Here is a 114,151-nt window from a genome sequence, read left to right on the forward strand (position 1 = left end):
TCGAGTGGAGGCGCATTTTACCGTTTCCGGCTGTTTTGTCAATGCTGATCGATTCAAGCGATTCGAAAAACCTTAACGAAAACAAGTGCTTCCAACACTCTACACCGCTTCCGACGTTTGCTCGTCGGCGGCAGCGGATGCGTACTTTACGGACTATCGCGGAGGTACGCAAGGGACTTCCGCCCTCTTTTTCATCAAAGGGTCACCTGAACATGCATCACCCTCCAATGAAGCCCCGGCAGCCCCTTGGATTACCGGGCAAAGACGCCTCTATAAGGCGTCGCCCTCATGAAGAAAAGAGGGGTCAGGACACAGGCCGGGTGGCCCGGTCCAGCAACGAAAGGATCGACCGATAGGGAATGCCGCCATGCTGACTCAAGCCGATCTCGCAGGTCCGTGAGTTGGAATAACCAACCCGGCAGCCGGCGACCTGCTCGGCCAGGCCGTCGAGGGCCGAGGCGTTGAGCTCAGGTGTGGTGAAACCTTTATCGCCAGCAAAACCGCAACAGGTGATCTCGGCGGGCACCACCACTTCACGAGCACAGGCCTTGGCCAGCGCCACAAACTTATCGGCAAGACCCATGCGAGTGCTTGAGCAGGTCACATGAACCGCCACCGACTCGTCGACCGGTGTCAGCGCAAGACGAGGCAGCAAATGGTCATGGGCAAAAGCCACCGGCTCCTGAAGCGTAAGGCGCTCATCCAGCGTCTCCTGCATGCGCAAGGTACAGGGACTGGTATCACAGAGCACCGGATAGCGCCCGTTCTGACTCGCCGCCAGCAGCTCACGATTAAGCTCCCGCGCCTTGTGCTCGGCCTCGGCGTATTGCCCCTTGGACTGGAAGGCCATCCCGCAACACAGGTGGCCTGAAATGGCCGGAATGATCACCTCGAGTCCGGCCTTGTCCAGCAGCGCCAGAGTCAACTCCATGTCCGAGCGCGACTCGGGATCATGATGACCGGCGCCAAATACCCGGGTTGCACAAGAAGGCAGGTAGACTATCTTGTCGCGCCCTTCCTTACGCTGGCCGCCATCCTTGCTGCCCCCAACACGATTGCCAGCCGAAGAAAACGCCTTCAGCACTTTCACCGGCGCCGCCTTGGGGGTGGTCGGCGACCACTGTGGAAGCCTGCCGCCGCTCCCCTGATGAAGTGCACGCCCGACCTTTTCGGCACCGCGATCGCCGAGAACCGCATGACCAAGGCTTGCCAGATTGAGGGCACCACGGGCCAGCCGAGTGGTGCCTGAAAAATGCCGCCCTAGCCGGCGCGCCGTGGCCGCCTGCCCGGTGCTCTGCTCATGGCGCAGATCGCGCACCAGGTCACCGGTATTGATCCCCACCGGGCACTGAGTTGCGCAGAGACCGTCTGCGGCACAGGTCTCGATACCCTGGTAGGCATAGTCCTGCCAGAGCCGCTTGAGCCGCTCACTCTCTTCCGCACTTGCCCCCCCAGACTGGCCATCCTTAAGGGCTTCGAGGCGCGCGATCTCGCGACGCACCACGATGCGCTGACGAGGCGTCAGGGTCAGGTTCTTCGACGGGCAGACCGACTCACAGAAGCCGCATTCGATGCACTTGTCGACCACCGGGTCGGCGGCGGGCAGCGGTTTCAGGTTCTCAAGGTGCAGCGTCTTGTTACGACTGAGGATGACCTCAGGATTGAGCAGGTTATCGGGATCAAAAAGCGCCTTGATTTGCCACATCAGCGCATAGGCGTCGGCACCCCACTCAAGCTCGACATAAGGCGCCATGTTACGCCCGGTACCGTGCTCGGCCTTCAACGACCCGCCATACTCGACGCCGACCAGCTGGGCCACCTCGTCCATGAGCGCTTGGTAGCGCTCGACCTCGCCGTCGCGCTCGAAGCCCTGCGGGAAGACGAAGTGCAGATTGCCCTCCAGCGCATGCCCGAAGAGGATAACGTCCTGATAGCCATGGCGATGAAAGGTCTCGGTGAGCGCCAGCACCCCCTCGTCGAGGCGCTCGATGGGAAAGGCCACGTCCTCGATGACCACGGTCGTGCCGGTTTCGCGCACCGCACCCACCGCCGGGAACAGCCCCTTGCGAATCTTCCAATAGAGGGCGTACTGACTGGCATCGCGCGTAAAAGACAGCGGCTCCAGGCAGCGAATCCCCTCCAGGGCTTCGTGCACGCGCGCCTCCCGGGCCTCGAGCATGGCGGCATCGTCGCCGCGCACGTCGATCAAAAGCGCCGCCGCGCCTTCGGGCAAGGATCTCAGCACCTCAGGCATACCCGGCTGATCCTGCACCGAACGCAGCGCGGCCCTGTCCATCAGCTCCACGGCCGAGACCGGCGCCTGCTTGAGGGCAATAGTCGCCCGGCAGGTCGTCGCCATGTCGGGAAAGAAGGCCAGCGCCGCGGCCTTGACCGGCTCATCGGGCACGGTCTCGTAGGTAATGCTGCTGATGAACCCCAGCGTCCCCTCGGAGCCAATCATCAGGTGGGTAAGGATGTCGAGGCCATCGCGAAAGTCGACCAGGCTGTTCAAGGCATAGCCGGTGGTGTTCTTGAGCCGATATTTGTGGCGAATGCGTTTGGCCAATTCCACATCGGTGCGAGTGTTGACGGAAAGCCGCTCCAGACCGTCGATCAAAGACGCATGACTCCGGCGAAACGCCGCCACGCTGCCGGGGTCGGCGGTATCAAGTACCGCGCCGTCAGCCAGCACTAGGCGCATGTCGCGCAGGGTGCGGTAGCTGTTCTGGGCAGTGCCGCAACACATTCCCGAGGCGTTATTAGCCGCGATGCCGCCAATCATGCAGCTATTGATAGAGGCCGGATCTGGACCGATCTTGCGGCCATAGGGCGCCAGCAACTGATTGGCTCGAGCGCCGATCACCCCGGGCTGCAGGCGAATCGCCCGCCCCTCGTCGAGAACCTGATAGTCACGCCAGCCCTGGTTGAGCTGAATCAGCACCGAATCGGTCAACGCCTGACCGGAAAGCGAGGTACCCGCCGCGCGAAAGGTCACCGGCAGCCGCCGCGCATGACATTCGCGCAACACCTCGACCAACTCCCGCTCATCACGTGGGCGCACCACCAGTTGCGGTATCAGCCGATAGAAGCTGGCATCGCTGCCGTAGGCGAGAAGGCGCAAGGGGTCGTGGATCAAGCGCTCGGCTGGCACTACATCGCGCAGCGCCTCACGCAATTCTCGATAGGGTGCTTTCATTTACTTAGCTCCGTGGCCAAGACCCGACACCAGCGAATCCGCGCCAAGATCGGCGATGCTATGTGCGCCGGTAAGTGTCATCGCGACCCGCATCTCCTTTTCGAACAACTCGAGCAGATGGGCCACACCCGCCTCACCGGCCGTGGCCAGGGCATAGATGAAGGCACGCCCCAACAGCACGGTATCGGCACCCGAGGCGATCATGCGCACGACATCGAGACCATTACGCACACCCGAATCCGCCAAAATGGCAATATCGCCTTTCACCGCATCGGCAATCGCTGGCAAGGCACGTGCCGTGGAAGGGACACCATCCAGCTGACGACCACCATGGTTGGATACCACAATACCATCGGCACCGAAGCGCACCGCTTCACGGGCATCCTCGGCGTCGAGAATACCCTTGATGATCATCGGGCCATCCCAGAACTCGCGGATCCACTCCAGGTCCTTCCAGGAGATGGAAGGGTCGAAATTATCGCCAAGCCAGGCGATGTAATCCTCAAGCTCCGTTGGCTGCCCGCGGTAATCCGATACGTTGCCCAAGTCATGAGGACGACCATGGAGGCCTACATCCCATGCCCAGCGCGGATGTGTCACCGCCTGTGCCATTCGCCGGATCCCGCCATGTTTGCCACTCATACCGGAGTGCGCATCACGATAGCGGGCGCCCGGCACCGGCATATCGACGGTAAAGACCAGTGTCTTGACGCCGGCAGCCTTGGCACGCTCCAGGACATGCTTCATGAAACCCCGGTCCTTCAGCACATAGAGCTGGAACCAGATAGGCCGATCGATGGCCGAGGCCACCTCGTCGATGGGGCATACCGATACCGTCGACAGCGTGAAGGGAATGCCCTTGCTGGCAGCAGCCCGCGCCGCCTGGACCTCGCCACGCCGCGCATACATGCCGGTCAACCCCACGGGAGCCAGGGCGATCGGCATGGACATGGGTTCGCCAAAGAGCTCGGTTTCCAGCGACAGGCTGGACATATCCTTGAGCACACGCTGACGCAGCCCGATATCAGCAAGGTCGTCGACATTATGTCGCAGCGTGTGCTCGGAATAGGAGCCACCATCCGCGTAATGGAACAAAAAAGGCGGAAGGCGGCGCTTGGCAGCTTGGCGATAGTCAGTGGAAGCGGAAATGATCATGGCGAGCCCTGTACAATGGAGGCGCTATCTATCGACATGGATAGCATTTGGCCTGGAGACGTCAGGCGTAAGGATGCCTGCCTGGCGGAGCACGCCATCCGCACCCGGTTATGCTAGCCGCCGACCAAGGCAGGCGTGACCGGACAGCGCTTGCGCAATATCAGGGCTTATCTTTGGCAAGCCCCGGCTCAGCAGCTCTATCACTAGCATCGGTCATATGGATAATTGGTAAAACCAATTTACAGATAGCGTGAGGCGAACTCTAGAAGCGCCTAGCTAGCGGTGTCAAACCTAAGCCTCGCCCTGCCGCTTATACTTTGGTATTGGCCGTCAAAAGCGGAATATAAGTTATTGAAAACCCAAGACTCCCGGGCAGCGACTCGACTTGTCAGGAAAGGGGGTCTTGACCTATTATTGGTCTTACCAATTTAACTTACTTTTAATGATGGTGTGCCCATGGCCTATCAGACCGTCCGCCAACCGCGCATCGCCGATGTGATCACCGAGCGCCTCGAGGCCATGATCATAGAAGGCAGCCTCAATCCCGGCCAGCGGCTGCCACCCGAACGCGAACTCGCCGAGCGTTTCGGCGTCTCGCGCCCTTCGCTGCGCGAGGCGATTCAGAAGCTCGCCGCCCGCGGCTTGCTGAATAGTCGCCAGGGGGGCGGCACTTTCGTTACCGAGGAGCTCAACAACCGCTACAAGGATCCACTCCTCGAGATGCTATCGCGCCACGACGAGTTCCACCTCGATTTGCTGGAGTTCCGCGATGCCATGGAAGGCCTCTCGGCCTATTATGCCGCGCTACGCTCGACCCCAGCCGACAAGGAGCTGCTATTGCGCCGCTTCGAGGAGCTCAAGACAAGCTTCGAGGGCCGTGACCCTGAGCGTGAGGCCAAGGCCGATGCCGCCTTCCATCTGGCGATTGCCGAATCAGCCCATAATGTCCTGATCCTGCACACCATCCGCGGCGTCTTCGACATGCTGGAGCAGAGCATCGTCAAAAATCTCGCGCACCTGTTCGAGAAACCGGACTCGCGTCCGCTATTGATGGAGCAGCACCGTGCACTGCTTGATGCCATCCTCGAGGGTCGTGCCGAAGACGCAAGGCTCAGGGCGCATGAACACCTGGTATTCGTCGAGGAGGGACTGCTCGAGGTCGAGCGTGCCGAAACGCGTGCTCAGCGCGCCCTGCGCCGGGCGCAGGCCATTCCCGAGCGCGCCCCATGAGCCAGCGACCAGCCGCCTGCGCCACCTCGAGCGTCGCCCACTCGACTCGCTTATCGCGACCCTGGCGCCTGACGCTGCTGTTGCTGATTGTCGCCGGCCTGGTGCTTGTCACCTGGCAGGCAGCGAGCCTTGCCCGGGAACAGGCACTTTCCAATCTCACTGACGAGGCGCATAACGAGCTGCGTCTCTCGGCAGAAGGCCTGAACGGTCATCTATCCCGCCACGACTACCTGGCCGAGATGCTCGCCTCCCGGGAGGTAGTGCAGCGTTTCCTGGCCACCCCCGACCAACAGGAGGCGATGCCGGTCAATCGGCTGCTGGACAAGATGCGTGAGACCGCCGATGTCTCGGACATTTACCTGCTCGACCGACAGGGCAACACGCTGGCCGCCAGCAACTGGCGGCGAGACGATACCTTCATCGGCCAGAACTACGCCTTTCGTGACTACTACAAGGATGCCGTCGCCGGACGCCTAGGGCGCTTCCATGGCCTTGGCACCAGTTCGCGCGCCCGCGGCTATTACTTCTCAGCGCCGATCTGGCTTGCCAATCACGAGGCACAGACAGCGGATGGCGTAATGGTCGTCAAACTGCTGCTCGACGAAGTGGAGGCCGCCTGGGCATCGCAAAGCGCGGAGCTAATGGTCACCGACAGGGACGGCATCATCTTCATGGCAAGCCGGGACGAGCTGCGCCTGCATGCCCTGCACCCTCTCTCCCAGGAAAAACGCCAGGCACTGCGTGATTCGAGGCGCTACGCCGAGGCACCGCTCGCCCCGGCGAGCCTCGATATTCTCGAGCGTCGGCCACAAGGCGGCCAGGTCGTGAGCTTCAAGGAAGGAGCACTTGCCGGCACGCCCTACCTGCGGCTGCGCCGCGAAATGCCCGAATTCAACTGGCAGATGCATATCCTGAAACCGCTGACACCGGTTCTGACAGCCCAATGGCAAGCCGCCCTGCTGGCCGGCGGTCTCTACGGCATGGTCGCCATGGCCGGTGGTTACGGCTGGCAGCGCCGCCGGCTGCGTCGTGAGCGCGAGCAGTTCGCCGACCGCGAGCGACGCACGCTTGCCAGAGCCCGTGACGAGCTGGAGCGCAACGTCGAGCACCGTACCCGCGACCTGGTCGACACCAACCGTCGGCTTTCCGATGAAATCGAGGAGCGCCGCCGTGCCGAGCAGAGCCTGCGCCAAACCCGCGATGAGCTGATACAGGCCGCCAAGCTTGCGGTCCTTGGCCAGCTGGCCGCCGGCATCAATCACGAACTCAATCAGCCTCTGGCAGCCGTGCGGGCCTATGCCGAAAACGCCCGCCGCTTTCTCGAGCAGGGCCGCACCGAGACGACCGACGCCAATCTGGCCCAGATCGTCGAGCTGACCGAGCGAATGGCCGAGATCAGCGCTCAGCTCAAGGAGTTCTCGCGTCCCAGCGGCGACACCCTGACCGCCGTCTCGGTACCGGCCTGCTTCGGCTATGCACTGCGTCTCTATCAGGCCCGCCTCAAAGAGGCCGGCGTCGAGGTGATCTACGACTGGCCCGAGGCAGAGACCTGGGTGCGTGCCGACCTGGTGCGTCTCGAGCAGGTGCTGGTCAACCTGATCGGCAATGCCCTGCAGGCCATGAGCGAGACCCCGTCGCAGCAACTGAGGCTTATTATCGAGCCGCTCGACACTACGGTGCGCCTGAGCGTCGCCGACAACGGCCCGGGCATTAAGGAAGCGCTTCTTAGCCGGGTCTTCGAGCCCTTCTTTACCACCAAGTCACCGGGCAGCGGCCTGGGCCTGGGCCTATCGATTTCCTCGCGTATCATAGACGATCTGGGTGGACATCTGACGGCCGGCAATCAGCCACAGGGCGGCGCCATCTTCACCGTGACCCTGCCCGCCGATACTACACCACGACGTGATACCTCCCCTCTTCAGGAGCCTTCATCCCATGCCTGATACGGCGACCCCGGTGCTGATCATCGACGACGAAGCGCACCTGCGCATCACCGCCGGCCAGACCCTCGATCTCGCCGGCTATACGCCAGAAGCCTTCGACAGCGCAGAAGCGGCCCTCGCCACCCTGGCGCCGGACTTCCCCGGCGTCATCGTCAGCGATATCCGCATGCCCGGCATGGATGGCATGACACTGCTGCGCGAGGTGCGAAGCCGTGACCCTGACCTGCCGGTGATCCTGGTCACCGGTCACGGCGATATCTCAACCGCCGTGGAAGCCATGCGCGAAGGTGCCTGGGATTTTCTCGAGAAGCCCTTCGCCGGTGACCGGCTGGTGGAAATGGTACGGCGCGGAATAGAAAAGCGCCGGCTGAGCCTCGAGAACCGGCGCCTCAAGGCCGAGCTGGATGCCCAGCAATCGGCCCCCGGGCCGCGCCTGGTGGGGCGCACCCAGGCCATGCAGCACCTGGCCTCGATGATCCAGCGTATCAGCCAGGTCGAGACAGATGTACTGCTTTACGGCGAGACCGGCGTCGGCAAAGACCTGGTGGCTCGCTCACTACACGAGCGCAGCAGCCGCGGCGGTCAGCCCTTCGTTGCCATCAACTGCGGCGCGATTCCCGAGAGCATCATCGAATCTGAGTTGTTCGGCCACGAAAAGGGCGCCTTTACCGGTGCCATGGAACGCCGTATCGGCAAGTTCGAGCACGCCAACGACGGCACGGTATTCCTCGACGAGATCGAATCGATGCCCCTGGCGCTGCAGGTCAAGCTGCTGAGAGTGCTGCAGGAGCGGTTCGTCGAGCGCCTGGGGGCCAACGAACCAATACCGCTCAACATCCGCGTGATCGCCGCCACCAAGGCCGACCTCAAGGCCGCCGCCGAGGACGGCCGCTTCCGCGAGGATCTCTACTACCGACTCAACGTGGTCACTCTGCCCATACCGTCGTTACGCGAGCGCCGCGAGGACATCCCACTATTGTTCCAGCACTTTGCGGTGGTCGCCGCCAACCGCAGCGGGCTCGAGGCCCCACCGCTCACTGCCACCGATATCTCGGTGCTGCTGGCTCACGACTGGCCAGGCAACGTGCGGGAACTCAGGAACCTGGCCGAGCGCTTCGTATTGCTCGGTGCTGCCTACGACTACCGGCTGGATGCGCTACTCGAAGGCGCTGATGTAGGCGCCAGCGAACTGGCCCTGCCCCAACAGGTGGAGTTATTCGAGAAGAGCCTGATCAGTCAGTCACTGGCGAGCCACCGCGGACGCATTCATGATATCTGCGTGCATCTGGGCCTGCCCCGCAAGACCCTTTACGACAAGCTCAAGAAATACGCCCTGAAACCCGAGGACTATCGCCAGGCCGCTCACGATTAGCCCAACCGCCCGCTCGGGCTGATCGCGCCTGAGTGTGGCAGCGCAGAGCAGCATTGCGTATCGCCCGTTTGGCTTTCTGCTATCAGCGTAAAAACCAGGTGCCATGATGAAGGATGCCCATCAGCACCGGCCAGGGAGGCAACCAGGGCGAGAGCCCCGCGGCCAACAGCAGCATCAGCACCGAGTTGCCGGGCTCGCGCAGGTCGCAGAGCTTGAGTGCTGTGCCAAAGGAGCGCTTGAGCCGCCCGCCCATCAGATCGACGCTGTATAACTCGTCGAGCAGCAGGTGGATCACGCTACCCAGCCACAGCGCCAGCCCCTGCAGCCAGGCGATCTCGGCATCCTGAGCAAACAGCCGGTAGCTCAGCGCCGTGGTGATCAGCGCGCATAGGCCACTGGCCAGTAGCGAATGCCAGATCCCCCGGTGCACGGTGAAGCGTTTGAAGACCGCTCCCGCCAAATAGCGCACGCCCAGATAGAGCCCGCCGCACGCCACCACCAGCTGCCCCGGGGAAAGGCGGGCCTGCAGCATCAGGACACCGACGATTACCGCAAATACCGCGAAGAGGTTGAAGATCAGGCGGATCGCCTTGGAATGATCGGAGTCGATATCCGGCAGGATGCCGCCAAAGGTCACCAGGGCGGCCAGCGGTGCGGCATCGGCCATGCTCCACCAGCCGGCCTGCCAGCCACTGATGGCCGCCAGAGCGCCGCCGGCGGCGGCCACGCTGATGTGAGTTGAAAAATTGGCCATGCCCGGGACTCAACCACTGGATAGAAAACCAGATTATCGCCCGCCTTGGCATGAAAAAACAACGACTTGGCTTTACCCGATGTCCAGAAAGCGTGCTTATCCCAGCGCTTCGCTCAAATAGTCGTCCTTCAGCTTGACGTAATTGCCCGCGGTATAGCGAAAGAAGGCATGCTCGCTATCCTTGAGCGGGCGCAGCGCCTTGGCCGGGCTGCCGCCATAGACGAAGCCGCTCTCCAGGCGCTTGCCCGGCGTGACCAGAGCACCGGCGGCGATGATCACTTCATCCTCGACCACGGCGCCATCCATGACGGTCGCGCCCATGCCCACCAGAATCCGGTTGCCGAGTGTGCAACCGTGCAGGATCGCCTTGTGGCCGATGGTCACGTCCTCGCCGATGGTCAGCGGGTGACCGCCAGGATTGAAGTCGCTGGCGTGGGTGATATGCAGCACGCTGCCATCCTGAACGCTGGTGCGCGCACCGATACGGATGCGGTGCATGTCACCGCGCACCACCGCCATCGGCCAGACCGAGCAATCATCCCCCAGCTCAACGTCACCCAACACCACACAGGCCGGGTCGATATAAACCCGCTCGCCAAGATGCGGGGTATGGCCCTTATGCGTTCTCAGACCGTCTTGCATGTACCTATCCTCCGTTATCTCTGGCTCGAGCGGCGGGCCACACCCGCCACCGACGTCACCTTCACCGTTCAATGTTCCCATCCTAGCGGGGCTTGCCGCCTCGCCGCTATCAGCGCCCATGGCACGCTACATAAAGCGCACCCAAGGCTGATGCACGAGGCGGGCAACGGGCTAGATGAACTAGATCAACCCTGACGCCAGCACCACCACCACCAGCGGGATCGACACATAGCGCACCAGTGCCTGCCACAGACGAAAGCCATTGGGCCCGGCATCCAGCGCTCGCAGGGCGGTGTCGCGAGGCATCACCCAGGCGGCGAAGATGGCGATCAAGAGACCGCCCACCGGCAGGAAGAGATCGGTGGGCACGGTGGTGACCAGATCGAAGAAGTTCATGTCACCGATCCAGTCGACATCGGCCATGGTCGAGAAGGACAGCACCGACAGCAGACCCACGACCCATACCGCCACGCCAATGATCGCCGCGGCCTGGCCGCGCTTCAGCCCCAATCCCTGCAGACCCGCCACCATCGGCTCGGCGAGGTTGATCGAGGACGTCCAGGTGGCCAGCAGCAACAGCAGGAAGAAGATCGAGAGCCAGATCGAGCCACCAGGCAGCTCGGCGAAGGCGATCGGCAGCGTCACGAACATGAGCCCCGGGCCCTCGCCCGGGTCCATGCCCTGAGAGAACACCACCGAGAAGATGGCGATACCGGCAAGCAATGCCACCAGCACATCGAGCACCGCCACCGCGGCGGCGGCCCTCGGTAGGCTCTGGTGATCGGGCATGTAGGCGCCATAGGCCATCAACGCACAGGCACCTACCGCCAGGGTAAAGAAGGCGTGGCCCATGGCGTTGAGCACTACCTCAATGGTGATGGCGGCAGGGTTGGGCGTGAACAGCCAGGCAAGCGCTGGGCCGAAACCATCGGTGGTCGCCGCATAGCCCGCCAGCACGATCAACAGCAGATAAAGCATCGGCATCAGCAGGTTATTGAGCTTCTCCAGGCCATCGGAGACACCGCCGGCCACCACCGTCATGGTCAGCAGCATGAACAGGGTGTGGTTGAAGGTCATGCGCAGCGGATCGGCGAGGAAGGCATCGAACATGCCGCCGACCTCGGGTGGCGTCATGCCGGCAAAGTTACCGCTGAGCGATTCGACCAGATACTCGATCGACCAACCCGAGACCACCGAGTAGAAGGACAGGATCAAGAACACCGTCAGTGCGCCGAACAGCCCAAGCCAACGCCAATGCGGCGAGCGGCCGGCAGACATCGCCAGATGCGCCAGCGACTGAGAAGGACTGCGCCGTCCGGCGCGACCGACCAGGATCTCGGCCATCATCACCGGCAGCCCCAACAGCAGCACGAAGGCCACGTAGAGCAGCAGGAAGGCGGAGCCGCCGTTCTCGCCGGTCATATAAGGGAATCGCCAGATATTACCCAGGCCCACCGCCGCACCTGTCACGGCGAGGATGAAGGCGCGCCGAGTCGTCCAGCGTTCCAGTGTCTCGTTCATCGAATCAATTCCTTAAGCTGCGCACATCGCAAGGGACCAAGAAGCCGCAAGCCTAGCAGGCCCGCCACGGTGGGCCAATCGAGCCCGCCAACGCCGCGGCCGCCATGACGCCTTGCTGTCGCATTGAAACCGCTGGCGGTCGCCTCCATCTAAGGCAACAATCACGTCAGATTGACGCCAAGGCGTCACCCGGACTTCACCCGGGCGTTCGCGACCGCGACGCCCCTTTCCACGAGGCTGACCATGTCCCGCCACCCGCAGGCCCACAATCCGCTGCTCGAGACACATACCCTGCCGCCCTTCGACGCGATCGAGCCCGAACACGTGGTGCCGGCCATCGAGACATTGCTTGCCGACAACCGTGTTGCCATCGAGGAGCTGGTCGCTCACGCCGAGCACCAGACGCCGACCTGGGAGAGCCTTGCTGCACCGCTGGAGGCCCTCAATGACCGCCTGTCGCAGGCCTGGTCGCCGGTCTCGCACCTGAATGGCACCATGAATTCCCCGGCCCTGCGCGAGGCCTATCAAGCCTGTATTGGCAAGTTGTCCGAGTACAGCACCTGGCTTGGCCAGCACGCGGGCCTGTTCCGCGCCTTCCAGGCACTCCGGCAGTCACCGGCCTTCGGCGATCTCAGCGAGGCCCAGCAGCGCAGCATCGACAACACCCTGCGCGACTTCCGCCTGGCCGGGGTCGACCTGCCCGAGGCCCAGAAGCGCCGCTATGGCGAGATCCAGGCGCGACTCTCCGAGCTTGCCAACACCTATTCCAACCAGCTGCTGGATGCCACCCAGGCCTGGCACAAGGACATCGTCGACGAAGACGCCCTGGCCGGCCTGCCGCAAAGCGCGCGGGAGACCCTCAAGGCCAACGCCGAGGCCAAGGGCATCGAGGGCTATCGCATCACCCTGGACTTTCCGAGCTTCTTCCCGGTGATGACCCATGCCCAAGATCGCAGCCTACGCGAAGAGGTCTACACCGCCTTCGTCACCCGCGCCTCCGATGTGGGGCCCAATGCCTCCGAGTTCGACAACGCCCCGGTGATGGAAGAGACCCTGGCGCTGCGCCATGAGCTTGCCGAGCTGCTGGGTTTCGCCACCTACGCCGACTATTCGCTGACCACCAAGATGGCCAATGGCCCGACCCAGGTCATCGGCTTCCTCGAGGATCTGGCCGCCCGCGCCGTGCCCCAGGCCCGCGAGGAATACGCCGAGCTCGAGACCTTCGCCCGCGAGTCACTGTCCATGACCGAGCTGGCGCCCTGGGATGTGGGCTATGTAAGTGAGAAGCTGCGCGAAACCCGTTACGCCATCTCCGATGAGCAGCTGCGCCCCTACTTCCCGGCCCCCCAGGTGGTGGATGGCCTGTTCAAGGTGGTCGAACGGCTCTACAACGTGCGCTTCGAGGAAGACGAGAAAGCCCCGCGCTACCATCAGGACGTGCGCTACTTCACTATCCTCGAGAACGACGAACCGATCGCCGGCTTCTATCTGGATCTCTACGCCCGTGAAGGCAAACGCGGCGGCGCCTGGATGGATGAATGCCGAGTACGGCGTCAGACCGACCACGGCGTGCAGTTACCGGTGGCCTATCTGACCTGCAACTTCACGCGCCCGGTCGGCGACAAGCCCGCGCTCTTGACCCATGACGAGGTCACCACCCTCTTCCATGAGTTCGGCCACGGCCTGCACCACATGCTGACCCGCCAGACCGTTGCCGATATTTCCGGCATCAACGGCGTGGCCTGGGACGCGGTGGAGCTACCCAGCCAGTTCATGGAGAACTTCTGCTGGGAACGTGAGGGGCTAGACCTGATCGCCGGTCACGTCGACAGCGGCGAGCCGCTTCCTGAGGAACTGTTCGACAAGCTCATCGCCGCCAAGAACTTTCAGTCGGCGATGGGCATGGCGCGCCAGATCGAATTCTCACTGTTCGACTTCCGCCTGCATCACGAACTCAAGACTCCCAGCGCCGCCGACATTCAGACGCTGCTCGACGAGGTGCGCGATCAGGTCGCGGTGGTACCCAGGGCCTCCTTCAATCGCTTCCAGAATAGCTTCGGCCACATCTTCGCCGGTGGCTACGCGGCGGGCTACTACAGTTACAAGTGGGCCGAGGTGTTGTCCGCCGATGCCTGGAGTGCCTTCGAGGAAGCCGGTATCTTCGACCCAGAAACCGGGCGGCGCTTTCGCACCGAGATCCTCGAGCAAGGCGGCTCCAAGGATGCCGCCGTGCTATTCGAGGCCTTTCGTGGTCGCGAACCGAGCATCGAACCGCTGCTTCGCCATTGCGGCATTCGTGCCGCCTGAGGCGTCAAGCGACAAGCGCCTGACCCAACAACCGACCAGGAGATATCATGTCCGCCACCAAACGCTTCATCGCCGGCGTCGTTTGCCCCCGCTGCGCGGCCATGGACCGGGTGCGCAGCTGGGAACAGAACGGCATCCGCTATCGTGACTGCGTGAGCTGCGACTTCTTCGAACAGCTACCCATCGACGACGACGGGATCCCCGAGATGGAGACGCGGGTCAATCAGGTCCGCGAGGAACAGAAGCAACAGGACGTACAGACGGTCAAGATCCTCGACCCCAAGGGCTAACTCCATGGCCGTCCCGCGAACGCTCAGACACCCGCCACGGCGGGTGCTTGAATTGCTAGGTTTGTCGGCACTGGTGCCATCACCCGGAAAAACACATCCGTCTGACAGGTCAGCCACCTAGAGAGAAGACGGCCCCCACTATCAATCAGGCAAAAGCGCCTCGATGCCGTCCACCTGACCGCACCGGTCCGGCGTATAGCCAGGCAGCTCGGCCACCTCCGCCTGAAATGCCTCGCCCTCGAGCACCCGACACAGCGCCTGAAGCTTGGGTTCGGCGAGGCTGCGCCGATGGCAGATCAACAGATAATCCTCCAGGGCCAGTGGCACAAAATCCAAGCCGAAACGCTGCGCTGCTGCTTCTACCCCGAAGCCTACGTCCGCCATGTCAGCGGCGACATAGGCCGCCACCGCCGAGTGGGTGTATTCCTCGAGCTCATAGCCACGAATACCCGCGGGTGACAGGCCGGCCTCCGCGAGCAGCCCATCCAACAGTGCCCGCGTCCCCGAGGTCGCCTGGCGATTGATGAAGCGCGCCTCCCCGCGTGCCAGGTCGGCGAGCCCTCCGATGCCCAACGGGTTACCCGACACGACCATCAACCCTTGGCGACGGGTGCTGAAGCGCAAAGCGCGATAGCTCCTGGGCTTCAGCAAGTTTCGGTACTCCCGGCTAACCCGCTGGCCGACCTCGCCGTGCGGCAGGTGGAAGCCGGCTAGGTCACAGGCACCGCGATGCAGCGCCGCCAGGGCCTCACGAGGGCTGCAGTATTGCAGGTCGAGGCGCAGCTCATGGAGGTGCTTGGGCAGCAGCTCGACGGCATAGCCATGGCTGGCATAAAGGCGCAGCACCGGCTTCACCCCCTCCAGGGTCTGCTGGATGGCCAGGTTGAGTTCCGAGCCAAGACTCTCCAGCTGCGGCCCCAGCCTCGCAATCACCCGCTGCTCGGCCCACAACAGCTTCTCGCCCAGCGCCGACAGCCGGGCTCCCCGCCCTCGCTCGAGATCGACCAGGGCGATGCCGAAGAAATCTTCCCACTTGTTGAGCAGGTTCCAAGCGTGGCGATAGGAGATGCCCACCGTCTTAGCGGCCTGGGTCAGCTTGCCGTGGCGATGCACCGCCTCGAGCAGCGTGAAGAGTTTGTCATCGAGCTGGTTACCGGCTTCGTCGCTGAAGTACCAGGCGGGGGTAATCTGGATATGCTTCATGTGAAGTAAGTTTCATATTTTGCCATCGAGACGCCGATGCTAGCTTTAAAGGGACCGTGACGCACGCCATTTTCTACATATGAACAATCGTGCATAACTAGCCAGAAGCACAACAAATGAGGGGACTCGATGAGTGATTCCCGTGAGTGGACACCGCAGTCGATTCAGACCGAGATCGACGCCCTGAAGCACAAACCCGGTGCATTACTGCCGATTCTCCATGCTATCCAGGACCGCGTCGGCTTCGTGCCCGAGGGAGCGGTGCCGATCATCGCCGAGTCCCTGGGCCTGACCCGTGCCGAGGTGCACGGCGTGATCAGCTTCTACCACCACTTCCGGACCTCGCCGCCGGGCCGCCATGTGGTCCAGGTCTGCCGCGCCGAGGCCTGCCAGGCCGTAGGCGCACGCACCCTGGAAACCCACGCCAAGGAAAGCCTCGGCATCGACTACCACCAGACCACGGCCGACCGCGAGATCACCCTGGAAGCGGTTTACTGCCTGGGCAACTGCGCCTGTGGCCCCTCGCTGCGCATCAATGACGAGATCCGAGGCCGGGTCACGCCCGAATCCTTCGACGCCTTGGTCGACGAACTATGCACCCAGCCATTGGAGTTGATCGGATGAGCGTTCGCGTCTACGTCCCCCGCGACACCACCGCCCTCTCGCTGGGCGCCGACGCCGTGGCCGAGCGCCTGGAGCGCGAGGCAGACAACCGCGGCCTCGAGCTGACAGTCGTCCGCAACGGCTCACGCGGGCTTGCCTGGCTCGAGCCGCTGGTCGAGGTCGAAACCCCGGCCGGCCGCGTCGCCTATGGCCCCGTGGCGCCCACCGACGTGCCGGCGCTGCTCGATGCCGGCCTGCTCGAGGGCCGCGAGGATCACCCGCTGGCTCAGGGGCCGACCGAGGCGATTCCCTACCTGGAGCGCCAGCAGCGCCTGACCTTCGCCCGCATCGGCATCACCGACCCGCTGTCGATCGCCGACTACCTGGCCCATGACGGCTTTCGCGGCCTCGAGGCAGCGCTGGCCCGCGAGCCACAGGAGCTGGTCGAGGAGGTCAAGGCCTCGGGACTGCGCGGGCGTGGCGGTGCCGCCTTCCCCACCGGCATCAAGTGGCAGACGGTGCTCGACACCCCGGCGGACCAGAAGTACATCGTCTGCAACGCCGACGAGGGCGACTCCGGCACCTTCGCCGACCGCCTGATCATGGAGTGCGACCCCTATGTGCTGATCGAGGGCATGGCCATCGCCGGACTCGCCGTGGGGGCCACCCAGGGCTATATCTACCTGCGCTCCGAGTACCCGCTGGCCAAGGAGATCCTCGACGCCGCCATCGCGCGCGCCGAAACCGTCGGCTACCTGGGCGATGACCTGCGCGGCAGCGGCCACGCCTTCCACCTGGAGGTGCGCCTGGGCGCCGGTGCCTATATATGCGGCGAAGAGACCTCACTGCTGGAGAGTCTCGAGGGCAAACGCGGCCTGGTGCGCTTCAAGCCGCCGCTACCGGCCATCGAGGGGCTGTTCGGCCGTCCCACCGTGGTCAACAACGTGCTGTCGCTGGCCGCCGTTCCCTACATTCTCGCCGAGGGCGCCCAGGCCTATGCCGATCACGGCATGGGTCGCTCCCGCGGCACCCTGGCGCTGCAGCTGGCCGGCAACGTCAGGCGCGGCGGCCTCGTGGAGCTGGCCTTCGGCACCACCCTGCGCACCCTGATGGAAGACTTCGGCGGCGGCACCGCCAGCGGCCGCCCGCTGCGCGCCGTGCAGGTCGGCGGCCCGCTGTGTGCCTACCTGCCCGAAAGCCAGTGGGACCTGCCGCTGGACTACGAGACCTTCAGCGAGGTCGGCGCCGGCGTCGGCCACGGCGGGGTGGTGATGTTCGACGACAGCGTCGACATGGCCGAACAGGCCCGCTTCACCATGGAGTTCTGCAAGGTGGAGTCCTGCGGCAAGTGCACGCCCTGCCGCATCGGCTCGACCCGCGGCGTGGAGGTCATCGAGCGCATCCGCGCAGGTGAGGACCGCGACGCCAACCTCGCATTGCTCGGCGAGCTCTGCGAAACCATGGAGGACGGTTCGCTGTGCGCCATGGGCGGGATGACGCCCTTCCCAGTGCAGAGCGCCCTGAAACACTTCCCCGACGACTTCCAGCGTGCGCCGGAAGGAGACCGCTCATGATTCAGCACTTCGACCCTAGCCAGCAGCACGAAAAGGCACTGTCCAAGGACCTGGGCACGCCGGCGCCGGCCGCCGATGCGGCCCCAGTACTCCTCGAGATCGATGGCGTGGCGATCAGCGTGCCCGAGGGCACCTCGGTGCTGCGCGCCGCTGCTTTGGCCGACATCAACATCCCCAAGCTGTGCGCCACCGACAGCCTGGAGGCCTTCGGCTCCTGCCGGCTGTGCGCCGTCCAGGTGGAGGGCAAGCGCGGCACCCCGGCGGCCTGCACCACGCCGGTGGCCGAGGGCATGAAGGTCACCACCCAGAACGACCGTCTGGCCCGGCTGCGCCGCAACGTCATGGAGCTCTACATCTCCGACCACCCGCTGGACTGCCTGACCTGCCCGGCCAACGGCGACTGCGAGCTGCAGGACATGGCCGGCGCGGTGGGCCTGCGCGAGGTGCGCTACGGCTTTACGGGCGAGAACCACCTGGATGCAGAGAAGGACCACTCCAACCCCTACTTCAGCTTCGACCCCAGCAAATGCATCGTCTGCTCGCGCTGCGTGCGCGCCTGCGAAGAGGTTCAGGGCACCTTCGCACTGACCATCGATGGCCGGGGCTTCGACTCCAAGGTCGCGGCGGGTCAGGACGAAGCCTTCATGGACTCCGAGTGCGTGTCCTGCGGCGCCTGCGTCGAGGCCTGCCCGACCTCGACACTGATGGAGAAGAGCGTCATCGACTCAGGCCAGCCCGAGCACAGCGTGATCACCACCTGCGCTTACTGCGGCGTAGGCTGCTCCTTCGAGGCTCAGATGAAGGGCGACCAGCTAGTACGCATGGTTCCCTACAAGGGGGGCGACGCCAACCACGGCCACTCCTGCGTCAAGGGTCGCTTCGCCTTCGGCTATGCGACCCATCCGGACCGCATCACCACGCCGATGATCCGCGATTCCATCGACGAGCCCTGGCGGCCGGTCGGCTGGGAGGAGGCGATCGCCTTCGCCGCCGAGCGCCTGAAGGCGATCCAGGCCGAACACGGCCGCGAGAGCATCGGCGGCATCACCTCCTCGCGCTGCACCAACGAGGAGACCTACCTGGTGCAGAAGCTGGTCCGCGCGGCCTTCGGCAACAACAACACCGACACCTGCGCCCGGGTCTGCCACTCGCCGACCGGCTACGGCCTCAAGACCACCCTCGGTGAGTCCGCCGGCACCCAGACCTTCGACTCGGTGATGGAAGCCGACGCCATCATTGTGATCGGCGCCAACCCCACCGATGCCCACCCGGTGTTCGGCTCGCTGATGCGCAAGCGACTGCGCCAGGGCGCCTCGCTGATCGTCGCCGACCCGCGGCGCATCGACCTGCTCAAGACGCCCCACCTCGAGGACGCCCAGCATCTGCCACTGCGCCCAGGCACCAACGTGGCGCTGGTCAACGCCCTGGCCCATGTGGTGGTCAGCGAGGGCCTGGAGGATCACGACTTCATCGCCGCGCGCTGCGACACCGAGGCCTACCGCGCTTGGCGTGAGTTCATAGCGGAAGAGCGGCACTCCCCCGAGGCCAGCGAGGCAACCACCGGCGTGGCCGCCGAGGCGGTTCGCCGCGCCGCCCGCACCTACGCCACCGCCGGCAATGGCGCCATCTATTACGGCCTGGGCGTCACCGAGCACAGCCAGGGCTCGACCATGGTGATGGGCATCGCCAACCTGGCGCTGGCCACCGGCAACATCGGCCGAGAAGGCGTGGGCGTGAATCCGCTGCGCGGCCAGAACAACGTCCAGGGCTCCTGCGACATGGGCTCCTTCCCCCATGAGCTGCCGGGCTACCAGCACGTCGCCGACGTGGCGGCCCGTGGCCGCTTCGAGGCCGCCTGGGGCGTCGAGCTCGACGACGAGCCAGGGCTGCGCATCCCCAACATGTTCGATGCCGCCATCGAAGGTAGCTTCAAGGCGCTCTACGTGCAGGGCGAGGACATCGCCCAGTCCGACCCCAATACCCAGCACGTGGAGGCGGCGCTGTCCTCGCTTCAGTGCCTGATCGTTCAGGACATCTTCCTCAACGAGACCGCCAAGTACGCGCACGTGCTGCTGCCGGGTTCGAGCTTCCTGGAGAAGGACGGCACCTTCACCAACGCCGAGCGACGCATCAACCGCGTGCGCAAGGTAATGCCGCCGCAGGCCGGCAAGGCCGACTGGGAGGTCACCGTCGAGCTATCCCGTGCCTTGGGCTATCCGATGGACTACACCCATCCGTCCGAGATCATGGACGAGGTCGCCCGGCTAACGCCGAGCTTCGCCGGGGTCAGCTACCAAAAGCTCGACGAGTGCGGCAGCCTGCAGTGGCCCTGCAACGCCGAGCACCCCGACGGCACCCCTACCCTGCACGAGGTCGACTTCCCGTCGGGCAAGGGCCGCTTCGCCATCACCGAGTACATGGCCAGCGAGGAACGCGCCAACCGCCATTTCCCGCTGCTGATGACTACCGGACGGATTCTTTCCCAGTACAACGTCGGCGCCCAGACCCGCCGCACCGACAACCAGGTGTGGCACGACGAAGACGTGCTTGAGCTACATCCCTCGGATGCCGAGGTACGCGGCATCAAGGACGGCGACTGGCTGGGCATCACCAGCCGCGCCGGCCAGACGGTACTGCGCGCAAGGCTCAGCGAGCGCATGCAGCCCGGCGTGGTGTACACCACCTTCCACCACCCGGGCAGCGGCGCCAACGTCATCACCACCGACAGCTCAGACTGGGCCACCAACTGCCCCGAGTACAAGGTGACCGCGGTACAGGTGGAGAAGGTCAGCCGGCCCTCTGCCTGGCAGCGGCGCTTCAACGAGGTCGATCAGGCACAGCAGGCGTACCTGGCCACGGCCCGTGAGGCGGCGCCATGAAGCGGGAGCGCACCACGGCGCCTACCTCGCCCCTGGCGTACCATCCTATCGAGGTACACCGTGGCGCGCAGGGCTGGTACCGCGACGACACCGACGATGCCCTGGCCCTCGAGGTGCCGGTGGCGCTTGTCTACAACGGCATCTCCCACGCGGTGATGATGGCAAGCCCCGCCGATCTTGAGGATTTCGCGCTGGGCTTCAGCTTAAGCGAGGGCATCCTTGCGCATGTCCACGAGTGCTACGACCTGGAGGTGGAGGAGGAATCTCAAGGGCTGACGGTACACCTGACGATCGCCAGTCGGCGGTTGGCGGAGCTCAAGGAACGCCGCCGCAGCCTGGCCGGGCGCACCGGTTGTGGCCTGTGCGGCACCGAGGCGCTTGATCTGGCGATCCGCCCGATCCCGGTGGTACGCGCCTCGCTGCCGAGCGACGCCGCCATCCAACGCGCCCTCGGAGAACTGGCCGACCACCAGGCGCTGCAGGCGGCCACCGGCGCCACGCACGGCGCGGCCTGGTGCGACGCCGACGGCCGCATCCAGCGGGTACGAGAGGACGTGGGGCGCCACAATGCCCTGGACAAGCTGATCGGCGTCCTGGCCCGCGAGGGCGGAGCAGGCGAGGACGGCTTCGCCCTGATCTCGAGCCGAGCCAGTTACGAAATGGTGCACAAGAGTGCCAGTGCCGGCTTCGGTGCCCTGGTGGCCGTCTCGGCGGCCACAGCACTGGCGGTGGAACAGGCACGCGAGGCCGGGCTGATGCTGGTCGGCTTCGCCCGTCCCGGCCGCCACCTGGTTTATCATCGCCCCTCCGGCACAGTGCCGGCGCGGGCCCACGGTTGAGGAATCGAAAATGTCGCACGATCAAGACCAGACGCTGGTTCACATGGTGAACCAGATCGCCGCCAACCTGAACGGTGGACGCGAGACGGCCGATACCGTGGAGGGCATCTGCAGCCACCTGGAGAAGTTCTGGGCCAGAGCCATGAAACAACGCATCGTCGCCTGCCTCGAGGAGCCAGACTGCGGCCTGGAACCGCTGGCTCGCCAGGCCGTGGTGCGCCTGGCCGAGCGCCGAGGCGTCCCGGCCGCCTAACGCCGGCAGGCCCACCGGGGCCCGCGCGGCGATGTGCGTAAATCCGCACATAGCATCAGCAGCTTTCGTGCGGACTCCCGGACATTCGGCGTCCGAGCGCTATCGACCTTGGTCGAAAAAGATTTTCTCAACCAGTTGATATAAAAGAGACATTTGCATACATGGCATGCCGGTTGCCCTAAGTAGGGCGCCAACACGATTATCCCAAGGCAACAACAAAAGAGGACGTCGCATGTCAGCTATCAAGCACACTTCCAAAGCTGCTACCACGCTCACCACCCGCCGCCTGGCCCTCGCCTCCGGCGTCATGCTCGGTGGCCTGATGATGGCCACCGCTGCTCAAGCCGACCGCAGCGAATGGCCGGAAAGCTTTACCGTGGGTACTGCCAGCCAGGGCGGCACCTACTTCGTCTACGGCTCCGGCTGGGCCAACCTGATCGCCGACGAGCTCGGCCTGTCCGGCGGTGGCGAGATCACCGGTGGCCCGACCCAGAACCTGGCGCTGGTCCACAGCGGCGAAATCGCCTTCGGTCTTGCCACCATGGGGCCCGCCGCCGATGCGGTGAACGGCAAGAGCCCGCTGGCGCCGGGCATGAAGATGGACAACGTCTGCGCCATGTTCCCGATGTATGAGACCCCGTTCTCGATCGCCACACTGGAAAGCTCCGGCATTGGCTCGATCAGCGAGATTCCGGATGGCGCGACCATCGGCTTTGGCCCGGCCGGCTCCACCTCCGACACCTACTTCCCGCTGATCCTCGAGGAGCTGGGCGTGGACTTCGAGCGTCGCAATGGCGGCTGGAACGACCTGGGTGGCCAGCTGCAGGACGGCTTGGTGGATGTTATCGCTTTCGCCGCCGGCATCCCGATTCCGGCCGTCAGCCAGCTCGAAGTACAGACCGACGTCAACATCATCGAGTTCACCGAAGAAGAGCAGGACAAGGCCACTGCCGCTTTCCCGGTGTCCGAGTTCAGCATCCCGGCCAGCACGTATTCCACTCTGGAAGAAGATGCCAATGCCGTTTCCATGTGGAACTTCGCCATCGCCGGTTGTGACCTGCCGGAAGACCTGGTCTACGAAGCGACCAAGATCACCATGGAAAACAACGACAAGATGATGTCGGTGCACCGCAGTGCCGAGACCACCATTCCGGAAAACGTCGGCAAGAATCAGGTGCTGCCGTTCCATCCGGGCGCCGCGCGCTGGTACGAGGAAAACGGCTACGAGATCGACCCCGCGCTGATCAAGTGATCCGCTGACAAGCACCATCCTCTCGGTCCTGGCCTCGCTGCCAGGGCCGGGACTCCTTCTTCCACTCAAGGGTGAACCTCCCATGAGCAAGTCATCACCTAAGGGCCCGGCCTCCGAGGCAAACGCGTCCTCGACCACCTCGCCCGAGGCCCTCGCCCAAGGCGTCGACGAGGATGTCATCGAGTCCAACCGTCGCCTGTTCACCGGCTGGCAATGGTGGTTGTTCGGTATTGCAGCCGTTCTCTACTCCACCTTCCATCTGGTCTCGCTGAACGTCTATCCGCTCGAGACCTGGTCGTTCCGTATCGTGCACATCTGTGGCGCCCTGGTGCTCGGCTATGGCCTCTATGCCGGCACGCGCTTCGCTGATGACAGCCACCCGGCCAGCAGCCGCGGCCTCCGAATGCTCGGCTACGCCTTGCTGCTGCCGGCCCTCTATTCGCTGATTCAGGTCGTGCTGATGCAGCAGACCATGGCCGGCGAGGCCATGCGCATCGAGCCCGCGGTCGAGCATTGGCACTTTGGCCTGCCGCTGCTCGTCGCCACCGGTGGCGCCATTGTGCTGTCCTGGGCCACCCGTCAGGTGCGAACCGGGATCAGTGCGCCAGACCTGGTGCTGATGATCTGCGCCATCGCCAGCGCCGGTTATTTCCTGGTCATGTACAACTCGCCGCTGCGCATGTCGACCGGCACCCCCTTTGCCCCCATTGGCATCTCCTATGCGGCCATCGCCGGCTCGCTGCTGATTCTCGAGTTGACCCGCCGGGTCGCCGGCCTGGCGCTGGTGATCATCTCCGCGGTTTTCCTCACCTATGTGTTCGCCGGCCCCTACCTGCCGGGCTTCCTCGGCTACCCCGGGCTCTCGGTGGGCCGCTTCTTCAGCCAGGTCTATACCGATGCCGGCATCCTCGGCCCGACCACTGCGGTATCGTCGACCTATATCATCCTGTTCATCATCTTCGCCGCCTTCCTGCAGGCCTCGAAGGTCGGTGACTACTTCGTCAACTTCGCCTTCGCCGCTGCTGGTCGTGCCCGGGGTGGCCCCGCCAAGGTGGCGATCTTCGCCTCCGGTCTGATGGGCATGATCAACGGCACCAGCGCCGGCAACGTGGTCTCCACCGGCTCGCTGACCATCCCGCTGATGAAGAAGGTCGGCTACCCGGCACGCAGCGCCGGCGCCATCGAGGCCGCGGCCTCTACCGGCGGCCAGATCATGCCGCCGATCATGGGCGCCGGCGCTTTCATCATGGCCGAGATCACCGGGATTCCGTATACCGAGATCGCCATTGCCGCGATCATCCCCTCGATCCTGTATTTCGCCTCGGTCTACTTCATGGTCGACTTCGAGGCCGCCCAGAAGGGCATGCGCGGCATGCGCAAGGACGAGATCCCGCTGTTCTCGAAGCTCATCAAGCAGGTCTATCTGTTCGCCCCGATCATCATCCTGATCGCCGCGCTGTTCATGGGCTATTCGGTAATCCGCGCCGGCACCCTGGCGACCGCCTCAGCCGCCGTGGTGAGCTGGATCTCGCCCAACAAGATGGGCATCCGCGCCATCCTCAAGGCCATGGAATTGGCCAGCACCATGGCCATACAGATCATCGCCGTCTGTGCCTGTGCCGGCATCATCGTCGGCGTGATCTCGCTGACCGGCGTCGGTGCGCGCTTCTCCTCGCTGCTGCTCGGCCTGGCCGGCGTCAGCCAGCTGCTGGCGCTGTTCTTCGCCATGTGTATCTCGATCCTGCTGGGCATGGGCATGCCGACCACGGCTGCCTATGCGGTAGCGGCGTCGGTGGTGGCACCCGGCCTGATCGACATCGGCATCCAGCCGCTGATCGCCCACTTCTTCGTGTTCTACTTCGCGGTGGTCTCGGCGATCACGCCACCGGTGGCACTTGCCTCCTACGCGGCGGCGGGGATTTCCGGCGCCAACGCCATGCAGACCTCGGTGACCTCGTTCAAGATCGGCCTGGCCGCCTACATCGTGCCCTTCATGTTCTTCTACAGCCCGGGCATTCTGATGGAGGGCTCCTGGCTGCAGATCCTCAGGGTCGGCATCACCGCGACGCTCGGCATCGTGCTGCTGGCGGGCTCGGTCCAGGCCTGGTTCTTCGGCCATATCAACGGCCTGATCCGCCTGGCGTTGCTGGCCGGTGCCGTGTGCATGATCTATGGCGGCTTGATCTCCGACCTTGCGGGTATCGCCATCGGCGTCGCCATCTTCCTGCTGCAACGCAGCAGGGGAGCCGGTGGCAACAGCGCGACGGCCACATCCTGACCGCGTACCGCTCCCCACCGGGGAGCGGTCAATTGCCCACAATAGCGCTGCAAAATAAAACGGGGCCCCGCCATGGCGGGGCCCCGTTGCGTTGTGTCTCGGTCAGAACACTTGGGTACATGACGCGGTGCAAATGATCATCCGACAGGCGCAGAGATCAAGCGCCCGGCGCATGCCAAGGCGCATACGTAAGCCCTATGCCCTCAGGTTATCCAGCACCTTGAGCGAGGCCTGCGCCTGGTTGAGCGTGTAGAAGTGCAGACCCGGGGCACCGCCATCGAGAAGCCGCTCGCAGAGGCGGGTAATGACTTCCTCGCCGAAGGCCTGAATGCTCTCGCTGTCATCACCATAGGCTTCAAGCTGCTTGCGCACCCAACGCGGGATATCGGCCCCGCAGGCATCCGAAAAACGTGCCAGCTTGGTGTAGTTGGTGATCGGCATGATGCCGGGGATGATCGGCACCTCGACCCCCAGCTTGCGGGCCCGGTCGACGAAGTGGAAATAGGCATCCGGGTTGAAGAAGTACTGGGTAATGGCGAGATTGGCGCCGGCCTTGACCTTGCGCGCGAAATTCTCGAGATCCCGCTCGAAGCTCGGCGCTTGCGGATGGCTCTCCGGGTAGGCGGCCACAGCGATCTCGAAGTGATCGCCCGTCTCCTCGCGGATGAACTCGACCAGTTCGTTGGCATAGCGCAGCTCGCCGGTGCCGCCCATGCCCGAGGGCAGGTCGCCGCGCAGGGCCACCAGATTATTGATATCGGCTTCGCGATACTGGGCCAGCAGGTCGCGCAGGGCGCCCTTGTCGCTGCCAATGCAGGACAGGTGCGGCGCGGTATTGATGCCGGACTGGCGCATCGTTTCGACGGTCTGGGTCGTGCGCGCCTGGGTCGAACCACCGGCACCATAGGTCACCGAGAAGAAGCGAGGCTGACGGGCGGCCAAGGCATCACGCACTCCCAGCAGTTTTTCCTTGCCCGCCTCGGTATTGGGCGGAAAGAACTCGAAACTGATGCCTAGCGGATGCTCGTGTGCGCTCATGGATTCAACCCTCGTCGGTCACCTGTGCGGTGACTCTCGCTGTGTATTTTTGATGATCTCGCCCCCATCCGGTGCCCCGCATGGCTAGGCAGGACACCAGAAGGGTGCAGAGTAGGCCGGCAAGGCCTAGGCTTTGTCTGAAAAGTCGACGAGCGAAGGCCAGACAAGGCAAAAATTGGCGAAAGAGCGGAGTTTACAGGGTGTAAATGAGCATCTTGAGCCGATTTTTAACGCCGTATGGGCTAGCGCAGTACTTTTCAGGCATTGCCGAGTGAGATGTTTTCATTGTGACGTCCTCATTACGCCCCGACTAATGAAAGTTTCACCTCTGCCGTATCGATTTCATTCATATAAAAACTCGAGCAAGCATAACCGTCAGGTCTAACGCTTATGCGAGACACCCGGTGTGCCATCGCGCCGCAACGGCCAGCGCAGCCAGCCGCTGCCGATCAGCATGCCAAGGGTGATCAGCCCTGCCGCCACGGCCAGCGAGCCGGTCGGCTCTGCATAACCGCAGGCAATCAGCACCACCGTCGAAAGCAGAGGCGTGAAGTAGGACAACAGCCCCAGCAGGCGCAGATCACCATGCTTGACGCCCCGGTCCCAGGTGAAGAAGGCGCTGCCCACTGGACCAAGGCCCAGCCCCAGCACCCCAAGCCAGCCTAGCCCCTCGGGCCAGCGGGTCGTCTCGAACAACAGGTGGCCTAGCCCGGCAAGCAACGCGGTAACCAGACAGAAGCCGCCTACCGCCGCGGTCGGCACTTGGCGCATGGTCCGTGACAGCACCGAATAGCCGCTCCACAGGAAGGCACAGGCGACCGCTGCCCCGTAACCAAGAACTGAGCCCTCACCGGAGACATCGCCGCCGATCAGCAGGGCGGCGCCAGCAAAGCCCAGCAGGGCACCGATCACATGCACGGCCTTCAAGCGCTCCCCGGGCAACAGCGCCACGAACAGCACGATCAAAAGCGGCCACAGGTAGCTGATCAACCCGGCGTTGGCCGGTGGCGCATTCTGCTGGGCGATGAAATACAGGGCGTGATAGCCAAAGAGCCCCCCGACCCCGAGCGCCCAGACGACGGGCGGCAGCCGCAACGCCATCTTGAGCGATTCGCCGCGCACCCGAAGCCAGACAGCGAAACAGACGAAGGCGACCGCGAAGGCCAACGATGTGAGCAGAAACGGCGGCACCGGACCGGCCAGTTGGGTCAGGGCCGCCAGCAGCGCCCAGTTGAGCACGGTCGTCGCCCCGATGGTGGTGGCGCGTGAGTCGGGGGGCGTGGCATCGGTCATGGCATGGCTCCAAGTTGACGAAGGTGACGATCAGCCCCCTAGCCTTACAGAAGCCTGCACCGAGAACTTGTCGAATTCTGACCCTCGCTGGCCGCATCATCCACGCACGTGGCTAATGACAGATGAGCGTCATGAAAGCTAAGACATCTGGCATCTAACACCCTGACAGACAGGCACCTGGCAGGCATGATGTGATTTTTTTTATCAGGAGATACCGATGGCGGAGTTCGACCTTGGCGCCACCCTGATGGCGCCGCTGTGGATGCTGCTGGCCTTCGTCGGCCTGGGGGTAATCTGTGCCCGGCAGCTCTCCCTCGACCCACGGCCCATCGCCAGCCTGCTGATCTACGTGATCGCCCCGGTCACGGTCTTTCGCGGCCTGGTGCTGGGTGGTCCGACTCCGGCCTATCTGCTGCTGACGCTGGGAGTGTTCGTCATCGCCAGCCTGATGTGTCTGCTGGTCGGCCGACTCGCCCGCCCCTTCTTCGCCGCCGAGGAAGCCTCGCTGCTGGCCTTCTCCGCTGGCACCGCCAACACCGGCTACTTCGGGCTACCGGTGGCCATGGTGCTGCTGTCTCCCGAAGGCGTCACCCAGTACCTGTTCTGCTTACTTGGCATGAATCTATTTGAATTCACGCTGGGCTTCTATGTGAGCGCCCGTGGCCGCTTCTCGGTGCGCGAAAGCCTTCACAAGATTCTGCGCCTGCCGCTGATTTATGCCTTTCTCGCCGCCCTGGTGGTCAGCGGCCTGTCGCTATCCCTGCCGGCAGCGCTGATGCAGGGGTTCGAGGTCTTCCCGCCCACCTACACCCTGCTGGGCATGATGATCATCGGCATGACGCTTGGCCGCGTCAGCTTCAGCGAGTTGGATCCGCGCTTTATCGGTGCCTCGCTGGCGGTGCGTTTCGGGCTCTGGCCGCTGGTCAGCCTCGGTGCCGTCCTGGCCCTGCAGGCAACGCTCGGCATCGGCGAGGAACTGGCGCTGGCACTGCTGCTGGTCGGGGTCGTACCGCTGGCCGCCAACCTAGTGGTGGTGGCCATGGAGCTGGGGAGCCGGGCCGAAAAGGCCGCCGTGGCGGTGTTGATCAGCACCCTGATCGCCCCGCTGGTGATGCCGTTCTATCTGGAAGGCCTGCTGGCACTGGTGGCAACGGGCTGATCCTGTCGCCAGGCCCGGGGCGAGAGGCCATGGCGGTCACGGAAGGTACGCGAAAAATGCGCGGCATCACCGAAGCCACAGGCCAGGGCGATCTCGGTGAGGCTGGCGGAGGATTCGACCATCAGCGTCTCGGCCCGCTCGAGGCGACGCTCGAGCAACCAGGCATGGGGGGAGCGGCCGGTCAGGGCCCGGAACTGGCGAGCGAAGGCCGCCTCTGCCATATGGCAACGGGCCGCCCAATCGCGAACCCGCCAGCGCCGGGCCAGATCGGCCTCGATCTCGGGTAGCAGGCGTAACAGGCGCAGACGCGGTTCACTGACCGTCTTTGACGGCGGACTCAAGGCACCGCCGAGCCAGGTCGCCAGCCCCGCCGGATCAGCCTCTACGAGTCGCCGGGCCTGATGCATTAGCGCTGGCGACAGGCGCCGCGCATCGCGGGTAAGCCCTTCCTCCAGGGCCAGCGACTCACACCAGGTCACCGGCAGGTCGACGACCAGGGTCTGGTTATCCCGCGGCGCCAGGTAATGATGTGTGTCGCCCGAGGGGATTGGCACCAGCACCCCAGGCGCGACCCGGCGACTGCGACCCGATACCTCCAGCTCGACACAGCCTTCTAGCCCCAGCAGCAACTGGTGATAGCCATGACGATCGCTGAGTACACGATCCGGATAGGACCGCACGGCGACTAAGGGAGACGCTGGGGTATCGGTTACGGGCATGAAAAACCTCCTGCCCTATTGAAGCACAGCTCCGGCGCCGCACAAGTCATCGCGGCTCATGCGCTTGTGCCATCAGGCGCTCGCCAACGACCCTGCCTCCATGGGGCGTGGCTCTACCATAGGCTCCACGCCAATCACCCGGCCCTCCCAGTCGATCAGGCTGAGACGACCGTCACGATCCTCCATCAGCGCCGTGCAATGCTCGACCCAGTCACCGTCATTGCAGTAGAGAACGCCCGGGCGCGTGGCGAAGCCGGCCTTGTGAATATGACCACCGATATAGCCATCGAGCCCCTCCCTCGCCGCCTGATGCATCGCTGCCTGCTCGAACTGCTCGACGTAGCGGCGCGCCGCCCCCACCTGGCGCTTCAAGGCTCCCGCCAGCGACCAGTAGGGTAGCCCCAGCAGACGACGGCTGTGATTGCACCAGCGATTCAGCGACAGCAGAAACTGGTGCATGCCATCCCCCAGTGCCATCAGCCAGGGGGCCATGCGCACATGGGTATCGAACTCATCGCCGTGGCTGACCAACAGCCGTCGGTGATCGGCGGTCGCGTGAATCACGCGGCGCTCGATACGCACGTTATAGAGTCTGAGACCACACAGCCGACGCATGGCCGCATCGTGGTTACCGGGAATGTAGATCACCTCGCAGCCGCCACGGGCCAGGCGCAGTATCCGCGCCATCAGCCGCTGCTGGGCACTCGGCAGCACCGCGCGTTTTCGCATGGCGATCAGGTCGATGATATCGCCGACCAGATAGAGCCGCTTGGGACGCACCCGGCGCAGCAGGCTATCGAGTAGCTGGGCCTGGCAGTCTGGCGTGCCCATGTGCAGATCGGAGATGAACAGGGTGCGGGGGTCGGTCGGGGCAATCGGCGGGGTAGTCATGGGGGCGGCCTCCTTCGAACGCCCCCCCAGAATGACGCCGCGCCATGACGCTTCAATGGCGCAGCGGTGACGATGCCGTGACAGTCAGTCAATGCCCCCAGCGGCCCAGCCACCAGGGCATGTGGCGCCAATGAGCGCCGGCGACTTACCGACAACGCCTAGGACACGCTGGTGAAGTCCGGCGCCACCAACACCCTAGCCGCGGCAGGCCGACCCCGCAGGCGTTCGATATAGTCCATCAGGCGCGGCGTCTCGGCCAACAGGTCCTTGGCGGCGGGCATGCCGGCGAGATAGTCGAGCATCGGCGCGGCAAGGGCATCGGCAATGGTGAAGTCATCGCCTACCAGGTAGTCGCCCTGGCTCAGCGCCTCCTCCAGCAGGCCCAGCAGGCGGACCACCTCCGGTTGCGCTGCAGCCACCATCTCGTGGCGGACGGCCCCGTTCTCGCCCTTGGGAAACACAAACTCCAGCAGGTAGCGACGCACCAGTGCTTGATCCACGTAGAGCGCAAGTATTCCGGTCCACTGGTCGACCTGCGCCCGCGGCCAGGGCGCTTCGGGCTGAAGGGCGGGCCCGTCGAAGGCCGCATCCAGGTAACGGCAGATGCTCGGCGTTTCGATCAGGCGCCGCTCGCCATGCAGCAGGATGGGCACCTTGCCGAAGGGATGCAGGGCAAAGTGTTCGGAGGAGTGCATCACCAAGGGGCAGCCTTCACTTTCAGTGCCGAGGGTGTAGGGAATGCCCTTCTCCTCACAGCACAGCTGAACGCTGCGCACGAAGGTACTGAACTGGGGGCCGACGATATGCACGGAAGTCGCCATCGGTATCGCTCCATCGGTAGGGGTACTGCCAGGCTAGCCCGCGACACTATATGTTCAAGAACATATAGTGCCTTCATGCCATATTGCCCCCTTGCCCTGGTGCACCTCAGGGCCTTCAACCAGCCGAGGAGCAAAGCCCCCATGCCGTGGAGCGACGATCACAAGCCGCGTACTCGTCAACGCATCCTCAAGGCCGCCGCCACCCTGTTCACCCAGCAGGGATTCACGGGGGTTAGCATCGACGATGTGATGCGCCATGCTGGCCTGACACGCGGCGCCTTCTATGCCCACTTCCTCTCCAAAGGAGAGCTCTATAGTGCAGCGCTACAGCATGCCGCCCACGCAAATATCGACCAACTTGAGAACGCTACGCCCAAACAGCGCGTGTTCGGCTATTTGAGCGAAGCCCACCGCCAAGGGCTAGACATCAATTGTCCGCTGGCCTGCCTGGTAAGCGACGTTGCCCAGCAGGACGACAGCGTCCGTGACACCTACACCCGACTATTCTCGGGCTTCGTGACTCGCTGTCAGCAGGCAGATGGCGCTACAGGGGCTCGCGAACGCGCCTTGCAACAGGCCGTCACCCTGATCGGCGGTATGGCGATTGCTCGCACTCTCAGTGACGATGCCCTGGCCGAGGAGGTGCTGGCGGCCTGCCGGAGCCTGGTCATCGCCGAGGATGCCTAATAAGCAACTGGCCCGCCTTGCTAGTAGCGATAGCTGTCCGGCTTGAAGGGCCCCTCTGCGGCTAGCCCCAGGTAGTCCGCCTGAGCCTGGGTCAGTTGGGTGATCACGCCACCGAAGCCTTCGACCATGTAGCGGGCTACCTCTTCGTCCAGATGACGGGGCAACACCGACAGGGTCAGCGCCGCACGACGCGCTTCCAGCGACAGATCGGCGAAGCGGCTCTCGAAGAGGTGGATCTGGGCCAGCACCTGGTTGGCAAAGGAGCCATCCATGATCCGTGAAGGATGGCCGGTGGCATTGCCCAAGTTAACCAGCCTGCCCTCGGCAAGCAGCAGCAGGTAGTCGCCACTTTCAGGGTCGAAAGCGCCCGGAGTGCTGTCGCGGTAGACCTTATGGACCTGCGGCTTGATTTCCTCCCAGTGCCACTGGCGGCGCATGTGAGCGGTGTCGATCTCGCTGTCGAAATGGCCGATATTGCACACCACGCAGCCCTTCTTGAGCGCTTCGAGCATAGAGGCATCGCACGCGTCGATGTTGCCGGTGGCCGTCACCACCAGGTCGATCTTGCCAAGCATCGCCGTATCGAGACTGGCAGTGCCGCCGTTATGGCCCTCACGGTAGGGAGACACCACTTCGAAGCCGTCCATGCAGGCCTGCATGGCACAGATCGGGTCGATCTCACTGACCTTGACGATCATGCCTTCCTGGCGCAGTGAGGCCGCCGAGCCCTTGCCGACATCGCCATAGCCCACCACCAGCGCCTGCTTGCCGGCTAACAGGTGATCGAGAGCGCGCTTGATGGCATCGGACAAGGAATGGCGACAGCCGTACTTGTTGTCGTTCTTCGACTTGGTGACGGCATCGTTGACGTTGATCGCCGGCACCTTGAGGCTGCCATCGCGCAGCATCTCGTGAAGGCGATGCACGCCGGTGGTGGTCTCCTCCGAGATGCCGTGGATGGCCTCAAGCAGCTCGGGGCGCTGCTCGTGCAAGAGCGCGGTAAGATCGCCGCCATCGTCGAGCACCAAGTTCGGCACCCAGCCATCGGGGCCCTCGACGGTCTGTTCGATACACCACCAGAACTCCTCCTCGGTCTCTCCCTTCCAGGCGAACACCGGGATGCCCGCCGCGGCGACCGCGGCCGCGGCATGGTCCTGGGTCGAGAAGATATTGCAGGACGACCAGCGCACGCTGGCCCCCAGCGCCACCAGGGTCTCGATCAGCACGGCCGTCTGGATGGTCATGTGAATACAGCCGCTGATTCGCGCACCGGCCAGCGGCTGGGCGGCACGGTACTTCTCGCGGATCTTCATCAGCGCCGGCATCTCGGTTTCGGCGATGCGAATCTCGCGGCGGCCCCAATCGGCCAGGGAGGAATCGGCGACTTTATGGTCGCCGGCGGGCACAGCAGACATGGCGGGTCGAGTCATGCAACACCTCGGTCAGCTTAGCGGGACATTACTGGTACCTAACCACGGTAGTGCCCCTAATATAGGTGGCTTATGCGACTCTCACCATGCCGACCGAGGCGCCGTGGTACAAACCTGACGCTGAGAGGCCACAAACCAAGAGACCCGCCGAAGCGGGTCCCATCAAGCGCCTACATCACTGCTGGCTCAGATGCCGGCAGCGCGCTTGAGCGCCTCGGCCTTGTCGGTCTTCTCCCAGGGGAAGGCCGTGAAGGTCTCGGTCATCACCTCGCCATTGACGTCGGTCCATTCGTAGCTCGACTCGAACGGCTCACGGCCGAAGTGACCATAGGCGGCAGTCAGCCGATACATCGGATGCAGCAGATCGAGCATGCGCGTGATCGCATTGGGGCGCAGGTCGAAATGTTCGCGTATCAGTTCGATGATCTTGGCATCGCTGATCTTGCCGGTGCCGAAGGTATCGACCGACACCGAGGTCGGCTCGGCCACGCCGATGGCGTAGGACACCTGGATCTCGCACTTGTCGGCAAGGCCGGCGGCGACGATGTTCTTGGCCACGTAGCGGCCGGCATAGGCGGCGCTACGGTCGACCTTGGACGGGTCCTTGCCGGAGAAGGCGCCGCCACCGTGACGGGCCATGCCGCCGTAAGTGTCGACGATGATCTTGCGCCCCGTCAGGCCGCAGTCCCCCACCGGGCCGCCGATCACGAACTTGCCGGTCGGGTTGATGTGATACTGGGTGGTCTCGGTCAGCCATTCGGCGGGCAGCACCTGCTCGATGATCTCGCGCTTGACCATCTTGCGAAGCTCGTCCTGGTCGATCTCGGGATCATGCTGAGTGGACAGCACCACCGCATCGACCGCCGCCGGCTTGCCATCGTCACCGTAGCGGAAGGTGACCTGGCTCTTGGCGTCCGGACGCAACCAGGGCAGCATGCCGCTCTTGCGCAGTTCCGCCTGACGCTCGACCAGCCGATGCGAGTAGTGGATCGGCGCCGGCATGTAGGAATCGGTCTCGTTGGTGGCATAGCCAAACATCAGGCCCTGGTCACCGGCACCCTGATCTTCAGGCTTCGAGCGGTCGACACCCTGGGCGATATCGACGCTCTGCTTGCCGATCAGGTTGAGCACGCCGCAGGTCTCGCCGTCGAAGCCGACGTCGGAGGAGGTGTAGCCGATATCCAGGATGACCCGGCGCACCAGGTCCTCAAGATCGACCCAGGCCGTGGTGGAGATCTCGCCGGCCACAATGGCCACGCCGGTCTTCACCAGGGTCTCGCAGGCCACGCGTGCCTGCTTGTCGCGAGCGATGATGGCATCCAGCACCGCGTCGGAAATCTGGTCGGCAATCTTGTCCGGATGCCCTTCGGACACGGATTCAGAAGTAAACAGGGAGTATTCGCTCATGGCGTCCTCGACCCTCTATCAATAACGGCCTTTGAATAACGGCGTGGGGGCACAGCACGGCGGCTGAAGCTGCATCACCGCCTACCTCTGCGCATGGCAGGCGGAACGCGCGACGGGCCAAGAGGCCTCGGGGGCGGGATTCTACACCACAGCGGTCATCGGTTCCTAGAAGCTCGCGAGGCACGGCAATTGATGGTTGCGCCCTTCTCGGCGACAATACGCTCCCTGAATCCAGCGTGCCGCATGCCGCGGTGCCATTCCGCCATCATGCTCGAGCCGCCCGCCTGCCGCGCGGAGCCGCCCGGGCGTTGCCTGATCGCCGCAGGCGAGGAGCTTTTCAATGCCGTCCCGTTTCGAACTGGCCAATGCCATTCGCGCGCTGTCCATGGACGCCGTGCAGAAGGCCAAGTCTGGCCACCCCGGTGCCCCCATGGGCATGGCCGATATCGCCGAAGTCCTGTGGAACGACTTCATGAGCCATAACCCGGCCAACCCGCACTGGGCCAATCGCGACCGCTTCGTGATGTCCAACGGCCACGGCTCCATGCTGGTCTACTCGCTGTTGCACCTGACCGGCTATGAATTGAGCCTCGAGGACCTGCAGCACTTCCGCCAGCTGCACTCCAAGACCCCGGGACACCCCGAACTCGGCTACACGCCGGGCGTGGAAACCACCACCGGTCCGCTGGGTCAGGGCCTGGCCAATGCCGTGGGCATGGCCATCGCCGAGCGCACCCTGGCGGCGCAGTTCAACCGCGACGGCCACACCATCGTCGATCACCACACCTACTGCTTCGTCGGCGATGGCTGCCTGATGGAAGGCGTCTCCCACGAGGTCGCCTCGCTTGCCGGCACCCAGGGGCTGGGCAAGCTGATCACCTTCTACGATGACAACGGCATTTCCATCGATGGCGAAGTCGAAGGCTGGTTCACCGATGACACCGCCAAACGCTTCGAGGCCTACGGCTGGCACGTCATCCCCAACGTCGACGGCCACAAGCCCGAAGAGATCAAGGCCGCGGTCGAGCTCGCCAAGAGCCACGACGACCGTCCCAGCCTGATCGTCTGCAAGACCATCATCGGCTTCGGCGCACCCAACAAGCAGGGCAAGGAAGAGTGCCACGGCGCAGCGCTGGGCGACGACGAAGTGGCCGCGGCCCGCATCCAGCTCGACTGGCCCCATGCGCCCTTCCATGTGCCCGAGGATATCTATCAGGGCTGGGACGCCACCCAGGCGGGTGAAGCACGCGAAGCCGAGTGGAACGCCCGCTTTGCACGCTACGCCGAGGCCTTCCCGGCCGAGGCCCGCGAGTTTACCCGCCGTATCAAGGGCGAACTGCCCCGCGACCTGACCAGCGAAGCGCTGATCGAGCAGGCACAGGAGAAAGGCGAGAGCATCGCCTCGCGCAAGGCCTCGCTGGGCGTTCTTAACGCACTGGGCCCGCAGCTGCCCGAACTGCTCGGCGGCAGCGCCGACCTGGCACCGTCCAACCTGACCTTCTGGAAGGGCGCCCAGGCAATCAGCCAGGACGAGCCCGGCGGCAACTACCTGCACTACGGCGTGCGCGAGTTCGGCATGGCGGCCGCGATCAACGGCATCGCCCTGCATGGCGGCTTCGTGCCCTATGGCGCAACCTTCCTGATCTTCTCGGAATACATGCGCAACGCCATTCGCATGGCGGCCCTGATGGGCCAGCGCGCCATCCATGTGTTCACGCATGATTCCATCGGCCTGGGTGAAGACGGCCCGACCCACCAGCCGATCGAGCAGCTGACCACCCTGCGTTCGACGCCGAACCTGTCGACCTGGCGCCCGGCCGATGCCGTCGAGACCGCTGCCGCCTGGCACGCCGGCCTCAAGCGCCATTCAGGCCCCACCGCCCTGGTGCTGTCCCGCCAGGGACTGGACCACCAGGCACGCACCAAGCAGCAGCTGGCCAACATCCAGCGCGGTGGTTATGTACTGAAAGAGAGCATCCTCAAGGACGAGGTGGTGACACCTGACCTTATCCTGATCGCCACCGGCTCCGAAGTCGGCCTGGCCATGGAGGCCGCCGCGCAGCTTGGCGAGCAGGGCCATGCCGTGCGCGTGGTATCGATGCCGTCCACCGACGTCTTCGATGCCCAGGACGCTGCCTACCGCCAAGCGGTGCTGCCGCTGGAAGTCGGCGCGCGCATCGCCATCGAAGCCGGCCACCGTGACTTCTGGTTCAAGTACGTGGGCCTCGAAGGCCGCATCATCGGCATGGACGGCTTCGGCGAGTCCGCCCCGGCCGGCGACCTGTTCAAGGAGTTCGGTTTCACCGTCGAGAACGTGGTGAGCGAAGCCGAGCAACTCCTGGACGACGCCGCCGAGGCCGAATAAGGCACGTCGTCGGCATCACCGCCACCCCAAAGGGTGGCGGTGGCAGGCAGAGAGTGAAACGAAGAAGGGCACGGCGAACGCCGTGCCCTTCTTCGTTTCTGGACGTCTGTACCTGGACGTCTTGTCCGGAAGACAGCCGCCGCCGGCTATCGCCCCTCAGGCGATGGTCACCTGCGGGTCCAGATAGACATCCTGGATGGCATTGAGCAGCTGGGCGCCTTCCGCCATCGACTTCTGGAAGGCCTTGCGCCCGGAGATCAGCCCCATGCCACCGCCGCGCTTGTTGATGACCGCCGTACGCACCGCCTCACCAAGGTCGGAGGCGCCCTTGGAGCCACCGCCGGAGTTGATCAGCCCGGCGCGCCCCAGGTAGCAGTTGGCCACCTGGTAGCGGGCGAGATCGATGGGATGGTCGCTGGTCAGTTCGCTGTAGACCTTATCGTGCGTATGGCCAAAGCCGATATCGCGGTAGCCACCGTTGGTCTCGGGCAGCTTCTGCTTGACGATATCCGCCTTGAGCGTGGCGGCCAGATGGTTGGCCTGGCCGGTTAGATCGGCGGCCAGGTGATAATCGGTGCCGTCTTGCTTGAAGTCCGGGTTGCGCAGATAGGCCCATAGCACGGTGACCATGCCAAGCTCATGAGCCCGCTCGAAGGCCTCGCTGATCTCCATGATTTGACGACGACTTTCCGGCGACCCGAAGTAAATGGTCGCCCCCACCGCGGCGCAGCCCATGTCGAAGGCCTGATCGACCTGGGCGAATAGCGTCTGGTCATACATCGCCGGGTAGCTCAGCGTCTCGTTGTGGTTGAGCTTCAAGATCATGGGAATGCGGTGGGCGTAGCGCCGGGCCACCGAGGCGAGCCCGCCAAGCGTCGAGGCCACGGCATTGCAGCCCCCCTCGAGGGCCAGCTCGACGATATTGGCCGGATCGAAATACAGCGGGTTGGGCGCGAAAGATGCACCCGCCGAATGCTCAATGCCCTGATCGACAGGCAGGATACTCAGGTAACCGGTGCCGCCCAGCCGGCCATGGTTGTAAAGCGCCTGCATGTTGCGCAGTACCTGAGGGCTCCTGTCGCTATCGGTCATGACCCGGTCGATGAAGTCCGGTCCCGGCAGGTGCAGCTGCTCGTGGGGGATGGTGCTGCAGCGATGCTCCAGCAGGTAGCTCGCCTCATCGCCGAGAATCTTGGCGGTCTCGCTCATGGTGATTCGCTCCTTGCGGCAGAAATAGATGCCCCTTCATGGTAGCCAGCAGCGTCGCGACCACAAGCACCCGAAAGGCTCTCACCTGACTTTTTGCACACTCCGTGCGCCACTAATTAAGCCGCCCACCCTCGTTACGCACAACAATGAGGCGCCTCACGCCCAACGTTTCCACCGCCGCCAACCGATGACCAAGAGATTTTTCTCGCCACTCGAGGCATCATATCGACCCGGTAAGAAGGCATTCAGGAGGCAGGTGGTGATCGCATTATTGCGTGGGTTTCTATGGCTGACGGGGTTCTGGCTCGCCGGCGAGTCGCTGGTCGTACTGCTCGACCTACCCATTTCGGCGGGTGTGGTCGGTATGCTCCTGCTGACCATCGCCTTGTTGCTGCGTATCGGGCGACTCGAAGATATCGCTGCCGCCAGTCAGCCACTGATCGGCCTGCTGGCGATGCTGATCATGCCTGGCGTGGTCGGCGTGTTCTTCGTCGCCGACGAGTTCGCCGGCCAGTGGCTTGCCGTGGCGGTGGCATTGGTGGGTGGCACACTCGCCAGCGTGTTGACCACGCTTCTGCTGATGCGCCGCTGCATGCCCGCCGCGCCCCGTACAGAAACGCCACAAGAGACCTCCTCATGAGCGCCGCCCTGATCGAGCTGCGAGAGGCGCTGCTTTCGAGTCCGCTGTCGGCCATCGGCCTGACGCTCGCCGGTTACCTCATGGCGCTATGGCTCGTCGAGCGCCTCGGGCGCCCCAGCTGGTGCCCTGCCGTGTTACTGGCTGCGCTACTGGTCGCGGCCAGCCTGTGGGGGCTGTCGATTGATGTGGCCGACTATCAACGCGGTGCCGACTGGCTAATGTTGCTGTTGGGTCCGGCCACGGTGGCGCTCGGTGTCCCGCTCTACCAGCAGCTGCATCATATCCGGGCACTCTGGAAGCCGCTGGCGCTGAGCCTACCTCCGGCGGCGGCACTTGCCTGCTGCTATTCGGTGGCGCTTGCCTGGGCACTAGGCGCCAGCCCCGAGGTCATGGCCTCGTTGGCCCCCAAGTCGGTGACCGCACCGATCGCCCTGGGCATCATCGAGGCGCTGCACGGTTCGGTGCCACTGCTGATGGGCGGGCTTCTGATCACCGGCGTGATGGCGACCCTGGCGGTCAGCCTGCTGGCCGCACCACTGGGCATTCGTGACCATCGTATCCTCGGCTTCACGCTGGGCGTCAACGGTCACGCCATCGGTACCGTGCGCGCCTTCGAGATCAGCCCCACCGCTGGCGCCTTCGCCTCACTGGGCATGAGCCTGACCGGCATTCTCACGGCCCTGTGTCTGCCACTGGCCTGGCAATTGCTTGGCCTCTAGCGAGTCGTTGAGTCGTTAACCAGACAGTTGCCTGGCGCCCTCTGCCCTGCAGGGGAGACGCTTTTGCGCTAGAATCGCCCCTCTGTTGCCTTGAGCGTACCCGACGGGCGCGTTCTTCCGTTTTCGTGTGTTTTTCGTGTGAGTGGACCCGACATCGTGGAACCTGAGCCTCGTCCCATGGCCTATCGGATCGCCATCAACGGTTATGGCCGTATCGGCCAATGCGTGCTGCGCGCCCTGACCGAGCGCCAGGCCCATGACGCCCAGACACCGAATGACCGCTCTGTCACTGACGCCGGGCCGCACGAAGCCGCGCCGGCCATTGAGGTGGTGGCCATCAACGAGCTCTCCGATCTCGACACCATCACCTACCTGACCCGCTACGACACCACCCATGGGCGTTTTCCCGGCGACGTCGAGGGCCGCGACGGTCATCTCTACATCAATGAGCGGCCGATTCGCGTGCTCAGCGAGCCCGACCCCGATCACCTGCCCTGGCGCGAGCTGGATATCGACCTGGTGATCGAGTGTTCAGGCAGCTTCAAGGATCGCGCCACGGCAAGCCGCCACTTGGATGCCGGCGCCAAGCGCCTGCTGTTTTCCCAGCCCGCCGAGAGCGATGTCGATGCCACCATCGTCACCGGCATCAACGACGCCGACCTGACGCCTGACTGTCGCATCATCTCCGCCGCGTCCTGTACGACCAACTGCCTGGTGCCGGTGCTGACCATGCTCGACGAGGCACTGGGGGTCGAGCATGGCGTGACCACCACTATTCACTCGGCGATGAACGACCAGCCGGTGATCGATGCCTACCACCAGACCAATCTGCGGCTGACCCGCTCGGCGATGCAGTCGATCGTGCCCGTCGACACCGGTCTTGCCCGCGGCATCAACCGCCTGATGCCCCACCTCAAGGACCGCTTCGAATGCCTGCATGTGCGGGTGCCGACCATCAACGTCTCGGCCATGGATCTGGCCATCTGTGTGCGCCAGGACACCTCGGCCGAAGCCGTCAATGCGCTGCTCAAGAAGGCCTGTCATGAACGGCTCTCGGGGCTTGTCGGCTATACCGAGGAACCCATGGCCTCGGTCGACTTCAACCACGACCCACGCTCCGGTATCGTGGACGCCACCCAGACCCGCGTCGCCGGCGGCCGGCTGATCAAGATGCTCTGCTGGTTCGACAATGAATGGGGCTTCGCTAACCGCATGCTCGACGTCACCGAGCGGCTGGCAAGGCTCGAGGCCCCGGCTTAATCATCGCCCTCACCTCTTCCACCTGACTTGCAACCCAGAGGACTCTGCCCCGATGAATGTTCGCAAGATGACCGATATGGATCTCGCCGGCCAACGCGTGCTGATCCGCGAAGATCTCAACGTGCCGATCAAGAACGGCAAGGTAACCAGCGATGCGCGACTGCGTGCTTGCCTGCCGACGATCCTGGCCGCCCGCGACTCAGGCGCCAAGGTGCTGCTAATGAGCCACCTGGGCCGCCCCACCGAGGGTGAGCCGGCCGAGGAGTTCTCCCTGGCGCCGGTCGCCGAACGTCTGGGCGAGCTGCTCGAGCGTCCGGTGCGCGTGGTCAAGGACTACCTGGATGCCAACGTCGACGTCTCCGAAGGCGAGGTCGTGCTGCTCGAGAACGTGCGCTTCAACGAAGGCGAGAAGAAAGACGAGGAGACGCTTTCCAAGCAGTACGCCGCGCTCTGCGACATCTTCGTGATGGACGCCTTCGGCACCGCCCACCGCGCCCAGGCCTCGACCCACGGCGTGGCCCGCTTCGCCCCGACCGCCTGCGCCGGCCCGCTGCTCGCGGGTGAACTCGAGGCCCTGGAAAAGGCACTGGCCCACCCGGCTCGCCCGATGGTGGCGATCGTCGGCGGCTCCAAGGTCTCGACCAAGCTCGACGTGCTAACCGCGCTCGCCGAGAAATGCGATCAGCTGATCGTCGGCGGCGGCATCGCCAACACCTTCATCGCCGCGGCAGGCTACAACGTCGGCAAGTCGCTGCATGAAGCCGACCTGGTCGACCAGGCCAAGGCACTGATGGCCAAGGTCGAGATTCCGCTGCCCACCGACGTGGTGGTGGCCACCGAGTTCTCGGAATCCGCCGAAGCGGTGACCAAGCCGGTCGACCAGGTGGCAGACGACGAGATGATCCTCGATATCGGCCCCGACACCGCGTCGCGCCTGGGCGGCCTGCTCAAGGACGCCGGCACCATCCTCTGGAACGGCCCGGTCGGCGTGTTCGAGATCGATCAGTTCGGCAAAGGCACCGAAGCGCTGTCCAAGGCCATCGCCGAGAGCAACGGTTTTTCGATCGCCGGCGGCGGCGACACCCTGGCGGCCATCGACAAGTACGACATCGCGGATAAAGTGTCCTACATCTCGACCGGCGGTGGCGCCTTCCTCGAATACGTGGAAGGCAAGACCCTGCCTGCCGTCACGGCCCTGCGCGACGCCTTCGAGGCTGCGAAGTAAGCCACACACCCCACATCCTTTGATCCTCACGGCGTGGCCAAGGCCACGCCGTCATCATGTACAACAGGTGAGTTCATGGCACTTATCAGCATGCGCCAAATGCTGGATCACGCCGCCGAATACGGCTACGGCGTCCCGGCCTTCAACGTCAACAACCTCGAGCAGATGCGTGCCATCCTCGAAGCGGCCGACAAGACCGATTCCCCGGTCATCGTTCAGGCCTCCGCCGGCGCCCGCAAGTATGCAGGTGCGCCCTTCCTGCGCCACCTGATCCTCGCCGCGATCGAGGAATTTCCGCATATCCCGATCGCCATGCACCAGGACCACGGCACCAGCCCCGCCGTCTGCCAGCGCTCCATCCAGCTCGGCTTCTCCTCGGTGATGATGGACGGCTCCCTGGGTGAGGACGGCAAGACCCCGGCAAGCTACGACTACAATGTCGGCGTCACTCGTCGCACCGTCGAGATGGCGCATGCCTGCGGCGTGTCCGTCGAGGGCGAGCTGGGTTGCCTGGGCAGCCTCGAGACCGGTATGGCCGGCGAGGAAGACGGCATCGGCGCCGAAGGCAAGCTCGACATGGAGCAGCTGCTCACCGACCCGGAAGAGGCCGCCGACTTCGTCAAGGCGACCGGCGTGGATGCCCTGGCGATCGCCATCGGCACCAGCCACGGTGCCTACAAGTTCACCCAGCCGCCCACCGGCGACACCCTGTCGATCCAGCGCATCAAGGAAATCCATGCGCGCATCCCCGATACCCATCTGGTGATGCACGGTTCTTCCTCGGTGCCGCAGGAGTGGCTCGAGATCATCAACGAGCACGGCGGCGCCATCCCCGAGACCTATGGCGTGCCGGTCTCCGAGATCGTCGAGGGCATCAAGCACGGCGTGCGCAAGGTCAACATCGACACCGACCTGCGCCTCGCCTCCACCGGTGCGGTGCGTCGCTTCCTGGCCAACAACCCGGCCGAGTTCGACCCGCGCAAGTTCATGAAGGAATCCGTCAGCGCCATGCGCGATGTCTGCATCGCCCGCTACGAAGCCTTCGGCACCGCCGGTAATGCCTCGAAGATCAAGCCGCTCAACCTGGAAGAAATGTTCCTGCGCTACGAGCGCGGCGAACTCGATCCGCAGGTGAAGTAAGCGACCTTCCCCGCCCACCGGCCCTCGCCGGTGGGCGCTTCTTTTGGAACCGCCATGCATAACCTCTGGATTCCCGTCGTCGCCATCCTCGTTGTTGCCGGCCTGATCTTCGGCGGCCAGGCCTACTCCGAGGCAGAACGCGATGCCCATATTGCCGAGCTGATCGGTGAGCGCCTCGACAGTCAGCAACCGGCCGAGATTTCCCACCTGGCGCGGGTCAACAAGGGCTATGGCGTGTGCGGCGACTATGCGCTTTCAAGCGACGAGAGCGGCCGTTTCTACTACAACACCGCTACCGAGCGCCTGGCGCTGGGCGATGCCCCGCTGTATCGCGACAACTGCAATAACCTGCCTGAATGACGCCTTGGGCATCTCTGCCCGATGCTTTGACGGACCCGCCTTAGTTCTCAAGCCGCCCCACCAGCTTGAGCGCACCATCCTCGGGCGCCAGCACCAGAATCTCGCCGGAGCGTGGATAAACGCCGGTGAGCGCGGTGATGTTGACCTGATGGGTGACCAGTACCAGCGTGCCCTCGCCGTTCCAGGCCTCGATCAGCTCGCGTAATTCGCGGGTTTGCCGGTCGGCGGCGCTGCGGTCGCGAAAGAAGGAATCGAGTGCCGGCGTGGGTATCACCTCGCCAAGCCCAAGCAGCTCGGCGGTTTGCAGGCAGCGACACCAGCGACTGGAACGCACTTCACTCACCTCGATATCCCATGCGCGAAACCGCTCACCGATGGCGCGGGCCTGGGCACGGCCTTCAGCGGAAAGGTTGCGCTGGGTGGCGCAGTCATCAATCGCGAAGCCCGCCGGATCGCCGGTACCGGGCGCCAGGGCGTGGCGCATCAGGGCAATGTGACCGCCGCTGTCCCAGGCGTCGGTGTTGCTGTTCTGAGCGTGGGCTGCGCGCGGTGCGACCCACCCTGCAGTGATCAACAAAAGCAGTGCCAGCATCAAAAAGGCGTGCAGCGATAGCGTCGAGCGGCGTCGAATCATCTGGACCTCGCAATGGGGAACCGGGAAGAGAAAGCCGTGCCATCAGCCTAGCTCATGCCGCCCCAGCACTGACCAGTCTGCCCGGCAGCCAAGATGCTCTCTTTGATTCCCGTTCACCCCCACCACGTTGCTGTCGACGCACCGTATCGTTTGCTGGGTCCGGGAAGACGATATCGCGGCGCTTGTCCTACAGTAGAAATGAACTCATCACACGGAAGAGCGAAATGAAGGCACAGATGACGATAAAAGAGTCGGCCATCATGATCGTGACCTTGCTGCTGGCGGCCGCCTCCACCACCCTGCAGGCGGCATCCGAGACGCAGGTGGATGACACCGTGCCTGGGCAGAGCGCCTCAGAGGCCACCAAGGACCTTGAGAGCGTGTCCCAACCGGTCGAGCAGGCAAGACTCGAGACGCGCCAGCAGGCCGACTATGGCACCTACCTCACTAACCGCGAGGGCATGAGCCTGTACCTGTTCGCAATGGATGAACCGGGGAGTGCCAGCCACTGCGATCATTCCTGCGCCATCGCCTGGCCTCCCTTCACCTCGCGCAAGGCGCCCAAGGCCGGTGATAGCCTCGATGCCGAGCAATTGAGCACCATTGAGCGCGAGGACGGCACCCGGCAGGTAACCTACGCCGGCTGGCCACTTTACTTCTTCAGCGGCGACAAGGAAGCCGGCGACGCCCTTGGTCAAGATGTCACCCATTTGGGCGCGGCCTGGTACCTGGTCTCGCCAGCGGGTGAAAAGATCGAGCAAGGCGAGCGCCACTCGGCCCCAAGCGCTGCAGAGACAGACTCGAACGACTAACTAGTCGTCCAGATGCTTCAGGGCACGCCTAGGACGGCTCCGCTCGCCCCGACGACGCGCCTCGTCGCCCAACCGCTGGCCTACCACCCTAGCCACCCCGACCAGGGCGCCACTCGCCATGCCCCAGGCCAGCGCTTCATGCCAACGGGTATCGCGACGTCCGGGGTTCTCCGGTGGGGGGTTCCCGGCCGTTTTGCGGTAGGCCTCACGGGCGGTGTGGCGCGTCATGAGGCTGGCGCCGATGACGGCCGTATAGCCGACCACCGACCAGAGCAGATGCTTTTTCATGGCTTGACGACCTCCAGTTAAAGGGGTGAACTGTTGTGGCTTTACTCACCCATACCTAGCATGCGAGCACGCCGTTTTCATAGCCTAGCACCACCTCCACGGCCGGCATGCTAGAGCGCTTCTCATTGCGAGCGATATACTCAAGGGCGCGGTATACCACGCTACTCTGACTGACGAGTCCTTACTTGCTGACCGACCTATCCCTCAGCACCGCCATCATCCTGACCATCGGCTGTACGCTGGTAATCGGCGTGGCGGGCACGCGCCTGGCCCATATCGTCGATGACCTGGCCGACCGCACCGGGCTCGGAGAGGCCATCGCCGGCGCCGTGCTGCTGGGGCTTGCCACCTCGCTGTCAGGGCTGGTGCTATCGATATCCGCCGCGCTTGCCGATCATCCGACCCTCGCCATGAGCAATGCGCTGGGCGGTATAGCCGTACAGACCCTGTTCCTTACCATCGCCGATATGGTCCATCGACGAGCCAATCTGGAGCACGCCGCCGCTTCCGTCGGCAACCTGGTGCAGGGTAGCCTGCTGCTGTGTCTACTGGCACTGGTGCTGGTGGGGCGCTTCGCCCCCGAGTGGACCCTGTGGCAGGTACACCCGGTGACCCCGCTACTGGTAGTGGTCTACCTGTTCGGGCTGCGTCTGGCCGACCGCACCAAGGACAGCCCGATGTGGCGCCCCGCCCAAACCCGCGATACCCAACCCGACATTCCCGACGACCAGGCCGCGACCCGCTCGCTGCTAACGCTGTGGCTGAGTTTCCTGGGCCTGGCACTGGCCCTCGCCACGAGCGGCTGGGTGCTTGAGCGCGCCGCTTCGGTGATCGCCACCGAGACCGGTATCGGCCAGTCCGTCGTCGGGGCGTTGATGACCGCGGTGGTCACCTCCCTGCCGGAACTGGTCACCTCGGTGGCCGCCGTCCGGCGTGGCGCCTTGACCCTGGCCGTGGCCGGCATCATCGGCGGCAACGCCTTCGACACCCTCTTCGTCGCCGCCTCGGACGTCGCCTATCGAGGCGGGTCGATCTATCACGCCATCCCCGACCCGGTGGCGTTGTGGGTCGCTCTATCGCTACTGATGACCGCCATCCTGATGGTCGGCATGATTCATCGCGAACGCCAAGGCCCCGGGCGCATCGGCTTCGAGAGCGTGGCCATTGCCGCCTGTTACCTGGCAGGCGTGCTGTCATTACTGTTCACCTCCGGCTGAGTCCGCCTCACATCTCACCTGAGACGGGCCGGAAAACGACCCACTACCCGACCTTTGTCTAGCCCTGAAAACTTGCCCTCCGACCGCTAGCAAACCTACGATGGTAACGTTCCCATTCGAGGTCGACCCCTTCATGGCCGACAACCCCAACCGTGCCACCATCCTGGAAGTCGCCCGCGATGCCGGCGTCTCCAAGACCAGCGTATCGCGCTACTTCAGCAGCGAACGTGATCGCCTGTCGGAGACGATGCAGACACGCATCGCCCGTGCCGCCAAGCGCTTGAATTACCGCCCCAATCAGATGGCTCGTGGCCTCAAGGGGGGCCATTCACGGCTCATCGGCATGCTGGTGGCGGATATTCTCAACCCCTTCTCGGTGGCGGTGATGCATGGGGTCGAGCAGGCCTGCCGGGCCCGCGGTTTCTCATTACTGGTGTGCAATACCGACAACGACCCGGCTCAGGAGCGCGATCATCTGGCATTGCTTGCCGCCTACCGGGTCGAAGGCCTGGTGATCAACGCTGCCGGCCAGCCCAGCCGCGAGCTCAAGCAGATTGCCGAGCAGGGAACGCCGCTGGTGCTGCTGGACCGCTCGCTGGGTGACTTCGAAGCCGACGAGGTCGGCCTCGATAATGCACGGGCCATCGACATGGCACTGGATCACCTCTCGGCCCAGGGCTACGGCGACCTGCTCTATCTTAGCGAACCCACCTCGCAGGCAAGCTCCCGCCAGATTCGCCAAGAGCGCTTCGAGCAGCAGCTCGTCGTGCGCGGACTCGAGGGCAAGGCGGCCAGCCTGTCGCTGGACAAGGATCATGCCGCACTCGAGCACGCCATCAGGGACTTTCTGGCCGCCCCCTCCCAGCAGCCGAAGGCACTGCTATGCGCCAATGGCCATGTCACGCTTGCCGTCACGCGCGTGTTACAGGCTCAGGGCGTGGTGTTAGGCGAAACCGGGCTGATGGGCATCGACGAACTCGATTGGTGCGATCTGGTCACGCCGGGCATCACCACGCTAGCCCAGCCCACCGAGGGTATCGGTCGTGCCGCCGTTGAGGCCCTGCTGCAACGCCTCGAGCACCGCGGCAACACGGCACCGCCGCGGCGCATCCAGTATCAGGCGCAGCTGATGTCGCGCGGCTCTACCCAACGCCCCGCACCTTTCACGCCTCGCTAGGCTTGTCCGAAAAGTCGACGAGCGAAGGATAGACAAGGCAAAAATCAGCGAAAAAGCGGAGTTTACAGGCCGTAAATGAGTATTTTGAGCTAATTTTTAACGCCGTATAGCCGAGCGCAGACACTTTTCAGACATGGCCTAGCGCCTCACGCCGCCATCTAGGAGACACCCCATGACCACTCGATCACCCACGCCACGCGCCTCGATGGTACCGTTCCCATCACACCTGTCGGCCAGTCCGGACAGCGCCGCGGTACTGGTCGCCACCTCGGCATTCGGTCACTCGCTGATCGCCGAACACGGCCAGGCGGCCGTTCTGCCCTGGCTCAAGGAGGCCGGCGCCGACGGCGTGGAAATCCGTCGGGAACTGCTGCCCGATGGCTTCGATGATTTCGAGGCGTTGGGGCGGGCAGGCGCCGATGCCTCGCTGGGCGTGGTCTACTCTGCCGCCGACGCGCTATGGCACGGCGACAGCCTGGCGCCCGGCGTCATGACGCGTCTGGAGGAAAGCCGGCGCCTGGGGGCGCTGGCCGTGAAGTTCTCGCTTGGCCATTATGCCTCGGATGCCTCGCCCGCCAGTCGCGCCACCGCCTGGCAGCAGCTGTGCGAGGCGCTAAACGGTACTGCCACGCCACTGCTGCTGATCGAGAATGACCAGACGGCAGAAGGCGGCACCCTCGCACCGATGGCCGCGATTCTTGCCGATGCCAAGGCCGCCGGCTGCCCGCTGTACATGACCTTTGATATTGGCAACTGGCAGTGGACAGGAGTCGACCCGCTGGCCGCCGCTCAGGCGCTGGGGCCCTATGTGCGCTACCTGCATTGCAAGGGCGTGAGTGTCGAGCGCGATAGGCTCCACGCCAGCGTGCCCGACGACCGGGAGCTGGCCGAATGGCGAGCGCTGCTGGCGCACTTCCCTGCGGGCGTGACCCGCGCTATCGAATATCCCCTGCAAGGATCGCCGCTGGTGGATGTGACCCGTGAGCAGTTCAACCGACTGCGCCCCCTTTAAGCCTTCCACCAACAACACCTCACGCCTAGACAAGAGGAGCCTTTATGCCATCACACGACACGCCACCCGAGGTGGTCGCCTTCGGGGAGGCGATGACGATGTTCGTCGCCGAGCACCCGGGTACGCTATCCGAGGTCGAGCATTTCCAGCGCCGCATCGCCGGGGCCGATACCAACGTGGCCATCGGTCTTGCCCGTCTGGGCTTCCACGTGGGCTGGCTGAGTCGGGTCGGTGATGACAGTTTCGGGCACTATATTCGCCGCACCCTGGAGGCCGAGGGCCTCGACTGCCGCCATCTGATCAATGACCCGGACCACCCGACCGGCCTGGTGTTCAAGGCACGCGCCGCAGATGGCGCCGACCCGCACGTCGAATACTGGCGCCACGGCAGCGCCGCCAGCCAGCTCTCGCCGAGCGATGCAACCGCGGTGGACGTCGGTGCCTGGCGCCATCTGCATGCCACCGGCATTCCCCCGGCGTTGTCGGCGAGCTGCCGCGAGTTATCCTTTCACATGCTCGACAAGGCACGCGAGGCAGGCGCCAGCATCTCCTTCGACCCCAACCTGCGGCCAAGCCTTTGGCACAGTGAGGCCGAGATGGCCAGCACCCTCAATGCCATGGCCGCCAAGGCCGACTGGGTGTTGCCGGGGCTCGCCGAGGGTCAACGCCTGACCGGGCTGGAAACGGCTCATGACATCGCCGGTTTCTATCTTGAGCGTGGCGCCAAGGCGGTGATCATCAAGCTTGGCCCCGAGGGCAGCTACTACCGCGGCGTACTGGGCGGCCAGGAGGAAAGCTTCACGATAGCCGGCATCCCCGTGCCGACAGTCGTTGATACCGTCGGCGCCGGCGACGGCTTCGCGGTGGGCGTGATCAGCGCCCTGCTAGACGGATGCGCGCCCCACGAGGCCCTGAGACGCGGTAACCTGATCGGCGCCGAGGCAGTGCAGGTTCGCGGCGACATGGAAGGCCTGCCGCATCGAGACCAGCTGGCGAGCCTGGAAGCCAGTAGCGACACACCCGAAGGCCAGTGAGCCGAGTCCCTCGTACATAAGGAGTCTTAAATGAAAAAGCGTATCGTGGCGTTTCGCCGCCTCAACGATGATCAGCTCGGCCAGTTGCGCCGTGATTTCCATGTCGACTACTTCGATCCACTGGCATCTGCCGATGACCCGGCATTCCTCGCGGCATTGGAGCAGGCGCATGGCCTGGTGGGGGCCGGCCTCAAGGTCACACCGGCGTTACTCGACAAGGCGCCGCACCTCGAGGCCATTGCCAGCATCTCGGTGGGATATGACAACTATCCGGTCGAGGAGCTGACGCGGCGCGGCATTCTCTTATGCAACACCCCGGACGTGCTGACCGAAACCACCGCCGATACCGGTTTCTTGCTGATCATGTCGACGGCACGGCGTGCCGTGGAGCTTGCGGAGTTCGTCAAGCGTGGTGACTGGAAAGCCAGCATCGGCGAGGCGCAATTTGGCTCCGATGTTCACGGCAAGACGCTCGGCATGGTGGGCTTTGGCCGTATCGGCGCCGCCATCGCCCGCCGGGGCGCACTGGGTTTCGGCATGCGTATTCTCTATTCCAATGCCTCGCCCAAGCCAGCCCTGGAAGACGAGCTGGGCGCGCGACGCTGCGAGTTCGACGAACTGCTTGAAGCCGCCGACTTCGTCTGTGTCACGGTGCCCCTGAGTGCCGAGACCGAGCGACTGATCGGCGCCCGCGAGTTCGCGCTCATGCGCCACTCGGCCATCTTCATCAATATCTCGCGTGGCAAGGTCGTCGACGAGAAGGCTCTGATCGAGGCACTCGAGCAAGGCGAGATCCGCGCCGCGGGCCTTGATGTCTTCGAGCAAGAGCCGCTGCCCGAGACCTCGCCTCTGCCACAGATGGCCAACGTGGTAGCGCTTCCGCACATCGGCTCGGGAACGGTGGAAACGCGCACCGCCATGGCGCAAAGAGCCGTCGATAACATCACCCTGGCACTAAGCGGCAAGCGCCCGGTCAGCCCGGTCAATGTCGAACTCTTGAACGACTGACTCCGTCCTGGCGGCCCTTGGCTGGCCGCCTGCCTGCGCTACCGCTTTCCCGGCCCGGCCTACATACCGCCGTGGCCGGGGTATGGCCGTGAGCATGCATGAAACCTTTACCAGTGAGTCAAGCGTGGTACTGGCTGACCACCGTCGCTGCCCACTGGACGGCCATCATAGACTAAAGATGAGTTGGTAGGTGCCAGGGGATCTTCTAGATTTAGACCCATCCAAAAAGATGCAGTTTCCCGTTCACCACGGAGTACGACATGGCCCAAGACACCGCTCGCCCATCACCCCGTCGCGACTCCAGCAGCATCACGCTGCAGGACATCGCTGCGCATTCAGGGGTGTCTCGCTCGACGGTGTCGCTGGTCCTGCGCGAGAGCCCGCTGGTGGCCGACCGCACCCGCCTCAAGGTGCAGCGATCAATCAAGGAGCTGGGCTATGTCTACAACCGCGGCGCCGCCGCCCTGCGTGGCAGCCGCACCTCGACGCTCGGCGTCGTGGTCTACGACATCGCCAATCCCTTCTTCGGCGCCATGGTGGCGGGCATTGATGCGGCCCTGAACAAGGAAGGCTACGTCTCATTCCTGGCCAATAGCGAGGACTCACCACAGCGCCAGCAGCGCTTTCTCGAACGCATGCGTGAGCATAGCGTCGATGGCATCCTGCTGTGTCCGGCCGAGGGGACGCCGCCGTCGCTGATCGATACCCTGGCCGAGTGGCAACTGCCCTGTGTCCAGGTACTGCGCCACATCGGCGCCCCACCCTTTGACTACGCCAGCAGCGATTTCGTCCTCGGCGTGCATCAGGCCGTTGACCATCTGGTAGCCCTCGGCCATCGGCGCATCGCCTTTCTCGGCGGCTATGCCGAGCATTCGGCGACTCAGGAGCGCTGGCAGGGCTACGCGGAAGCACTGGCCCATCACGGCCTCGACTATCAGCGTCTGATCCGGGGCAACGTGACCCGAAGTGCGGGCCTTGAGCTGATCGAAACGCTGATGCGCGAGGCGCCCCGCCCCACGGCGGTGATCTGCCACAACGACCTGGTCGCCTTCGGTGCCATGCTGGGCTTGAAGCGCCTGGGTCTGACACCGGGGCAGGACTGCGCGGTGATCGGCACTGATGATGTCGAGGAAGCGACCCTTGGCGACCCGGCATTGACCAGTGTCGCCACCCACCCTTACGCCATCGGCGAGGAGGCAGCGCGACTAGCGCTGCGTCGCATTGCCGACCCCGACGGGGCGCGCGAGCAAGTCGTGCTCGCCCCCCGGCTCCAGGTTCGCGAGTCCTGTGGTGGTTCATTAACAGAGACTCCCGCGACGTCGCCGGCCACAGCTGGCTCACCCCCCTGAGCAGCGCCCGACGCTCGGGAGCTGTTCCAACGCCGTCAATCACTACAACAACGAACTCCCAGAGGTATCGACATGACCAAGAACTGGATCGATCCAAAAGCACTCCCCGCCCTGACGCGCGGCTTGCTGACCGGCGCCCTTGTGACCGCCGCGCTGGGCATCGCCGGCACCGCTCAGGCATTCGACCTGCGCTTTGGCCACGGTGGCACCGAAGACACCGCCTATCAGCTGGGCGCCGAGAAATTTCAGGAGCTGATTGACGAGAAAAGCGAGGGCGAGATCGGCGTCCAGATCCTCGGTAACTCCGTGCTTGGCCATGAAACCGAGATGTTCGAGCAGCAGATGGCTGGCGCACTGGATATGTCGATCATCAACCCGGGGCTGATCACTGACTTCTCGCCGACCGCCAACGTCTTCTCGATCCCGTTCTTGTACCGTGACGTCGAGCACTGGCATACCGTCCTCGATGGCGACGTCGGCCGAGACATTGCGGACCAGATCAGCGAGGAAACCGGCGTCAAGATACTGGCCTTCTTCGGCGGCGGTAAGCGCCAGATCGTCAGCACGCGGCCGCTGGAAGACCTCGATGATATCGAGGGGATGAAACTGCGGACCAACCCCACCAAACCGCTGATCACCGCCTGGTCGGCGCTGGGGGCAGAACCCACCGTGATGGCCTGGAAGGAGATCTACACCGGTCTGCAGCTAGGCGCTATCGACGGCCTGCTCAACGAAGCCGAGTGGATCCATCGCATGCGCTTCCACGAGGTGGCGCCCCATATCGGTCTCTCGCAGCACGATATCACCGTGCGCCTGCTGACCATGTCAGAGATGGCCTGGGATCGCCTGGGTGACGAGCAGCAGCAGGCGGTCATGGCCGCCGCCCAGGAAGCCGCCCACTACGCTCGCGAAGTGCAGCTCAAGCAGGATAGCGAGGCGCTGGATCAGCTGGTGGCCGAAGGCGCGACATTGCATGAGCTCGATCGTGAGCGCATGCAGGAAATCGTCAAGGCGCCCCTGGCCGAGGTCATCGAAGACATGGGGCTGACCGAGCTCCACCAGCAGATCATTAACGCCGAATAATGGCCGTGCCGGGGCCCTGGGGTCCCGGCATCTTCTCTACATTCCCAACCGAGGACAGCGTCATGCCGACTCTGCTTCACGGCCTGTCACGCCTCAACCGGCTCCTGGAACGTGGCCTTTACCTGATTCTGCTGGCGTTGCTGGCCGGTTTCATCCTGCTGATCATCTACCAGATCGTCAGTCGCAACCTGCCGCTGATGCCGCGACTGTACTGGACCGAGGAGTTCAGCCGCTTCGCCTTCCAGTGGATGATCATGCTGGGCACCGCGGTGGGGGTGCTGCACGCCGATCACTTCGTGCTCGAGGCCTTCCCGCGCGGCTCGAGGGCGGACCTGATCACCCGCTGGATCAGAGACCTGGCCTGTCTGACGGTGGGCGTCATTTTCATTGTCTACGGCAAGGACTTCGCCCTCTCAGGCCTCCGGCGCAGCGCCACCGCCTCCGGCCTGTCGATGATCTACGTCTACTCTGCCTTCACGGTCAGCGGTGTCTTCATCCTGCTGTTCAGCGCCCAGCGATTACTGCATGCCATGCTCGAAGGCATGCCCCGCATGGAAGCTGCCCTTAACACCCCCAACGAGCTCGACGCAGTGCTCGAAAGCAGCGATCAGAGCACCGCTGCCCTCGGCGATCTTCCCCCCACCCTTTCCGACCATGACAGGAGCCCCTCATGATCCCCATGGACTGGATCTTCGTGTTGCCGTGGCTGCTGTTCGCGCTGCTCGGTGTGCTGATCGTTGCCGGTGTACCGATCGCCATGGCCCTGGTGCTGACCGCTGTCGGCATCATCTTCCTGGACCCGCGGCTCACCTACTGGGTGATGTTCCAGCGCATGTACAACGGCATGGATTCCTTCGTGCTGCTCGCCGTACCGTTGTTCCTGCTGGCCGGCAATCTGATGAATGCCGCCCGCATCACCGACCGTCTGATCACCCTGTGCATGCGCCTAGTCGGCCATTTCAAGGGTGCGCTGGCCCACGTCAACGTGATGGTCAGCATGCTGTTCGCTGGCGTTTCAGGCTCGTCCACCGCCGATAGCGCCGGCGTCGGCACCGTGCTGATTCCGGCCATGAAGCGCGAGGGCTACCCGGTCAATTTTGCCGTGGCGGTCACCGCTGCTTCATCGGTGATGGGCATCATTATCCCGCCTTCGATCAATATGATCGTCTGGGGCGCGCTGACCAACACCTCGATCGCCGGGCTCTTCCTCGGCGGCATCCTGCCCGGGGTGATGATCGGCGGCGCGCAGCTGGCACTCAACATGGGGTATGTGCGCCGCTATCAGGTACCCGTGAGAAAGCGGGCGTCACTTGCTGAGTTGATGAGCTCCGGTAAGGACGGCCTGCTGGCCGCGGGCATTCCGGTGGTCATCATCGGTGGCATCACGCTGGGACTGGTCACCCCCACCGAGGCCGCCGTCATCGCGGTGCTGTATGCCCTGGTGCTGGGCTTCGTGGTCTATCGGGAGCTCAACCCGCGTCAGGTACTCAACGCCTCGACCGACACCGTGCGCCTGTGTTCGCTGTCACTGTTCAGCTTGGTCGGCGCGGCGATATTTGGTTACCTGATCAGCTTCTATCAGATTCCCCCGAAGCTGATGGCGGGCGTCAGCATCAACGACCCGATCGTTCTGCTGCTGATCATGACCGCGGTGATGCTGCTGATCGGCACCTTCATGGACTCGCTGCCGGCGATGGCCATCATGGCGCCCATCTTCCAGCCACTGGCCATGCAGGCCGGGGTGCATCCCGTCCAGTTCGGGGTCATCGGCGTGATGGCACTGGGGCTTGGTCTGATCACCCCGCCCTATGGACTCTGCCTGATGATCTCGGCCAAGATCGGTGGCATTCCGCTTCTCAAGGCGCTAGGCACCACCCTGCTCTACCTGGCGGTAATGCTCGCGGTGATCGTGCTGCTGATCGTCTACCCAGACCTGGTACTGGCGATTCCGCGTCTGATCGCACCCGACTTTGTTTGATCTTCCAAGGGCTCACGAGGTGGGCCCGTCCTATTCTGCTCCCGCGAGGTTTTCATGACGCCGCCCCTATGCCTGCTGTTCGACTCCGATGGCACCCTGGTCGATAGCGAGATCCTGCTTGCCGAGGTCATGGCGGAGGTCCTGACGCCCTTCGGCCTGCCCTTCAGCGCCCAGCAATACATGGAGGAGTTTCGCGGCGTGCGTTTCCTTTCCATCGTTCGAGCACTCGAGGCACGCTTCGGGGCTCTCGACGAGCAACAACTAGAAGATATGGAAGCCGCCATGCGTGAACGCATGGCGGCGCGCATGCAAGCCGAGCTCAAGGCGGTCGATGGCATGCCGAACGCACTGGAGGCACTCGCCGCCTATCCCCGCGCCGTGGTCTCCAACGGCCCGGAGGCCAAGATCCGCTGCGCCATGCAGAGCACCCAGCTGGCACACCACTTCGGCGACCGCCTGTTCAGCGCCTATGCCCTGGGCGTCTGGAAACCCGACCCGGCGCTCTACCTCAAGGCCGCCGAGGCCATGGGCTATCCACCCAGTCGCTGTGTGGTGATCGATGATGCCGCCGTGGGCGTGGAAGCCGGGCTCGCCGCCGGCATGCAGGTGGTGCATCTCAACCACTTCCCTGAGGAAGAAATCACGCCCGACGGTGCCCACGCCATTCGTCATGCCCGCGAACTGCCCGCGGTGATCGAACGACTCTCCCAGCTAAGCGACTGATTAAAAGCATTTTAATCCCCCGATTACGCTCCTTGCTGACTCAGCGACCGTCGCTGCTACCCGCATGTCGGGCGAGACACCCGCCTGATGAGCCATTTCGCTCGCTACACGTACATGCCCACTGGCTGACGTATTCGTCTTCTCTGCGTCACAACAACCCGTGCCGGCGGTCATTGCCGGCAGGGTTCCACAACATCGACGCGACACTTAAAATTGCAATTACGACACCGCAAATTAAAGAACACTGTTCCAAAATTGACTACACTGGCGGTATGATCCAACACCACAGCACTCAATATCCGGCGAAGCGTGCCGATAACGGTAAGGTTGGTTTGATGTTTCCCTGTCTTGCCTCAGAGGATCGGCGATGACAATTCCGCGATGCCTGCTTTTCGACTGTGACGGCACCCTAGTCGACAGCGAACCCCTATTGGCTGCCGAAATGTCGGCCAGCCTGTCAGCATTGGGGTTACCCTTCACCCCCAGTGACTACATGGCCGAGTTTCGCGGCGCCCGCTTCATCAACATCGTCACCGAATTGCAGCGCCGTCATGGCACGGTCGACCCCGACGCTCTACGCCGCGGGGAGGCCACCATGCGCTCTCGCTTGTCCGAACGACTGGCCAGCGAGGTAACGCCATTGCCCGGTGTTCGCGAAGCACTGGATGCACTGGCCGGCTACCCTCGGGCAGTGGTCTCCAATGGCCCCGAGGTCAAGATTCGCACCGGCCTATCGACCTCTGGCCTGAGTGACTATTTCGGTGACCGCCTGTTTAGCGGCTATACCGCACAGTGCTGGAAGCCGGACCCCTGCCTTTACCTGCATGCCGCGACCCTGATGGGGTATGAAGCCCGTGAATGCGTTGCCATCGACGACTCGACCGTCGGCGTCAAGGCGGCACTGGCCGCCGGCATGCAAGTGATTCATCTGAACCGCTTCCCGGATGTCGAGACCACGCCGGAGGGGGCGATCCAGATCAGCAACATGCATCAGCTGCCCACCGTGATCGCCCACCTGGCTCATGAGGCCGTCGCCAGTCTCTGACCGACGCTTTGCACACCGACTTGTCCACACCTCTTATCGCGCGATGCATTGTGGACAAGTGGCGGTGAAAGCGTGCGTCGCGGATAGGTTTGCCAGGGCATCACTCTCGGCGCTTCGCCACCGACTGGGTTATCATGATGTTGTAAATTTTTCAGCGCCAGGAGCGCGACATGGCTTCCCTGAACGATCAACTGCGCGGCCTCGTCTATTCCACTGAGCACGGCGAGACCTGCCCCGACTGCCGCCAGCCGATCAACGACTGCGAGTGTCAGGCAGTGGCAGAACGCGAGCGTCTCGCTGCCTTGGATGGCATCGTGCGCATCCGCCGCGAGACGAGCGGTCGCAAGGGCAAGGGCGTGACGCTCATCGACGGGGTACCGCTACCCGAAACCGAGCTAAAGACCCTGGCCAAGGCGCTCAAGAAGCGTTGCGGCACCGGCGGCGCGGTCAAGGACGGAGTGATCGAGATTCAGGGCGATCAACGAGAGGCCTTGAAGGACGCACTGGAAGCCAAGGGGTACAAGGTCAAGCTGGCCGGCGGTTAAGCGACGCCCTGGCTGTCGCTACTTCAAAGCCGCGACCAGCGAGGTAAGCGTGGTGCCGATCGGCTGTTCGAGCTTGAGGGCAAACAGCTCATCTGCCCGCGTACGGCCAAGGTTGAGACAGGCGATAGGCGTGCCGCCCTTGGCCGCGACCCGGGCGAAACGGTAGCCCGAATAGACCATCAGCGACGAGCCAACGACCAGCAGCGCATCGGCGTCACTCACGGCAGCAAGCGCCGCCTCGACCCGGGCCGTCGGCACGCTGTCACCGAAGAACACTACGTCCGGCTTGAGCACGCCCTGCCCGCAACGGCCGCACGGCGGCACCCGGAAATCCGAGAAGTCGACCTCGAGTTCGGCATCGCCATCGGGGCCGGCCACGGCGTCAAGCTCAAGCCAGTCAGGATTACGGGCTTCGAGTTCGGCATGCAGATCGTGGCGCATGCGCAGTGCCTGGCAACTCATGCAACGAACAAGCTCCGCCCGGCCATGCAGATCGATGACACGTCGATTGCCGGCACGCTGGTGCAGGCCATCGACATTCTGGGTAATCAAGGTATGCACATGGCCCAACGCCTCAAGCCGGGCAAGGGCAAGATGTGCCGGCCCCGGACGCGCCTCGCTAAGTGCTTTGAAGCCAACCAGCGCCCGGGCCCAGTAACGCTGGCGAGAGGCATGGCTTTGCATGAAGTGCTGGTGCTGCATGGGCGGCGGGCGCTTCCAGTCGCCGGCGGCATCTCGGTAATCGGGAATGCCGCTTTCGGTACTGACCCCGGCGCCGGTCAGCACGACGAGCCGCGGATGAGCACGTACAAAGGCGACGAGAGCGGCAACATCGACGTCATCAACGATAGAGTGATCGATATCAACACGTGAGATAGATGACGGATGCATGGCCTCTCTACTCTTGGTGGCGGCAATCAGATTGCTAGGAAGCGCTGTCGCCTCTATGCATCTTGGGCGTGGCCTCGACTTCCGCGGCCCTCTAGAATGAATCCCTCGTATCCCTTCGGGCAAGGAGGCCGTGATGGCCTGGCTGGAATACCTGCTACCCCTGATTTTCCTATTCCCGCTGGCGGCCATGGCGGTCATCGTGGTGGCGCTGCGCAACCTGCACGACGCGCGTGTGAGCTCCCCTTTCGACGCCCATCCTCTGCGCGGCCCCGGCCAGGCACTTCGCGACCGGCTCGACAACGCCTTCGCGGGCCTGTTCCTGGATGGCGCTCTAGGCCCGATCGTGGTGCTCGCGCCGATGGTCTATGGCATGGGGCGAATGCTCTTTGCCGACAGCCAGAACTGGCTAGAATGGTCACTCTACGGGGGGCTCAGCACAGCGCTGGTGCTGATCTGCTGCCTGCGCCTGATCCGTGACTTCCAGCGTATTCGGCGCCTCAAGCTGGGGCTTGCCTGTGAACTGGCCGTGGGGCAGGAGCTGCAACGCCTGGTGCGTCCCGAGACCCACCCGTTTTTCATCTTCCACGACATCCCTGCCGATACCTACACCATCGATCACGTAGCGGTCACGCCCCACGGAGTGTTCGTGATCGAAACCCGCGCACGAATTCAGCCATTGGATGCACGTGGTGTGCCGCAATCACAGGTAGCCGTAGAACCTAATCGGTTACGTTTTCCCGGCTGGAGCGAGCGCAAACCATTGCTCAAGACCCGCCAGGCAACGACCTGGCTACACCAATGGCTGAGCCGTGAATGCGGCACCGAGGTGCCTGTGGTCGGTATTCTCGCCCTACCCGGCTGGAACATAGAAAGCCGAGAGGCTCCTGTAGACATCCAGGTGGTCGACGGCGACCGACTCGCCGATTTAATCACGCAGACCCGGCTCGCGCCGCTACCTGATGAGCTTCATGAGCATATCAACCAGGCGCTAATGCGCCGTGGCACCCACCTACTGCCAGCACATATCGCAGGCCCCTCTCTATAGCGCTTGCCAATGACGCTTGCCAATAACGCTTTTCAGCAGCGCTTCCCAAACGCTCCTCGATGTCGTCTCTTCCTCACGTCTCCGCCGTCGCTGGTGCGGGCCTCTATGCCCAACCCACATCCTGCGCGCTGATCTTCGTCAGCACCTCTCGCACCAACCATCTAAGCCTTTCACCAGCCCGCCAACCTTAGAAAAAGCCTACCTTGGATTAGCAAAAGTCAGCTAGGCATTACGCTTACAACCCCTCTAATCTGTAACACATAAAGAACGTTGCATTACAAAAAATAACTATCAGGCAACTTCAGAGAGCAGCGCATCCCGATGGCAGGCTCGGTGACGCCTGCCTCGTTTTCGTTAACGCAGAGGAATGGGTCATGAAGAAGGTGATATGGGTATCCCTGTGCCTGTATTGCGCCGGGCTGGCACCTTTGGCTTCGGCAGCAACAAGCGACGTTGATGCCCGGCGTGAAGCCTGGGTGGTCATGGCGCGTGAAGGCGAACTTGACCGGGCGATAAACGGCCTGAGCGCACTCTATGAAGCGACCGACGATGCCAAGGTAAGAGACGACCTGATTGCTCTGCGCCTTCGCGCAGGGCGAGATCAGGCGGCACTGGACACCTGTACTAACTGCTCACTCGATGATTATTCGGCGGTGAGTCTTGAAGCGCTCGGTGGCGCCGCCCGTCGTCAGAGCGACCTCCCGCAGGCGCTCGCCTTCTATCAGACGCTGCTGCTACGCGACCCTGATCAAAGCCAAGGCTGGCTAGGCCTGGCACTGACGAGTATCGATCAGGGCTTCTATTCCTCGGCCAGCATGGCACTCTCCCGCTACGAGGAGCGCTTTGGCCGTACCGACGACTGGCTGGAAGCGCGCGCTTATATGGCCGCGCGCAGTGATGACTCACTTTCCGAGATTCAGAACCGTCAACTGCTGGTCGAACAGCAACCCCGCAATGAAGCGGAAGTACAGGCGCTGTATCGCCTGTCGCTGACGCTTGGCGCCACCCGAGCGGCATCACGACTGCTCGAGCGTTATCCCGACGCCTTCACCGGCACCGATCGACTCTGGCTGGATTACTATGCCGCCGCCGCCGACCTGCGCTTGGCGAAAAACACCAGCGAGATTCACCGTGCCGAGGCGGGGCTTGCCAATCTCAGCCGAATCATCGGCACCGACGGCGCGGACCCAAGCCTGGTGCGACGCGCCGAGTACGACAAGGTCGCCGCACTGGTCCTGCTGCGTCGATTCGAGGAGGCCGAGGCACTGTCGACAGACCTCGCCTCTCGCCACGGACAGCTGCCCGCCTATGTGAAAAAGGCCAGGGCCGATGCGCTCTTGGGTCTCGGTCGCCCGGAAGCCGCTGCCGTGAGCTATCAGGACCTAGTATTGACCCACCCCGACATGGCGAAAGACCCCGAAGATCCGCTGTTCGAATCCCTGGTCTATGCCTACTCCGATGCCCAGAACTTCGCGCGCGCCGAGCGGGTGCTCGACGGCTGGGCGCGTCAGGAAGAACCCACTCGCTGGAACTTTACAGGCACCCAGCGCATCCCTAATCCCAACTATGACCGCGTTCAGCAGCTTGACGTCCTGCTCACCGCCTGGCGAGGCGACCTGGAGAGTGCCATGGAGCAGGTCGACGCACTGATTGACCGTGCCCCAGGCAACGCAAGCCTCTGGCGGCTGAGGGGAGATATCGCCAGCTGGCGAGGCTGGCCGCGCGAGGCGGAAGCGAACTATCAGCGCGCCCTGGGCCTTAGCTCACCCAGCGAAGGACTCTTTGCACGCTATGGCATTCTGAGCGCACGACTCGAACGCTCTCAGTGGCGGGATACCGTTGTCACCATCAAAGCGCATCAAGCCGAAGACCCACCCAGCGTCGGACTCGAAGGCCTGACCCGAGATTACCGCGAACTACGCGCCGGCGGAGTGATCGTCGACGCCGAGCAATCCGATGCCCAAGGCAGTGGCTTGCAAAGCTCTCGTGACTGGGCCTACAAGACGCGCCTGGAAGCGCCACGCAATGCAGCTGGATCACGCTTTTTCGCCGAGCGCATTGGCCTGTATGGAGAGTATGAGGGCGATGGCCTTTACGCGGCCTATACCAATGCCGGTTATGAATTCAACCTTTACCCGGCCACCCTGACGCTGGCCATCGGCGAGGGTGCTCAACTCAACGACAATGCCCTGGCATGGGGGCAACTCGACTATGCCTTCAATGATCAATGGACGGCGGGGATGCGCATCGCCATCAATGCTGCCGAGACACCGCTGCGGGCACTGCGTGACGACATCTACGCCGACCTCTACCAACTCGAGGCAAGCTACCGCCGCGATGAAGCCGGGGAGGGGAGCCTGTCGCTGGGCCTAATGGACCTGGAAGACGGCAACCTGCGCCAAGCGCTCAGTGCCGGCTGGCGCGAAACGCTTTATGACTATGACGCCTGGCAACTGGACGGCAGCCTGTCAATGGCGGGGTCGCGCAATGACGACATCGAGGCGAGCTACTTCAACCCGCGCAAAGATGCCAGCGGTAATGCCCAACTGACCGTCAGCCATCAAACGCCCCTGGGCTATCGGCAAGCCTTCCTACAGAGCCTGCAAATCGGGGCCGGAAGCTACTGGCAAGACACCTTCGGCAGCGATGCTACCTGGCTTATCGGTTACGGGCATGAATGGCTGTTCGCCCCTGTCCTGCGGTTCCGCTATGGCGTCATCCGCATGAAGAATGTCTACGATGGTTCGCCCGAGTACACCAATCGCGTGACGGCTGGCCTCGAGTGGAGGTTCTTATGAGCCCCCTGCGTACCTTCCACGGACTCCTCACCTGCCTCACATTCGCCATCCTGCTGAGCATGGCCACAGGGGCTCAGGCGTCTCGAGCGCCCGGTAGCTTCAGCGTCATCAGCTATCACGATGTCGTGGACCTGGATGCCACCCCGAACCTCAAGATCTACCCTCAGACCATCACGCGTAACCGCTTGATTCAGCATTTCAATCTGATGGTGGAGCTGGGCTACCAGCCGGTCAGTTTCCAGGCGATTCTGGATGCTAGAGCCGGCCGCCGGCCGCTGCCGGACAAGGCCATACTGCTTAGCTTCGACGACGGTTATCGCAGTTTCCACGATATCGTCTATCCCTTGCTTCAGCTCTATAACTTTCCCGCCATCACGGCCGTTGTGACCGGCTGGCTGGATATCCCCGCGACACGCCAAGTGCCTTACGGTGACGATCGAGTACCACGTGAGCGATTCATGTCCTGGGATCAGTTGCGCGAGCTGCAACGCTCACCGCTGGTGGAGGTAGCCTCTCACACTGATGACCTGCACTACGGCGCCATCGGCAATCCCTTCGGCAATGAGCAACCGGCCGCGACGACCAGCATCTGGTCGGCCAGCAGTTACGAGAGCGAAGCTGAGTATCTGGCGCGGGTAGGCGCTGACCTCAAGCGCTCCAGCGAACGCCTGAAGGAAGAGCTCGGCACCCCGCCGCGGATCATGGTCTGGCCCTATGGCGGCTACAACCGGGCAGCCCTGACGCTTTCCTCACAAGCCGGCATGCCACATACCTTCAGTCTGTGGTCACATGTAAATCGGCTTGAGGAAGGCACCCGCGACATGGGGCGTTTTCTGGTCGATCAGGAAACGACGCTTGAAACCCTGGAAGAAATGCTGAGTAACCGCACCTGGTCTCGTACCGATCAACGCATCGTGCATGTCGACCTGGATTACATTTATGACCCGGACCTTGCTCAGCAGAACCAGAACCTCGACGTCCTGATCGAACGGATCAGTTCCCTGCATGTCAGCACCGTCTACCTGCAGGCCTTCGCCGACGGCAATGGTGATGGGGTAGCCGAGGCGCTGTACTTCCCCAACCGCCACATGTCCATGCAGGCCGACCTCTTCAACCGCGTCGCCTGGCAACTCAAGAAGCGCGCCAACGTGGCTGTCTACGCCTGGATGCCGGTCATGGCCTTCGATCTGGGTGAGTCGGGGCGCTATGTGAGCGATTCCCGTCTGGCAGGCCCCAATCCGGAGGCCTACCGGCGTCTATCCCCCTTCGTGCCCGCCAACCGCCAGATCCTTCGGGAGATCTACGAGGACCTGGGACGCATGACCAAGTTCGACGGACTGCTGTTCCACGACGACGCCACCCTCAACGACTTCGAGGACAGCAGCCCCGCCGCGATGGCCTGGTATCGACAGCAGTGGGGCCTTGAGGGCGATATCGCGGACTGGCGCGAAGACGATGCCCAGCTTGGGCGCTGGTCACAGCTCAAGACCGACTTCTTGATCGATCTGACCCATGAGCTCACAGAAGCGGCCAATCATTACCGTCACGAAGACAACCGGGAATTCAGGACATCACGCAACATCTATGCACCTGTCGTGCTCAACCCCGAGAGTGAGGCTTGGTTCGCGCAGGATCTCGAGGCCATTGCTGCCGCCTATGACTTCACTGCGGTCATGGCCATGCCCTATATGGAACAAGCCGAGGACGCCGAGGCATGGCTTGAAGAACTGGCACACACGGCACTGGCGCGGGTGCCTACCGAGCGCCTGGTCTTCGAACTTCAAGCTCGCGACTGGCGCTATCAGACACCGGTAGCCGGCAGCACGCTCGCCCGCTGGATGCAGATCTTGCGGCGGGCGGGCATCAAGCACTATGGCTATTATCCCGACGATTTCCTCAACGATCATCCACCAGCGTCGACGCTACGGCGTGAGTTTTCGCTGGCCGATCATCTGGGAGATGGCAAATGAACCTGTCCCCCATGGAGCTACTGACCCTCTTCACGATTGTCTATCCGTGCCTGATGGCGACCGTCTGGATCAGTGGCGGCCTCTACTACTACTTCCATTGGGAGATCAGACAGCCCGCACCGCCCCGCGAGCTGCTGACCCGCCGCGGTCCTCGCGTCAGTGTCCTGGTGCCCTGCTTCAATGAGGGCGCCAACATCTCAGAGACGCTTGCTCACCTGCTGCGTCAGAACTATCGCAACCTGGAGATCGTTGCCATCAACGATGGTAGCCAGGATGACACAGGGGCTCGGCTGGATGCCCTCGCCAGTCGCCACAGGCGCCTCAGGGTCCTGCATCAGGCTAACCAGGGCAAGGCCAGCGCCATGAATCATGGCCTTTCACAGGCCAGCGGCGACATCATTGTCGGCATCGATGGCGATGCCGTACTCGACTACGATGCCGTGGGCTGGATGGTGGCGCACTTCATCGCCGGCGATCGGGTCGGTGCCGTCACCGGCAACCCTCGCGTACGCACGCGCTCCACCGCCATCGGCAAGATACAGACCGGCGAATTCTCCTCGATCATTGGCTTGATCAAGCGCGCCCAGCGCATCTACGGCATGGTGTTCACCATCTCGGGCGTCATCTGCGCGTTCCGGCGACGTGCCGTCGAAGATGTCGGCGGCTGGAGCACCGACATGATCACCGAAGACATCGACATCAGTTGGAAGCTACAGCTCAACGGCTGGCAGGTCCGCTACGAGCCTCATGCGCTGTGCTGGGTGCTGATGCCCGAAACGCTGCGGGGCCTTTTCCGTCAGCGGCTGCGTTGGGCTCAGGGGGGCGCCGAGGCCTTCCTGCGCTATGCCACATCTGCCTTCACCTGGCGCAATCGCCGTTTCTGGCCACTGCTAGCTGAGTATCTGCTGAGTGTGACCTGGTGCTACAGCCTGCTGGGCCTGATGATTTTTTGGCTCATGCACCAGGCCCTGGTGCTTCCTGGAGAAGGCTTCCCGAGTGCACTGCTGGCGATGGCGGCAGGGCCGATGCTGATCCTGTGCCTTTGCCAGTTTGCCGTGAGCTTCCTGATCGACAGCCGCTATGACAACAGCATGCGCGACTGCCTGTTCTGGTGTATCTGGTATCCCTTCGCCTACTGGCTATTGAACCTATCCACGGTCGTATTAGCCGTGCCCAAGGCAATGCGGCGACGTCGCGGTCAGCCCGCCATCTGGCGAAGCCCTGACCGAGGAGAGGTGTTCCGTGACTCGTAAACTGCACCCCATCGTCATTCGTAACCCCCGACGCCGGGGCCTTGTCTTCCGTCTGCGTGATGCCTTGCTGGTCACGGCCACCCTGGGCTTGTGGGGCGCGGTGATCGGGCAGAGCATCCTGCTGATAACGGATGAGGCGCTCGCTCTTCAGCATGTCTACCTGCTACAAGCGCTGAAGCTGCTTGCCATCAACTTCGCCGTCGTCTTCGTCATGCTGCACGGCTGGGTACTCTACGAGTCACTGCGTGCTCGTAGGCATCAAAAGAGCCTGATGGAAAGACCAGAAGCTCGGCCCCCCGGTCTTCCCAGGCGTGTGGTCCAGCGCACCTATCCGCATGTTCTTTCCTGCCGTAGCGGCTGGTTTGTCACCATCATCTTCCTGACCGACATCCTTACCTAGCGCCTCGATGGCACAGGCGCAGGTTCGCCACGCCGCACGAATACGCCTTGAGGAAGGCCACCAGCAGAATGGATCAAGTGCCTTCAGCCTGTATCTGGACCCGCGTCGCACATCTACCGCGTCCCAATGACACCAGACTCTTCTCAGCGGGAAAGGTCGCCAGATGCTCGGTAGCGATGCCGATGCGTATCTCGGTGAGACGCCGATTTCCCCGCCCGCCACACTCAAGCCGCAATGCCCGCCCCGTGCCTTCGCCAAAGGCGGCCTCAAAGGCCGCAATCAGCGCATTACGCCCGACATCGCCACCACGATGATGATTGACGAAAGCCCCGAAGGCACTGCTGTTCACCGTGTCACGCAGTGCCACGGCGGCGGCGAAATAGTCATCAACCGGCAGCGACAGACAGGCTGCATGCTTGGCGAACTGATAACGATCAAGACAGCTCGCGCGACCCGGCATGGCACGCTCGAGGGATTGCTCAAGCGCATCTGACAAATCAAACGGGGGATGAGCACGGCAGAAGCTGCCACTGGCTCGCGGCGATTCGATGAAGCAACCCTGCCGCCACCACTGCTCACGCTTCACGCCATCGGCAGCGAAGCGCGCCGGTAGGGAGGGCCAAAGGCCATGCAGCACGAAGCCATCCGCGGCGCCTTTCGCCAGTGACGCATCACGACATTCCCGGGGCGGCTGGCGACGCGTGCTGCAAAAACCGGGATGCCAGGTCAACGCCAGGGTGTAATGAGCGAAGTCCTCAGGACCGGCGTGTGTGGCAAGGAAGGCCAATGAGGCCCCCTTGGCAGACTCGGCCGCTGCCGTGTCTGACCGCGCAACGGCCGCCCCACTCATCACACACCCAAGCCACAAGACGAACAACGTATCGACGAGCACGTAGCGTGTCAGCGCACGCTTGATCGGCCAGCGCAGAAAGCGAGACATGATCTCTCCTTAATCAAAGAAGGTAGCGCGATTTAAGGGCAAAAGGGGGATCGGCGTCAGTAACGTCACAAGCGTCCTGTCAGGGCGAATCAATAACACTTGCCAGAGCCTGACAACTCGGATAATAATCCGCGCCTTTCGCAGGAGTTAACGAACATTCCCTAATGAAGATAATCACGTTCGACGTCTTTCGCACCCTGGGCATCCCTGGCGTACGCTATATCAAGCCCGAGCGCATGTACGATCATCTCGAAGAAATCCAGGCGGCCGACTGGCTATTGTTCCCGGCCTACTGGCAGGTGCACACCCTGGTCTACGGGCTCAAGGCGCGTATCTTCCCGAGCCTTGCCAGCTATCACTTGGGGCACAACAAGGTCGAACAGACCCGTGCCTTCATGGCGATTTGCCCGGAACATGTGCCGCCGACCGAGATTCTCGGCACCTCGCGTGCCTCGCTGGATCGGGTAGTAGAACGCTTTGGCTATCCCTTTATCGCCAAGCGCATCAAGAGCTCGATGGGCGAGGGCATCAGCCTGATCGACTGCCGCGAGGCGCTGGACGCGCATATCGAGGAAGAACCGGTTCTCTATGCCCAAAAGCGACTGCCGATCGACCGTGACCTGCGTATCGTAGTGGTCGGCGGCGAAGTGCTCACCGCTTACTGGCGGGTCACGCCACTGGGGGGTTACCTCTCCAACATCAGCCAGGGCGGCCGTGTCGAGCATGATGATATCCCCGAAGCAGCCATCGCACTGGCGCTGCGCCTGGCCCGGGAACTCGATATCGACCATGCCGGCTTCGACATCGCCATGGTCGACGGCCATCCCTATGTGTTCGAGTTCAACCGCCTATTCGGCAACCAGGGCATCGCCGACAGCAGCAAGCGCATCGGCCGCGCCATCCTGCGCATGCTAGGCCTTGGCGACGACCGGGACCCCGACGGCGACCCGGACGGCGAGCCACCGCTTCAGCTTACCGCCTGAGCGGCGTCTCCGCCGGCGGGTGCATGGGGATCAATCGCCCTTCAGGCGCCCGCCCATCTCCTGTGCCAGATCGACCGCATAGTGATCGGTCATGCCACCAATAAAGTCGAGCATCCGCCGGTAACTGTCGTAGAGGCTCCAGGATGCCCGCGGGGTGTTCTCGCCGATCAACGCCAGCACCCGCTGATGCTTGAAGCTCGAGTGCCCGGTGGTATGCAGCTCGTAGGCAGCGCCGATAAAGGCCTCGAGCAGGATGCCGAGGGTCGTGTAGGCGCCGATCTCCAGCTTGGCCTTGCGCTCGTTCTGGAAGATGCGTTCGCGCGCCAGCTGTTTGGCGGCGCTCACCCCCCAGCCAAGGTCCGGGTGGCAGAGCTCCAGCAAGTCATCGTTGAGCGTGCCGGCAAGCATCGCCTGTTCATGCTGAACGAAGACCGCACCGACATCATTGACCGCCCGTTCCATGGCAGCGCCACGCAGCACGGCAATGCGGCGCCGTTGGGACACGCCCTGCTCGGTCATGGCGTGGTAGTCCTCCGGCTCACCGCCGGCGATCTGAATCAGGATATCGGCGACTTCATCGAAGCGCAGGATGCCCATTTCCAGGCCATCCTCGAGATCCAGAAGCGCATAGCAGATGTCGTCGGCGGCCTCGACCAGATAGGCCAGCGGATGGCGGCACCAGGCCCAGTCGTCGCGCTGCTTGAGCCCGAGCCGGCGTGCCACTTCGGCAAGCTGCTCGCGCTCGGACTGATAGCAGCCAAACTTGCCAGCCGTGCCGCCGTGTTCCACCGTCCACGGATACTTGAGCAGGGTGCCAAGCGTGGCCCCGGTCAGGCGCATGCCGCCGTTGAACTGGTTGTATTCGATCTGGGTGACGATGCGAAACCCCTGAGCGTTGCCCTCATAGGTCAGCAGGTCGCGGCGCTGAAGCGGCGATAATTCCTCGAGATAACCAAGGCCATCGGCCTCGGCGCGTTTGAACCAGTCGCGTATGGCATACTCGCCGGCGTGTCCGAAGGGCGGGTTGCCGATATCGTGCCCCAGACATGCCGCCTGCACGATCACGCCAAGGTCCGCGGGAGTGATCCAGTCGGGCAGCCGCTCGCGCAGCCCCTCACCGACGATCATGCCCAGGCTTCTGCCCACGCAGCCGACCTCCATCGAATGCGTCAGACGGGTATGGATATGGTCATTATCGGTCAGCGGATGCACCTGGGTCTTGCGCCCCAGACGCCGGAAAGAGCCGGCGAAGACGATCCGGTCATGGTCCTTGTGAAACGGGCTGCGGCCCAGCTCCTCACGTAGCGCGCGGGGCTTGTCGTTGAGCCGGTGCGGGTCCAGCAGGTGTTCCCAATGCATCAGCGTCATGGCGCCTCCTCAGGTCAGGGGCTCCATTCTGGCACCCCCCTTGCCAACCGGCCAGCACCTCCCGCTTACCGACGCCATTGCATGACGCACTCAGTCGTCGGCGAGCGCCGGCAGCAGCACCTTGAGTTTTCGGGTGAGTGTATTACGTCCCCAACCGAGTAGCTCGGCGGCCTCGCCCTTGCGCCCACCGGTATGCTTGAGCGCGGTTTCAATGAGGATGCGCTCGAAGTCCGGCACCGCCTCCTCGAGCAGATGCGTCTGGCCGGCCGCCAGGGCACGATCGGCCCACTCACGAAAGGCGCTGCGCCAGTCGCCGGCCGCCACCTCAGTGCCCTCGGTCGAGCGTAGCTCCGGCGGCAGGTCGTCGATCATCACCTCGCGGCCGGAGGCCATCACGGTCAGCCAACGACAGGTGTTCTCCAGCTGGCGCACATTGCCAGGCCAGGGCAGCCGCGCCAGATGGCTTTCGGCTTCCGGGGTCAGCACCTTGGCTTCGGCGGACAGTTCCTTGGCCGCCTCGGCAAGAAAATGCTGCGTCAGGCGCGGGATATCTTCGCGGCGTTCGGCAAGGGTCGGCAGATGCACGCGAATCACATTGAGGCGATGGAACAGGTCTTCGCGGAAGCGTCCATCGCTGACCAGGGTCTCGAGGTTCTGGTGGGTAGCGGCAATGATCCGCACGTCCGCCTTCACCGAAACGTGGCCGCCGACCCGATAGAACTCACCGTCGGCCAGCACGCGCAGCAGCCGGGTCTGGGTATCCGGTGGCATGTCGCCGATTTCATCGAGAAACAGGGTCCCGCCGTCGGCCTGCTCGAAGCGACCCCGGCGCTGGGCGGCGGCACCGGTAAAGGCGCCCTTCTCATGGCCGAATAGCTCGGACTCCATCAGGTCCTTGGGAATCGCGGCCATGTTCAGGGCGATGAACGGCTTGCCAGCCCGCGGGCTGTGCTGGTGCAAGGCCTGGGCGACACGCTCCTTGCCGGTGCCGGACTCGCCGTTGATCAATACGGTGATATGCGAATGCGAGAGCCGACCGATGGCGCGAAACACCTCCTGCATGGCCGGCGCTTCGCCGATGATTTCGGCCCCCAGGCCTTCAGGCGCCTCGAAGGGGCGCTGGCGTTCGCGGGCATGGGCGACGGCACGCCGCACGAGGGCCAGTGCCTCATCGACATCGAAGGGCTTGGGAAGGTACTCGAAGGCGCCGCCCTGATAAGAGGCCACGGCACTGTCGAGATCCGAATGGGCGGTCATCACGATCACCGGCAGGTCCGGATAAAGCTCGCGGACCCGCGCCATCAGCTCGAGGCCATCGAGCCCCGGCATGCGGATATCCGTGATCAGCACATCGGGAGGCGATGTTTCCAGGCTGGCGAGCGCCGAATCACCTCGCTCGAAGCTCTCGACCGAAAGATCCGGCTGCGCCAGGGAGCGCTCCAGCACCCAACGGATGGCACGGTCGTCGTCGACGATAACGATACGCGCGGGGTCGGTCATGAGGCCTCCAGCGGGATAAGGGCGTGAGCCGTAAGGGAAGTGTGAGCAACAAGAGACGTGTGAGCAGCAAGAGACGTGATAGTGGCCATCATGAGCGGTCACCCTGGCGATCCGGTGACGGCTCCAGCGGCACCAGCAACCGGAATTCGGTAGCACCGGGCTCGCTATCGCATTCGATCAGCCCCTGATGCTTGTGCAGGATCGATTGCGCGATCGACAGTCCCAGGCCGCTGCCCTCGGCGCGCCCGGAGACCATCGGGAAAAAAAGCGTCTCACGAAGCGACTCGGGAATCCCCGGGCCGTTGTCGATAATCGCCACTTCACAGACCAGACGATGGCGCTCGGTCCCCAGGGTGAACTGGCGTCGGGCGCGGGTGCGAAGGGTCAGCCTGGGGGTCGTGGCATGGGCATCATCCATGGCCTCAACCGCGTTGCGCGCGATGTTGAGGACCGCCTGAATCATCCGCGACTCGTCGCCCTGAAACTCCGGCAGGCTAGGGTCATAGTCACGCACCAGTTCCACATCCGGGTGTTCGGCGACGATCAGCGAGCGCACTCGTTCAAGCACCTTATGGATATTGAAAAGGGCGTCATGGACGGGCTGATTGGGGCCAAGCATGCGGTCGACCAGGTCACGCAACCGGTCCGCCTCTTCGACAATGATGCGGGTGAACTCCTTGAGCGAAGGATCCGGCAGGTCGCGTTCCAGCAACTGTGCCGCACCGCGGATCCCGCCGAGCGGATTCTTGACCTCATGAGCCAGGCCACGCGTCAACGTCTTGATGGTCTGCTGACGAGCAATCAGCGCTTCCTCGCGGGAGATGCGCATCAGGCGGTCGCGAGGCTCGACCTCGAGCAACAGCTCCTCTTTTGACAGCGGGGTCACCGTGAAATCGGCCGTTATCACCTCACCGCTGCCATTGGTCAGCACCGCCTCACGCTGAGTGAAGGGATGCAGCTCATCACGGGCCTTGCACAATACCTCGGCAATGGCGCCCTCGATGCCTTCCAGGGGCTCAAGGCAAGTGCCCCGCACACGCTTGAGGCTGACGGCCAGCAGCGCCTCCGCGGCGGGATTCATCCAGCGCACCCGTAGATCGCCGTCCAACAACAGAACGGCAGCACTCAGATGCTCCAGCAGACGTTGATACATGGTGCACTTCGCTCGGTCAGCATTCCCTATTGCTGTGCAAGAACCACGCCAGCCTTAAAAGGGGCGCTGTTCTGGGCATAAGGGAACGTCGTGATCAGGTGAGCGCACCACTTTAGTGCATGACGAAGGGCAGTACACCCCATTATGTCGAGCGGCGAGGGTCAGGGAGAAGAGCCGGCAGCGCTGTTAGGATTGCGGGGCAGGTTGACGCTTGCGCGCTGCACGAAGAGCGTCACCGGCTCACTGCGATGGCGTACCTGGCCATCGGCATCCAACAGCTCGGCCACCAGCTGGTGCTCACCACGCTCCAGGCCAATGACCATGAACGCCGTCGAGTGCAGCGCAGACTGGCTGATCTGTCCATCGACCAGCAGGCGCACCTGATGATCGTCTCGCAGTTCGGGCTCTATTGATAACTCGACCTGGACATTACCGGCATAGCCCGTCGGCAGCGTCTGTTCTTGCTTGGGAGACGCGATACGAAAGGTGGTATAGGGCAGGAAGGGAGACGCAGCGGACTGAGTGCTGCCACTGCGTTGGGCATTGCTCATGCCATTGCTTGCTGAGGGCGAAGGCGCTTGGGGAGGCGCCGGCACCACGGTCAGCGGCGAGAGCGTCACCGCCTCGCCGCGCTGAGGACGATCAGAGTAGCTGACGTTGCCCTGCTCATCGACGTGGCGATATACCGTCTCGGCCCCGGCGGCAAGAGGCATCAGCGCGAGTAACAACGACACCACTATCGAGCTACCCGGCCTGAAAGCTGACGCGGCGGGCTGAGCGACTATCCTTTCGACTAGCATCCTTTTGTTCTCCCGGGAGCTGACCCTGTCGACGGCAGGCTAATGGCAAATGGCTACGCCGAGTGTAACCAAAAAAAGGGGACCGCATGAGCGGTCCCCTTTTTTGGTGCTTCACCAATACACCGACGTTACGCCGGCGTTTGGCCATAAACTGCTGTGTTAGCAGCTGTAGTACATGTCGAACTCGAGCGGGTGCGTCGCCATGCGAAGACGCTCGACGTCTTCTTCCTTGAGCTCGATGTAGGCATCAATCATGTCATCGGTGAAAACACCACCTTCGGTCAGGAAGCTACGATCGGCATCCAGTGCTTCCAGTGCCTGGTCCAGGCTCTCGGCGACGGTGGGAATGGCCTTGCCTTCTTCCGGCGGCAGGTCATAAAGATTCTTGTCCATGGCATCGCCCGGATGAATCTTGTTCTTGATGCCGTCGATACCGGCCATCAGCATCGCCGCGAAGCACAGGTACGGGTTGGCGGTCGGGTCCGGGAAACGGGTCTCGACACGCTTGCCCTTGGGGCTTGCGGTGTACGGAATGCGGATAGAAGCGGAACGGTTACGGGCCGAGTAGGCCAGCATCACCGGCGCCTCGAAGCCCGGCACCAGACGCTTGTAAGAGTTAGTAGAAGCGTTGGTGAAGGCATTCAGGGCACGGGCGTGCTTGATGATGCCACCGATGTAATAAAGCGCCATCTCGGACAGGCCCGCGTACTCGTCACCGGCAAACTGGTTGACGCCATCTTTCCAGAAGGACTGGTGAACGTGCATGCCGGAACCGTTGTCACCGACCAGCGGCTTGGGCATGAAGGTAGCCGTCTTGCCATAGGCGTGAGCCACGTTGTGGATCACATACTTCATGGACTGCACTTCGTCGGCTTTCTTGACCAAGGTGTTGAACTTGACCCCGATCTCGTTCTGGCCAGCGTTGGACACCTCGTGGTGGTGTACCTCGACGCTCTGGCCGATGGCTTCCAGGGTGTTACACATCGCGCCACGCATGTCGTGGAAGCTGTCCACCGGCGGAACCGGGAAGTAGCCGCCCTTGACCCGCGGACGGTGGCCCATGTTGCCGCCTTCGACAGCGCTGTCAGTGGCCCAGGCGCCTTCCTCGGAGGTGATCTTGTACATGGAGCCCTGGATGTCGGACTTCCAGTGTACTTCGTCGAAGATGAAGAACTCAGGCTCCGGACCGAAGAAAGCGGTATCACCCAGGCCAGTGGACTGCAGGAAGGCCTCTGCGCGCTTGGCGATGGAGCGCGGATCACGCTCATAACCCTGCATGGTGGCCGGCTCGATGATGTCGCAGCGCAGCACCAGGGTGACGTCTTCGGTGAACGGGTCCAGATAGGCGCTGCCGTCTTCCGGGCGCAGGATCATGTCGGACTCGTTGATGCCCTTCCAGCCGGAGATGGAAGAACCATCGAACATCTGACCGTTCTCGAAGAACTCCTCGTCCACGGAGTTCGCCGGAATAGTGACGTGCTGTTCCTTGCCGATGGTGTCGGTAAAGCGCAGGTCTACCCACTTGATGTCATGTTCTTCGATCAGTGCGAGGGTCTTCTCAGACATGGTGTCCTCCAGAGGATTGAGCAATGGCTCTAATGATTGGCGTGCGTGCCCGGCAAGGTTATTACGTGCTTCGGCCCCATCGTGTAGCGAATGGAGGCCGATTCGTTTGTACCATGCCACAGACCCAAGGCCCATGGCTGCCAGTTCAGGACATGAAAAGCATCATGTCACTGCAGAGATGTCACTGTCATGAGCAATGCAGGGGACGTGCCAAAATGGCGCATCATGCCTGCGCATTGAAATAACCCTCTGTTTGGCATGTTTTTTTTCTTATGGCCTGGCAGATAACTCAGAGCGACATTCTCTATCTTCACCATGTGTCACCCTCGGAGGCCTTTATACTGCACCATCATGATTCGCTATCCGCACCTTGTGCACCAAAATGCAGCAAAGCGATGGCATTGAGAAACACGCTTAGCCGTCCCACCAGTTTGGCTGAGCCAGAGTCCCCTTCCGAGGCCTTCCATATAAGCTAAAGATGGCATTGCTACTTAGCGAAACTCAAAGCTACACTTTATTACACATGATAGTGCTGTCTGGCGCCTTCATGGAATGGAATGCCTGGAGCCGGTGACACCCTGCTCCGCGACACGGCCTTTCGGGCCGGTTGCCCCGTCCACGCAGGAGCGTCACCGCAGATGAATGCCTACAGCATCATTATTGATACACGGCTCATGGGCGCCCAGCTGCCACGCTGCTTGGCGACGCTCAGCGAAGCCGTGAAAAGGCATCCCTCGCGGGTCGATATTCAGGTCATCGGCGGCGAAGAAACCGCACGCCTGACCACCCTGAGCAGACGCTTCGGTGGACGCTTCACCGTCTCCAATCATGGCACCGTCGGCGCCCGTAGCAATGCCGTCGCCCGTCTTACCTCTGCCGACATCCTGATTTTCATTTCCCCTCTCGGTCGACAACACAGCAGCTGGCTCGGCAAGGTCGATGACCTGTTCGAGCATCAGCAGTGGGATGCCGTGGTCTTCCAGCCCCATTCCCCTGTATTGATGACAACCCTGCGCCGGCTGTGGAATATCGCGACACCACCCGGTACCCTGTGCGTCGCCCGCCAGTGGTTCGAGCGCATCGGAGGATTTGACGCCGGCCTCGACACAAACGCCCACGAGGACCTGGTGGAACGTTTGCGCGCCTGTCATGCGCGCATCATGGAAGTCCCGCTATAATCCCGCGGCATCGACAACGCCTCGTGGCATGACAGACCCTCGGCATCACTCCATAGTGCCGTTGCGTCAACGAGTGAGTATCCACGCGTCACCGTCGAGTTCTGACTGGCACGCACGCTCATTAAGGCCGTTTGGCTCACACCTTGTGCCTGTGCCGACGACCTGATTTGAGAGCGTCGCACGACCTCACTACTGACCAGAACAGACCGAGTGTCAGTGATTCAGCGCTGTCTGCGGCGAGAATTCGCGCGCAGCGCTGGTAGGGGCACCGGCCCGGATACTATAATGTCGCCCAATTTTCGCAGCAGGATCCCGTCGTGATCGAGAATCTTCGCAACATCGCCATCATCGCCCACGTTGACCATGGTAAGACTACCCTGGTCGACAAGCTCCTCAGCCAGTCCGGCACCCTCGACCGCAAGGCCGAAGGGCAAGAGCGGATCATGGACTCCAACGACCAGGAGAAGGAACGCGGCATCACCATCCTGGCCAAGAACACCGCGATTCTTTGGCACGACACCAAGGACGACAAGGACTATCACATCAACATCGTCGACACGCCGGGACACGCCGACTTCGGTGGCGAGGTCGAGCGCGTGATGTCGATGGTGGATTCCGTGCTGCTGATGGTCGATGCGGTCGATGGCCCGATGCCCCAGACACGTTTCGTGACCCAGAAAGCCTTCGATCAGGGCCTCAAGCCGATCGTCGTGGTCAACAAGGTCGACCGCCCGGGCGCACGCCCGGATTGGGTCATCGACCAGATCTTCGATCTGTTCGACAATCTCGGCGCCAGCGACGAACAGCTCGACTTCCCGATCATCTACTGCTCGGCCCTGAACGGCGTCGCCGGTGAAGAGCCGGAAGCCCTTGCCGACGACATGACGCCGATGTTCCGCGCCATCGTCGACATCGTCGAGCCGCCCAAGGTCGAACTCGATGGTCCGCTGCAGATGCAGATCTCCGCACTGGACTACAACAGCTACGTCGGCGTTATCGGTCTTGGTCGCATCAAGCGCGGTGCCATCAGCCCCGGCCAGCAGATCAGCGTCATTACCAAGGAAGGCAACACCCGCAAGGGCAAGATCGGCCAGGTGATGACCCACATGGGCCTCGAGCGTGTGCAGACCGATAAGGCCACTGCCGGCGACATTGTCTGCATCACCGGTATCGACGCCCTGGCGATCTCCGACACCATCTGTGATCCGGCCAACGTCGAAGCGCTGCCGAAGCTGTCCGTCGACGAGCCGACCGTGTCCATGACCTTCCAGGTCAACGACTCGCCGATGGCCGGCCGTGACGGCAAGTACGTTACCAGCCGCAACATCAAGGATCGCCTCGAGCAGGAACTGATCCACAACGTGGCACTGCGCGTCGAACAGGGCGAAACGCCTGAGAGATTCAAGGTCTCCGGCCGCGGCGAACTGCACCTTTCCGTGCTGATCGAAAGCATGCGTCGTGAAGGCTTCGAGCTGGCCGTGGGTCGCCCCGAGGTCATCATCCGCGAGATCGACGGCGTCAAGCAGGAGCCGTACGAGGAAGTCATCATCGACTGTGAAGAGGAGCATCAGGGCTCCATCATGGAAGAGCTCGGCTATCGCAAGGGCGAGATGACCAACATGAACCCGGACGGCAAGGGTCGTGTTCGTCTGGACTTCATCATCCCGGCGCGTGGCCTGATCGGCTTCCGCGGTCAATTCCTGACCCTGACCTCCGGCACCGGCATCCTCACCAGCCGCTTCGATCACTACGGCGAACTCAAGCCCGATGCCTCCATCGAGCGTCGTAACGGCGTACTGGTCTCCATGGTGCCCGGCAAGGCCCTGGCCTATGCCCTCTTCGCCCTGCAGGATCGCGGCAAGCTGATCGTTGAGCACGGCACCGAGGTCTACGAAGGCATGCTGATCGGCATCAACAATCGTGCCGACGACATGGTGGTCAACCCGACCAAGGCCAAGAAGCTCGATAACATGCGCGCCTCAGGCAACGACGAGAACCTCGTGCTGACGCCGCCCATTCGCTTCACCCTGGAGCAGGCCATCGAATTCCTCGACAGCGACGAGCTGGTCGAGATCACACCGAACCACATCCGCCTGCGCAAGAAGCACCTCAAGGAAAACGAGCGCAAGCGCTCCAAGAAGGGCTGATCCAGCCTTTCGCTCGCCCTTGAGCACGCTTGCTCTTGAATATCATGGCGCCCCGGCGCCATGATCAGAAAGCCCACCGCTTGCGGTGGGCTTTTTCGTTAGACGGAAAAATGACTAACCTAAGGAGAGCGTTCGTCATATAGAACCTCTCTATCCCCATCTTTGCCATAAGGGAGAGCCAAGATGCACAAACACGTCGAGTGGGATGATCCCGGCCAGTACAGCGTGCTCGCCTTCTACGCCAACACCGAGGGCGAACACACCGACCCACACCCCGGCAGTATCATCAACGCTCACTACCAGGGCATCAGTGTTCGGGTCCGGGTCGAAGCCTACGTCAACGACGACACCAGCATCGGCGAAGTGGTCGCCCTGATCAGTCCGCGCACCGGCGAGCGCAAGCAGTCATATCGTAATCTCGCGCTTGGCGATATGGTGCGCCTGCCCGACACGATGCGCTGCATCGAGCCCCGGCTACCCGACGAAGAGGATGACGATGACGATGACTGAGTGCGCTCACCTTCACCGCTCAGGGTAACGTCACCTCCTGCTTGCACCGATTGTGTGCACGGACGTTAAGAGCCAAGGCCGGCTATGCTTGTCTCTTGATTCCACCTCAAGGCCAGTGAATCCACTGGCCTGATTCGGAGACTCGCCATGAAAGCCTTGTGTTCACTGCTATTGAGCCTGACCGCCGCCCCGGCACTGGCCGGCCAAGCCGTCGATTACGAGATCGACGGCCAGCCCTATCAGGGCTATCACGCCGCCGCCCAGGGCGAACCCAAGGGCAGCGTGTTGATCATTCATGACTGGGATGGGCTGACGGACTACGAAATGCGCCGCGCCGACATGCTGGCCGCCGCGGGCTACGATGCCTTTGCCGCCGACCTTTACGGCGCCGGCAACCGCCCGGTGGATACCGCCGCCAAGAAAGCCGAGACCGCCAAGCTCTATGAAGACCGCCAAGCCATGCGCGAGCGTACCCTGGCAGCACTCGCCCAGTCGCAGCGGCTGGGCGATAGCGACACCGTGGTGATGGGCTACTGCTTCGGCGGCGCCGTGGTGCTGGAGCTGGCTCGCGCCGGCAGCGCCGAGCATATAAAAGGCTACGCCACCTTCCATGGCGGTCTCGCCACGCCCGAAGGGCAGTCCTACTCCGCCGACATGCCGCCCCTGCTGGTCGCCCACGGCGGCGCCGACACCTCGATCGACATGGATCAGGTCGCCTCCCTGTCCCAAGAGCTTGAAGCCGCCAACGCCACCTACGAGATTCAGGTCTATTCCGGCGCCCCGCATGCCTTTACCGTACTGGGCAGCGAACGCTACGACGCCCGCGCCGACCAGCACTCCTGGGATGCCTTCAACGACCTGCTCGAGGAGGTGCTGTAGTGCCCACTAGTGCCCATGGCGGTGACACTCACGTGCGCTTTTAGAAAACCCCATCGCCATTTAGCAAATAGGCCCCCCTTTCTTTCTGTAGAATCGCGGCTTCACATGGTTAAACACCACTGCGCAACCACAGAACAGAAAGGAGTCTGACGTGTCGGATCAAGCGGCTGAAACTGACAAGAATATCTGGCAGCGTATCCCCCTCTGGCAGAAGATCCTTGGCGGCCTGGTGCTCGGCATCCTGGCCGGCGCCCTGCTCGGCGAGGACGCCAGCATCTTCAAGCCGATCGGCGACATCTTCATCAGCGCTATCAAGATGCTGATCGTGCCCTTGGTGTTTTCCACCCTGGTGGTCGGCATCACCGCCATGCGCGACCCGCAGAAGATGGGCCGCATCGGGGTACGCGCCATCGGGCTCTACCTGATCACTACGGCTTTCGCCATCGCCATCGGCCTGCTGGCCTCGCTGATCTTCCAGCCCGGCGTGGGCCTCACGATGAACTTCGAGTCCGGCATGGAGGCCAAGGAGGCCCCCAGCCTGGTCGAGATACTGGTCGGCCTGGTTCCCCAGAACCCCATCGAGGCCCTGGCCAGCGGCAACATCCTGCAGATCATCGTCTTCGCCATTGGCCTTGGCATCTCGCTGACCCTGATCGGCGACAAGGGCGAGCCGGTCATTCGCGTCTTTGAGAGCTTCGCCGAGGCGATGGTCAAGCTGACCAGCTTCGTCATGGCCCTCGCACCGTTCGGCGTCTTTGGCCTGATCGCCCACGTCTCGGGCAGCTACGGGCTCGACGTGCTGCTGCCACTGGCCAAGGTAATCGGCGTGGCCTATCTGGCCAGCGTGGTGCACGTACTGGTGGTCTATAGCGGCCTGCTGGCCCTGCTCGGCCGCCTCAATCCACTGCGCTACCTGCAGGGCATCCTCGACGCCCTGGTGGTGGCCTATTCCTCGGCCTCCTCCTCCGGCACTCTGCCGGTCTCGCTACGCTGCGCCCAGAAGAACCTGGGGGTCTCGGAAGGTGTGGCCGGTTTCGTACTGCCGGTAGGCGCCACCATCAACATGGATGGTACGGCCATCTACCAGGGTGTGGTCGCCGTGTTCATCGCCCAGCTGCTGGGCGTCGATCTGAGCATGACCGACTACGGCATGATCATCCTCACCGGTACCCTGGCCTCGATCGGCACCGCCGGCGTGCCCGGTGCGGGGCTGGTCATGTTGTCGATCGTCATGGCCCAGATCGGCCTACCGCTGGAAGCGATCGCGGTGATCGCCGGTATCGACCGCATACTCGACATGGCCCGCACCAGCGTCAACGTGGCCGGCGACCTGATGGTCACCACACTGGTCGGTAAGAGCGAGGGCGAACTCGACGAACGCATCTATAACGCCACCCACAAGAGCTGATCCGCCGCTTTTCGCCGCGCCGGTCGCCCGGCGCGGCACTCTCTCAGGCTCTTTACCCCGCCTCCTGCCTGCGCACCCAGCGGCTTACATCGGCGTGCCCTTGCCCTCGCTCGCCTCGCCCTTCAGGTACTGTTCCGCCGTCAGCATAAAAAGGCGCCGGAACAGTTCGTGGATGGCTTCTTCCCGCTTGAGTGCCATCAGTTCTTCATCCACTTCTTCGCCCTCAGGCGGCGCGCAACGCGGGTACTCCCAAGCCAGGCGAACAGCGCCAGAGCTGGCATCGCGAATTTGCAGGCTAGGGTTGGCTCCCTTGAGACGCGTATCGATCTGGTAAGGCATGACGGGCTCCTCGATTGACACAACAAATGATAATGATTGTTATTTGCAATCTAGGCGCCCACACACCTCCTGTCAATGCCGCCTGCGTTTAAAAACGGCCGATGCAGTACGAAGCGCTCCTTTGCCAATGGGCCCAAGGAACGCTAGGTTATTGCCCGAATATTCAATAAAAGAGCCCTCATGAATAACGTCTCTCGACTCTCTATCACCGCCCTCCTCGCCCTCGGCGCCACACCGTTCACCGCTCAGGCCGATGCCCTCGAACAGCAGCTAGCCGATCTGCAGAATTTTCAGATCATTGCCCACCGTGGCGCCAGCGGTCATGCCCCGGAGCACACCTGGGCCGCCTACGAGCAGGCGCGTGACATGGGCGCCGACTACCTCGAGCTGGATCTGCACATGAGTGCCGACGGTCGTCTGATAGTGATTCATGACGAGACGCTTGATCGCACCACCGACGGCGAAGGCAAGGTAAAGGAGCACTCGCTTGAAGCGCTCAAGGCCCTGGACGCCGGCGCTTGGTTCAACGAGGCCAACCCCGAGCGCGCCGACGAGGCCTATGCCGGCGCTCAACTGCTGACGCTGGACGACGTGATCGACCGCTACGGCAGTGATGTGCGCTACTACATCGAGACCAAGTCGCCCGAACGCTACCCGGAACTGCAGCGCGCCCTGGTCGAGACCCTTGAAGCAGAAGGCCTGGTCAGTTCCGGCTCAGTGATCATCCAATCGTTCAGCCGCGACAGCCTGCAGCAGGTCCACAAGCTCAATGCGGATATCCCGCTGGTCCAGCTGGTGTGGTACTCCCCCGCTGAAGACGGCGACGGCCTCACCGAGTGGACCGGCGTAACCCCCGCCCCCGCGGACATCACCGACGCCGACTTCCAGGCCATCGCCGACTACGCCGTGGGCATCGGCCCCAACGTCGTCTACGACGGCGCGGAGGTGATCGACGCAAGCTTCGTCGAACAGGCCCAGCAAAACGGCCTGCTGGTGCACCCCTACACCATCAACGACCCCGAGCAGATGCAGCGCCTTCTCGACTGGGGCGTCGATGGCATGTTCACCAACTTCCCCGATCGACTGAACACCATCGTCGAGTGAGGCCCCCTCACCAAGCCTCACAAGGTTGGCCCGGCCATTTGCGCCGGGTCACCTGCCACCTCCCTCTAAAGCGCCAAGCTGCCACGGCATTCTTATGCCAGCGCCTCTTCTACCAAGGCGCGCGCCTCCCGCGTCATCGGCAGCTCAAGCGCCAGTTCATGCGCCGCCGGCGACATCTTCTTCCAGGTCTTCTGCACGATGCGGATCAGGTGGTCGTGTTCTATCTGCTTCGAGAAGTCGGCGAAGTAGTTCTCCAGAAACACCAGGCAGGCGCAATCCTCCACCGCCTGAGTGCCCTCATCGCGCCCCAGGCCCTGCTTGCGGATCATTTGTGCCACACGTTCGGCCTGCTCGGGCGAATAACCGGCCTCTTCCATCTTTTCCGCCGTGATCTCGCCGGCCCGCCGGCCCTGATCGCGCCGCCAGGTGAGATACCCTACCCGGCCCTCCGGGTAATCCTCGCGCGGCACCTGCCAGCGCTTAAGATGCTGACCGCGCACCGCCAGCTGCAACAGCTCATCCGGCGAATCTCGCAGGCTCGACAGCCAGGCACTCATCCGCCGCGCATGCCACAGCTCACGGGGCAGCGATTCGCCCTCGACCTCGACACTTCTTGGGTCTTGCCCATGCAAGGCATCGAGAGCGGCAAGCGTCTGATCAAAAGGAGACGTCATGGCAACACTCCATTGGTGGAAATAGACAATCAGCCTAACGATGAAAGAGCGGGGCAAACACCTAAGACCGCCTCATAGCATACTCACAGTAGCCCAAGACCCGCTGGCAGTAGCACGAACGGGATGGTCGAATCGCGTGTCTGCGAATAGTGCAGTAGAGCATGACGATCAGACTTTAAAGGAACTGGCCTCGGCGGACTTTGTTATGTTATAACTTTTGGCCTGATTTCAAGAGGTCGCACCATGGCACACCGCCACCATCACCGGCCGGAAGGCCCCTGTCATTTCTCGCTGATGTCGCTGTCATCGGCACGTCGTCTGTTGCTGGCTGCCGCTCCGCTTGCCGCACTGTGGCTCGCGGTGTCCTGGGCCGCGGGATGGTGGTCCTGATGGCGCGCCTGGCACTGCGGGACCTGAGTCTCGCCCAGGGCGGGCGCACCGTGCTTGAACACGTTGAAGGGCAGTTCCCCGATGGCGCCATCACCGCGCTGATCGGCCCCAATGGCGCCGGCAAGAGCACCCTGGTGCAGGGCATCATGGGCCTGCTCAAGCCATCGCGTGGGCACATCGACTGCAGCGTGCCTAGAGAGCGCCGCGCCTGGCTGCCTCAGCAGCTAGCGCTGGATCTGTCCTTTCCGATGAGCGTGGAAGAGCTGGTCATGACCGGCACCTGGCCAAGCCACGGGGCGCTCAAGGATTACTGTGGCCCTCACTACCTCAAGGCTCGGGAGGTGATGGCGCGGCTTGGCATTTCTCATCTGGCACACCGCCCGCTCGGCGAGCTCTCCGGCGGCCAGCGCCAGCGCGCGCTGTTCGGCCGGACCCTGATGCAGGAAGCCGAGCTATTGCTGCTCGATGAGCCCTTCGCCAATGTCGATATCGAAACCATCGAGGTACTGACCGGGGTGCTGAGGGAAATGGCGCGTCAGGGCACCACCATCCTGGTCGTGCTTCATGACCTGGACCAGCTGACCCGGCTGGCCGATGACGTCCTGTGGCTGGCCGACGGCCATGCCCAATGGAGCACGACCCAGGCCGTCATCGATCACCGCCAGCGCAGCCTGCAGTCGATGCCACCGCTGAAGCCGACACACCCCACGGACGCCCCCCATGCTCGAACTGCTAAATAGCCTCTTCATTGCGCCCTTCGACTACGGCTTCATGCAGCGGGCGCTGGTCGCCGGGCTGGCGCTGTCGCTTGCCGCGCCCGCACTTGGCGTCTTTCTGATGCTGCGCGGCATGAGCCTGATCGGCGATGCCATGGCGCATGCCATCCTGCCCGGGGTGGCGCTTGGCTTTCTGATGGCGGGCTTCTCGCTGCCGGCGATGAGCCTGGGTGGCATTCTCTCGGGCCTGCTGGTGGCGGGGCTCGCCGGCAGTGTCTCGCACATGAGCGGCCATCGGGAGGACTCGGCGATGGCCAGCTTCTTCCTGATCTCGCTCGCCGGCGGGGTCATGCTGGTCTCACTTGGCGGCAGCAGTGTGGACCTGACTCATGTGCTGTTCGGCTCGATCCTCGCCGTGGATTCCACCGCCCTGGTGCTGATCGCCGCCATCAGCAGCCTGATCGTGGTGGTGCTGGCGATCGTGTTCCGCGCCCTGGTCGTCGAGTGCCTTGATCCGCTGTTTTTGCGCGGACAGGGCATGGCCGGCGGTCTGGTGCATGGCATCTTCCTGGGACTCGTGGTGCTCAACCTGACCGCCGGTTTCCAGACGCTGGGCACCCTGATGGCGGTGGGCCTGATGATGCTGCCCGCGACCACCGCCCGCTTCTGGTCGAAGCGTCTCGAGGGGCTGATTGGCCTGGGTATCCTGATCGCCATGCTCTCCACCAGCGGCGGGCTGTTGCTTTCCTATCACCTCGAGCTGCCCTCGGGCCCGAGCATCATCCTGCTCGCCGGCACCTGCTATGTGCTCTCGGCGCTGCTTGGGCGCCATAACAGCCTGTTGGACAAGCTTCGCCGCCGCGATGCGCCGCTGGTCGCACGCGACGCCGACTGATCATCACGGGCCGGCTTTAACAAGACCAGCACCAAGGCCGGCCATCCCCACTTTCCTCATCATCGGGAGTCATGACATGCGCCACTTCCCTGCCCTCGGGCTCTCTCTGGCCACCGCCGGCCTGACGGCCACCTTGAGCGCCAGCCCGCTGTACGCCGATGAACCCATCGAGGTGGTGGCAAGCTTCAGCGTGCTCGCCGACATGGTCGAGCAGGTCGGCGGTGAGCATGTTGCCGTCACCTCCCTGGTCGGTCCCGACAGCGACCCGCACATGTTCTCGCCAAGCCCCACCGAGGCGCGCGCGGTCGCCAAGGCCGATCTGGTGGTCTTCAACGGCCTGAACTACGAGGGCTGGATCGAACGCTTGATCGCCTCCAGCGATTACGACGGTGATCTGGTGGTCGCGACGGACGGCATGACACCGATGGCCTTCGAGGGCCAGGACCATGCCGATCACGACCACAGCGACGATGATCATGAGGCGCACGACCATGACGAGCATGCCCATGAAGCCCATGATAATGCGCATGCTGGGCATGATCATGGCAACCAGGACCCCCACGCCTGGCAGGACCTGGCCAACGCCACCACCTATGTCGCCAACATCCGCGACGGCCTGATCGCCGCCGATCCGGCGCATGCCGACGCCTATCGGGCCAATGCGCAGCGCTACAGCGCGGCCATCACCTCGCTGGACGAGGAGCTTCATGCGCTGCTCGCCGAGGTGCCCGCCGACAGCAAAGTGATCACCGGCCATGAGGCCTTTGACTACTTCGCCAGTGCCTATGGGGTCACTTTCCTGTCGCCGACCGGCCTTTCCACCGAGGCCGAGCCCTCGGCATCCGATCTGGCACGGCTGATCGACGTCATTCGTGACGAGGGCGTCAGCGCCTTGTTCAACGAGAGCATGACCAGCACCGCGACCCTCGAGCAGATCGCCGAGGAAACCGGCCTGCCGATCGCCGGCACTCTTTACTCCGGCTCACTGGCTGCCGAAGGTGACGCCTCGACCTACCTGGGCATGATGCGCCACAACGCCCAGGTGCTGCATGACGCCCTGGGCGTGGAAGACCATGGCGATACCCAGGCGCATGGCCATGCTCATGACACTGGCCATGACACCGACCATGACAATGGCCACGACAATCACCACGAAGCGGGTCATGAGCACGAAGAGGATCACGCCCACGATCACGAACATGAACATGAACATGAACATGAACACGAAGGCGATCACGCTCACTGAGCGTTGAAAAGAAGTGGCATCGGGCGCTCCCTGCGGGGGGCGCCTTTTTTATGGGATGCTGTCAGACAAGCATCACCGCTCGCCAGGAGGCGTCATGCTCGAGATGCGCGATATCCACAAGGCCTACGCCACCCCGCAGGGGGATCTGTCGGTGCTCGATGGGGTCGACCTTACACTCGCTGCGGGGGCGAGCCTGGCGCTGATGGGCGAGTCCGGCAGCGGCAAGTCGACCCTTTTGCACCTGGCCGCCGGCCTCGATACCCCGGATAGCGGTGAGATCATCCTCAATGGTCAGCGCCTCTCGACCGCCAGCGAACCCGAGCGAGCGGCGCTGCGGCGCACTCAGCTAGGGCTGGTTTTCCAGCAATTCCACCTGGTGCCGAGTCTTTCAGTTGACGATAACCTGAGCCTGCAGGCGCGCCTCGCGGGCCGCGATGCGCCTGACTGGCATCGGCAACTGCTCACGCGCCTGGGGCTTGCCGAGATGGCCGACCGCTACCCCGAGCAGCTATCCGGTGGCCAGCAGCAACGTCTCGCCATCGGCCGCGCCCTGGCCGGACGCCCGGCGCTGCTGCTCGCCGACGAGCCCACCGGCAACCTCGATGAGACCAGCGCCGAGGCGGTACTGACGCTGCTGCTAGAACTGGTGCGCGACAGCGGCTGCGCGCTGCTGATGGTCACTCACAGCGCGCGAGTGGCGAGTCGTCTCGAACGTCGCCTGAGCCTGTCCCATGGCCGGTTGCTTGACGAGGACACCGCACCGGATACCCTCGCAGCGCCTGGCAAGGACGCCCGCTGATGCCATGGCCCAACGCCTCTTCACTGGCGATGGTGCGCACCGCGCTGGTCACGCTGCTGTCGCATTACCGTCGCCATCCGGGCCAGCTGGCCATGCTGCTGGTCGGGCTGTGGGTGGCCAGTGCCTTGTGGAGCGGCGTTCAGGCGATCAATGCCTCGGCCCGCGACAGCTACGCGCGTGCCGAAGCCCTGCTTTCGCCAAACATCGAGCGGCTTGAGCGCCGCGACGGTGAACCGCTTGCCTACGCCGATTTCGCCACCCTGCGTCGCGAAGGCCTGCCGGTAGCGCCCCTGATCGAGGGGGAGATCGCGCTTCGCGATGGCGAGCGGCTACCCGTGCTGGGCATCGACCCACTGAGCATGTCGGCGGGCAGATTGGGGAGCGTGAGCGGGAACTTGAGCAAAAGCGCTGCTACGGCCTCCAAGACAGACGACGGCGACAACTCGCTCAACCTGCTTCAACCTCCCGGCCAGACCCGGCTGGCCCCGGAGACGCTGGCCTCCCTCGAGACCTCTCTTGACGCTAGCCCAGGGGCGCGGCTTCGCACCGCCAGTGGCGCACGCCTGCCGCCGCTGGTCGTCGATGCCGCGCTACCACCGGGCACCCTGGTGCTGGATATCGCCCGCGCCGCTGAGCTGCTCGAACGCGGCACCCGCATCGATGGCCTGTTGCTTTCGCCAGGCGCCAGGGCGACGCTGCCCGAAGGCTACCGACGCACGAGCTCTGCATCGGGGCTCTCGCCCGGCCAACTGACCGAAAGCTTCCACCTCAACCTGACGGCCCTGGGGCTGTTGTCACTGGTGGTGGGGTTATTGATCGTGCACGCCGCCCTGGGCCTCGCCCTGGAACAGCGCCTGGGGCTTCTGCGCACCCTGCGCGCGTTGGGTGTGCCGGGCCCCACCCTGGTCGCGCTGCTGGCCGTCGAACTCGTCCTGCTGGGGCTCGCCGGCACCCTACCGGGCCTGCTCGCCGGGCTGTGGCTGGCAAGAGTACTGTTGCCGGACGTGGCGGCGAGCCTCGAGGCGCTGTTCTCGGCCCCGGTCGGCGCCACGCTGTCACTACCCTGGCACTTCTGGGCCGGTAGCCTCGCCATGACGTTGGGTGGCCTTGCCACCGCGGGGTTGGGAATGCTGTGGCGTACCGCGAAGCTGGACATCCTGGCCCTCGGTCACGCCCAGCCCTCTCCCGCGCAGAGCTACCGCCGCCACAAGCGTCAGGCGGTGTTGGCGGCGATTGTCTGGCTGGCGGCTCTGGTGCTGTGGGTCTGGCCGGCGCCACCCGGCACGCCACGCCTGATCATGGGCTTCGCCATGGTCGCGCTGATGCTTGCCGGCAGTGCGCTCTGCCTGCCGGTGCTGCTGGCCGCGATCCTCGAGGGCCTCAAGCGGTGGCTGAAGCCCCCTTCCCCCAGGGCGACGCTCGCCCGCTGGGCACTGGCCGACCTGCAACTGCAGTTGCCACGGCTACAGCTGGCGATGATGGCGCTGCTGCTGGCACTCGCCACCAACCTTGGCGTCGCCGGCATGGTCGGCGGTTTTCGCCTGACCTTTCTCGACTGGCTCGATCAGCGCCTGGTCGCCGACCTTTACCTGCGCCCACCACCGGCGGCCCATGAACCCTGGCGTGACTGGCTCGAGACGCGCCCCGAGATCACCACCCTGCTCGAGCGCCGCGAGGCCGAGACACGCCTGATCAGCCAACAAGGTGAGCGCCCGGTGAGCCTGCAAGGCCTGACCCCGGTACCGGCGCTGACGACCCGCTGGCCGCTGCTGGCCACGCGCAGCGACGATATCGAGGCGGCCTGGCAGGCGCTACGCGACGGCGAGGCGCTGATCAATGAGCAGCTCTCGATCGCCACCGGGCTGAGCCCGGGCGACACCCTGACCCTGGCAAGCCCTGATGGTCCCTTCACCACCCAGGTGGCGGCCGTCTACCCGGACTACGGCAACCCGCGCGGCGAGGTGACGCTCACCGTGGAGCGCTTGATCACACGCTTTGCGGCCCCGCCCGGCTCGCTGGGCCTGGTGCTGGCTCCGGGGCTATCGGCGAGTGACAAGGCTGCCCTGCGACAGACGTTGACGAGCCCCCTGCCGACGGCGGGCGAGGCGCCAGCGCCGACACTCATCGACCAGCAGACCCTGCATCGTCAGGCCCGGCAGATATTCGAGCGCACCTTCGCCGTGACGCAAGCGCTGACCGCTCTGACCCTTGGCGTCGCCGCGCTGTCGCTCTTCACCAGCCTGCTCGCCCAGGCCCGGGAGCGCCGCACCCGGCTGGCGCCCCTGTGGGCACTGGGCCTGACCCGCACCACCCTGCTCGGCGTGACGCTTGCCCAGCTGGGTGGCCTGGCGCTTGCCACGGCATTGCTGGCCCTGCCGCTGGGGCTCACCCTGAACGGGGTCCTGATTGCCGAGATCAACGTCGCGGCCTTCGGCTGGCGGCTGCCGCTGCATGTCTTCCCGGCGTCATGGGCTGAAGCGCTGGGTCTCGCCCTGCTGGTGGCCCTGCTCGCCGCCGCCCTGCCCGCCTGGCGGCTATGGCGCGCACCACCGCGTCAGTTGCTCGAGGAGTTCAACGCCGCATGAATCGTCACTCGCCAAAACGCCGCGTGATCACTCGCCTGCCGCGCTGGGGCCGGGTGGCGCTAGTGGGAGTGACACTGGCGCTGTTACTCGGCCTCGCCCTGCTGGCTTTTTCTCCACCGCAGACGCCATTCAACGCCTCTCCTTCCTCGAGCAAAGCGTCGAACGGCGGCTTCGCGGGCCTTGGCCGTGCCGCCGAGGGGTTCAAGGCGGCGAGGCCCGGTGAGCCGCTTACCTTCCCCACGGATCACGGTGCGCATCCTGCCTATCGCACCGAGTGGTGGTATCTCACCGCCAACCTGCGCGACGAGGAGAACCGGCCGCTGGGCCTGCAGTGGACGCTGTTTCGTCAGGCGCTGGCGCCACCGGGAGCGAGTGAAGGCGTTCGCGAAGCAGAAAACGCCGCCGCCACTGGTACGCACAGGGGCGAAAAAACGGACGAGAACACTGGCGAAAGCAAACGCAGCAGCGTTACCAACCCTTGGATCTCTAATCAGCTATGGATGGCCCACGCCGCCGTTTCCCAGGGCGAGCAGCATGTGGTTGCCGAACGCCTGAGCCGGGGCAGCCCGCCAGGCCTAAAGGGCTCGGCGGGGGTGCGCGCCACGCCCTTTGCAGCCTGGATCGATGACTGGCAAATGATCAGCACCGCACCCGGTACTCTCTCAAGTACTCTCCCAGGCACTATCCCAAGTACTCTCTCAAGCACTCTCTCAAGTACTCTCTCAAGCCCGGCCGATGGTCTGAGCCAGTTAAGCGTTACCGCCACCTTGGATGACACCACCCGTTATCGGCTGACGCTGACCGCGGAGGGGCCTCTCGTCGCTCACGGCGAGGCGGGCTTCAGCCAGAAGGCCGCCGACGGCCAGGGGTCTTACTATTACAGCCAGCCCTTCTACCGGGTCGAGGGCGAGGTGACCCTTAACGGTATTGCACATCGCGTCAGCGGCCAGGCCTGGCTCGACCGGGAATGGAGCAGCCAACTGCTGGGCGAGGCTCAGCAGGGCTGGGACTGGCTGTCGCTGCATCTCACCGATGGCAGCAAGCTGATGGCCTTTCGCCTGCGCGGCGGCGCGTCACTGCAGAGCCGAGATTATGTGTCGGGCAGTCTCATCGATGCAGACGGCGACCTTACTCCTCTGGGGCCAGATGAGCTTTCACTGACCCCGCTCAGTGAAAGCTCGGTGGCCGGCAGGCGACTGCCCACCCGCTGGCGGCTCGAGGTGCCGGGCCAGGAACTCGACCTGACGATTAGCGCCCGCCATCCCAAGCGCTGGATGACGACCCGGGTGCCCTATTGGGAAGGCGCGGTCACAGTAAGCGACGCGGACGGCCAACCACGAGGAGAAGGCTATCTGGAGATGACCGGCTACTGAACCGCAGGCGCCGATGTCAGGACATGTACAGCGCACTATCGCGTCATCTGCTCCTCTCGTTTGGCCATCGTTGCACCAGATCGCGTTCATCTCGCTACCCACCCTCACAAATCACTGGACAGGCCGCCAACAACTTCTACATTAATTGTACAACCCTTATTATGGAGTGTTCCCCCATGGTCGCCGACGACTATCCTGTGCCCGAGACTCAGTTCACGCTCACAAGTCTTGCCCATGCGCTTGATCAGGGCATGTCACCGATCGTCGAGGTCAAGTCCATGGATGGCATCTACTCGGTGCGATTACATCACGCAAGCGGCATGTCGAGCCTGGTCGACGAATCGGGCAGTGTCTGCACCTTCAAGGGCACCGGCGAAATTCGTGACCTGATGGGCTCGCTGGGCCTCACTCACGGTGTACTGACCTGGGATGATCAATGTGGTGACGAGATGATCGGCGTGCCCAGCAAGCCGATCAGTGCCGAGGAAATGCTCACCTACGGCACCCGTATCGCTTTTCGATGAGCCCCTTTCGATAACCGAGTGACGCGGACTCCACGATAAACCGGGCCTGTCCACTGGGGTCCAATGCACGCGCCTTGCGAGGTACCTCTTTCGAACAAGGCCCGACAGACAAGCGCTGATACAAAAAAAGACCGCCCGAAGGCGGTCTTTTGCCGTTGCTAGCTTGCCCTTGCATCAGGGCCGCAGCGAAGCGATCAAGACTCGAAGTCGAAGGCTTCCTGCAGGGCAGGCCAGGCCGGCTTACCGTCGACGGTGGTCACACCCTCGGCAAAGGCCTTGATGCGCTCTGGGTGCTGGACGATCCACTCAATGGCGACCTCATCCGGATCGCGTTCTTCGTAGCTGAATTCGTAGATCATCGCGCTCTGGTCATCGGCGCTGAAGGTCAGCTGATCGAGTAGGCGGGTCGCATTGGGATGAGACTCGGAATAGGGCTTGTTCAGCAGCGTACGTACATCGCTGCTGCCACCGTCCGGGCCCCACATGTCCTCGGTGTCTTCGAGATAGACCACATCGTATTCGATGTTCATCCAGTGCGGCGTCCAGCCGGCGAAAACGATCCACTCATCATTGTTGATGGCGTTCTTGACGGCACTGAGCATGCCCGGGGTCGATGTTTCCACCGGCTTCCAGTCACCCAGTCCATAGGTGTCGTTGTCGATGGCCTCGTTGAGCGTGTCACTCATGCCGGAACCGACTTCAATAGAAAATATCTCGCGCTCGAACTTGTCGGCGAACTCGTCCTTGTCCAGGTCACCGACCTGGGTCACGCCAGCCTCGGCCACATAGCGCGGCACGGCAAAGCCGATCAGGGCGCCATCGACGTTGTTGCCCAGGTCGACCAGGGTGTCTTTCTCCATTGAGGCGTCATACATCGGCTGCTGAGCGGGCAGCCAGCCCGCCATGAAGGCGTCGACCTCATTAAGGTTCAGTGCCTCATAGGCAATCGTCGCACCAATTTCCTGCTGGCTGGGTTCATAGCCCAGTGCCGTCAGCAGCTCGGCAGCGAGCTGGGTCTTGACCGTAACGCCCGGCCAGGACGGCGTGGCGAAGCGTATTTCGGCACTCTCATCGGCACTGGCGAGAGCCGGCAGCAGGGCCAGCGGGAGGGCCACCAGGCCGCTTGTAAGAATGCGAGACATGGGACGGTTAGCGTTATTCAAAGAACGATCCTTGGCAGGTCATGCCATGAATGGGGTCGCAGAAACCCTACTCCTATCTACCGTTGGTCGCAAAAAAGCCCCGCATGGCGGGGCTTTTTTGCAACTTGCGGCACGGCCGTGCTTACCTCGCCGCCTCAATCGCCAGTTCAGTCAGTATTTCAGTCACCAATGTTTGCCAGGCGGGCGGCCTCGACGATCTCGATCCAGTAGCCGTCGACGTCCTTGACGAAGACCACGTCTTTCATCTTGCCCTGATCGGCGCGCTTGATGAACTCGACCTCGTTGGCATCGAACCACTCAACGGCGGCATCCAGATCCGGTACCGAGAAGCAGATATGGCCAAAGCCCTGCGGCTCGGCGTTACCATCGTGGTAGGAGAAATCTTCCTGGTCTTCGGTGCCCCAGTTGTGGGTCAGCTCGAGCAGGCCCTTCTGGCTGAAGGTCCAGACGGTGCGCTCGCCGCTGTCTTCAGGCACCTGATCGCCGTCCTCAAGACGCGCCAGAAAATATAGCGAGAAGCCGAGCTCCTCGAAGTCCAGCTTGCGCAGCACCCGCATGCCAAACACGCGGGTATAGAAGGCCAGCGACTTGGCCGGGTCCTTGACCCGCACCATGGTGTGGTTGAGGCGAAAGCCCTGGGACTCGGCGGTGGGGGCCTGAACGCCCGGATGCTGCTCTCCGGTAAAACTCATGGGATCTCCCTTACAGTCGAAAGCGGTGTGCTATGGTCAAGGAGATGCGCCTTGACGCTACGCTTTTCAAGCCTTGGCCAAGCATCGGGGCATAGCATGAAGGATGCCGCGTCCGATTTAACGCTTATTGAAGAGCCAATCCCGTGCCCGAGAATACTGTCACTGCCCTCGCTCGCGCCCCCTCATGCCGACTGACCTTGCCCTGGCGGTATGGGGTTCTGCTGATGGTACTGACGCTGGTAACCGGCTGCGCCGGGCCAAGGCTCGCAACCAATGATCGTGACGCCGGGCTCTCCATCGAACGCTTGCTGGTACTCGAGCAGGCCCGCGACGCCCTCGGCACCCCCTATCGCTGGGGCGGGGCTTCTTCAGGCGGGCTCGACTGTTCGGGGCTGGTACTGGTCAGCTACCGCGCCGCGGGGCTACAGGTGCCGCGTACCGCCAACAAGCAATACCAGGCACTGCCTGCCATCGATGCCGCGCGCCCGGGAGACCTGTTGTTCTTCGGCCGCGGCAGTCGCGCAAGCCATGTGGGTATCTATGCCGGCGACGGCCAGATGATTCATGCACCGGGCCGCGGCCGGAACGTCACCACGACCTCGCTCAACCTGGACTACTGGCAAAAACGCTTCCTGGGCGCTGCCGCACCGGCCCCTTAGCAAGCCGACTGCGGCACTTCACCAACCACATTTAGCTTTTTGACAATATGCTTATGGGAAATCGGCTTATCGGAGGCCTTGTTTCCTGGCCTCATCGTCCTGATATAAGGGACAAGGCAACACGTGATGATCATCCGACTTCTTAGGAGGACAGCATGGCTCTGCAACTTGGCGATATCGTTCCAGACTTCACGCAAGACAGCACCGACGGTCCGATCAACTTCCACGAGTGGGCCGGCGACGGCTGGGTAATTCTGTTCTCGCACCCCAAGGATTTCACCCCGGTCTGCACCACTGAGCTGGGCGAAGTCTCGCGCCTCAAGCCCGAATTCGACAAGCGCAACACCAAGGCCATCGGCCTTTCGGTAGACCCGCTTGAAGATCACAAGGCCTGGGTCGGTGACATCCAGGAAACCCAGGGCCAGGCGCTGAACTTCCCGCTGCTGGCCGATGCCGACCGCAAGGTCAGCGACCTGTATGGCATGATCCATCCCAATGCCAACGACACCCTGACCGTGCGCAGTGTCTTCATTATCGACCCCAACAAGAAGCTGCGCCTGACCCTTACCTATCCGGCCAGCACCGGGCGCAACTTCAACGAGATCCTCAGGGTGCTCGACAGCCTGCAGCTCACCGATGGCTACAAGGTGGCCACACCGGTCAACTGGTGTGACGGCGATGACTGCATCATCGTCCCCGCGATCAGCAATGAAGAAGCCAAGACGCTCTTTCCGCAGGGCTGGGACGAGCAAAAACCCTACCTGCGCGTCACCAAACAGCCCAACAAGGGCTGAGAAAGGCGCCGGGCGCGTCGAGACACGTCGCCCGGTTGCTGGAAACCTTGAGCTTGATGCCAACAACAGACCGCCGCCCCTCGGGGTGGCGGTCTGTTGTTGTCGATAACGTTATCGGCTTGCCTCATTTTCAAAAGGTCTGGCGTTTTTAAGCCAGCGTTAATCTAGCCCGCCCACACTATCAGGGAAGCTCATGGAGGCGACCCTGATGCCCTATTCCGATGCCCAGCCCGACACCCTGTTCGGGGCAGCACGACAAAGCCCGCTCCCCCGCCTGATCGCGGTCGAGCGGCCACTGGATGCCGCCAGCCTCGAGGCAGCAGCGCCGCTTACCTGGCATATTGCCGAGAATCGGTTTCAGCAGTCGGCACTGGAAACCCTGATCCGCGAGCGTTTCGCCTGCGACCACGGCGCCCAAGTCAGCCACTTCCTGACCCGCCTGCTGGGACTCTGGCAGAACGACCTTCCCCAGGCAGCCGTCGGCGTCCAATGTGCCGCAGAGGGTCATCTGTTCCTCGAGACTTATCTCGATGCGTCCATCGAGTCAGCGCTGGCGGCGTCTTTCGGTCAGCCCGCGGCGCGCGAGAGCATCGTCGAAATCGGCAACCTGGCCTGCCGCCGCCCAGGGCTACAGCGCGCCCTGATGCTGCACCTCATCGAACAGCTTTTCCACGAGGGCTACACCTGGCTGGTGTTTACCGCCACACCGGCGGTGCGCAACGGTTTTCGTCGCCTGGGCCTGTCGGCAAGCCCCCTGGCGCTTGCCGACCCTGCGCGCCTGTCGGCACAAAGTCGCGAGGCCTGGGGCCGCTATTATGACCTGGCACCTTGGGTGATGGGCGGTTCGCTGGCGCTTGCCTATGCCAACCTCAAGGCCCAGGGCATGTTGCCGACCCGCCAGCGGGAGGGCATCCATGTCTGCTGAGCGTCGCCGCTTCCTCGAGGCCCTGGCAGGGCATGCCCGTGCCTTCCCCGACCGGGTTGCCCTGGACGATGGCCTGGGTCGGCTGACCTACGCTGAGCTGCTCCCCGAGGTAAAACGCCGCCGTGAGCGGCTGGCGGCGCTAGGCGCCCAGCGCGTCGGCCTGGCCCTGGATAACGGCCTCGACTGGGCGCTGTGGGATCTCGCCCTGCTCAGCGATGAGCGGGTGGCCGTCCCGGTGCCAAGCTTCTTCTCGGCATCACAGCGACAGCACCTGGTCGCAAGCGCCGGCCTGGATAGCTGGATCGGCGCCGGCTTTGAAGCGACCGCGCTCGGCTTCGCCCCTAGCGACGATAAGGCCTTCGCCTGCCGAACGTTAAGCCAGCCTCCTAAGATGCATGCGGGTACCGCCAAGATCACCTTCACCTCCGGTACCAGTGGCACCCCCAAGGGCGTCTGTCTCGATAGCGCCGCCATGCTAGGCGTCGCCGAGAGCATCGCCACGCTCGTCGCGCCCCTCGGTATCCGTGGTCACCTGGCCGTGCTTGCGCTTTCCACCCTGCTCGAGAACATCGGCGGGCTCTATGTGCCGCTGTGGTTGGGCGCCACCTGCCACCTGCCGAGCACCGCCAAGCTGGGCTGGCAGGGCGCCAGTGGTTTCTGTCCACACACCGCCATGGCCGTCATCGAGGCCGTGCAGCCCCAGAGCCTGATCCTGGTGCCTCAGCTCTTGCAGGCCCTGCTGACAGTCGCCCCCGCAGCGCCCCAAAGTCTGTCCTTCGTCGCGGTGGGAGGCGCCCGCCTGGCACCGGCGCTACTCACCCATGCCGAGCAGACCGGCTGGCCGGTCTTCGAAGGTTACGGGCTCTCTGAATGTGCCTCGGTGGTGAGCCTGAACCGACCCGGTGAAGCGGCTCAAGGCGTCGGCCGCCCGCTACCGCACGCGACGGTGCGTCTGTCCGACAGCGGCGAGGTCGAGATCAGCGGCGCCACCATGCTCGGCTATCTGGGCGAACCCCCGATCGGTGCCTGGCATTCAAGCGGCGATCTGGGCCGTTTCGAGGGCGATCACCTGCATCTCGATGGTCGCCGCCGCGAGGTTTTCATTACCGCTTATGGCCGCAACGTCGACCCTCAGTGGGTAGAAGCCGAGCTCACCCTGCAACCCATGATCGCCCAGGCACTGGTGAACGGTGAGGCGCTGGATCACAACCGTGCGCTGATCGTGCCAAGGGACCCTCTGGCCGACGATGACACGCTGACGGCGGCCATCAGCGCGGCCAATGCCCGGCTGCCTGACTATGCACGGGTCCACGCCTGGCGGCGCGCGACGCCCTTCACGCCGGTCAATGGTCAGCTCACCGCCAATGGCCGGCTGCGCCGTACGACCTTGCTCAATATCTATCACGACTGGCTGACCGCCCAGGCGACACCCACGTCTCCTGCTTCTTTCACCTCTTCAACAGGATCCGCCTTATGAGCGCCTACCAACACCTGCTCGACGAGACAAAAACCGAGCGCGAGGCCATGCTTTCCATCCCGCTATTGCAGCGGGCTCAGCGTGGCGAGGTCAGTCACGCCGAATACCTGGCCTTCCTCGGCCAGGCCTATCACCACGTGCGTTTCACGGTGCCATTGATGATGGCCTGCGGGGCACGCCTGCCCGATGACAAGGGCTGGCTGCGCGAGGCGCTGGTCGAGTACATCGACGAGGAGCATGGCCACGAGCAATGGATCCTCGATGACATCCGCGCTGCAGGCGGCGACCCCGAGGCCGTGGTAGCGACCACTCCGGCGCCGGCCACCCGGCTGATGGTCGGCCATGTGCGCGACGTGATCACCCACGACAACCCGGTCGGCTTCTTCGGCATGGTGCTGGTGCTCGAGGGCACCAGTACGGCGCTTGCCACCCAGGCCGCCGAAGCGCTCCAGCAGCACCTCGGCCTGCCCAAGGAGGCCTTTCGCTACCTGCTCTCCCACGGCAGCCTGGATATCGGCCATATGGCCTTCTTCGAGTCGCTGATCGAGCGCCTTGATGAGGACGACCTGGCAGCGGTAATCGATACCGCCGCCATGGTCTACCGCCTGTACGGCGCCATGTTCCGTGGTATCGAGGCCGCCTGCAGCGGTGGCGATATCAACCGGGAGCTCGCCGATGCGCTGGCCTAAGCGCTTGTCCAAGCCCTGGTTCAGGAAGCCTACCCTCGAGGGTGGCTGGCCCGCCCAGCGCATTCTGGTGACCGGCGCCAGCGGTGGCATCGGCCGTGCCCTGGTCAAGGAGCTGGCGTCCACCGGTGCCCAGGTACTTGCCAGCGGACGCAACACCGGGACCCTCGCGGCACTGGCGGCCGAGAATCCCGACCATATAAGCGCGATGGCGGCCGACCTGACCGGTGCCGATGATCGAGCTCGCCTGGTTGAGGCGGCCCGGCGTGCCGACTGCAATGTGCTGATCAACGCGGCCGGCATCAACCATGTCGGCCTGTTCGAACATGAGGCCGACGACAGTATCGCCACGCTGATCAACGTCAACCTGACCGCCACGCTGCAGCTCACTCACATGCTGCTGCCGCAGTTGATGGCGGCCCGTCAGGGGCAGCTGGTCAATGTCGGCTCGACCTTTGGCGCCATCGGCTACCCCTCACAGGCCACCTACTGTGCGACCAAGTTCGCGCTGCGCGGGTTTTCCCAGGCACTGCGCCGCGAACTGGCCGACACCCGGGTGCGGGTGCTGTATGTCGCTCCGCGCGCGACCCGCACCACCATGAACAGCGCCGAGGTGGAAGCCATGAATGAGGCGCTGGGCACCGCCATGGATTCCCCGGAGCGAGTGGCTCACGCCGTGCGATCCGCCATCGAAGGACAACGCGAAGAAACGCAAATAGGCTGGCCTGAAGGCCTCTTCGTGCGACTCAACGCCATCCTGCCGCGCCTGGTGGACCGCGCCCTGCACCGCCAGCTGCCGATCATTCGCCGCTTCGTCGGCAAGTCATGAGGACCCGATGATGAGCACCACAGCCAACGCTACTGCAACATTGCCAATTGACCGTCGCCGGCATAAACGCCGCTCGACCATCGCCCAGGCCTTATTGGCCGCTGTACTGATACTGGGTAGCCTCCCCGCCTTGGCCATGACGCCAGACGTCGAGGAAGCGGTGCATCATCTCCAGAAGCGCTGGGCCGAGATCCACTACCAATTGCCAGACAACGCCCAGGCCAAGGCGCTTGAAGCGCTGGAACAAGACGCCGAGGAATACCTCGCCCGTTACCCTGAGGCCGCCGAGCTACACATCTGGGCCGGCATCGTGCGCTCCACCGAGGCCGGTGCCAAGGGCGGGCTCGGTGCCCTGTCGCTGGTCAAGGCCGCCCGCGACGACCTGGAAACCGCCATCGACCTGGACCCAGCGGCCCTCGAGGGCTCGGCCTATACCAGTCTTGGTGCGCTGTATTACCAGGTGCCGGGCTGGCCGCTGGCCTTCGGCGACGATGACAAAGCCGAGTGGCATCTCCGCCAGGCGCAGAAGTTCAACCCGGACGGCATCGATAGCCTGTATTTCTGGGGCGACTATCTGCATCAGCAGGGCCGTGACGACGAGGCCCGCCAGGTGCTTCACCAGGCACTCGACGCGCCACCGCGCCCCGGCCGCGAGCTCGCCGATCGCGGGCGTCGCGAGGAGATACAGGCATTGCTGGACCAGCTGCCGTAGACTGAAACCAGAGGCGAGTTGGCATCAGGCGCGGTCCACGGCAGACGAGGGCCGCGTCGTCATTGGCGGCCGGCGCGGTCCGCCGCCCCATTCACACGATCTACAGGGAGCAGGCATGCGAGTACTGCTGGTCGAGGACGACCCCAGCCTGGCATCGGGCATCCGCCTGGCGCTTAAATCCGAACACTATACCGTCGATGTGCTGGGCGATGGCCGCTCAGCCCTGGATACGCTCAACGACGGTGAACCCTTCGATGTAGTGATTCTCGATCTGGGCCTGCCCAAACTCGACGGCATGAGCCTGCTCAAGCAGTTGCGCGGACGCGACAACTCAGTCCCGGTGCTCGTCCTGACCGCACGCGATGGCATTGAGGACCGCATCAATGGCCTGGATGCCGGCGCCGATGACTATCTGGTCAAGCCCTTCGAAGTCGCCGAGCTCAAGGCCCGCCTGCGCGCGCTGCTCAGGCGCAGTCACGGCCAGGTGCACAGCGCGCTAGAGCTTAACGGCATCCGCCTGGATGCCGCCGAACACCAGGTCAGCTACCACGGTGAGCCGGTCAGCCTATCGCGCCGCGAGTTCACGTTGCTGCATGAGTTTCTGAGTCATCCGGGGCGCGTCTTTACCCGCGACACCCTGGCCAGCCTGGTCTATGGCTGGGACGAGGACGTGGAGAGCAATGCCATCGAGGTCCATATACACCACCTGCGCCGCAAGCTGTTTCCGGGGGTGATCCGCACCGTACGCGGCATCGGTTACGTGCTCGACAAGCCAAACGGGCGCACTGGTGACAACGCCTCATGACCTCGATCCGCCGTCGGACTCTCAGCCTGGTGCTGCTGGTATTCGCCGCCAGCATGCTGGTGATCGGCACGACCAGCTATCGAGATGCCACTCACGAGGTCGAAGAGCTGTTCGATGCCCGCTTGGCGCAGAATGCGCGACTGATCCAGGGCCTGATGCAGGCACCGCTGGCACAGGAGCAGCGAGCCGGCCTGCTTTCGAGCCTGGATCACGCCCTGGCACGGGCCGACAACGCCGACATGAGCGTTGCCGGGCATCGCTACGAGAGCAAGCTGGTGTTTCAGGTCTGGCAGCATGACCGGCTGTTGCTGCGCTCGGCACGCGCACCAGAAACGCCGCTGAAGGTCAGCCGCGATGGCTATGAAAGCGCCAAGTTCGGTAACTTCGAGTGGCGAATCTTTGCCCTCACGGCCCCCGACGACTCCACGTCACCGGGGCTCAGAGTGGTCGTGGCAGAACGCGAGGATGTCCGCGGCGAACTGGTCACGTTGATTGCCCTGCGCACGCTGATTCCTGACCTCATCGGCCTACCGGTGCTGGCCCTGCTGCTATGGTGGGCCATCGGCTGGGGGCTCAAGCCACTGTCGCGCATGGCACAGCAGATCCGGGAGCGCGACCCGCACAATCTTCAACCCTTGATGCTGGCGCCCTTGCCCCGTGAACTGGACACCATCGTCGGTGCGCTGAACCGACTGCTAGAACAGATTCGCAGCCTGCGTACCCGCGAGAAGCGCTTTATCGCCGATGCCGCTCATGAGCTACGCACCCCCCTGGCGGTCCTCGACCTGCATGCCCAGAACGCCCGCGACAGCACGCAGCCCGACGACCGCCGGGAGTCACTGGATCGGCTGCAGGCTGGGGTCGAACGGGCGACCCGGCTGGTCTCGCAACTCTTGATGCTAGCGCGTATCGACCCGGACCAGGATGCCGATCATCCGCGCCAGCAAGTCGACCTGCTCAGCGAGACTCGCGAGGCGCTGGCCAAGTTATCGCCGCTGGCCGGTGAAGCGGCCATCGAGCTTCAATTAGATGCCGATGAAACGCTCGACTGGCAGCTCGTGACCGAGCCAGGCTGCGTCGACACCCTGGTCCAGAACCTGGTCGGCAATGCCCTGCATCATGCCCCGGCAGGCACCTGCGTTCGGGTGACGCTATGTGACGATAGGCAGAAAGCCCCGCCCTCAGGTTATGGCACAGGCATCACCACTGCATCGTCGTCTTTCACTCTGCTTGTCGACGACCAGGGACCCGGCGTTCCGGCTGGCGAACGTCGTCGAGTGATCGAACGCTTCCACCGTGCCGGTCCCAGCGCAGGAGCGGGATTGGGGCTTTCCATCGTCGATCGTCTGGTACAACGCCACGGCGGTGAGATGACCCTGGAAGATGCGCCAGGTGGCGGGCTGAGAGTGAGGATTACCCTGGCACAGCAGGCGATCTAGCTATGTAGCTATGTAGCTAACAACGTATCTCGCAACGTACCTAACAACGAACCTAGCAACGTAAGGCGCTTCGTTAACATAAGGTTGTCTTAAGATCGTCGCTTTAGTCTGAGACCCTGTCAGGGATTTAGACCTTTTCATCGATCACCACCACCGTAAGGGTGCCTTATGTCCACGCATGCCATCTCCAACAACCATCGCTGGCCACTCGCACACCAACTCGATCTCTCCTTGCCCACCCCCATCGGCCTGGGACTGGCTTGCCTGGTCTTGTTGATCGCCGTGCCCTATCAAGGCGTGGTCGCCTTCGACCCCTCGCTGATCGCCCTGCTGGGAGTCGGCACCGCAATGATCTGTCGTGAGGTCCGCCACAGAGGCCCTCTTTGCCCCTTTTGCCCAATCTTTGCCGAAGAGCTACTTCAGCTGACGCTCGCAAGCCTTGGCACCCTGGTGGTGCTATCCCTGCTGGCCTAACCCCTTGACCTCTCCCACCATCGACCAGACGACCTGCCAGGGCCCAACCAGCAGGCAACCAAAAACCCCGCCGTGTTTGCACACGGCGGGGTTTTTTAGATGATGCCCTTAAAACAATCAGGCGCTGAATACACTCGACATAAATACACTCGACATAAATACACTCAGCATCCGTTACCGATCGGAGACTCTCAACGACCAGGTGCCACCATCACCCTGAGCGTTACGCTCCATGATGGCGCGAATCGGGTCCATCGTATTGGAGGCCAGGCGAAGGTTCGGCTCGGCATCCACCGAGGCCATCAGCGCCGGCGTGTCGACGCCCGGCGAATCGGCACGGAGCGGATCAACGTCAAGCGGTGGCAGCGAGGCGATGGCGCCTGAAATGTCAGTATCCGCCAGCCAATCAGTACGTTCCTGCAGGCCAATGCGGGCAAAGCCACGATCCAGCAGATCGGCCATGTGGGCATCACGCGACCGGGAGGTGAATCCTCCCATCACCACAGCAATCAGGCGCTGCCCGTCGCGTACGGCGGAAGTGGCCACGTTGAAACCAGAGGCGCGGATAAAGCCAGTCTTGAGACCATCCGCTCCAGGATAGCTGCTCAACAACCGGTTGTGGCCGCGATGGCGCTTGCCGCGAAAGACGAACTCGGTGCGCGAGAATTCGCTGTAGTACTCCGGGAAATCGCGCATCAGCGCAACGGCCAGGGTTCCCATGTCACGGGCGGTAGTAACCTGGGAGTCATCGGGAAGCCCGGACGCATTGCGGAAGTACGTCGAGCGCATGCCCATTTCCCGCGCCTTTGCCGTCATCAGCTGGGCAAAGACGGCCTCACTGCCACCAAGCGCTTCCGCTACCACCACGGCCACATCGTTGGCCGAGCGCACCACCAGCGAAGGAATGACATCGCTCACCTGAATGGTGTCACCGGCACGCAGCCAAAGCTTCGATGCCGGCATTGAGGCCGCATGCGTGGATACGGGCAGGGAATCGTCCAGATCCAGGCGCCCCTGTTCGATCGCTTCAAACAGCAGGTAGAGCGTCATCATCTTGGTCAGCGAAGCCGGGTAACGACGCGACTCAACATTTTCGGCATAAACCACTTCGCCGGTCGCGGCGTCAGCGACCAGCCCCGCATAGCGGGGGTTATCGGCCTGAGCCACGCCACCCATAAGCATGAGCAACATGCCCATCATGATGCCAAAGGTGTAAGACACTGCTGAGCGTTCCGACCGCGACCGGGTAGAGGGCAGCATTGTTGTTATATCCCGCATCGTCGTTATCCCCTGAAGTTCCCTGTTGTAACAAACGCTTTGTTATGACCTTCAGTATGCCGATCATTGCCTGTCTGTCTACTGTTGCGCGCCCCTGATCGACGCTTTTTATAGCAACAGCCTATGGAGAGGATAATCCGAAACCCTTTTATTAATGAGAATCATTCTCTTAATATAACGGTATCGCCATCCGGCGCTCTTATCGGAGTCCTCGTAATGATCAAGACCGCCACCTTCGCCGTTGTTCACTTTTCCGTTGCTTTCACGGTGACCTACCTGCTCACCGGCAGCTGGGTACTGGGCGGCGTCATTGCCCTCACGGAGCCCGCCGTGAACACCGTCGCCTATTTCTTTCACGAGAAGGCCTGGGAATGGGTCAATCGTCGGCGAGAGCATGCGACACGACACCCTGCCGAAGGCTCGATGACATGACATCGCGCATACCAGATGCCGGTAACGGCTTTCACGCATTGAGCATTCGAGCGGTGCGATACGTCACGTTTCAACATGGCACCTGCCCAAGTCCTAAGCCAAGTGCGGCTCAAGGCGTACCGGCCCAATCAGTCTTGAATATGGCACGCATCAAAAAACGGCCACCCCAAGGCGGCCGTTTCATCATCTCGGTTCAAACGTGACCGGGTGTTAGAAGGCTTCCCACTCGGTCTCTGGCGTTTTCTGACGCCGGGTGTTGGCACTCGGCAAACGATGCGAAGCACTCAGCTCACGCTGCCGGCCCGCCAGGCTGGATGACGCCGGCAGGGCCCGGTCGCCTCGCTCGCGAGTGCTCTGATGGGCGGCCTCTCCTAGTTGAAAGGCCGACATCAGTTCCATCAACTTATGCGCACGCTGCTTGAGGTTGTCGGATGCCGATGCACTCTCTTGAACAAGTGTCGCATTCTGCTGGGTGACCTGGTCCATCTGCGTGACCGCTTCACCGGCTTGCTGCACGCCTTCGCTCTGCTCGGCGGTGGCACTGCTGATTTCTTCCATCAGACCGGTAACCCGCTTCACCGACGCCACGATTTCCTCGGTGGTCTTGCCGGCCTGCGTCGCCAGCACCGTGCCTTGCTCCACGCGTTCACGATTGGCAGAAATCAAGGTATTGATTTCCTTGGCCGCCGCCGCAGAGCGACTGGCCAGCTCGCGGACTTCCTGAGCGACCACGGCAAAGCCTCGGCCATGCTCGCCGGCACGCGCCGCCTCGACAGAGGCATTGAGCGCCAGAATATTCGTCTGGAAGGCGATACCGTCGATCATGGAAATGATCTCGGCCACTTGGTTGGAGCTACCGTCGATATCGCGCATAGTCTGCACCACTTTCGACACCACCTCGCCGCCATCCTCGGCGGTTTTTGAGGCGTTGGCGGCCTGCTTGCGCGCCTCCTGAGCGTTATCGGCGTTCTGCTTGACGGTGCTGCCCAGTTCTTCCATCGCCGAGGCGGTCTCGGCAAGGGAGCTCGCCTGCTGCTCGGTACGTGCCGACAGCTCGTTGTTGCCTTCGGCGATCTGCTCGCTGTTAGTGGCCACCGACTCGGCGGAATGGCGAACGTCCAGTACCGTTTTCTTCAACTGCTCTGCCATCGCCACCTGAGCGGCCATGATGCTGTTCTGGTGCTTGGGCTTGAGGGTAACGTTCTGGGTCAGGTCGCCACGTCCCACTGCCTGGGCAAAGGCCCTGACCTGGTAGGGCTCGGCGCCGAATTCACGAAGCAACAGGCTGGTCAGCAGCGTGGCCACCAGGCTACCGATCACCAGGGCCCCCAGGCACAGGGCAATCATGGTGATCTGGAAACTGTCAGCTATGCCACGTGCAACACTGGTTTCACTCTCATTGAGCTGTTCCTGCAGGGTGATGAACGCATTGATGGTGCCGAGCCAGGCAGTAAACGCCGGGGCCGCTTCATCGAGCAGGAGGCGCTCGGCAGCGGCGAAATCACCGGCCTGACGTTGCTCGAGGACCTCGTCGATCAGCGGTATGGCGGTGGCCTCGACACGCTGGATATCAGCCAGGCCTGTGCGTTCCTCGGCGGTGATGTCATCGCGCGAGGCGAACATGGCCTTCATCTCGGCCGACGCCTCGTGATAGTTGCCCTCTAACCGCGCAATATCTTCAAGCACCGGAGCCAGCTTGGCATCGTCATTGATCAGTACCGCATCGCGTACGGCAATGGCACGGTCGTGAACGCTACCCCGATAATCGATCGCATACTGCTGTTTAACGCTGTTCACGTCGTTGATCACGCTCATGCTGTCTTCAATCAGGCTGACCTCACGCACTCCCTCTGCGGTCAGAATGATGATCAACAATAGAACGCTTGCAAAGCCGGCGATCATGCGAGCACGAATGGTCGTTCCTCGGAGCCACGAAAAAATAGTGTTCAAAGCGCTGTTCCTGTCAGGCAAATCGGATAAGGCGCATGCACTGAGGACACACTCTGCCCCATCGCACGACCATCATGTACAAACTCTAATCAAAGTATAGTATTTGTACAACTAATACCGATCGCCAATAACATGATTCGCGCGTCAATCGCGCACAACTATCAACGAGATGTCGGCATAATGAGATTGAGCGTTAACCATCAGGCCGCCTTTATTCGCCAGGCGATATTTTTTATATGACTGTTTTTACATGACTGTTAAAGCGATGTTTTCAAAAACTTTTCCAGGGACTTCCAGAGCAAGAGGCTCCCTCCCACCCTACGGACTGCCGCGACGCAGGACGATGCCGTATGCTTAGCCGCACGATCGCGCGTGGATAAGATGAAGGGAGACAGGAATGACAGGAAGGAGGCTTGCCAGGCAGGCACTGATGCCCCTGACGCTGGTCACGGCAGCGTCGATCGCCGTGGTGCTGACGACCCGGCCAGCGATGGCGCTGATGTACAACCAGAAAGATGTTGAGCCAGCCGGTCACTGGCAGTCGATGATGCTTTCGCTGGGCGAAGAGCGCATCTACCGCGCCAGCAACCGCTACGATATGCCCGGCACCGCCTTTTCCGTGGACTTCGCCCCGCCCGAATGCCAGCCGCGCCTGGAGCTCAGGGTCGACATGGGCGAAATCGCGAGCCGCGACGAGACCGCGAGCGCCGAGGCTACCTTGCGCATTGATCGAGAAACGCCTCATGGCGGGCCAGCAACGCTTGCCAAGGAGCGCGGCGACAGCGGCGCCTATGTGAGCCTTACCATCGCCGCCCCGTATCGGCTGCTGCACGAGCTGAATGTCGGCGACACCCTGCGCCTTGAGATCGATGACGGCATCGAGCCCTGGTACCTGAGTTTCCAGCTGCCGGGGGCCGCCATTGCGCTCGACCGGGCAGCGCGACTATGCCATGAGGCGAGTACCGCCCCGGTCGATGAAGACCGCCCCACCGCCGACTACTTCTGAGCGTCAAGCGGAGGGGCGAGAGGCGTGATGAGGTGGGTGATGAGGTGGGTGACGCGAGCGGCGCCTAGTCGAGGACGACCAGACGATTGGGCAGCTCGTCGCGCGTATGGGTAGCGGGTACCTCGCGTTTGAGGTGCTCTCCGCATGACTCGATGCATTCCACGAAGCCGCGTCCCGTCTCACCCTGGCGCACGCGACGGGTGAAGTCGGCGACGATGCCCTGCCAAGTGTCATCGCCGAGCCGCTCGGAGATGCCTCGGTCGACCAGGATTTCCACGTAGCGCTCGGCCTCCGAAACGAAGATCAGCACCCCGGTGCCTGCTTCGGTGTGGTGCAGGTTCTGCTCCAGAAACTGGCGGCGGGCCAGGTTCGAGGCGCGCCAGTGGCGAACCGCGCGGGGAATGAGCCGGGTGGTAATGGCAGGGTGCCGGCACACCAGCGCCGCCACCACGAAGGTGGCCCACTGAATGAGCAGCAGGCTGGTGGCGTCCCACCAGCCCGGAAAATAGTTGATTGCACCGGGGACTACCAGGGCCAGGATGCCGGCCCACAGCAGCGGGATATAGGCGTAATCATCGGCCCGGGCGGCCAGCACGGTGACCAGTTCAGCATCGGTCTCGCGCTCGATACGCTGGATCGTCTCGGCCACCTCAAGCTGTTCGCTGTCGCTCAGTAACGCCATGGGGTATCTGTACTCGCTTGAAAGGATTTACCAGTCACCGGAGGCACCACCGCCCCCGAAACCACCACCACCGCCGCCGAAGCCTCCGCCACCGCCGAGACCTCCGCCGCCACCCTGGCCGCCCCGGCCTCCGAGCGCGGCACCAAGCAGCAGACCGCCCAGCAGTCCACGACCGCCGCGACCGCCACGCAGGAAGCCGGTCATGACCAGCAGCAGGATGAAGAACAGCACTGACTTCGGCCCGTCCGGCGCCTGCCTGCCCTCTGCCGAGGCGGTATCAGCGGTGGCGAGCGGGTCACCCCCCAGGACCTGGATCATCGCCTGGGTGCCTTCGCGGATACCGCGGGCGAACTCTCCTTCCCGGAAGGCCGGCGTGATCACCTGGGTGATGATCACTGAAGACTGCGCATCGGTCAGGCGCCCTTCGAGCCCATAGCCGACCTCGATGCGCACCTTGCGCTCCTCTCGGGCCACGATCAGCAGCGCGCCATTGTCCTCGCCCTCCTGGCCGATGCCCCAGTGACGCCCCAGCTGATAGCCGTACTCCTCGATGGTGCGCCCCTGCAGGTTGGGCAGCGTGACCACTACCACCTGCTCGGTGGTGTCCTGCTCGTGCGCCGCCAGCATCTCGGCGAGGTTCGTTTCATCAGCGCTATCAAGCATCTCGGCCTGATCGACGACACGACCACTGAGCTCCGGGAATTCAGGCTGCTGTGCCTGGACGCCCAGCGCCACGAGCAGCAGCAGGACGACGGGCAGTTGCCGGAAGAGTCGCATCAGAAGGACACCTCAGGCGCCTGATCGGCGTCGGTCGCCGTGGCCTCGAAGGTCTCGCGGATTTCCATCTCGCTGTACAGAACGCTGTGCCAGAGGCGCCCCGGGAAGGTGCGAATCTCGGTGTTGTAGCGCTCGACCGCGGCGATGAAGTCGCGACGTGCGACCGCGATACGATTCTCGGTGCCTTCAAGCTGGGACTGCAGCGCCAGGAAGTTCTGGTTGGACTTGAGATCCGGGTAGCGCTCCGAGACCGCCATCAGCCGGCTAAGTGCACTGGAGAGCTCACCCTGTGCCTGCTGGAACTGCTGCAGCTTCTCGGGGTTGTTGAGGATGCTCTCGTCGACCTGGATGGAGGTCGCCTTGGAGCGGGCTTCGATCACCGCAGTCAGCGTCTCCTGCTCTTGGCGGGCGTATCCCTTGACGGTCTCTACCAGATTGGGGATCAAGTCGGCTCGCCGCTGATACTGGTTTTCCACCTGCGACCAGGCTGACTTCACCTGCTCGTCATAGGTCGGCAGGTTATTCACGCCGCAGCCCGATAGCAGCATGGCCACGAGCAACAAGAAGGCCGCACGCCAGGCGATGCGGTAGGGGGTCACCCCGAGTGTGGCTTGCATGATTGGTACGCTTCCCCGTCTGGTTGGCCGATGTCTGCTCTCACGGTACACGGTGGCGGCCGGCGCGAGAAGTCGAGGCCCTTAGTGAGTGCCCTGCAAGGGTATCAGCGGCTCCATCTCGAGGTGAGTCGTATAGCGTCGATGAGCCTCGCAATCCGTCATGATCGTGCAGCCGCCGCCGTCACTGACCTTCAGGTACCAGCGCCCCACTGCCAGCACGCGGACCAGGCGGAAGTTCTCGCCTTCACCGCTGCGCCAGTCCCGCGCCACCACTTGTCCGTCGGCATTATAGAGCGTGGCGTTGGGGTCTAGCGTGAAGCCGCTGGCCGGCGTCTCGCTCTCGAGCCTCACCCGCGCCGGCACCGCAAGGCTGAACGCATAGACATCGACGCCCGGCCCCAACCAGCCGTCCTTCGGCTCACCGGGCACCAGTTCGATGGCCCGAGCTTCGCGCGAGACAGGCGTGGCGCAGCCCGCGAGCACGCCCATGAGCATCAGCCCCACAAGCGCGGGTACTGCGCGCCCTTGCCACCGCGCAAACGTCATACCCATCGCGCCCTCCTCTCGACTCAATTCGCTTCACCTCAGTCTAGTTGATCGTGCCTGGCCGCTCGCACTTGGCATGGGCGACCCAAAGGCTGTCGTCTTATGTCAATTAAATGACGGCTTATGCGCACTTTATCTATCAAACATCACCGAGACTAAGGCCATATTCCACAACGGAGCCGATGAGCATGAACCGTAATGTCATCATGACCTGCGCCATCACTGGCGCCGGCGACACCGCCAACAAGAACCCCAATGTCCCGGTCACCCCCAAGCAGATCGCCGACGACTGCATCGCCGCCGCCAAGGCCGGCGCCAGCGTCGCCCATATTCACGTCCGCGATCCCGAAACCGGCGGCATCAGCCACTCCACCGAGCACTTCCGTGAGGTGATGGAGCGCGTCCGCGAGGCGGATACCGACATCGTCATGAACATCACCGCCGGCGGCGGCGGCGACTGGATTCCCGACGCCACCGATCCGACCCGCGGCGGCCCGGGCACCGACATCCAGACCCCGGCCGAGCGTCACGCGCCGGTTGGCGAGCTGCTGCCGGAACTGTGCACCCTGGACTGCGGCAGCCTCAACTTCGGCGACATGGTCTACGTCAACACCGCCGACTGGCTGCGCGAGCATGCGCGCCTGGTGCAGGCCGCCGGCGTCAAGCCGGAGCTCGAGTGCTTCGACCTGGGCCACGTCTGGTTCGCCCGCCAGCTGCAGCAGGAAGGCCTGCTCGACGGCGACCCGCTGTTCCAGCTGTGCCTGGGCATTCCCTGGGGCGCCGAGGCAGATACCGAAACCATGCTGGCCATGCGCAACAAGCTGCCGGATACCGCCAACTGGGCGGCCTTCGGCATCGGCCGTCACCAGATGCCGATGGTCGCCCAAGCGATGCTGCTCGGCGGCCACGTCCGCGTCGGCCTGGAAGACAACCTCTATCTCAGCAAGGGCGTGCCGGCCACCAATGCAAGCCTGGTCGAGAAGGCTGCCGGCATCGTCGACAACCTCGGTGGGCGCGTCATGACCCCGGCCGAGACTCGCGCCCACCTCAAGCTGCGCGACCCCAAGACCGGTCAGATCGTGGGAGGTGAGGCATGAGCCAGCAACCTTCCACGAAGAAACTAGCCGTCATCGGCACCGGCGTGATCGGCAACGGCTGGATCGCCCGGGCACTCGCCAACGGCTGGGACGTGGTCGCCTTCGACCCGGCCCCGGACGCCGAGACCCGCACCCGCGCCTTCGTCGCCAATGCCTGGGCCTCACTTGAAAAGGACGGCCTGGCCGACGGCGCCTCACCGGAGCGCCTGCGCTTCGCGCCGAGCCTCGAGGAGGCCGTCGTCGGCGCCGACCTGATCCAGGAGAACGTGCCCGAGCGTCTGCCGCTCAAGCAGGAGATCCTGGCCGCCATCGACGCTGCCGCCGATGCGCAGGTGGTGATTGGCTCTTCTACCTCCGGCTTCAAACCGACCGATCTGCAGAAGGACTGCCAGAAGGCGCCCGGCCGCGTGATCGTCGCCCACCCCTTCAACCCCGTCTATCTGTTACCGCTGGTCGAGCTGGTCGGTGGCGAGCACACCACCGAGGCGCTGCTGGAAGGGGCCCGCGAGGACTATCAGCGCCTGGCCATGCGCCCGCTGATCGTGCGTCGCGAGATCGAGGGGCACATCGCCGACCGCCTGATGGAGGCGCTATGGCGCGAGGCCCTGCACCTGGTCAACGATGGCGTCGCCACCACCGAGGAGATCGACGCCGCCGTGGTCTACGGCTGTGGCCTGCGCTGGTCGCTGATGGGCACCTTCCTGACCTTCCACCTGGCCGGAGGCGAGCCGGGCATGCGCCACATGCTCGAGCAGTTCGGCCCGGCGCTGAAGCTGCCCTGGACCAAGCTCGAGGCCCCGGAGCTCACCGATGAGCTGATCGACAAGGTCGTGGAAGGCTGCGAGTTCCAGGCCGCCGGTCGCCCGGTCGCCGAGCTGGACCGTCGTCGCGACGACTTCCTGGTCGAGCTGCTGGCCCTGACCCGCAAGTACTGGCCGGAGGCCGAAGGCCTCGAGGGGCGCATCTGATGCGGCTGCTCAAGCTCACGGTGCCCCACGAATGGGTTGACTACAACGGCCACATGAACGACGCCGAGTACGCGCGCGCCTTCTCGCTGGGCGTCGAGGCGCTGATGGCCCACATCGGGCTGGATGCCGCGGGTCGCCAGGCCCACGACCTGACCGTCTACACCCTGGAGACCCACCTCTGCTATCGGGCCGAGGCGCACGAAGGCCAGACGCTCAGTGTCGAGGTGCTGCTGCTGGATCATGACGCCAAGCGCCAGCATGTGCTGTTCACGCTGACCGACGCCGAGGGCAACACCATCGCCACCAGTGAGCAGATGCTGATGGCGATGAGCATCAGTGGCGGTCGCCCGACCCCCTGCCCGGACGCGGTCGCCGAGCGCATCGCGGCGCTGCCGCAGCCGACCAGTGCAGAGGAATGGCCCAAGGCCGCCGGCCGCCGCATTGGCCTGCCGCCGGCCAAGCGCTGACGCTGCCTGCAGAGGAACCCAAACGTCAACATGCCGCCCGGCTCTCGTCGGGCGGTTTCGGGATCACCGGCCCGACGACCGGCTCAAGAGGATTACGCTATCGCTACTTCGACTCCCCCCTCACCCTCGCGCCGGGACAGCCATGAGGTCGAGACCTCGACCGACTATATGGTCACCGAGCTGTCCCAGGGCGGCTTCTTCCGCGGCATGCACAAGGGCATGACCATCACCGCCTCGCTGATGGTGCTGGCCTTCGTCCTGTTCACCGCCGTGATGCCCGATTTCGCCAGCGGCCTGTTCGGTACCACCCGCACCTGGATCGAGACCACCTTCAGCCGCTACTACCTGATCACCGTGGTGATACTGCTGGCGGTCTGCGGCTATGTCGTCATCAGCCGCCATGGCAGCGTGCGCCTGGGCCCCGACGACAGCCGCCCCGACTTCAGCAACTTCGCCTGGTTCTCGATGCTGTTCTCGGCCGGCATCGGCATCGGCATCCTGTTCTTCGGCGTCGCCGAGCCGGTCTTCTACTTCGACAATACCGGCGCCTTCGGCTACCCGAACAACCCCCACGCCGACATGGCCGGCGCCACCGCCATGAACCATGAGCGGGCCATCGACGCCCTGCGGGTATCGGTCTTCCACTGGGGCCTGCACGGCTGGGCGATCTACGTGATCGTCGGCATGTCGCTGGCCTACTTCGCCTACCGCAAGGGCCTGCCACTGGCGCTGCGCTCGGCGCTCTATCCCTTCATCGGCGAACGCATCTTCGGCCCCATCGGCCATACCGTGGATATCCTCGGCGTGCTCGGCTGCGTGTTCGGCGTCGCCACCTCGCTGGGGCTCGGCGTCAGCCAGATGGCCGTGGGCCTGGAGCGCCTGGTCGGCACCGACCCGGGGCTCAATACCCAGCTGGTGCTGATCGCCATGATCTCGCTGGTGTCGGTCCTCTCGGCAGTCTCCGGTGTCCAGCGGGGCATCAAGATCATCTCGGAGATGAACATCTGGATCTCGGTGGCCGTGGTCGGCACCTTCCTGATCGGTGGCCCGACCCTGTGGCTGGTGGGCGCCTTCGGCGAGACCGTGGTGGACTATGCCCTCAACTTCATCCCCATGGGCCTGTGGTTCGCGGAAGATGAAGGCACGGCGCAGTGGCAGCAGGGCTGGACCATTTTCTACTGGGGCTGGTGGCTGGCCTGGGCGCCGTTCGTCGGCATCTTCATCGCCCGCATCTCCCGCGGCCGCACCCTGCGCGAGTTCGTGCTCGGCGTGCTGCTGGTGCCGACGATGATCATCTTCGTCTGGCTGATCATCTTCGGCGGCAACGCCCTCCATCAGGAACTGACCGCTGCGGGCGGGCCGGGCAGTGCCGGCATCACCGAGCTGGTCAATGCCTGGAACCTGCCGGCCGCGCTGTTCGCCACCGCCGACGGCATTGCCGGCACCGGTACCTTCGGCTGGACGCTATCGGCGCTGATGGTCTTCCTGCTGATGAGCTGGTTCGTGACCTCCTCGGATTCCGGCACCCTGGTGCTGACCACCATCCTGTCGCTGGGCAACGAGGAACCGCCGAAGCGCTTCCGGATCTTCTGGGGCACGGCGATCGGCCTGGTGGCCGCCGTCTTGCTGGTGGCCGGGGGCCTCAAGGCGCTGCAGACCGCGCTGATCGCCGCGGCCCTGCCGCTGAGCGTGGTGATCCTGGTGATGACCGCCGGCGTGCTGGTCTCGTTGTTCCGGGAATCCCGTAAACGTCGACAGGCGGTCGAGGCGTCCTGACGCCTTAGTCGCCCCGGCCGAGGCGGCGACGCGGATGTCGTCGCCTCGGCCTTTCCTCCCCTCTGTGGCGTCGCCTCCCCATTGCGGTACACTCGTCGGCACTTCGAGCGCCCAGGCGAACTCCTCCTCCATGCGACTGACCCCCAACGTGCCCAGCCCCGAGCGTATCGGCTTCCTGCTGTTGCCGCGCTTCGCCATGGTGGCCTTCTTCTCGGCCATCGAACCGCTGCGTATCGCCAACCGCATCAGCGGCCGTACGCTCTTCGAGTGGGACGTCATCAGCCGCAACGGCGGTCCGGTGACGGCCTCCAACGCCATGGCGCTCGACGCCGATCATGGCATCGAGGATGCCCCGCTGACGCCGAGCCTGGCGGTCTGCTCAAGCTTCGCCCCCGATGATGCCATCGATGACGCCCTGCTCGCCTGGCTGCGCGAGCGCGCCACCGCGGGCTGCGTGCTCGGCGGCATGGATACCGGCTGCGTGGTGCTGGCTGCCGCCGGCCTGCTCGATGAGCAGACCGTGACCCTGCACTGGGAGTCGCTGTCCGAGTTTCAGGCCCGCTTCCCGCGAGTCGATGCCGTGGAATCCCTCTACGAGGTGACGCCCGAGGGCTTCTCCTGTGCCGGCGGCAGCTCGGCCATCGACATGAGCCTCGACCTGATCCGCCGCCGCCACGGCGACGACCTCGCCGAGCGAGTCCGCCACCAGCTGCTCCACGATCAAGGACGCCGGCCGGCCAGCCGCCAGCGCGAACCGCTCATGCCCGAAGACCCGCTGCTGACCCGCGCCATCGCCCTGATGGAGGCCAACCTCGAGACGCCGCTCGGCATCGGGGATCTCGCCGAGGCGCTTGACCTCTCGTGGCGGCGGCTGGAACGGCTCTTCGTGCGCCAGCTAGGCACCTCG

The 114,151-nt window shown here is 63.5% G+C and carries 104 protein-coding genes (1 of these 104 cut by a window edge); 71 read left to right on the forward strand and 33 right to left on the reverse strand.

What is annotated here, in order from left to right; all coding sequences use genetic code 11:
* Positions 1-304: 304 nt before the first annotated feature.
* Both ETC27_RS13905 and lldD read right to left on the reverse strand, forming a co-directional pair.
* Entirely contained in the window at positions 305-3,196 is a 2,892-nt protein-coding gene (locus tag ETC27_RS13905; protein ID WP_136255618.1) for an FAD-binding and (Fe-S)-binding domain-containing protein, read from the reverse strand.
* A complete protein-coding gene (gene lldD / locus ETC27_RS13910; protein WP_136255619.1) occupies positions 3,197-4,351 on the reverse strand; it encodes an FMN-dependent L-lactate dehydrogenase LldD in 1,155 nt (384 codons plus the stop codon).
* 456 nt (positions 4,352-4,807) lie between these two features.
* Between lldD and ETC27_RS13915 the strand changes: the two genes are divergently transcribed.
* Genes ETC27_RS13915 through ETC27_RS13925 form a run of 3 tightly spaced genes read left to right on the forward strand, consistent with a single transcriptional unit; the run spans position 4,808 to position 8,896 of the window.
* On the forward strand, positions 4,808-5,581 hold the full coding sequence (locus tag ETC27_RS13915; protein WP_136255620.1) for a GntR family transcriptional regulator: 774 nt from the start codon (positions 4,808-4,810) through the stop codon (positions 5,579-5,581).
* Positions 5,578-7,524 (forward strand): sensor histidine kinase, encoded by a 1,947-nt coding sequence (locus ETC27_RS13920; RefSeq protein WP_136255621.1) that lies wholly within the window; start codon positions 5,578-5,580, stop codon positions 7,522-7,524. The genes ETC27_RS13915 and ETC27_RS13920 overlap by 4 nt, the downstream gene beginning before the upstream one ends.
* Positions 7,517-8,896: a sigma-54-dependent transcriptional regulator gene (locus ETC27_RS13925; RefSeq protein ID WP_136255622.1), complete on the forward strand. Its 1,380-nt coding sequence runs from the start codon at positions 7,517-7,519 to the stop codon at positions 8,894-8,896. The genes ETC27_RS13920 and ETC27_RS13925 overlap by 8 nt, the downstream gene beginning before the upstream one ends.
* 82 nt (positions 8,897-8,978) lie before the next feature.
* On the opposite strand, the gene ETC27_RS13930 is transcribed toward ETC27_RS13925, so the two are convergent.
* The 3 genes from ETC27_RS13930 to ETC27_RS13940 all read right to left on the reverse strand — a co-directional run bounded on the left by ETC27_RS13930 (position 8,979) and on the right by ETC27_RS13940 (position 11,813).
* Entirely contained in the window at positions 8,979-9,650 is a 672-nt protein-coding gene (locus tag ETC27_RS13930; RefSeq protein ID WP_136255623.1) for a metal-dependent hydrolase, read from the reverse strand.
* 96 nt (positions 9,651-9,746) lie between these two features.
* Positions 9,747-10,292 carry a gamma carbonic anhydrase family protein gene (locus ETC27_RS13935; protein WP_136255624.1) on the reverse strand — a complete coding sequence of 182 codons (546 nt, stop codon included), beginning with the start codon at positions 10,290-10,292 and terminating at the stop codon, positions 9,747-9,749.
* 180 nt (positions 10,293-10,472) lie between these two features.
* The gene (locus ETC27_RS13940) at positions 10,473-11,813 is read right to left on the reverse strand and encodes a sodium-dependent transporter (protein WP_136255625.1); all 1,341 of its coding nucleotides are present in this window, start codon (positions 11,811-11,813) and stop codon (positions 10,473-10,475) included.
* 243 nt (positions 11,814-12,056) lie between these two features.
* Between ETC27_RS13940 and prlC the strand changes: the two genes are divergently transcribed.
* Together prlC and ETC27_RS13950 are read left to right on the forward strand one after the other, a co-directional pair.
* Entirely contained in the window at positions 12,057-14,120 is a 2,064-nt protein-coding gene (prlC, locus tag ETC27_RS13945; protein WP_136255626.1) for an oligopeptidase A, read from the forward strand.
* 47 nt (positions 14,121-14,167) lie between these two features.
* On the forward strand, positions 14,168-14,410 hold the full coding sequence (locus ETC27_RS13950) for a YheV family putative zinc ribbon protein (RefSeq protein WP_136255627.1): 243 nt from the start codon (positions 14,168-14,170) through the stop codon (positions 14,408-14,410).
* A gap of 141 nt (positions 14,411-14,551) precedes the next feature.
* On the opposite strand, the gene ETC27_RS13955 is transcribed toward ETC27_RS13950, so the two are convergent.
* Positions 14,552-15,613 (reverse strand): substrate-binding domain-containing protein, encoded by a 1,062-nt coding sequence (locus ETC27_RS13955; RefSeq protein ID WP_136255628.1) that lies wholly within the window; start codon positions 15,611-15,613, stop codon positions 14,552-14,554.
* A gap of 129 nt (positions 15,614-15,742) precedes the next feature.
* Between ETC27_RS13955 and ETC27_RS13960 the strand changes: the two genes are divergently transcribed.
* From ETC27_RS13960 to ETC27_RS13990, 7 genes are all read left to right on the forward strand, one after another.
* Positions 15,743-16,237 carry a formate dehydrogenase subunit gamma gene (locus ETC27_RS13960; protein WP_136255629.1) on the forward strand — a complete coding sequence of 165 codons (495 nt, stop codon included), beginning with the start codon at positions 15,743-15,745 and terminating at the stop codon, positions 16,235-16,237.
* Entirely contained in the window at positions 16,234-17,790 is a 1,557-nt protein-coding gene (locus ETC27_RS13965; RefSeq protein ID WP_136255630.1) for a formate dehydrogenase beta subunit, read from the forward strand. Before ETC27_RS13960 ends, ETC27_RS13965 begins: the two co-directional genes overlap by 4 nt.
* Positions 17,787-20,669, forward strand: a complete 2,883-nt coding sequence (gene fdhF / locus ETC27_RS13970; protein WP_136255631.1) for a formate dehydrogenase subunit alpha — start codon at positions 17,787-17,789, stop codon at positions 20,667-20,669. Before ETC27_RS13965 ends, fdhF begins: the two co-directional genes overlap by 4 nt.
* Positions 20,666-21,508, forward strand: coding sequence for a formate dehydrogenase accessory sulfurtransferase FdhD (gene fdhD / locus ETC27_RS13975; protein ID WP_136255632.1), 843 nt, complete (start codon positions 20,666-20,668; stop codon positions 21,506-21,508). The genes fdhF and fdhD overlap by 4 nt, the downstream gene beginning before the upstream one ends.
* 10 nt (positions 21,509-21,518) lie before the next feature.
* Entirely contained in the window at positions 21,519-21,761 is a 243-nt protein-coding gene (locus ETC27_RS13980) for a formate dehydrogenase subunit delta (protein ID WP_136255633.1), read from the forward strand.
* A gap of 232 nt (positions 21,762-21,993) precedes the next feature.
* Positions 21,994-23,013, forward strand: coding sequence for a TAXI family TRAP transporter solute-binding subunit (locus ETC27_RS13985; protein WP_136255634.1), 1,020 nt, complete (start codon positions 21,994-21,996; stop codon positions 23,011-23,013).
* Between the two features lie 82 nt (positions 23,014-23,095).
* The gene (locus tag ETC27_RS13990) at positions 23,096-25,291 is read left to right on the forward strand and encodes a TRAP transporter permease (protein WP_136255635.1); all 2,196 of its coding nucleotides are present in this window, start codon (positions 23,096-23,098) and stop codon (positions 25,289-25,291) included.
* Positions 25,292-25,486: 195 nt separating this feature from the next.
* On the opposite strand, the gene metF is transcribed toward ETC27_RS13990, so the two are convergent.
* The gene (gene metF / locus ETC27_RS13995) at positions 25,487-26,329 is read right to left on the reverse strand and encodes a methylenetetrahydrofolate reductase [NAD(P)H] (protein ID WP_136255636.1); all 843 of its coding nucleotides are present in this window, start codon (positions 26,327-26,329) and stop codon (positions 25,487-25,489) included.
* A 381-nt stretch (positions 26,330-26,710) separates the two neighbouring features.
* Positions 26,711-27,622, reverse strand: a complete 912-nt coding sequence (gene yddG / locus ETC27_RS14005) for an aromatic amino acid exporter YddG (protein ID WP_136255638.1) — start codon at positions 27,620-27,622, stop codon at positions 26,711-26,713.
* A gap of 217 nt (positions 27,623-27,839) precedes the next feature.
* On the opposite strand from yddG, the gene ETC27_RS14010 reads away from it, so the two are divergent.
* On the forward strand, positions 27,840-28,781 hold the full coding sequence (locus ETC27_RS14010) for an AEC family transporter (protein ID WP_136255639.1): 942 nt from the start codon (positions 27,840-27,842) through the stop codon (positions 28,779-28,781).
* On the opposite strand, the gene ETC27_RS14015 is transcribed toward ETC27_RS14010, so the two are convergent.
* From ETC27_RS14015 to ETC27_RS14025, 3 genes are all read right to left on the reverse strand, one after another.
* The gene (locus ETC27_RS14015) at positions 28,742-29,500 is read right to left on the reverse strand and encodes a helix-turn-helix transcriptional regulator (RefSeq protein WP_136255640.1); all 759 of its coding nucleotides are present in this window, start codon (positions 29,498-29,500) and stop codon (positions 28,742-28,744) included. The genes ETC27_RS14010 and ETC27_RS14015 overlap by 40 nt on opposite strands.
* A gap of 72 nt (positions 29,501-29,572) precedes the next feature.
* Entirely contained in the window at positions 29,573-30,391 is an 819-nt protein-coding gene (locus ETC27_RS14020) for a UDP-2,3-diacylglucosamine diphosphatase (RefSeq protein WP_136255641.1), read from the reverse strand.
* A gap of 158 nt (positions 30,392-30,549) precedes the next feature.
* Complete coding sequence (locus ETC27_RS14025) at positions 30,550-31,212, reverse strand: glutathione S-transferase family protein (RefSeq protein ID WP_136255642.1); 663 nt, start codon at positions 31,210-31,212, stop codon at positions 30,550-30,552.
* 141 nt (positions 31,213-31,353) lie between these two features.
* On the opposite strand from ETC27_RS14025, the gene ETC27_RS14030 reads away from it, so the two are divergent.
* Positions 31,354-31,899 carry a TetR/AcrR family transcriptional regulator gene (locus ETC27_RS14030; protein WP_136255643.1) on the forward strand — a complete coding sequence of 182 codons (546 nt, stop codon included), beginning with the start codon at positions 31,354-31,356 and terminating at the stop codon, positions 31,897-31,899.
* A gap of 20 nt (positions 31,900-31,919) precedes the next feature.
* On the opposite strand, the gene ahcY is transcribed toward ETC27_RS14030, so the two are convergent.
* Complete coding sequence (ahcY, locus tag ETC27_RS14035) at positions 31,920-33,329, reverse strand: adenosylhomocysteinase (protein WP_240724923.1); 1,410 nt, start codon at positions 33,327-33,329, stop codon at positions 31,920-31,922.
* 186 nt (positions 33,330-33,515) lie between these two features.
* On the reverse strand, positions 33,516-34,736 hold the full coding sequence (gene metK / locus ETC27_RS14040; RefSeq protein WP_136255644.1) for a methionine adenosyltransferase: 1,221 nt from the start codon (positions 34,734-34,736) through the stop codon (positions 33,516-33,518).
* Positions 34,737-35,076: 340 nt separating this feature from the next.
* On the opposite strand from metK, the gene tkt reads away from it, so the two are divergent.
* The gene (gene tkt, locus ETC27_RS14045; protein ID WP_136255645.1) at positions 35,077-37,101 is read left to right on the forward strand and encodes a transketolase; all 2,025 of its coding nucleotides are present in this window, start codon (positions 35,077-35,079) and stop codon (positions 37,099-37,101) included.
* 156 nt (positions 37,102-37,257) lie between these two features.
* Here the strand turns inward: tkt and ETC27_RS14050 are convergent, their stop codons facing one another.
* Complete coding sequence (locus tag ETC27_RS14050) at positions 37,258-38,310, reverse strand: class I fructose-bisphosphate aldolase (protein ID WP_136255646.1); 1,053 nt, start codon at positions 38,308-38,310, stop codon at positions 37,258-37,260.
* A 262-nt stretch (positions 38,311-38,572) separates the two neighbouring features.
* Here ETC27_RS14050 and ETC27_RS14055 point away from each other — a divergent pair, with 262 nt between their 5' ends.
* The 6 genes from ETC27_RS14055 (at position 38,573) to ETC27_RS14080 (ending at position 43,654) form a co-directional block, all read left to right on the forward strand.
* Positions 38,573-38,950: a CidA/LrgA family protein gene (locus tag ETC27_RS14055; protein ID WP_168709069.1), complete on the forward strand. Its 378-nt coding sequence runs from the start codon at positions 38,573-38,575 to the stop codon at positions 38,948-38,950.
* Positions 38,947-39,669 (forward strand): LrgB family protein, encoded by a 723-nt coding sequence (locus ETC27_RS14060; RefSeq protein ID WP_136255648.1) that lies wholly within the window; start codon positions 38,947-38,949, stop codon positions 39,667-39,669. Before ETC27_RS14055 ends, ETC27_RS14060 begins: the two co-directional genes overlap by 4 nt.
* A 177-nt stretch (positions 39,670-39,846) precedes the next feature.
* A complete protein-coding gene (locus tag ETC27_RS14065; protein WP_136255748.1) occupies positions 39,847-40,929 on the forward strand; it encodes a type I glyceraldehyde-3-phosphate dehydrogenase in 1,083 nt (360 codons plus the stop codon).
* A gap of 52 nt (positions 40,930-40,981) precedes the next feature.
* Positions 40,982-42,154 (forward strand): phosphoglycerate kinase, encoded by a 1,173-nt coding sequence (locus ETC27_RS14070; RefSeq protein WP_136255649.1) that lies wholly within the window; start codon positions 40,982-40,984, stop codon positions 42,152-42,154.
* 75 nt (positions 42,155-42,229) lie between these two features.
* Positions 42,230-43,294, forward strand: coding sequence for a class II fructose-bisphosphate aldolase (gene fba / locus ETC27_RS14075; protein WP_136255650.1), 1,065 nt, complete (start codon positions 42,230-42,232; stop codon positions 43,292-43,294).
* A 54-nt stretch (positions 43,295-43,348) separates the two neighbouring features.
* Positions 43,349-43,654: a hypothetical protein gene (locus ETC27_RS14080; RefSeq protein ID WP_136255651.1), complete on the forward strand. Its 306-nt coding sequence runs from the start codon at positions 43,349-43,351 to the stop codon at positions 43,652-43,654.
* Positions 43,655-43,694: 40 nt separating this feature from the next.
* Here the strand turns inward: ETC27_RS14080 and ETC27_RS14085 are convergent, their stop codons facing one another.
* Positions 43,695-44,288, reverse strand: coding sequence for a histidine phosphatase family protein (locus tag ETC27_RS14085; protein ID WP_205742744.1), 594 nt, complete (start codon positions 44,286-44,288; stop codon positions 43,695-43,697).
* 260 nt (positions 44,289-44,548) lie between these two features.
* Here ETC27_RS14085 and ETC27_RS14090 point away from each other — a divergent pair, with 260 nt between their 5' ends.
* Positions 44,549-45,100, forward strand: coding sequence for a COG4315 family predicted lipoprotein (locus ETC27_RS14090; protein WP_168709067.1), 552 nt, complete (start codon positions 44,549-44,551; stop codon positions 45,098-45,100).
* Here ETC27_RS14090 and ETC27_RS14095 read toward each other — a convergent pair whose 3' ends face one another.
* Positions 45,101-45,388 carry a DUF4235 domain-containing protein gene (locus ETC27_RS14095; protein WP_136255653.1) on the reverse strand — a complete coding sequence of 96 codons (288 nt, stop codon included), beginning with the start codon at positions 45,386-45,388 and terminating at the stop codon, positions 45,101-45,103.
* Positions 45,389-45,573: 185 nt separating this feature from the next.
* On the opposite strand from ETC27_RS14095, the gene ETC27_RS14100 reads away from it, so the two are divergent.
* The 12 genes from ETC27_RS14100 to ETC27_RS14155 all read left to right on the forward strand — a co-directional run bounded on the left by ETC27_RS14100 (position 45,574) and on the right by ETC27_RS14155 (position 57,559).
* Positions 45,574-46,605: a sodium:calcium antiporter gene (locus tag ETC27_RS14100; protein WP_136255654.1), complete on the forward strand. Its 1,032-nt coding sequence runs from the start codon at positions 45,574-45,576 to the stop codon at positions 46,603-46,605.
* A 100-nt stretch (positions 46,606-46,705) separates the two neighbouring features.
* Positions 46,706-47,782, forward strand: a complete 1,077-nt coding sequence (locus ETC27_RS14105) for a LacI family DNA-binding transcriptional regulator (protein ID WP_276605702.1) — start codon at positions 46,706-46,708, stop codon at positions 47,780-47,782.
* 172 nt (positions 47,783-47,954) lie between these two features.
* The gene (locus ETC27_RS14110; protein ID WP_240724924.1) at positions 47,955-48,794 is read left to right on the forward strand and encodes a sugar phosphate isomerase/epimerase family protein; all 840 of its coding nucleotides are present in this window, start codon (positions 47,955-47,957) and stop codon (positions 48,792-48,794) included.
* 44 nt (positions 48,795-48,838) lie between these two features.
* Complete coding sequence (locus tag ETC27_RS14115) at positions 48,839-49,828, forward strand: sugar kinase (protein WP_136255655.1); 990 nt, start codon at positions 48,839-48,841, stop codon at positions 49,826-49,828.
* Positions 49,829-49,858: 30 nt separating this feature from the next.
* The gene (locus ETC27_RS14120) at positions 49,859-50,836 is read left to right on the forward strand and encodes a 2-hydroxyacid dehydrogenase (protein ID WP_136255656.1); all 978 of its coding nucleotides are present in this window, start codon (positions 49,859-49,861) and stop codon (positions 50,834-50,836) included.
* 260 nt (positions 50,837-51,096) lie between these two features.
* Positions 51,097-52,185, forward strand: coding sequence for a LacI family DNA-binding transcriptional regulator (locus ETC27_RS14125; protein ID WP_136255657.1), 1,089 nt, complete (start codon positions 51,097-51,099; stop codon positions 52,183-52,185).
* Positions 52,186-52,257: 72 nt separating this feature from the next.
* Entirely contained in the window at positions 52,258-53,268 is a 1,011-nt protein-coding gene (locus ETC27_RS14130) for a TRAP transporter substrate-binding protein (protein WP_136255658.1), read from the forward strand.
* A gap of 62 nt (positions 53,269-53,330) precedes the next feature.
* On the forward strand, positions 53,331-53,942 hold the full coding sequence (locus ETC27_RS14135) for a TRAP transporter small permease (RefSeq protein ID WP_136255659.1): 612 nt from the start codon (positions 53,331-53,333) through the stop codon (positions 53,940-53,942).
* Positions 53,939-55,246: a TRAP transporter large permease gene (locus tag ETC27_RS14140; protein ID WP_136255660.1), complete on the forward strand. Its 1,308-nt coding sequence runs from the start codon at positions 53,939-53,941 to the stop codon at positions 55,244-55,246. Before ETC27_RS14135 ends, ETC27_RS14140 begins: the two co-directional genes overlap by 4 nt.
* 54 nt (positions 55,247-55,300) lie before the next feature.
* Entirely contained in the window at positions 55,301-55,969 is a 669-nt protein-coding gene (locus ETC27_RS14145) for an HAD-IA family hydrolase (protein ID WP_136255661.1), read from the forward strand.
* A gap of 367 nt (positions 55,970-56,336) precedes the next feature.
* A complete protein-coding gene (locus tag ETC27_RS14150) occupies positions 56,337-57,014 on the forward strand; it encodes an HAD family hydrolase (protein ID WP_136255662.1) in 678 nt (225 codons plus the stop codon).
* 170 nt (positions 57,015-57,184) lie between these two features.
* Positions 57,185-57,559, forward strand: coding sequence for a translation initiation factor Sui1 (locus ETC27_RS14155; RefSeq protein WP_136255663.1), 375 nt, complete (start codon positions 57,185-57,187; stop codon positions 57,557-57,559).
* Positions 57,560-57,577: 18 nt separating this feature from the next.
* Here ETC27_RS14155 and ETC27_RS14160 read toward each other — a convergent pair whose 3' ends face one another.
* A complete protein-coding gene (locus ETC27_RS14160; RefSeq protein WP_136255664.1) occupies positions 57,578-58,450 on the reverse strand; it encodes an NAD-dependent protein deacetylase in 873 nt (290 codons plus the stop codon).
* A gap of 133 nt (positions 58,451-58,583) precedes the next feature.
* Between ETC27_RS14160 and ETC27_RS14165 the strand changes: the two genes are divergently transcribed.
* The 5 genes from ETC27_RS14165 to ETC27_RS14185 all read left to right on the forward strand — a co-directional run bounded on the left by ETC27_RS14165 (position 58,584) and on the right by ETC27_RS14185 (position 65,916).
* Positions 58,584-59,495: a nuclease-related domain-containing protein gene (locus tag ETC27_RS14165; protein ID WP_136255665.1), complete on the forward strand. Its 912-nt coding sequence runs from the start codon at positions 58,584-58,586 to the stop codon at positions 59,493-59,495.
* A 374-nt stretch (positions 59,496-59,869) separates the two neighbouring features.
* Positions 59,870-62,293 carry a poly-beta-1,6 N-acetyl-D-glucosamine export porin PgaA gene (gene pgaA / locus ETC27_RS14170; protein ID WP_136255666.1) on the forward strand — a complete coding sequence of 808 codons (2,424 nt, stop codon included), beginning with the start codon at positions 59,870-59,872 and terminating at the stop codon, positions 62,291-62,293.
* Complete coding sequence (pgaB, locus tag ETC27_RS14175) at positions 62,290-64,263, forward strand: poly-beta-1,6-N-acetyl-D-glucosamine N-deacetylase PgaB (RefSeq protein ID WP_240724925.1); 1,974 nt, start codon at positions 62,290-62,292, stop codon at positions 64,261-64,263. The genes pgaA and pgaB overlap by 4 nt, the downstream gene beginning before the upstream one ends.
* Positions 64,260-65,516, forward strand: a complete 1,257-nt coding sequence (gene pgaC, locus ETC27_RS14180) for a poly-beta-1,6-N-acetyl-D-glucosamine synthase (RefSeq protein WP_136255667.1) — start codon at positions 64,260-64,262, stop codon at positions 65,514-65,516. The genes pgaB and pgaC overlap by 4 nt, the downstream gene beginning before the upstream one ends.
* Positions 65,506-65,916, forward strand: coding sequence for a hypothetical protein (locus ETC27_RS14185; protein WP_136255668.1), 411 nt, complete (start codon positions 65,506-65,508; stop codon positions 65,914-65,916). Before pgaC ends, ETC27_RS14185 begins: the two co-directional genes overlap by 11 nt.
* Positions 65,917-65,989: 73 nt before the next feature.
* Here ETC27_RS14185 and ETC27_RS14190 read toward each other — a convergent pair whose 3' ends face one another.
* The gene (locus ETC27_RS14190; protein WP_240724926.1) at positions 65,990-66,856 is read right to left on the reverse strand and encodes a ribonuclease T2 family protein; all 867 of its coding nucleotides are present in this window, start codon (positions 66,854-66,856) and stop codon (positions 65,990-65,992) included.
* Between the two features lie 164 nt (positions 66,857-67,020).
* Here ETC27_RS14190 and ETC27_RS14195 point away from each other — a divergent pair, with 164 nt between their 5' ends.
* Positions 67,021-67,839 (forward strand): ATP-grasp domain-containing protein, encoded by an 819-nt coding sequence (locus ETC27_RS14195; RefSeq protein WP_136255669.1) that lies wholly within the window; start codon positions 67,021-67,023, stop codon positions 67,837-67,839.
* A gap of 30 nt (positions 67,840-67,869) precedes the next feature.
* On the opposite strand, the gene ETC27_RS14200 is transcribed toward ETC27_RS14195, so the two are convergent.
* The 5 genes from ETC27_RS14200 to glnA form a co-directional block, all read right to left on the reverse strand.
* Positions 67,870-69,207: a deoxyguanosinetriphosphate triphosphohydrolase gene (locus ETC27_RS14200; protein ID WP_136255670.1), complete on the reverse strand. Its 1,338-nt coding sequence runs from the start codon at positions 69,205-69,207 to the stop codon at positions 67,870-67,872.
* Between the two features lie 90 nt (positions 69,208-69,297).
* Complete coding sequence (glnG, locus tag ETC27_RS14205) at positions 69,298-70,707, reverse strand: nitrogen regulation protein NR(I) (protein WP_136255671.1); 1,410 nt, start codon at positions 70,705-70,707, stop codon at positions 69,298-69,300.
* 88 nt (positions 70,708-70,795) lie between these two features.
* Positions 70,796-71,860 carry a nitrogen regulation protein NR(II) gene (gene glnL / locus ETC27_RS14210; RefSeq protein WP_136255672.1) on the reverse strand — a complete coding sequence of 355 codons (1,065 nt, stop codon included), beginning with the start codon at positions 71,858-71,860 and terminating at the stop codon, positions 70,796-70,798.
* 161 nt (positions 71,861-72,021) lie between these two features.
* Entirely contained in the window at positions 72,022-72,660 is a 639-nt protein-coding gene (locus ETC27_RS14215) for a DUF4124 domain-containing protein (protein WP_136255673.1), read from the reverse strand.
* A gap of 159 nt (positions 72,661-72,819) precedes the next feature.
* Positions 72,820-74,226: a glutamate--ammonia ligase gene (glnA, locus tag ETC27_RS14220; protein ID WP_136255674.1), complete on the reverse strand. Its 1,407-nt coding sequence runs from the start codon at positions 74,224-74,226 to the stop codon at positions 72,820-72,822.
* Positions 74,227-74,864: 638 nt separating this feature from the next.
* On the opposite strand from glnA, the gene ETC27_RS14225 reads away from it, so the two are divergent.
* The 5 genes from ETC27_RS14225 (at position 74,865) to ETC27_RS14245 (ending at position 80,348) form a co-directional block, all read left to right on the forward strand.
* Positions 74,865-75,404 carry a glycosyltransferase family 2 protein gene (locus ETC27_RS14225; protein WP_136255675.1) on the forward strand — a complete coding sequence of 180 codons (540 nt, stop codon included), beginning with the start codon at positions 74,865-74,867 and terminating at the stop codon, positions 75,402-75,404.
* Between the two features lie 317 nt (positions 75,405-75,721).
* The gene (gene typA / locus ETC27_RS14230; RefSeq protein WP_136255676.1) at positions 75,722-77,551 is read left to right on the forward strand and encodes a translational GTPase TypA; all 1,830 of its coding nucleotides are present in this window, start codon (positions 75,722-75,724) and stop codon (positions 77,549-77,551) included.
* Positions 77,552-77,734: 183 nt separating this feature from the next.
* Entirely contained in the window at positions 77,735-78,061 is a 327-nt protein-coding gene (locus ETC27_RS14235) for a hypothetical protein (protein ID WP_136255677.1), read from the forward strand.
* Positions 78,062-78,208: 147 nt separating this feature from the next.
* Positions 78,209-78,940, forward strand: a complete 732-nt coding sequence (locus ETC27_RS14240) for a dienelactone hydrolase family protein (RefSeq protein WP_136255678.1) — start codon at positions 78,209-78,211, stop codon at positions 78,938-78,940.
* A 151-nt stretch (positions 78,941-79,091) separates the two neighbouring features.
* The gene (locus tag ETC27_RS14245; protein ID WP_136255679.1) at positions 79,092-80,348 is read left to right on the forward strand and encodes a dicarboxylate/amino acid:cation symporter; all 1,257 of its coding nucleotides are present in this window, start codon (positions 79,092-79,094) and stop codon (positions 80,346-80,348) included.
* Between the two features lie 84 nt (positions 80,349-80,432).
* On the opposite strand, the gene ETC27_RS14250 is transcribed toward ETC27_RS14245, so the two are convergent.
* Positions 80,433-80,687: a hypothetical protein gene (locus ETC27_RS14250; protein WP_136255680.1), complete on the reverse strand. Its 255-nt coding sequence runs from the start codon at positions 80,685-80,687 to the stop codon at positions 80,433-80,435.
* Positions 80,688-80,867: 180 nt separating this feature from the next.
* Here ETC27_RS14250 and ETC27_RS14255 point away from each other — a divergent pair, with 180 nt between their 5' ends.
* Complete coding sequence (locus tag ETC27_RS14255; protein ID WP_136255681.1) at positions 80,868-81,791, forward strand: glycerophosphodiester phosphodiesterase; 924 nt, start codon at positions 80,868-80,870, stop codon at positions 81,789-81,791.
* Positions 81,792-81,883: 92 nt separating this feature from the next.
* Here ETC27_RS14255 and ETC27_RS14260 read toward each other — a convergent pair whose 3' ends face one another.
* Positions 81,884-82,465, reverse strand: coding sequence for a DUF4202 domain-containing protein (locus ETC27_RS14260; protein WP_136255682.1), 582 nt, complete (start codon positions 82,463-82,465; stop codon positions 81,884-81,886).
* Positions 82,466-82,708: 243 nt separating this feature from the next.
* Between ETC27_RS14260 and ETC27_RS17295 the strand changes: the two genes are divergently transcribed.
* The 8 genes from ETC27_RS17295 to ETC27_RS14295 all read left to right on the forward strand — a co-directional run bounded on the left by ETC27_RS17295 (position 82,709) and on the right by ETC27_RS14295 (position 90,993).
* Complete coding sequence (locus ETC27_RS17295; protein WP_168015112.1) at positions 82,709-82,855, forward strand: hypothetical protein; 147 nt, start codon at positions 82,709-82,711, stop codon at positions 82,853-82,855.
* Positions 82,855-83,595 carry a metal ABC transporter ATP-binding protein gene (locus ETC27_RS14265; RefSeq protein WP_136255683.1) on the forward strand — a complete coding sequence of 247 codons (741 nt, stop codon included), beginning with the start codon at positions 82,855-82,857 and terminating at the stop codon, positions 83,593-83,595. Before ETC27_RS17295 ends, ETC27_RS14265 begins: the two co-directional genes overlap by 1 nt.
* Positions 83,576-84,466, forward strand: coding sequence for a metal ABC transporter permease (locus ETC27_RS14270; RefSeq protein ID WP_136255684.1), 891 nt, complete (start codon positions 83,576-83,578; stop codon positions 84,464-84,466). The genes ETC27_RS14265 and ETC27_RS14270 overlap by 20 nt, the downstream gene beginning before the upstream one ends.
* Before the next feature lie 76 nt (positions 84,467-84,542).
* Positions 84,543-85,712, forward strand: coding sequence for a metal ABC transporter solute-binding protein, Zn/Mn family (locus tag ETC27_RS14275; protein ID WP_136255685.1), 1,170 nt, complete (start codon positions 84,543-84,545; stop codon positions 85,710-85,712).
* Between the two features lie 94 nt (positions 85,713-85,806).
* Positions 85,807-86,511, forward strand: coding sequence for an ABC transporter ATP-binding protein (locus ETC27_RS14280; RefSeq protein WP_136255686.1), 705 nt, complete (start codon positions 85,807-85,809; stop codon positions 86,509-86,511).
* Positions 86,511-89,096: an FtsX-like permease family protein gene (locus tag ETC27_RS14285; RefSeq protein ID WP_240724927.1), complete on the forward strand. Its 2,586-nt coding sequence runs from the start codon at positions 86,511-86,513 to the stop codon at positions 89,094-89,096. Before ETC27_RS14280 ends, ETC27_RS14285 begins: the two co-directional genes overlap by 1 nt.
* A complete protein-coding gene (locus tag ETC27_RS14290; protein WP_136255687.1) occupies positions 89,093-90,469 on the forward strand; it encodes a lipocalin-like domain-containing protein in 1,377 nt (458 codons plus the stop codon). The genes ETC27_RS14285 and ETC27_RS14290 overlap by 4 nt, the downstream gene beginning before the upstream one ends.
* A 176-nt stretch (positions 90,470-90,645) precedes the next feature.
* Complete coding sequence (locus tag ETC27_RS14295) at positions 90,646-90,993, forward strand: DUF6482 family protein (protein WP_136255688.1); 348 nt, start codon at positions 90,646-90,648, stop codon at positions 90,991-90,993.
* A gap of 194 nt (positions 90,994-91,187) precedes the next feature.
* Here the strand turns inward: ETC27_RS14295 and ETC27_RS14300 are convergent, their stop codons facing one another.
* Positions 91,188-92,156 carry an ABC transporter substrate-binding protein gene (locus tag ETC27_RS14300; protein WP_136255689.1) on the reverse strand — a complete coding sequence of 323 codons (969 nt, stop codon included), beginning with the start codon at positions 92,154-92,156 and terminating at the stop codon, positions 91,188-91,190.
* A gap of 158 nt (positions 92,157-92,314) precedes the next feature.
* A complete protein-coding gene (gene gloA / locus ETC27_RS14305) occupies positions 92,315-92,848 on the reverse strand; it encodes a lactoylglutathione lyase (RefSeq protein ID WP_136255690.1) in 534 nt (177 codons plus the stop codon).
* Between the two features lie 224 nt (positions 92,849-93,072).
* Here gloA and ETC27_RS14310 point away from each other — a divergent pair, with 224 nt between their 5' ends.
* The 10 genes from ETC27_RS14310 (at position 93,073) to ETC27_RS14355 (ending at position 101,648) form a co-directional block, all read left to right on the forward strand.
* Positions 93,073-93,507 (forward strand): C40 family peptidase, encoded by a 435-nt coding sequence (locus ETC27_RS14310; protein ID WP_136255755.1) that lies wholly within the window; start codon positions 93,073-93,075, stop codon positions 93,505-93,507.
* Between the two features lie 155 nt (positions 93,508-93,662).
* Positions 93,663-94,301 (forward strand): peroxiredoxin, encoded by a 639-nt coding sequence (locus tag ETC27_RS14315; protein WP_136255691.1) that lies wholly within the window; start codon positions 93,663-93,665, stop codon positions 94,299-94,301.
* 208 nt (positions 94,302-94,509) lie between these two features.
* Positions 94,510-95,226 carry a thermostable hemolysin gene (locus tag ETC27_RS14320; RefSeq protein WP_136255692.1) on the forward strand — a complete coding sequence of 239 codons (717 nt, stop codon included), beginning with the start codon at positions 94,510-94,512 and terminating at the stop codon, positions 95,224-95,226.
* Entirely contained in the window at positions 95,216-96,703 is a 1,488-nt protein-coding gene (locus ETC27_RS14325) for an AMP-binding protein (protein WP_136255693.1), read from the forward strand. Before ETC27_RS14320 ends, ETC27_RS14325 begins: the two co-directional genes overlap by 11 nt.
* A complete protein-coding gene (locus ETC27_RS14330) occupies positions 96,700-97,392 on the forward strand; it encodes an iron-containing redox enzyme family protein (protein ID WP_136255694.1) in 693 nt (230 codons plus the stop codon). The genes ETC27_RS14325 and ETC27_RS14330 overlap by 4 nt, the downstream gene beginning before the upstream one ends.
* Entirely contained in the window at positions 97,379-98,218 is an 840-nt protein-coding gene (locus ETC27_RS14335) for an SDR family oxidoreductase (RefSeq protein WP_136255695.1), read from the forward strand. The genes ETC27_RS14330 and ETC27_RS14335 overlap by 14 nt, the downstream gene beginning before the upstream one ends.
* A 7-nt stretch (positions 98,219-98,225) precedes the next feature.
* Positions 98,226-98,930, forward strand: a complete 705-nt coding sequence (locus ETC27_RS14340) for a tetratricopeptide repeat protein (RefSeq protein WP_205742745.1) — start codon at positions 98,226-98,228, stop codon at positions 98,928-98,930.
* 115 nt (positions 98,931-99,045) lie between these two features.
* Positions 99,046-99,735: a response regulator gene (locus tag ETC27_RS14345; protein WP_136255696.1), complete on the forward strand. Its 690-nt coding sequence runs from the start codon at positions 99,046-99,048 to the stop codon at positions 99,733-99,735.
* Positions 99,732-101,174, forward strand: coding sequence for an ATP-binding protein (locus ETC27_RS14350; RefSeq protein WP_136255697.1), 1,443 nt, complete (start codon positions 99,732-99,734; stop codon positions 101,172-101,174). Before ETC27_RS14345 ends, ETC27_RS14350 begins: the two co-directional genes overlap by 4 nt.
* Positions 101,175-101,342: 168 nt before the next feature.
* Entirely contained in the window at positions 101,343-101,648 is a 306-nt protein-coding gene (locus tag ETC27_RS14355) for a hypothetical protein (protein ID WP_136255698.1), read from the forward strand.
* Positions 101,649-101,822: 174 nt separating this feature from the next.
* On the opposite strand, the gene ETC27_RS14360 is transcribed toward ETC27_RS14355, so the two are convergent.
* Complete coding sequence (locus ETC27_RS14360) at positions 101,823-102,839, reverse strand: D-alanyl-D-alanine carboxypeptidase family protein (RefSeq protein WP_306462171.1); 1,017 nt, start codon at positions 102,837-102,839, stop codon at positions 101,823-101,825.
* A 303-nt stretch (positions 102,840-103,142) separates the two neighbouring features.
* Between ETC27_RS14360 and ETC27_RS14365 the strand changes: the two genes are divergently transcribed.
* The gene (locus ETC27_RS14365; RefSeq protein ID WP_136255700.1) at positions 103,143-103,358 is read left to right on the forward strand and encodes a DUF2061 domain-containing protein; all 216 of its coding nucleotides are present in this window, start codon (positions 103,143-103,145) and stop codon (positions 103,356-103,358) included.
* 210 nt (positions 103,359-103,568) lie between these two features.
* Here ETC27_RS14365 and ETC27_RS14370 read toward each other — a convergent pair whose 3' ends face one another.
* Entirely contained in the window at positions 103,569-105,260 is a 1,692-nt protein-coding gene (locus ETC27_RS14370; RefSeq protein WP_136255701.1) for a methyl-accepting chemotaxis protein, read from the reverse strand.
* A 445-nt stretch (positions 105,261-105,705) separates the two neighbouring features.
* Here ETC27_RS14370 and ETC27_RS14375 point away from each other — a divergent pair, with 445 nt between their 5' ends.
* The gene (locus tag ETC27_RS14375) at positions 105,706-106,314 is read left to right on the forward strand and encodes a hypothetical protein (protein WP_136255702.1); all 609 of its coding nucleotides are present in this window, start codon (positions 105,706-105,708) and stop codon (positions 106,312-106,314) included.
* Positions 106,315-106,378: 64 nt separating this feature from the next.
* Here the strand turns inward: ETC27_RS14375 and ETC27_RS14380 are convergent, their stop codons facing one another.
* The 4 genes from ETC27_RS14380 to ETC27_RS14395 form a co-directional block, all read right to left on the reverse strand.
* Positions 106,379-106,996: a TPM domain-containing protein gene (locus tag ETC27_RS14380; protein WP_136255703.1), complete on the reverse strand. Its 618-nt coding sequence runs from the start codon at positions 106,994-106,996 to the stop codon at positions 106,379-106,381.
* A 27-nt stretch (positions 106,997-107,023) separates the two neighbouring features.
* Entirely contained in the window at positions 107,024-107,773 is a 750-nt protein-coding gene (locus tag ETC27_RS14385; protein WP_136255704.1) for a TPM domain-containing protein, read from the reverse strand.
* Positions 107,773-108,390: a LemA family protein gene (locus tag ETC27_RS14390; RefSeq protein ID WP_136255705.1), complete on the reverse strand. Its 618-nt coding sequence runs from the start codon at positions 108,388-108,390 to the stop codon at positions 107,773-107,775. Before ETC27_RS14390 ends, ETC27_RS14385 begins: the two co-directional genes overlap by 1 nt.
* 81 nt (positions 108,391-108,471) lie before the next feature.
* A complete protein-coding gene (locus tag ETC27_RS14395; RefSeq protein ID WP_136255706.1) occupies positions 108,472-108,942 on the reverse strand; it encodes a PPC domain-containing protein in 471 nt (156 codons plus the stop codon).
* Between the two features lie 182 nt (positions 108,943-109,124).
* Between ETC27_RS14395 and ETC27_RS14400 the strand changes: the two genes are divergently transcribed.
* The 5 genes from ETC27_RS14400 to ETC27_RS14420 form a co-directional block, all read left to right on the forward strand.
* Positions 109,125-110,033: a beta-keto acid cleavage family enzyme gene (locus tag ETC27_RS14400; protein WP_136255707.1), complete on the forward strand. Its 909-nt coding sequence runs from the start codon at positions 109,125-109,127 to the stop codon at positions 110,031-110,033.
* Positions 110,030-111,001, forward strand: a complete 972-nt coding sequence (locus ETC27_RS14405; protein ID WP_136255708.1) for an L-carnitine dehydrogenase — start codon at positions 110,030-110,032, stop codon at positions 110,999-111,001. The genes ETC27_RS14400 and ETC27_RS14405 overlap by 4 nt, the downstream gene beginning before the upstream one ends.
* Positions 111,001-111,468, forward strand: coding sequence for a thioesterase family protein (locus tag ETC27_RS14410; RefSeq protein ID WP_136255709.1), 468 nt, complete (start codon positions 111,001-111,003; stop codon positions 111,466-111,468). The genes ETC27_RS14405 and ETC27_RS14410 overlap by 1 nt, the downstream gene beginning before the upstream one ends.
* Positions 111,469-111,498: 30 nt before the next feature.
* Positions 111,499-113,244 (forward strand): BCCT family transporter, encoded by a 1,746-nt coding sequence (locus tag ETC27_RS14415; RefSeq protein ID WP_439331811.1) that lies wholly within the window; start codon positions 111,499-111,501, stop codon positions 113,242-113,244.
* A gap of 130 nt (positions 113,245-113,374) precedes the next feature.
* Positions 113,375-114,151, forward strand: partial view of a GlxA family transcriptional regulator gene (locus ETC27_RS14420; RefSeq protein WP_136255710.1) — the 5' portion only. It continues 258 nt past the right edge of the window; the window shows 777 of its 1,035 coding nt (coding positions 1-777); it begins with the start codon at positions 113,375-113,377; the stop codon falls past the right edge of the window.

The organism is Onishia niordana, assembly GCF_004798965.1.
Classification (GTDB): Bacteria; Pseudomonadota; Gammaproteobacteria; order Pseudomonadales; family Halomonadaceae; genus Onishia; species Onishia niordana.

What these genes read in the sequence shown, in the direction of transcription:
- ETC27_RS13905 (WP_136255618.1), bottom strand. Translation starts at nt 3,196, where the DNA reads ATGAAAGCACCCTATCGAGAATTGCGTGAGGCGCTGCGCGATGTAGTG.
- lldD (WP_136255619.1), bottom strand. Translation starts at nt 4,351, where the DNA reads ATGATCATTTCCGCTTCCACTGACTATCGCCAAGCTGCCAAGCGCCGC.
- ETC27_RS13915 (WP_136255620.1), top strand. Translation starts at nt 4,808, where the DNA reads ATGGCCTATCAGACCGTCCGCCAACCGCGCATCGCCGATGTGATCACC.
- ETC27_RS13920 (WP_136255621.1), top strand. Translation starts at nt 5,578, where the DNA reads ATGAGCCAGCGACCAGCCGCCTGCGCCACCTCGAGCGTCGCCCACTCG.
- ETC27_RS13925 (WP_136255622.1), top strand. Translation starts at nt 7,517, where the DNA reads ATGCCTGATACGGCGACCCCGGTGCTGATCATCGACGACGAAGCGCAC.
- ETC27_RS13930 (WP_136255623.1), bottom strand. Translation starts at nt 9,650, where the DNA reads ATGGCCAATTTTTCAACTCACATCAGCGTGGCCGCCGCCGGCGGCGCT.
- ETC27_RS13935 (WP_136255624.1), bottom strand. Translation starts at nt 10,292, where the DNA reads ATGCAAGACGGTCTGAGAACGCATAAGGGCCATACCCCGCATCTTGGC.
- ETC27_RS13940 (WP_136255625.1), bottom strand. Translation starts at nt 11,813, where the DNA reads ATGAACGAGACACTGGAACGCTGGACGACTCGGCGCGCCTTCATCCTC.
- prlC (WP_136255626.1), top strand. Translation starts at nt 12,057, where the DNA reads ATGTCCCGCCACCCGCAGGCCCACAATCCGCTGCTCGAGACACATACC.
- ETC27_RS13950 (WP_136255627.1), top strand. Translation starts at nt 14,168, where the DNA reads ATGTCCGCCACCAAACGCTTCATCGCCGGCGTCGTTTGCCCCCGCTGC.
- ETC27_RS13955 (WP_136255628.1), bottom strand. Translation starts at nt 15,613, where the DNA reads ATGAAGCATATCCAGATTACCCCCGCCTGGTACTTCAGCGACGAAGCC.
- ETC27_RS13960 (WP_136255629.1), top strand. Translation starts at nt 15,743, where the DNA reads ATGAGTGATTCCCGTGAGTGGACACCGCAGTCGATTCAGACCGAGATC.
- ETC27_RS13965 (WP_136255630.1), top strand. Translation starts at nt 16,234, where the DNA reads ATGAGCGTTCGCGTCTACGTCCCCCGCGACACCACCGCCCTCTCGCTG.
- fdhF (WP_136255631.1), top strand. Translation starts at nt 17,787, where the DNA reads ATGATTCAGCACTTCGACCCTAGCCAGCAGCACGAAAAGGCACTGTCC.
- fdhD (WP_136255632.1), top strand. Translation starts at nt 20,666, where the DNA reads ATGAAGCGGGAGCGCACCACGGCGCCTACCTCGCCCCTGGCGTACCAT.
- ETC27_RS13980 (WP_136255633.1), top strand. Translation starts at nt 21,519, where the DNA reads ATGTCGCACGATCAAGACCAGACGCTGGTTCACATGGTGAACCAGATC.
- ETC27_RS13985 (WP_136255634.1), top strand. Translation starts at nt 21,994, where the DNA reads ATGTCAGCTATCAAGCACACTTCCAAAGCTGCTACCACGCTCACCACC.
- ETC27_RS13990 (WP_136255635.1), top strand. Translation starts at nt 23,096, where the DNA reads ATGAGCAAGTCATCACCTAAGGGCCCGGCCTCCGAGGCAAACGCGTCC.
- metF (WP_136255636.1), bottom strand. Translation starts at nt 26,329, where the DNA reads ATGAGCGCACACGAGCATCCGCTAGGCATCAGTTTCGAGTTCTTTCCG.
- yddG (WP_136255638.1), bottom strand. Translation starts at nt 27,622, where the DNA reads ATGACCGATGCCACGCCCCCCGACTCACGCGCCACCACCATCGGGGCG.
- ETC27_RS14010 (WP_136255639.1), top strand. Translation starts at nt 27,840, where the DNA reads ATGGCGGAGTTCGACCTTGGCGCCACCCTGATGGCGCCGCTGTGGATG.
- ETC27_RS14015 (WP_136255640.1), bottom strand. Translation starts at nt 29,500, where the DNA reads ATGCCCGTAACCGATACCCCAGCGTCTCCCTTAGTCGCCGTGCGGTCC.
- ETC27_RS14020 (WP_136255641.1), bottom strand. Translation starts at nt 30,391, where the DNA reads ATGACTACCCCGCCGATTGCCCCGACCGACCCCCGCACCCTGTTCATC.
- ETC27_RS14025 (WP_136255642.1), bottom strand. Translation starts at nt 31,212, where the DNA reads ATGGCGACTTCCGTGCATATCGTCGGCCCCCAGTTCAGTACCTTCGTG.
- ETC27_RS14030 (WP_136255643.1), top strand. Translation starts at nt 31,354, where the DNA reads ATGCCGTGGAGCGACGATCACAAGCCGCGTACTCGTCAACGCATCCTC.
- ahcY (WP_240724923.1), bottom strand. Translation starts at nt 33,329, where the DNA reads ATGACTCGACCCGCCATGTCTGCTGTGCCCGCCGGCGACCATAAAGTC.
- metK (WP_136255644.1), bottom strand. Translation starts at nt 34,736, where the DNA reads ATGAGCGAATACTCCCTGTTTACTTCTGAATCCGTGTCCGAAGGGCAT.
- tkt (WP_136255645.1), top strand. Translation starts at nt 35,077, where the DNA reads ATGCCGTCCCGTTTCGAACTGGCCAATGCCATTCGCGCGCTGTCCATG.
- ETC27_RS14050 (WP_136255646.1), bottom strand. Translation starts at nt 38,310, where the DNA reads ATGAGCGAGACCGCCAAGATTCTCGGCGATGAGGCGAGCTACCTGCTG.
- ETC27_RS14060 (WP_136255648.1), top strand. Translation starts at nt 38,947, where the DNA reads ATGAGCGCCGCCCTGATCGAGCTGCGAGAGGCGCTGCTTTCGAGTCCG.
- ETC27_RS14065 (WP_136255748.1), top strand. Translation starts at nt 39,847, where the DNA reads ATGGCCTATCGGATCGCCATCAACGGTTATGGCCGTATCGGCCAATGC.
- ETC27_RS14070 (WP_136255649.1), top strand. Translation starts at nt 40,982, where the DNA reads ATGAATGTTCGCAAGATGACCGATATGGATCTCGCCGGCCAACGCGTG.
- fba (WP_136255650.1), top strand. Translation starts at nt 42,230, where the DNA reads ATGGCACTTATCAGCATGCGCCAAATGCTGGATCACGCCGCCGAATAC.
- ETC27_RS14080 (WP_136255651.1), top strand. Translation starts at nt 43,349, where the DNA reads ATGCATAACCTCTGGATTCCCGTCGTCGCCATCCTCGTTGTTGCCGGC.
- ETC27_RS14085 (WP_205742744.1), bottom strand. Translation starts at nt 44,288, where the DNA reads ATGATTCGACGCCGCTCGACGCTATCGCTGCACGCCTTTTTGATGCTG.
- ETC27_RS14090 (WP_168709067.1), top strand. Translation starts at nt 44,549, where the DNA reads ATGATCGTGACCTTGCTGCTGGCGGCCGCCTCCACCACCCTGCAGGCG.
- ETC27_RS14095 (WP_136255653.1), bottom strand. Translation starts at nt 45,388, where the DNA reads ATGAAAAAGCATCTGCTCTGGTCGGTGGTCGGCTATACGGCCGTCATC.
- ETC27_RS14105 (WP_276605702.1), top strand. Translation starts at nt 46,706, where the DNA reads ATGGTAACGTTCCCATTCGAGGTCGACCCCTTCATGGCCGACAACCCC.
- ETC27_RS14110 (WP_240724924.1), top strand. Translation starts at nt 47,955, where the DNA reads ATGACCACTCGATCACCCACGCCACGCGCCTCGATGGTACCGTTCCCA.
- ETC27_RS14115 (WP_136255655.1), top strand. Translation starts at nt 48,839, where the DNA reads ATGCCATCACACGACACGCCACCCGAGGTGGTCGCCTTCGGGGAGGCG.
- ETC27_RS14120 (WP_136255656.1), top strand. Translation starts at nt 49,859, where the DNA reads ATGAAAAAGCGTATCGTGGCGTTTCGCCGCCTCAACGATGATCAGCTC.
- ETC27_RS14125 (WP_136255657.1), top strand. Translation starts at nt 51,097, where the DNA reads ATGGCCCAAGACACCGCTCGCCCATCACCCCGTCGCGACTCCAGCAGC.
- ETC27_RS14130 (WP_136255658.1), top strand. Translation starts at nt 52,258, where the DNA reads ATGACCAAGAACTGGATCGATCCAAAAGCACTCCCCGCCCTGACGCGC.
- ETC27_RS14135 (WP_136255659.1), top strand. Translation starts at nt 53,331, where the DNA reads ATGCCGACTCTGCTTCACGGCCTGTCACGCCTCAACCGGCTCCTGGAA.
- ETC27_RS14140 (WP_136255660.1), top strand. Translation starts at nt 53,939, where the DNA reads ATGATCCCCATGGACTGGATCTTCGTGTTGCCGTGGCTGCTGTTCGCG.
- ETC27_RS14145 (WP_136255661.1), top strand. Translation starts at nt 55,301, where the DNA reads ATGACGCCGCCCCTATGCCTGCTGTTCGACTCCGATGGCACCCTGGTC.
- ETC27_RS14150 (WP_136255662.1), top strand. Translation starts at nt 56,337, where the DNA reads ATGACAATTCCGCGATGCCTGCTTTTCGACTGTGACGGCACCCTAGTC.
- ETC27_RS14155 (WP_136255663.1), top strand. Translation starts at nt 57,185, where the DNA reads ATGGCTTCCCTGAACGATCAACTGCGCGGCCTCGTCTATTCCACTGAG.
- ETC27_RS14160 (WP_136255664.1), bottom strand. Translation starts at nt 58,450, where the DNA reads ATGCATCCGTCATCTATCTCACGTGTTGATATCGATCACTCTATCGTT.
- ETC27_RS14165 (WP_136255665.1), top strand. Translation starts at nt 58,584, where the DNA reads ATGGCCTGGCTGGAATACCTGCTACCCCTGATTTTCCTATTCCCGCTG.
- pgaA (WP_136255666.1), top strand. Translation starts at nt 59,870, where the DNA reads ATGAAGAAGGTGATATGGGTATCCCTGTGCCTGTATTGCGCCGGGCTG.
- pgaB (WP_240724925.1), top strand. Translation starts at nt 62,290, where the DNA reads ATGAGCCCCCTGCGTACCTTCCACGGACTCCTCACCTGCCTCACATTC.
- pgaC (WP_136255667.1), top strand. Translation starts at nt 64,260, where the DNA reads ATGAACCTGTCCCCCATGGAGCTACTGACCCTCTTCACGATTGTCTAT.
- ETC27_RS14190 (WP_240724926.1), bottom strand. Translation starts at nt 66,856, where the DNA reads ATGTCTCGCTTTCTGCGCTGGCCGATCAAGCGTGCGCTGACACGCTAC.
- ETC27_RS14195 (WP_136255669.1), top strand. Translation starts at nt 67,021, where the DNA reads ATGAAGATAATCACGTTCGACGTCTTTCGCACCCTGGGCATCCCTGGC.
- ETC27_RS14200 (WP_136255670.1), bottom strand. Translation starts at nt 69,207, where the DNA reads ATGACGCTGATGCATTGGGAACACCTGCTGGACCCGCACCGGCTCAAC.
- glnG (WP_136255671.1), bottom strand. Translation starts at nt 70,707, where the DNA reads ATGACCGACCCCGCGCGTATCGTTATCGTCGACGACGACCGTGCCATC.
- glnL (WP_136255672.1), bottom strand. Translation starts at nt 71,860, where the DNA reads ATGTATCAACGTCTGCTGGAGCATCTGAGTGCTGCCGTTCTGTTGTTG.
- ETC27_RS14215 (WP_136255673.1), bottom strand. Translation starts at nt 72,660, where the DNA reads ATGCTAGTCGAAAGGATAGTCGCTCAGCCCGCCGCGTCAGCTTTCAGG.
- glnA (WP_136255674.1), bottom strand. Translation starts at nt 74,226, where the DNA reads ATGTCTGAGAAGACCCTCGCACTGATCGAAGAACATGACATCAAGTGG.
- ETC27_RS14225 (WP_136255675.1), top strand. Translation starts at nt 74,865, where the DNA reads ATGAATGCCTACAGCATCATTATTGATACACGGCTCATGGGCGCCCAG.
- ETC27_RS14235 (WP_136255677.1), top strand. Translation starts at nt 77,735, where the DNA reads ATGCACAAACACGTCGAGTGGGATGATCCCGGCCAGTACAGCGTGCTC.
- ETC27_RS14240 (WP_136255678.1), top strand. Translation starts at nt 78,209, where the DNA reads ATGAAAGCCTTGTGTTCACTGCTATTGAGCCTGACCGCCGCCCCGGCA.
- ETC27_RS14250 (WP_136255680.1), bottom strand. Translation starts at nt 80,687, where the DNA reads ATGCCTTACCAGATCGATACGCGTCTCAAGGGAGCCAACCCTAGCCTG.
- ETC27_RS14255 (WP_136255681.1), top strand. Translation starts at nt 80,868, where the DNA reads ATGAATAACGTCTCTCGACTCTCTATCACCGCCCTCCTCGCCCTCGGC.
- ETC27_RS14260 (WP_136255682.1), bottom strand. Translation starts at nt 82,465, where the DNA reads ATGACGTCTCCTTTTGATCAGACGCTTGCCGCTCTCGATGCCTTGCAT.
- ETC27_RS17295 (WP_168015112.1), top strand. Translation starts at nt 82,709, where the DNA reads ATGGCACACCGCCACCATCACCGGCCGGAAGGCCCCTGTCATTTCTCG.
- ETC27_RS14265 (WP_136255683.1), top strand. Translation starts at nt 82,855, where the DNA reads ATGGCGCGCCTGGCACTGCGGGACCTGAGTCTCGCCCAGGGCGGGCGC.
- ETC27_RS14270 (WP_136255684.1), top strand. Translation starts at nt 83,576, where the DNA reads ATGCTCGAACTGCTAAATAGCCTCTTCATTGCGCCCTTCGACTACGGC.
- ETC27_RS14275 (WP_136255685.1), top strand. Translation starts at nt 84,543, where the DNA reads ATGCGCCACTTCCCTGCCCTCGGGCTCTCTCTGGCCACCGCCGGCCTG.
- ETC27_RS14280 (WP_136255686.1), top strand. Translation starts at nt 85,807, where the DNA reads ATGCTCGAGATGCGCGATATCCACAAGGCCTACGCCACCCCGCAGGGG.
- ETC27_RS14285 (WP_240724927.1), top strand. Translation starts at nt 86,511, where the DNA reads ATGCCATGGCCCAACGCCTCTTCACTGGCGATGGTGCGCACCGCGCTG.
- ETC27_RS14290 (WP_136255687.1), top strand. Translation starts at nt 89,093, where the DNA reads ATGAATCGTCACTCGCCAAAACGCCGCGTGATCACTCGCCTGCCGCGC.
- ETC27_RS14295 (WP_136255688.1), top strand. Translation starts at nt 90,646, where the DNA reads ATGGTCGCCGACGACTATCCTGTGCCCGAGACTCAGTTCACGCTCACA.
- gloA (WP_136255690.1), bottom strand. Translation starts at nt 92,848, where the DNA reads ATGAGTTTTACCGGAGAGCAGCATCCGGGCGTTCAGGCCCCCACCGCC.
- ETC27_RS14310 (WP_136255755.1), top strand. Translation starts at nt 93,073, where the DNA reads ATGGTACTGACGCTGGTAACCGGCTGCGCCGGGCCAAGGCTCGCAACC.
- ETC27_RS14315 (WP_136255691.1), top strand. Translation starts at nt 93,663, where the DNA reads ATGGCTCTGCAACTTGGCGATATCGTTCCAGACTTCACGCAAGACAGC.
- ETC27_RS14320 (WP_136255692.1), top strand. Translation starts at nt 94,510, where the DNA reads ATGCCCTATTCCGATGCCCAGCCCGACACCCTGTTCGGGGCAGCACGA.
- ETC27_RS14325 (WP_136255693.1), top strand. Translation starts at nt 95,216, where the DNA reads ATGTCTGCTGAGCGTCGCCGCTTCCTCGAGGCCCTGGCAGGGCATGCC.
- ETC27_RS14330 (WP_136255694.1), top strand. Translation starts at nt 96,700, where the DNA reads ATGAGCGCCTACCAACACCTGCTCGACGAGACAAAAACCGAGCGCGAG.
- ETC27_RS14335 (WP_136255695.1), top strand. Translation starts at nt 97,379, where the DNA reads ATGCGCTGGCCTAAGCGCTTGTCCAAGCCCTGGTTCAGGAAGCCTACC.
- ETC27_RS14340 (WP_205742745.1), top strand. Translation starts at nt 98,226, where the DNA reads ATGATGAGCACCACAGCCAACGCTACTGCAACATTGCCAATTGACCGT.
- ETC27_RS14345 (WP_136255696.1), top strand. Translation starts at nt 99,046, where the DNA reads ATGCGAGTACTGCTGGTCGAGGACGACCCCAGCCTGGCATCGGGCATC.
- ETC27_RS14350 (WP_136255697.1), top strand. Translation starts at nt 99,732, where the DNA reads ATGACCTCGATCCGCCGTCGGACTCTCAGCCTGGTGCTGCTGGTATTC.
- ETC27_RS14355 (WP_136255698.1), top strand. Translation starts at nt 101,343, where the DNA reads ATGTCCACGCATGCCATCTCCAACAACCATCGCTGGCCACTCGCACAC.
- ETC27_RS14360 (WP_306462171.1), bottom strand. Translation starts at nt 102,839, where the DNA reads ATGTTGCTCATGCTTATGGGTGGCGTGGCTCAGGCCGATAACCCCCGC.
- ETC27_RS14365 (WP_136255700.1), top strand. Translation starts at nt 103,143, where the DNA reads ATGATCAAGACCGCCACCTTCGCCGTTGTTCACTTTTCCGTTGCTTTC.
- ETC27_RS14370 (WP_136255701.1), bottom strand. Translation starts at nt 105,260, where the DNA reads ATGATCGCCGGCTTTGCAAGCGTTCTATTGTTGATCATCATTCTGACC.
- ETC27_RS14375 (WP_136255702.1), top strand. Translation starts at nt 105,706, where the DNA reads ATGACAGGAAGGAGGCTTGCCAGGCAGGCACTGATGCCCCTGACGCTG.
- ETC27_RS14380 (WP_136255703.1), bottom strand. Translation starts at nt 106,996, where the DNA reads ATGGCGTTACTGAGCGACAGCGAACAGCTTGAGGTGGCCGAGACGATC.
- ETC27_RS14385 (WP_136255704.1), bottom strand. Translation starts at nt 107,773, where the DNA reads ATGCGACTCTTCCGGCAACTGCCCGTCGTCCTGCTGCTGCTCGTGGCG.
- ETC27_RS14390 (WP_136255705.1), bottom strand. Translation starts at nt 108,390, where the DNA reads ATGCAAGCCACACTCGGGGTGACCCCCTACCGCATCGCCTGGCGTGCG.
- ETC27_RS14395 (WP_136255706.1), bottom strand. Translation starts at nt 108,942, where the DNA reads ATGGGTATGACGTTTGCGCGGTGGCAAGGGCGCGCAGTACCCGCGCTT.
- ETC27_RS14400 (WP_136255707.1), top strand. Translation starts at nt 109,125, where the DNA reads ATGAACCGTAATGTCATCATGACCTGCGCCATCACTGGCGCCGGCGAC.
- ETC27_RS14405 (WP_136255708.1), top strand. Translation starts at nt 110,030, where the DNA reads ATGAGCCAGCAACCTTCCACGAAGAAACTAGCCGTCATCGGCACCGGC.
- ETC27_RS14410 (WP_136255709.1), top strand. Translation starts at nt 111,001, where the DNA reads ATGCGGCTGCTCAAGCTCACGGTGCCCCACGAATGGGTTGACTACAAC.
- ETC27_RS14415 (WP_439331811.1), top strand. Translation starts at nt 111,499, where the DNA reads ATGCCGCCCGGCTCTCGTCGGGCGGTTTCGGGATCACCGGCCCGACGA.